The organism is Aneurinibacillus sp. XH2, from assembly GCF_001439585.2.
GTDB classification, from domain to species: Bacteria; Bacillota; Bacilli; order Aneurinibacillales; family Aneurinibacillaceae; genus Aneurinibacillus; species Aneurinibacillus thermoaerophilus.
Genome location: NZ_CP014140.1, coordinates 1,507,143 through 1,620,527, shown reverse-complemented (window position 1 = coordinate 1,620,527; position 113,385 = coordinate 1,507,143). Strand labels below are relative to the sequence as shown.

Genomic DNA, 113,385 nt, shown 5'->3' with positions numbered 1-113,385 from the left:
TAAACCCTGGGAACAACCCCAGCTATATACAAAATACTTAACCTTTATTAATTTGATTATGCCTTATTTGGACTTTGCATACACATTCTTTTGGATTCCTGGCCTTGTTCTTGCATGGTTCGGTTACTATTGGATTGTTGGACCTATGACATTACTCGTTTTACCTCTCACTTTAATAAGCTATAGTTTCCTTTATTTCTTTCAAAAAAAATATGTTTTTACCTCCTTACATTTAAAAGTTCGTAAAAACTTTCTCGGTTTTCTTTTATTTGTTCTTTTTTATCAAATGATTATGTCACCCGTTTCAACATATGGATATATACAAGAAGTGTTCAAACTACAAAGGATATGGAAATAGCAGCTGCATTTCTACAAAAGCACCCAGGACTGAAAGTTTCGCTCTAGATGATAACCGTCTTTATGTGACGGGAAAAAATGAATCATGTAGAAAAAAGATAGCTGTAGCTGATACCGATGGTTATAGAGCAAAGCCTCGCCACCCAAATGGGCAGCGGGGCATTATTATTTTTGCTGCACTCTTCCTCTAAATACCCCGACAATGTTTTAACATGACACTACAGAGAAATCTAATTCCAATGGTAGGCATTCTAACATTTTATCTCAAACTATTTTCGTCTATCATACGCTTAATTCTCTCTTTTGCTTCTTCAATATCCAATTCAACACTACTAATGATATCTAACCAATGTTCCTTCTGTTTTTTCATCGTAAAAAATATGGTTGGTTTTTCATGTTTAAGAATAGTGATTAGTTCTATTATTGGTAATGTTTCCCCAATCGCTTTCTCTCTAAGCAGACCTTTAAAAAAACTAGTAAAGATATAATAATGCTGTGACTCATCATGGTGTTTCTCTAGAAGTTTATAAAAATCCACTATCGCATCAACAACTCGATACATTTTTCTTCTCATATATTCCTCCTGGCAACTGGCTGGCATATCTTAAAGATAGAAGCCCCTATAGTTTTGCGTCCTTATCTTTCAATAAGTTTACCTTTTTCAGCAGGAATATATTATCACTAAAAACAAAGCGATAATAGGTATAAAGACATGCAAAAATTGCACCTATCTGACACGGCCCCTTCGTTTATCTTCTGATACTATCATCATACTCCCCCTATTTCAAAACAGCGCCCATCCAATCAAAAATCAGGCCATTTATCCCCGGATTAATTTAATCAAAGATATAACAGCACCATATACCCCCTAAAGCATTGAGCGGTTAACTCAAAATAGTTTTATGTCTACTTCGTAACATTTATAAACATAGACCATCCTATGCAAATATGTACTCAAGGGGACAAATGGTGAGTGATAAATGGGGTTCCAAATTATCGTTTACTGATCTTATTTTCTTAGATAAAATTTATGTATATTTTATTTAAATTCCAAAGGAGGAATAATATGTGAAAGGGGAGAAAGTCGTTATCACAGGATATGGAATCAAAGTTCCAGGTGGATATAATGTAAATCACTTTGCCGATACTCTTTTAACGGGAAAAAGCGCTCTAGACCTTTACATAGGAGAAGGAACGGAAGGAAAAAATATCGCATTCGGGGTTGTACATGATAGATTAGCAGAAATACAGAATAAAAAGTATAGAAGATACCCTAGGATCAGTCTTCTGGCTATGTCAGCCGCAAAGGAAGCGCTACAAATGACAGGAAATATCCATTTAGATCAATATAAAACAGGAATTTTCCTCGGAACGGCTTTAGGGGGAACCCTAGGATACGATGAGATTGTCGTTCTTGCCCAACAGAATAATCTGAAAGATATGCCTGTCAGTGGATGTGGGATCGTCCATTATCATAGCTTAGCTTCTTCAATAGCAGAGTTTCTAGGGGTAAATGGAGTTACGAGAACCGTAGCCACAGGATGCGCAGCAAGCATTGATGCCATCCAGGATGCCATTATGTATTTGCGTTCTGGCGAGTTAGACATCTGCATCGTAGGGGGGGCCGATGCGCCTATTTCTAAAACAGTGATATATGCCTTCGGAAAAATAAGATGTTTATCACAAGACAAAGAGCTACATATGATGGGCGTTCCATTTTCAAAAAAGAGCGGAGGATTTGTCATCGCTGAAGGAGCAAGCGTATTAGTGCTTGAAAGAGAATCGAGCGCTCTGAAAAGGGGAACAAAGATTTTAGGTGTCATTGACGAGGTCAGTACATCAAACGATGGAAAAGGAATATTTTTTTCAGACAGCGAAGGGAAACATTTGCTTCGTGATTTAGAAAAGGTAACTAAACATAGAAAGCCTACATATGTCAATAGCCAGGCACTTGGAATGAAAGAAAACGATAGGATTGAAGCTATCAACCATATGCAGTTGTTTGGTAAAGATGTTCCCATTACTTCTATAAAAAGTATAACCGGTCATACGTTTGGAGCAAGTGCAGGAGCACAAATGATTTCTTCTCTTATTGGAATGGAACGGAATTTCATTCCTAGTACAGTGAATGCGGTTCGAGAGGATTATCCGGAACTGTCTATTGTATATGATACCATTCAAACGGAAGTTGACAGTTTTGTTGTTACTTCTCATGGATACGGTGGAAATAATGCTGCTATTTTCATCTCTAAATACCCATTTTAAAAAATTCATACTTACTGAGGAAGGAAAACGAATGATTGAAACACATAAGGATAAAGAAAAATTGTTGTATTTAATTATCGAAAAAGTTCCAAACATGATCGAAGCGCATATTCAAAATATGCTACAAAAAACAGAAAACTTCCATAAAGTTATTGAAGACCTTGAAGCCTATAGAACTTCTTTATATTCAATATATACTACTGTGGCGAGAATATTATTTAAAGAGAATGAGGAATATATAGAAGCGCTACAACAGCTGGAGAAAACAGGCTATGAAGTAGGGCTTTATTTTGGAGAAGTAAAAGAAATGAATCGAGAAACATTCCTCCAGCTAACACATAGTATTCGAATACATTCTTTTGATTATGTTTGTTCTTTAATTAATGTTCATCTCTCCAAGCCAGAAGAACGCTCTTTTCTGATCTCTAGGCTTTTTGAAATTCTAAATGCGAGATTTAACAGTTGTGTCAACGGCTTCCTTTCTGCAAAAGATAAACAAATCCATTATTTGCATAATCAAAAACTATCAATTATGGGGCAAATGGCAGCGGGCATGGCTCATGAAATCAGAAATCCGCTTTGCAGTATTAAAGGTTTTCAACAACTGATGAAACGAATGGTCCTTAATAAAACAGCAAATACAAATAATTTTTTGAATTACATCGATATTTGCATTAACGAAATTACAAAAATCGAAAACCTGGTGTATGATTTCCTTTTGTTAGCGCGTAAAGGAGACAGTAGAAAAAGAAGCTGGGAAAAAGTAAATATCAATCAAATTTTCCAAAAAATTCATGCGTTAGCTGCATGCTTTGCATTAGAAAAGAACGTTACTCTTCATTTATCTCTGCCATCAACTACTCTTTTCACCTATGGAATCTCTTCATATATCGAACAAATCATGCTTAACATTATCAAAAACAGTATCTCTGCGCTACATCCTGGAGGACTCTTACTCATCAATTTGTATCCTTCGATAGACAGCAAAGAAGCGATTTTAACTTTTGTCGATAATGGAATAGGGATTCCGGAAAATCACATAAATAAAATTTTTGAGCCCTTTTTTACAACGAAAGAAGACGGAACGGGATTAGGTTTGTCCATATGTAAAAGGTTAGTTGAGGAAATGCGAGGAAGTATTCTGATACAGTCAAAAGAAAAAGAGGGAACAACTGTCGAGATTCGTTTGCCCTTAGTTCCCCATGTCATGTAGATCCTTATTAATATCTTCAACTAACACATAATTCTTTTCACCTATTTATAAGCAACATTAATTTACATAACTTTAACTTGTATATATTTTTTAACCAAATATAACAAAAGCATCCTGTTCCAAATTGGAATAGGATGCTTATGGAATAGAATTAAAATTTATTCTTTTTATCCAAATTAATCACTGAAATTTTCAAACAGAAACTTTAACTCTTTACTATCATAAATCTCTCCATTACTAATGAATTTTTCAACTTCTACTGTACCATCTTCCATAAACTCTATTTCCCACCGTTGACCTGGAACGGCTACCTCAACCATAATTGCTTCATTCCTCACTTTACCTAACTTATAGAATATATGATTTTCCTCTAATTTATTAAGAAAACGAATCAACTCTTTTAGATCCAACAAGCCTTCCCCCCATCTTAAGTATAAATTCTTACTCTTCTACTTCGTTCGTTGTTGAAGTGATGTTTTCAAACATTTTTCTTTTCGTTCCTTTTTAAGCAACAACTAAAAAAAAATAGGCAGCACCTATTTTTTTAATGGTTACTTATATATATATCAGGAAAATATTGTGTAGTAAATACTTTTCCTGGTATAGTGTGATTTAACATAAAGTAGCGAAAAATTCCTTTTCTCTATAGGTGGGAGATGAATCGCTTCTGCTTTTTTATCTATAAAAAGTATCTTTCATATAAAAGGAGCATTCCTGTAATGAATGAAATATTCGCCAACGCAGAACGATCCGAAGAATGCACGTGTAATCGCACATCTCATAAAAGCTGGACGGTACTCCGCACCCATTTTCCGACCGGTGTTTATGCCGAACTACGGGAAGCTGTCAAAATACGAGACCACATCTCTTGCAAGATTCAACGCATTCCAGTCAAGGTGCATATCATTGCTAAAGTCCATATTCGGCACACTAGGCTCTGGCTTAACGTCCTGATAAAAAGTCATGTAGGTCAATAGTAATGAAAAACAGTGAAAAACGACAAAATAGTAAGAATAAATAGCATGATGTACGTTTTCATTAGTTTTCAATGGATATGATTGCCGCTTTCATGGAGATGGACCACCTTTGTCAAAAGAGCCCCATAAACATGATAATAAATGTAAAACATATTAACACAAACTTGGTATTTAGATAAAAAGTGAGGGAGTAAAAATGGCTTCTACATCCAATGTCATTTATTTAAGACAATATAAAGCGAGAAAAAAATTTCATCATCTAAAGAAAATTATTTTTTCCAAAGATACATTGTTCGCTATGTTCTTCATTATATTTATAGTAGTATTGCTTATAGTAGCGGGTATTGCAAGTTATTATGATTATTCCTCCCCTTTATTTGATAAAATAAGTACTAATATTGCCGACATATATACCTTTGAACTAAAATAAGCAGCCGGAGAAATTTATTCGTTGCTTTAGTTTACGATTTAGTCGCAGAATGCCTCTCATTTCAATGAGGGGCATATGGTTACCTCCAAATATAAGACTTACTGTGTAAGTCACAGGTTGTCGAAAAAGTCTTGGCAACCTGACAGTCACCTTAATATAAGATGGCTGTTTTTATTTGGTTATAAAATAAACGACAAACGATAACAAAGTCTTATTTTTATTAATTCACAGCAAAATTTTTTGCATCTACTCTGTTTTTATCAAATTATAGCAAATTTTTTTGCGTCAACACGCTTAATTTTTTGCATTTCAATATATTTGGTAATATTTAACCGCATTTTTATACTCTAAATTTACTTTGTATTATGAATATTTCTGGAACGAATTTTGCATGAATTATTATTTATTATTTATATACCAAAAAGGAGGGAAACTACATGGAATTGTTAAGAAATAATTCAAAGCAAATAAGTGACCAAATTATGGACGCACCTGATAAAAAAAAGCAATTTCTATTGGGGGCGAAGCAAATCCTACCCGTCGCGTTAGCCGGTACTATCGATGGATTAGTGTTTGGTCTTCTTGCGAGGCAAGCAGGATTCAGCGTAACAGAAGCCGTGTTGTTTTCATTTTTAGTTAATGCGGCATCATCACAATTTGCCACTTTGGGCTTTATTTCCCAAGGTGTAGCAGGATTTCCTATTCTTATATCTACTATGTTGTTAAACGCACGGCAAATATTGTATGGATTATCTTTAGGACCCCACTTTCGAGATATTCCCATCTGGAAACTGATGGGTGCAGCATGGATGTTAAATGATGAAACCTATGCTCTTAAATCAACCTATCTATCACAAGGAAAGAAAACAAGTCTTCCTTTTTATTGTGGAGCTGGAGTGGTTGATTTAATGATTTGGACCCTCAGCACATTAATTGGGGCTGCTTTTGGTACATTGATTTCAGAACCTCAAAAATATGGACTTGATTTTGCTTATATTGCAACTTTTATTGGATTTCTGGCAATCAATTTAAAATCAACATTTTATGTAAAGACAGCACTTGTTGCCTCTTCTCTTGCATGTTTGGGGTATCACTTAAATGGAGTGACATTATCGGTTATTTTGGGAACTTTTAGTGCTGTAATAATGGGGGTTATTTTTGATGAACGATAAGCTAATATTATACATCTTACTAATGGCAGTAATAACCTATCTAACAAGATTTCCAATGCTTGTCTTAAGTTCTCGTGTAGAAATGCCTTCTTGGGTTCAACGTGGGCTTAGAATGGTTCCTGTCGGGGTTTTTAGTTCATTAACAATTCCGCCAATTCTCTTTCATACACCTGCAAACATATGGAATCCTGAGTATATGGTAGCTGGAGCCTTTGCTTTATGGATAGGATTATGGAAAAAACAAATTGTACTATCTTTGTTAGTAGGAGTGGGCTGTCTTGTTTTGTGGAGAATAATATAACACTATTCATGTTATCTCCTTAATATTTTAAATAATAATCATATTCGAAAGGGGAGGTGCCGAAGAGCAAAAGAAAGGAAGTGAACTTCTCCCATAAGGGAAGTAAAAATATGAAAAGTATATTGTTGGTAGATTTATGCTTGCACCTTAGAATCATCGAATACTATTAAATGTTAAATTAGCAATCTACACAAAGTAATTATTATGTAGAGGGGTGTAAGTAGTGGTAAATTATAAGTTTTCAGAGGAAATAAAGGCACAATTACTACCGCTTCATGAATCTAACAACTATAGAGCCCTTATCGGTTTACTATTTGACTTTTTAGTCATATTTGGAGCTATTATGCTTGGTACTTACAGTTGGTATCTATATCCTATTTCTGTATTAGTTATCGGCGGAAGACAAAAAGCTTTAGCAACTATTTTACACGAAGCAGCTCACTTCTCTCTAGCAAAAAGTAAAAAACTATGTATTTTTTTGGGTAAATATTTCTCAGGTTACTTAATTGGACAGGAATTTTATAATTATAGGGATTCACATGTAGCAAATCATCATCCTTTCCTTGGGGACAAAGAGAAAGATCCCGATTACAAATATCATTTAGATATCGGATTATATAGTGTAAAAGACAAAAAACATTTTTTATTTAAATTTGTATTGAGACCTTTTTTACTATTAAGTTTAGCCCACTATGCATATTATGTTTTTAAGTATAGAATGTTTAAGTTCAAAAATATAAAGCAATTTGTAAATATGAGTATATACTGGATAGTATTATTATCAGGTATTATTTATTTTGATTTATTTAACTACTTTATCTTATATTGGATTATACCTTACTTCACCTCTTTTATGGTTATAGGATGGTTTGTGGAGTTAGCAGAACATTATCCCCTGGTACATGAAAATAAAGTGAGCCTGTATATGACAAGAAATAGATTTAGTCATTGGATCGAAGCATTTTTCTTAAGTATTCATGCTGAAAATTATCATCTTACCCATCATTTGTGGCCAACGATTCCATATTGGAACCTTGCAAAAGCGCATAAGATCATGATGCAGGATAAAGCATATAGAGAGGCAAATCTACAAATGGGTGGCGTTTTTCTTTCGTCAAACCAAAATCCTCCATTTATAAAAGATTTAATTAAAAAAGACATCTGCCTATGATAATTGTCCAAACCAAAGAGAAAAGACAAACATACGATACCATAAGACTTTACTTCAAGGGGGGCATCTTTATGAATAAAGAGCCTGCAAACATAAAAAGTTTTAAAATAAAAAACAAAGCGAATAGCAAAATACATGCAAAAAAACGGATACAAACACATACACACGAATTTTTAGGTAGTACCAAGTTGGCAGAAGCGGGGGCTGACAGACATAACCATCGTTTTGCAGGAGTTACAAGCCAAGCAATCCGCAGAGGTAATAGCCATGTACATGTAATAACCGTTAATACTGATTTTTTTAATCACCTGCATCAAATTAGAATCATAACAGGTCCTGCTATTCCTGTCGGTAACGGAAAACATGTACACTTTGCCAAAGGGAGAACTACACTGAACGATGGCCATGTCCATAATTTTGAATTCTCCACCTTAATTCAAAGCCCCCTCATATAGTGGAAACTTATAACAAAGCGGCTCTCTGGTGCACTAGAGAGCCGCTTTGTACATAGCTGAGATTACGAAACATCACAGTTATCGTTCATTATTATGACATCCCATCTCTTCAAATTCCCTGTCAAACTCATCAGCATCACGCATAAACGTCTCCACTTGCTTTATGGACCTCCCCCACTTACCATAAGGGGTTTCTGAACTATCCACTTCGATAGAACAGGCGATCAGCGGGTTGTCGCTAATCTCACAGACACGTGCCGTCTGCGAGGGGAATCATTCAGCAACACACCCTTACGGGCGTAGGTCGGAACAAACCATCTACTACTTCTCGCTTAGGCGATCCGTAGATACGTGGGTTTCTGAATTTCAAACGGCAAGGACTGAATCCGGTTTTCATACAACACTTTGGACAGTAGATTCGCCGCACCGTGAATGTCCCGATGTTGGGTATAGCCGCACAAACAGCGATACATACGCCCACGCACGTTCTTTTTCGCCCCGCAAACCGGACAGGTTTGCGATGTATAGCGTTCCTCGCGCTTATGGAGCATGATGCCTTCCGCCTTCAGTTTGTACGTTAGGTACTTCTTTACTTTCCCAAACTGCCATTGGCTCATTCGCTGATTGTGGCAGCGAGAACGTTTCTTTTTCTTCTTTCGCTGGACACCTTCGACGTCTCCAAGGTAGACTTCGTTCACTTGCTGGGCGACCATTGCGTATAATCGGTCATATACGTCACCGCAGTCTCTACTTCCCGTCCGGTATACTCCTGCTTGTCTGGGTCAAACTCTTTCAATACAAGCGTATTTCCTTCTTCAAATCCCCGATCATTTTTCCAAATCTCAAACTTTTTTCGGCCATCCAGCACTGCTTGGAAATATTCAGGCCATGTTTTTTATTCGTACGTTTTCATTGTTCCTTCACCGTTTACGGCGCTTACACATAAGATATTAAATAATTTTAGTCCTAGGAGGAATTTTCTTATGAAAATCTATCCTGATTATACAATGCAGGCATATCATCTATTATATCCTTTGATGTTCCAAAACACAGTGACACCTATACAGTACCAAGCTCAATCTTCCTTGCCTTCTTCATATGCGATGTACCAAACGAATTTACAAGCCGTTCTTCCTCTTTTACAACAAGCAATACAAGGAGAACGTAACGACGAACTTTTTTACGATTACCTGATTCAAAACGCTCCATCAAATCAAGACAAAGAAATCATTATCTCCATTCGTGATGATGAAAGACGTCATCGTCAAATGTTTAGGCAGATGTACTATTCTCTAACAGGTCAAATGATTGGGCCAAGCGATAGCGAATCGTTTGAGAAACCAGCCAACTATCTTTCTGGAATCGAAAAAGCCATATTTGGTGAACTAAGCGCAGTAGAGCTTTATCGCAAAATTTACTTTATGATCCCGGGTACAGTATTCAAAAATATGGTGTTTGAGATTTTAACCGACGAGATTAAACATGCTAGTAAATATAATTTTCTGTATGCTAAAAACAAATAGGTTTGTAACGTTCCTGTGTTCTAGTCAAGGGAACCTTTTTTGTATTCCCCATCGGACTCCCGGCAGGCAACCGATTTATGCTATTTACTTCTGGTGCTTCTTCAAAAAACACTTCACTCATACTGCGATACCTCCTATATTCCAGATTTGATTTGCTACAGCCAGATAATCAATCGGTACTCGTCCTGTTCAAACCTCATAGGCGTATATCTCGAAGTCATGCAACGGAATCCTTTTTCTTCCCCGGCCACGCCGGTTTTTTTCGTGCTTGCATCCATATAAATGCATAGTCAGGTTTTGGTCTTACCCCTGTCAAGTAGACAGTGTTAAAAAAGCCTATATTTTTATGTGTCCATTTTTTCCCGATATTCGATCGGCGACAGATAGCCGAGTTTTTTCTGGAACCGTTCACTGTTGTAAAAAGTAATATATTGCCCAATGGCTTGATGAAGTTCGTCCATTGACGTATACTTATCCATGTACAACTTTTCTGTTTTGAGATGCGAAAAGAACGATTCGATGCAGGCGTTGTCTAGGCAGTTTCCTTTGCGAGAGTGGCTGCCCACCATGCCCCACTGTTCGATTCGTCTGTTGTACGAACGAGACGTGTATTGGAAGCCTTGATCGGAGTGGGTCATGCTTCCAGTCACGTTTCTTTTTCTTTTTGCTTTATCCAATGTATCCAGGACAAGCTTGAGGTCATTTCGTTCGGAAATATGATAGGCAACAATTTCGTTATTATATAAATCCTGTATGGCAGACAAGTAAAGAAACTGGTTTTGGAAAGAAAGATACGTAATGTCGGTTACCCATTTTTGATTTGGTGCTTCTGCCTTAAACTGGCGTGCTAGAAGGTTTGGGTACACTACGGATGGTTGTTTGCCAAAGAAACGTCTCTTCTTACGGATCACCGACCGAAGGTCGAGATCTTTCATTAAGCGGTAGACACGTTTGTGATTGACATCGTATCCTTCTTTTCGTAAAGCAACGGTCATACGTGGATAGCCATAAAACGGACATATGGTATGTATGGCTATGATGTGCGCCTTGAGCTCCTCTTCTAACTGTTTACGTCTCGCTTTATGTTCCCCTGGTTTCGGCCATTTATGGTATCCCTGACGGGATACCTTTGCAATCTCAAGCAACCAACATAAACGGTAGGTAGAGCGCAGGGTATGGATGATTTCAAATCGCTTCTCTTTTGGAATCACTCCTTGTGTAGATTTGGATATCGCTTTTTTAGGTAATCACGCTCCGCTTTCACATACGCCAGTTCTTCCTCTACACTTTTAAACTTCGTCTTTGGTCGTCCTTTTCTCCAGGCTGTTGATTCCCCTCTTTTATCTTTAAAATCTTCTCCGTTGCGGTACTTTTTCACCCATCGCTTCACCTGTGTATTGCTTCGAATCTCCAGTCGCTCTGCCACTGCTTGATAACTCATTCCCTCTTCTTCATACAGTCGAACCGCTTCCACCTTAAGCTCCGGTGTGTAGTGTTGAAACTTCTGTCCCTTTTTAGCCACAAAAAATCCCCTCCAGTTAACAGTGAAAATCCATTGTAACACAGGGCTTTTTTACACTGTCAACCACAAGGGAATAATATCAAGATGTGCATGGCCTTTTTTAAAATAGCATTTTCTTCTTCCAGGTAACGAATTCGTTTTTGAAACTCGGAGAGCTGGTGGTTCTCGTTACGGAATTTCTGTTTGTTTCTAATCTCAGGTTCCTGCTTATATTTTTTTACCCAGTTGTTAATCGTGTTTTTACTAATGTCCAACTCTCGTGCTGTTTGAGTAACACTTTTCCCCTTCTCCAAAATATAACGAGCCGTTTGCCGTTTACACTCTTCATCATATTGTCTTCTCATACGGACACCTCATGTATAGATTCTTATTTCTATCATAATGTGTGTCCACTTTTTAGTCTAACATCAAGAAATGTCTATCTCTGACATTGCCCGGCAGTTGGGGATTGATCGAAAAACAGTTCGTTAAATATCTTGGGGAAAACTCTCCGCCTTTGAAAAAGAAACGAACGAGCCGAGGAAGTAAACTAGACCGTTATAAAGACTACTTGCATAAACGCATGATAAAAGAATGAGAAACAGGTCATTGGAGTTGGCCGCTCTCAATCCGCTTCTCATTTTGGGGTACATACTCGTTCGCTTTCTGAATATGACGAGCTCACCGAAGGTGAGACGTCATGATGGAGAAAATCGAAAAGTACTGTCAAAGATTAAATGTACCGACCATATGCGATGTGTGGTCGGAAGCAGCAGAACAAGCTGCCAAGAATAATGTACTATACTCTGCGTTTTTATTCAGCCTTCCATATACATAGTACTTGAAGCTTCGTCATGTGTATGGTGGGATATCAAGTGTGATTTATATAGTAGGACACACTCATGTGCTAATTCATTGATGTAATATCTAGTCGAATCATTTGAATTTTATTTTCTTCACACCAAAATTCGAGCGTTATTTGATTCTTTTTATCAATGTATCCTAAAATTTCAGCTCCTTGTTCTCGCCTCTTATAGTTGTTTTTACCATATAATTTAACAACTTTTTCTGAAAAGTCTCCTAGCTTAATTCCATTTTGGGTCACTAATTTTTTTGTGTTATTATCGTTAACAATGATTCTGACAATCTCATGGCTACCTTTGTCAGTAGCAATAACTAAACCATTTTTTAGACTGAAGTAGTCATGAGAACTATTCATATTTAAATAGTGAATCTCTCCATACTTTTTTATAAAATTTGACTCTTTAATATTTTCATGTAACTTTAATCCATTTATATTTTCTTTGCTTAGGTCGGTGCTATTAGTAATTAGTAAATAAACAGGTCGTGGGGCTAGTTGCCATTGAAAGATAATTAGATAAGTTGAGGTAATAACTAATACTACTAAAAAAATTATCTTTTTCAAATTCATCTCTTCCCATTATATAGACTTCAAATGTATAATTCCCATCATTTTGATTACCATTTCAATTACCAAGGGACACATAGAAATCTTGTCCATTCCATTTTTCTTCTTTACTGCGTACTGGTGCACTTACTACCATTTCGTTTGGATCAATTAGCCATGTGCGTGATATCTATTCTGCCTCTACACCCCCTCAAGCTTTGTCTCATTTTCCATATGTACCGTATTTATCCGGAAAACCCCATTGTCAATTCTCCAAATTCCTGTTTCAATCGGCACCTCTTTCCCCTCGCTATCCACTGTACTTCTCATGCTAAAATTATATATTCCTCACTACTACTTTACTTTGTCTGCATCCATTTTCCTAGTCTTGACCTTTATAAATTCTGGAAGTTTAGTATAATTGAAAGAAAAATAAGATAGACAAAGGAAATCAAAAGTAAGCTTTTATGATACATCATCATCTTTTTGAAAGGGGATGGGAACATGAAGCAAACCACACTCATGATTGATGCAGACCAGTTGCGTGAGATTGTTGTTCGTCTAGCAAATGATGTGGTGCGCGAACTGACCCGGAACCGGAAAGAAAAGATGGTGGATAAACTTGAGTTTCATAGTGCACTGCAAAAGAAACTTCTGGAATTAGCGCCGGATTTCTGCTGCTATGGGGAAAAAGAGCACCCGATTCCTAACGTACAATCCAACGATCGAAGTGGGATAATTGATGTCGCCTGGTGGACGCTAGCCGATCGAGAATTGTTGGCCGTGTTTGAAATAGATTCCACCGTTCGCACAAAGTCTCTTCGTAAAATCCTGCATGCCAACTGTCCCTACCGCTTCTGGGTGTACTATGGAAGTTGCGAAATTCGAGACGTAATCGAAACATTGGATATAGAGCACAAAATTAAAATCATTGATTTTTCGATAGAGTTTGGAAAGAAAAAGCGAAAACCCTGAAAAATAATAAATGAACAGATTGTAGTGGAATTATGAACATAAAGAAAGAGGCGTATTTGCGCAACACGTCTCTTTCTTCGTTAACCATTACGTTTTCAACTTTTTCCCTGATGATGTTTTTGGAATTGCGCTTTTAGCTCATCTACCGTAACGCCCTTTTGTTTTGCCAGTTCTTCAAGTTTCGCTTCACGCTCTTTTTGGAATTGCGCTTTTAGCTCATCCACCGTAACGCCTTTTTGTTTTGCCAGCTCTTCAAGTTTCGCTTCACGCTCTTTTTGGAATTGCGCTTTTAGCTCATCCACCGTAACGCCTTTTTGTTTTGCCAGCTCTTCAAGTTTCGCTTCACGCTCTTTTTGGAATTGCGCTTTTAGCTCATCCACCGTAACGCCCTTTTGTTTTGCCAGTTCTTCAAGTTTCGCTTCACGCTCTTTTTGGAATTGCACTTTTAGCTCATTCACCGTAACGCCTTTTTGTTTTGCCAGCTCTTCAAGTTTCGCTTCACGCTCTTTTTGGAATTGCGCTTTTAGCTCATCCACCGTAACGCCTTTTTGTTTTGCCAGCTCTTCAAGGTTTACTTTTTGATGATGTGCAAAACGGAAATCTTTTGAAGGATGAGTTGTTTGTGTCGTTGTCTCTGCAGCAAAAACAGAGCTGAATGATGCAAGTGCGAATACAGCACCTAATGTTGTCGCAGCTACTTTCTTTTTCATTTTCATTGGTTCATGTCCTCCTATCTGCTTTTGTTTTTATCTTGCTTACATACATAATATAACCAATCAATGTGGGAAGACTGTCAAGCAATTGTGTAAAATTGTGAAAAAAAGAATGAACCAAGAGTGTTGATTATACAGTATGATCCAGGGCATCTAACTGTTGATGGCAATCAGAAAATGTACCGTTTGGCAATTAAGAGTATGCGCTTACCGTTCGAAATTTGAACTGTGTTTTCTGTTCTCAAGATACTTTTAGTAAAGAATATTATTGTATGTCGATGACATACTTAAAACATATCTTCTGCCAATAAGCATCCCCACTCCTTGGTTTCCCCATTGGAGCCACTTGTACAAAATCTTCCCTTGCAACGAAACGTAAAGAGATGATTCCCCATTATGCCTCATGATAAACTAAAGAAAAGCGAGGTGAAAACAATGAGCACACCAATGCAAAAAAATCTGGCCCAAAACTTTGATGTTGCCATGAAAAATTCTCTTAAAAAAACAAGGATAAAAACGCTTTAGTATGATAAAAGTTAGCAAAATGTTATCAAACGTAATTTTTCAGAATAAAAAAGAGCCGAAAACCCTTGATATTACTGGGGTCTCAGCTCATGCTTTTCGCTATTCAATTACACTTCCATTTTTATTTCAGATACCTTATGTCGTTAAACATTGGATAACGAAATTAAATACGTCTTATTTCTTCCTTATTATATGCAATTCAGATAAAAAAATAAAAAACCAAATAAAATAAGTATGTGGTCAAAAATGTGGTCAAGATTTTTTGTATGAATTTTATGTGTTATCCGCTTTGTCTACCCATCTTATTTGATAATATAGACAACAAAAAGTCCGGAGCATGACCGGATTATTTTTTCTCCGGTATCCAGGTGAACGTATAGTCTGGTTCTTTTTGAACAAATTAAAAAACCTCCCGGATTTCCGAAAGGTTTCTGACTGTTCCCTGCCCTATATGGTATGCACGAATAAGGGGATAGGACTGGTTTTATAAAGAAATTTATTGCAAACGGCCAGTTCTGCCGCTTAATTGTTGTTCTGCCATTTGTACAAGACGTTTCGTAATTTTATCCGAACAAAACAAAAAGCCCCTTCCAGGGTGGTCTTACCCCTGTCAAGTAGACAGTGTTAAAAAAGCCTATATTTTTTATGCGTCCATTTTTTCCCGATATTCGATCGGCGACAGATAGCCGAGTTTTTTCTGGAACCGTTCACTGTTGTAAAAAGTAATATATTGCCCAATGGCTTGATGAAGTTCGTCCATTGACATATACTTATCCATGTACAACTTTTCTGTTTTGAGATGCGAAAAGAACGATTCGATGCAGGCGTTGTCTAGGCAGTTTCCTTTGCGAGAGTGGCTGCCCACCATGCCCCACTGTTCGATTCGTCTGTTGTACGAACGAGACGTGTATTGGAAGCCTTGATCGGAGTGGGTCATGCTTCCAGTCACGTTTCTTTTTCTTTTTGCTTTATCCAATGTATCCAGGACAAGCTTGAGGTCATTTCGTTCGGAAATATGATAGGCAACAATTTCGTTATTATATAAATCCTGTATGGCAGACAAGTAAAGAAACTGGTTTTGGAAAGGAAGATACGTAATGTCGGTTACCCATTTTTGATTTGGTGCTTCTGCCTTAAACTGGCGTGCTAGAAGGTTTGGGTACACTACGGATGGTTGTTTGCCAAAGAAACGTCTCTTCTTACGGATCACCGACCGAAGGTCGAGATCTTTCATTAAGCGGTAGACACGTTTGTGATTGACATCGTATCCTTCTTTTCGTAAAGCAACGGTCATACGTGGATAGCCATAAAACGGACATATGGTATGTATGGCTATGATGTGCGCCTTGAGCTCCTCTTCTAACTGTTTACGTCTCGCTTTATGTTCCCCTGGTTTCAGCCATTTATGGTATCCCTGACGGGATACCTTTGCAATCTCAAGCAACCAACATAAACGGTAGGTAGAGCGCAGGGTATGGATGATTTCAAATCGCTTCTCTTTTGGAATCACTCCTTGTGTAGATTTGGATATCGCTTTTTTAGGTAATCACGCTCCGCTTTCACATACGCCAGTTCTTCCTCTACACTTTTAAACTTCGTCTTTGGTCGTCCTTTTCTCCAGGCTGTTGATTCCCCTCTTTTATCTTTAAAATCTTCTCCGTTGCGGTACTTTTTCACCCATCGCTTCACCTGTGTATTGCTTCGAATCTCCAGTCGCTCTGCCACTGCTTGATAACTCATCCCCTCTTCTTCATACAGTCGAACCGCTTCCGCCTTAAGCTCCGGTGTGTAGTGTTGAAACTTCTGTCCCTTTTTAGCCACAAAAAATCCCCTCCAGTTAACAGTGAAAATCCATTGTAACACAGGGCTTTTTTACACTGTCAACCACAAGGGGATAATATCAGGGCTTTAATAAAATCATTGTTTTTTTCTTTGCTCTGCTTGTTCTTTTCTTTTTAAAACATCAGCTTTGTAAAACAGCCGATCTCTTGGAAGTTCCTTAATTGGTTTTAGTACACCACGTTTAACCAGGTCGTTCAGGTTTTGTCGTGAACAGCCAAGTATCTCAAGTGCTTCAGTTGTGTTTACTACTTCGTTAACGATGTATGCTGTTAATTCATCGCGTGATTTGAATGTTATTTCTTCCGCCATAGTATCACCTTCCAGATATTTAAAACGAACCATAGAGCTATAGATGTTACGCCAACCCATTTTAAAGGTGTCATCTTACTGAAATCTAAATCAGATAACCAAGACAGGAATACAATTAACAGGACAACATCAAGAGTAGTTGAGAGTTTCTTCATAATTTAAGGATGGATGTGGTATACTTATTTAGTAAGGAAAGAGGTGGGGCAACACCCCTTTCCGTTTAGATTTTTTTGGGCTTAGCGCTTCCGCTTTTTAGTGGAGCGCTTTTTCTTTTTCTCTCTTTCCTTCTTCCATTTTTTCCACCTTTCTTCGAATTTCTCGGCTATTTCAAATCCGAGTTTGATGCATCCTAGCACTGATGCGATTGTAATCGCCCAGTCTTTCAAATCCATCCTTATCTCACCTCCTTGGCTTTATTATACCAATTATATTTACTCACGTCAATATAATTTTATATATTTATCCTTTTTAGGAAAATTTATATACACAAAAATCCCCGCCATCCATACGGACAGCGGGGATCATTTCGTTCATCTCAACAATATGTTCACCTCTTTTCTGCCAGACGCCTTCCTCACCTCGTCGGCCAGCTCACCAAGCTCTTTCTTATCCTTACGCAACGCTTCGGCTGCTCGATGGTACTCGTCCAGCTTCTGCTGACACTTGTCCGGCTTCGCGTTTTCCTCCTGCCACATTTTCTGATATTGTTTGATTTGTTCGTCCTTCTCTTTCCACTCTGCTTGGATGAGTGCGATGATTTTGTCCGCTTTTGAAACGGGAATCATGTATTCTTCCTCCTTTTTGTCAGTAACCGATGCAACAACTTTCTTCAGCTCTGGAACCTGTACCACCATAGCTGGACGTGATGGACGTTTTCCCGCTTTTAATTGTGCAATAGAAAAACCGAAGGTCATTTGAACGTGTGGGTAGTCCTTGAAACTTCTCCAATCACCACCCCATTCAAATCCTCTGGCTTTGAACATTTGTACGACTTCCATCCAGTCTTTTTTGTGATTCTTATTAAAATCTGTGTTCATGTCCCAAACAACTTGGTTACCATCCGGTGTATATAAAGCGAAGTCCAGCGCCAAACCGTAGTTATGGTAGCTGGTGCCGCCTTTGGCGTTCGTCACGATTTTTCCCGGTTTTGTTCGACCTTGTGCGTATAATTCATTCTGTTCCGCGATTGAACGATACCCCTGCGTAATCAGCACATAGATACCGCGTTGCCAGGCTTCAAATACAACTTCCCAGCCACGCTGGGCAACGACTGGATGTAAATTCGGGTCGTTCAACCGAAAGTTCTTTTGTTTCAGCCAGTCCCATGTAATGGCCATGTCCATCCCTCCTGCTTTAGATCATGAAAAGGCATAGATGCCCGTTTGTTGACTCCGTTTCTCTTCAAAATTTTGCTTCCTTGTCGTTATCGTTTTTCATTTGTTCAAAACGTTGACGCAAAAACGCGGGGACTGGAACCCCAAGCCTCCCCATGTTTTCCACAAGTGAAATCCCCTCCACTGCGATTAAAAACATAATCATTGCATTTCGCATAAATTGCGAATCTGTACTGCCAGCTACTACATCCAACTGATGGGAAACAATGACCAGTAGAATCATGGCCCCTTTTTTAAGCAGTCCGTGAAATGCTCGTTCTGAGCTTATCTTTTTTTCTCTAAAAAACCCGACTAAAATGCCAGATAGATAGTCTGCTGCCATACAAATAGCAAGGGCAACCACTAAACGGTCAAATCCTCCAAGTAAAAAGGCAGCGCTCGCTGCGCCGCCCCCAACTACAAAAGTATAAAATGTATCTGTTTCCTGTCTCATCTACATCCTCCTCACCCCTGTTGGGGAAAAATAAAAGGAGCCAATATGGCTCCTAAAAAATGCATTCATCTTTAGTTATCGATTTCCTATTCTCCTTCTAAACGTCGGTATAGCTCCTAAAATTACGCCGACAATAAGGAGTAAGATCAAAGCGGTAAACGTCAATTTAAGTAACTTCCATAAAATAATTGCAGCCAAAATACCTAGTATTATCCACATCACTATCCACCTCCATTTGGATAGCGTGTGCTATTATTTAGTCATTTATACATCTATTCAAGAAAATGAAAACGCCTCTTCCGTTTTGGAAAAGACGTTGGTTATGTTGTTGTTTGCTGTTCGACTGTATAACCATATTCGTTCTGTAAAACTGCAATTGTAGCTTCTTTTTTGCACGCTGGCACTTGTTCAATCGTCATTTTTCCGTAGTAAATTCGATAAGCGTAAATGTATTCCATATTATACTGTCCCTCCATTTTTCAAAGCTTCTATTTGTACATATAAATCTGCCATTCCTGCCATAAGCGTGTTCATCACTTGGGTTTGTTGTGCATACATTTCGGCAATACCTGCTATTATCGCGTCAGTTGCAGCTTCTTGAGGCTCGGGCTTCCTCATTTCCGGCTCATCCGTTTTTGAGGGTATTCTCTCAGCTAAAAAACTTTCCCATTCTGCTTGTGTTAATTCACTTTCGAATCTTTCTAACTCTTCGTTAGTAGATACAACCGCTGTTCCTCCATCATAAACAATATGGTTGATCTTCATAAAACTTACATCTGGTTTCCCCTCAATCAATGCTATTCTGTAATATCGCATAGATTGACCTCCTTTATGCCTGCTCGTAAATAATTACAGCTTCTTCAAAGCTAATACTGCCTGTAATGAGATACTTTATTTCGATTCGATTATTCCATGGTAAATGCAGGAGTATATTAGGATGGAAAGTATTACTAGCATATGAAAAGCTTTCAAGGTCTCCATGTGGTCCACCATAATGATGAAATGCATAACCGCCGCCACCACCTGTGTCATATCCAGCTGCTCTAGTTAAGATTTCCGGTGTTGAGAAACCAACCGCATTCGGATAGTTGCTATCTCCTGATAGCTTAACATGAGAAATTAAATAACCATCCACCCATATTTGAAAATCGATACGGTCTGAGCTTTTAAATGATGATAAAAGGAATCTAAACGTTTGTAATTTCCCTTTTGTACCAACACCAGAATCAAATAGCCATTGCCAAGACCCTGCTGTATCTGCCGGGTTAACATATAACCGTTTTGTTGTCGGCCATTTTGCTACTGATGTACTTAAGGTATCTTGAATATACGAGATTCTTTGGAATATATTACCTGTACTTAGTGAACCATCTCCAGGTGCACCCATACTATCCCTAATATCTCGTACCTTTTGATGAAGGTTACCATTCCTTACAGGAGCATCACTCATGGTTCCTAGTTGATTCTCTAATGTATCTACATATGCCGCAATTTGTGCTAGTCTAGCAAACACAGTAGAAGTACCGGCAGTATCAGTATTCAATCCTAATTTTGTTTCTAGGGCATCAACAAACGCTTCAAGTTGATCAGTATACTCGGCAATTTGAGCAAGCCGTGCAAACAGGGTCGTCGTACCCGCTGCATCGGTATTTTTCCCTGTTCGTTTGAGTAGTTCTAGCACCTGACTAAGCGTTACTGCATCCATTAAACCACGCTCCTCGCTACAGATGTTAAATTATCGTTTGCATCATAATTCAGTGTCTGCGTAATGGTTTTTCCCCCAACCGTTTCCCTAACTTTTGTTAATTTACCAGACGTATAGGTAAGATCTGTTGCTTTCACAACCGTTGTTCCATCTTTTTCTTCCACCCTTGTTAAATCCCCATTGGTGTAAGTGAGAACGATCGTCCTTGTATCCGCCTGCTGAATAATGGCTTGGACAAAATTTACGTCCAGATTTGTTGTCCCGACCTTAAGGAACGCGGAAAGATTAACAGCTTTCCTTCGATCTATGGAAGTAATGACCTGAGAAGCATCCGTCGCAAAATACCAAAGGGGAAGTTTAGCGTCCGCCGTTGCCTGGGAAGTTGTCTTTTTTATCACTCCATCAGTATCAAGATAAATATACTGCCCCTGGGTAGCGTTTAGTTCAATAGAGCCTGCTTGAATTTCGAAACGTACACCATTCACGTATCCTATACCAGCCGTCCAACTTGCAGTAAGACCAAAAGAAGAAAAAATAAACCCTGGTTCGCTTCCAGGTGGAGACGCTACAAAACTGCCACCAAGTTCCCGAGCCAAGCTTTCCGCCATAATATGGGCATCTTCAATTCCTTTCTCTATTTTATTGGCTCGTGCAGCTGTGAACCGTGTCCCTTGCTGAATGACTTTAGGTTGTCCGGTAACCGGATCGATTTCTCCTGGATCTACCACATGGTCTACCCAGTTTGTCTTTTCATACGCCATTACATTCCTACCTCCACTTTCAGCTGAAGTTCAAATTCAAAGGCAATAAGTAAACCAGTCTCTGTCTTTGTAATAGAGACTGGCTTATGTACAAGCGTATTTCCTTCACCGTTAATAAGTGATGCGCTTTGAATTTGCCCTTGAGTAGTATTATCAAGATAAACGTACTTCGTTATTTTCAGACCATGTACAGCGGTTTTAAAAATAGGAAAGGCTCGTAATTGACCATCTACATTGATAAGTGCACTGGCAACGTGATGACTCAAATCATCGCGCAACAATTCCAACAGTAACGGTTGTACGATTGGTTCATTTGCCACTCTCTACACCCCTTCCTCAGAATAGAATTCATTACATACAGGATACTCTACCGAATAATGGCGTTCTGTCGCTCCTAAAAGCAGAGTTTCTTGATAAATACGGCCTTCTAAGTCATCCTCCGGGTAAAATTCCCCGCAGATAGGATATTCGATATCATACTGACGCGCAGAGACAGAAATTACAATGGCATCTGCTTCAATTCTCCCTGAAATTGAATAGCTGAGGTGTTTTGGCCGCATCTCATATACCATCTGCGACATGCCGTCAAAATCTGCAATTTGGTCCAAGTCTGCAATAATCTCAAATCGTTTTTCACGTCCGTACTCTACAATTTGTGCTTGTTTATTTTTTGTATAATCACGAATCATTCGCTGCATTGCAAGAGGTGTGATTACATCAGGAACATTCAATCGTGCAACAATCTTGGAACGCCGTGATTCGAGAGGTGCGCTTTCCAGAGCAACCGGCAATCCTACTTCCTTCTCCCATTGATTCAGCCCCCATGTAGCTGTTTTAGGATTACCCTGGCGAATGACATTCAGCGCAAAAGCAATCAACCACTCCGATTCCCCTTCTACTGCACCAAAAATTCCATTTGCTTCTTTATTTTTTCGATAATAAGGCGGAACGATATGGATTAATCGCTGACTCATATCATCACCTCAAGTGTTACGGTGCCAACTACAGGAATTTCAAAGGAGTCAATCGTTTGATTGGTCATTTCTCCATTGATAGTCAGTTCATCATAATCTTCCACACCACTAACGCTATGGAGAAGAGCCCCTGTTTTCGTGCGAATGATAGTCCTTGATGCCATCTCTACATCGTCATATTCCAGCAGTTCGGTAAAGTACGATTGTAGTGCTTTTTTATACGCCGCTGTCACTTCTTCCATGCTGTAGTTCTTTAGTAGACGTACCTTCGAATAGAAATTGAATACTTTTGGTAATGCCGCCATAACAAATATACCGTCATCACCAGGGCCAAGAGGCCGCTGAGAAAGAATATGACGGCGTGCATTTTCTACAATCGTACTATCTGGAGACGTTCCGTTTTGTCCAAGTAAAACCACACGGACCGTATTCGGACCATCTACATTTTCAAATACTCGCGCGGCAGCAACACCTGGAACTTCGAGAGCCCATTCAATGTAATGAGCGGCATTTCCAGACGTAGCTCGACGACGCACCTTCTGCCAGTATCGATTTCTCAACTCCTCATCCGATTCATCGTCTGTACCCCCTTCCAAATTCCCGAGCAATTCGACACTTTGTAAACCGTTAATTGTATTTACCGGAAGAAGTGTTGTACCGGCTGTGATTTTCCATGCTGCTCCTGCTTGTTCAGCCTCCAACAAGCCAAAGCCTACACCGTTACTGTCTAACACGACTGTTTCCGGAACAACAAAAAACAGAGGGGATATTCCCTCTGTCATGAATCGGGTTCCAGCTCTAATTTCTGAGTTTGGTATGCCAACAAATTTTAATTGTGGAAGGGTAAGTTGCGCCTTTGTAGCAAGTTTTCTCTCTATTCCTGCCACACTAACCGCTAAATCTAAATTTTCCCCTTCTGCATATTCCACCCACAATGCATAATAAAGAGCCTGGATAAATTGGTAAGCATAATAAAACTCTAACGATACAGGTTTTAAAAAGTCATAGGGGATCGTTCCCTCATCCACATTCATTGGACCTGCAATCGCCAGATAGTTGCTGATAAGCCGCGAAAAGATTTCTTCCTCCGTTGGAATTGCAATCATTCCACATACACCTCCTGAGGAATGACGCCTTCATCGGTTATCATGACATAGTTAATCTTCAAACTCGCTCCTACCCATTCAAATTCGAAGTTTTCACAGCGGTCAACGCCATACAAATATTCAATCGCCTCTTTTACCAAACGCTCAGCCTCTGCTTGCTTCCATTCCCGGGTACCATCCGAGCGAATAAGTTGTTTTAATTCATGGCCATAATCAGAGGTATAAATCGGAAAGACATAGCGCTCGGTACTAAGAGCTTTCTGTCCGTTTTGCTCTAACGCTTCTGCTCCATCAATAATAACCGGCTTTCCATTTGATTGGAGAATAAACTTCCCGGTATTTATATCAAATGCATAGGTGCGTAAGGAGCGTATCTCTTCCTCCTGTGGAGTTTCTTGGGCCGGCTCTGGGAATTCAGGAAAAACACTCATGTATATCTCACCGCCCGATCTAAAATGAAATATAAAGAACCACAAGAAGCCACGATAATCCGATCGCCTTTCTTAAGTTCGTCTAAAAATTCAATTTCTCCCTCGATTAACTCAAATTCACTATTGCTTAGTTCTATATACTTGTAATTATGGCTGCTCTGTGGTGGTAATTTAGGGTACAGGTCATCAACGCTTTCGCTATACATTTTCGTTTTCCCCTGGTTTCGAATGCTAACTTTTCGCTTATGCCTGCACAAGTCTTCCGCAACAACGATAAACTCCTTGGTAATCGGAACTGACAATCCATCGATTTGTATAGATAAATCCGGAGGAGGCGCAAGAACAGTGCCTAATTCAAAGCGCAGCTCACCCAGATCCTGAGATGTATGATTTCCCCCTGCTTTTGGCTGGCTCTTATATGATGACTGTTGTAAAACGCCAGCTAATTGCTGAAATCCGTTCATGCTCCCGCCTCCTCCATCTGAAGCTGTAGCTTCATTTCATGATAGCCCGGCCGAATCGTATGACTGTCCGACCAAACGGTATAAATCCCTTTCAATTCTGTAAACTCTTCATATACTTCTATTTTTGTACCGGAAATCACATCATCAATCCCGAGGGAGGAAATCGAGGCTTCATCTTTTACCTTGCTCAAATTCTTCAATTCCTGCTTAGCCTGGGAAACGGCGCTGCCTTTATTTTTATCCTGTACCTCGATGACCTTAACCAACTTCCCGTATTTCTTAATACCTGCAGAATCCAACTCTTCATGAAGCAAGACATTTGACTTATCATCTCCCCCAATTACCCTTACTACGGTCCGCATACCAGCGATGGAACGTTTCCGACTGGCATCCAGTAAAGCCCCGCCTTGTTCAATCTTCCACCGCTTCGTTTGACCGCGCTGGGTGCCAATATAGGCTTTTCCGTTTTCAATCCAGCACCAATACCGAACACCGTGCGTTTTGTATACCTGGTTTAAAATATCAGCTGTTGCATCCCATAGACTCTTACCACGAATCACCTGTTTTTCTACAGGCGGCATCAAACCAATATCTCCGATCGGTATGCCTACTTGTTCGAACATACGACGAAGCAGCCTATCAGCTGGCTCTCCTGTGGTAATAGCAACAACATCGTTATTCAACAAATAGTAGCCATAGTCATAAGCAACAGGAGAAATATCACCCTTTGCATTTTTATTTAAATCGATCACGATACCCGAAAATAAGGAACGAGGTGAGCCGGTAAAGAAAGAAACAAGTTCTACAAAGTCTCCCTCTTCCACTTTCGGATCGGGCCAAAACTTATCACGTCCCTGGTGAAGTTTAACCTCTAATGTGCGCTTGGCCTCTTGCCGCCCTCCAGACCATGTCACCTCAGAAAAAGGAAGAAGGATGGTTTTTTGCCCTCGTTTCTGTAAATGAATCCTGTAATCATAGTTAGGTCCCATTTCTACCCTCACTTCAACTTAGGCTTTCCACGCGCCAAATACTTGTCTACCAGCTTTTCCTTGCTACTTTTTTCTTTCGTAGAAGAAACCTTAGCGGCTTTCGTATCTGGGCGCTTTCCCTTTTTCTTTTTACTTGTATCCTTCTCGCTTTTTTGTGCCGGTAATGGCTTCCACTTCCCGCTTGGTGCTTGAAAAACGATATTCACTTTCACAGATTCAAGATGGATAAATTGATACTCTTTCAGTGACAACGAGTATTCAATGTCAAATCCATCCCAATCATATGAAAAGTCACGTATGGTAGCAGCCGTGTTTATCTTGCTTCCGGTTACAATAAAACGTATCGGCCAGCCTGTGTTTTTCCATCGCTCAATGGTAGCCACAAATTCTTCCGGGGAAGGGAAGCCAACATAATCGCATAAACCTGGGTCATACATCTCCGGCCACAAGGAGGAAAAAGAGTATTCCTTTAGCTGTGATTCCCCGATAATGGTTGATTCGCCGACAGAAACCAGGTCAATATCATAATAGGTATGCCCCATTTTTACAGAGAGTTTTGGAGGGAGAACAGGCAATCGTAATTTCTCTGCATTGTTATTCCAAGACAGCCAGAATTCAAGATGTTTTTCTTTCAAACGTCCTCACCCCCGGTAGATCATTCAAGAATGACCGTTCCATGGCCGGCCATAATGTGCTGTAGCTTTTTCGCAATGATTTCCGCGATTTCATTCGCTGTTTTCTCCATGTCCATTTGTCCATCTGCTCCCTGAGTAGCAAGCTGTGGCAAATGAAACTGATTTGTCATCGTAATGTATACCGCACCTCCCCCCACCGCATTACTTCCTCCACCTGACGAAGTAGCGTTAGAAGGGACAAGAGAAGGCGAGAAAGAAGGCGTATACGTAGGTGCCCTATACGGTTCTTGGACAAATTCAGTGTTGATAGAAGAAAGTTGCGCCTTCGGAATATCAGGGATACCCGAAATAGCATAGTTCGGATGAAGTGCTACGTTCCCGAAAGCATCATTGAGAGCATCCGGTAATACATTGCTGGCATAGGCCACTCCTTCGGCCATCGTTTCTGGAATTGCCATACCGCTGTCTGTGAGACGCGAGAAAGGGCCTTTATCCGCGTCCGAGTGTGGTAGGAATTTATCCGCGATCGAAAATACTTTATTAATGGCCTCGCCCACTTTTCCAGCTACCGACATAATGCCATCAACGATCGTGGTAACGATTTTTTGCCCGCTGCTAAAAAGGCCGCTGATCCACCCGCTTAGCCAGGAACTGATCCCGGTAAATACGTTAATAAACGAAGTTTTGATATTTTGCCATATCGTTGATAGGAACGTGGCTAGTGCTTGAAAGGCTGTCATTGCCGTTGTCTTAATCGTTTCCCACGTGGTAGTAGCCGTCGTTACCATCCACTGTAACGCTGCCAGAGCCGTACTTTTAATGTACTCCCATGCTGATACTAAGAACGCCATAAGCGTTTGAAATGCCGCTATCGCTGTATCTTTAACCCATTGCCACCCAGCAGCCAACGCTTGTGTGACAACATTCCAGTTATCATAAAGCCACCATCCAGCAGCAATCAAAAGAAGAACAGCGGCAATGACAGCAAGCACAGGCCAGAGTGCAGATAGTGACGCGATTCCGAATCCACCCATCGCCACGCTCATGGCTCCAATTACGGTTTGTAACGCATAACCGATCGTAATTAAAAGTAAGAACGGGGTAGCGATTAAAAGAAGCACTCCAAGCAGCATAAAGAAAGAAACGACCACTTTTGTAAGAAATGGATGCTGTGCTGCAAAATCCCCCATTCCTTTGGCCATGTCTGCCAGCAATTTAGCTATTGGCTGCGCAATTTCTAAAACGGTATCCCCAATGGGTTGAATGGCTGTTTTTATTTCATTCGCCATCGCAATCCATTCATTTTTTGTCTTATCAATCGCTTCCTGTGACTTTCCGGCAAAATCATCAAGCGGCTTTGCGTTCATCATAGCCAATACAGCGTCGCGTCCTAAGTCCTCATATTGTGTGCCGAAGATATTACTCAACACATCATCCTGCAGCTTCTGGTCTTTAATCGAGGCAATACCAGCTGTAATTGCCATAATCGCACTTTCTGCTTCTTTTCCTCCAGCTTTAATCTGGTCAAGCATCTTGAATAGTTTATCTTCTCCAAAGATGCCTTCCAGAGCACCCAGCGCATTTTCATCCAACGCCTTATTCAATCGAATACCAAAACTTTCTTTAAATGCATCGCCCAATTTATCGAAATTGAAGGCACCTTTTTCCGCACCGGCTATAAACATACCCATCATCTTCTCCGCACTAATGCCGGCTTCTTTAAACTGTGGGCTGTATTCCCAGATGGTATCCAGCAAGTCATTTGCTTTGTCCCCGGTACGCTGGTAGGTAGCTGTAATCATATCCAATGCTTTTACACCATCGGTTCCCCATTGCATTTGCATGGCATTGGCCGCCTTTGCAATGCTTGCTTGATCCAAATCTCCCGCTGACATTTTCTCTAATGCCAGCGCCCCTTCTGCCGTCTTACGAATCTCCTCGTCCGTCCCTTTTAGCAATTGACGGAAACGGCTAAACGCTTCTGCAGCTTCTGTGGGTGTCTCTACTAAGCCAGACATGTATAGTTTTTTTACTGAGTCAGACATACTTATCATTTGCTGATCTGTAGCATCCACTTTCGCTTGTAACATATCCAGTGAATGACTCATTTCATAGCTTGAAGCAGCAGCTCCCGCAAGTCCTGCGGTGATGGCTAATCCGCCACCCAGTGCTGCACCTGCTAATGTTTCGGCCCCATCTGCTGCCTCTTCCATATCCGCGACAGAATCAGCCGCCTCATCGACGGCTTTCGCTGCTTCTTTCGCTGACGCTTCTAGTTCTCTCATTTTAGTAGAGCTAATGGAGGCAGCTTCCCGATCCACTTCATCTAATTCCCGTGCCAGTCTATCGGCTTCACGATAAGCATTGGTGGTTGCTTGTTCCAGTTGCTGCATAGCGGAATCATCCATGCTATTGAGCGCATCTTCTACATGATTGGCTGCATCTTCTACATCATCAAACGCATCAATTACATCTCCCAGGTATTTGAGGATGGAGGCAAGCTGCTTGGACATTTTCTCTTGAAATGAGAGTGTTGTTGTTACCGCCATGCTTATCGCCTCCTTCCTCTCCCAAAACGCCGCAGGTTTTGCGCTTTCTTCGCTTCTTCGTTTTTTCTCTCAATCTCCATAACCGTAGAAACGAGAATAAATTGCCTTTCTCGCTCTGGTAGAGACAAAATTTCCGACGGAAACTTCTTTTTTTCCTGCCAGATATAAGAATAGAGAGCCAACTCTGGGCTCTCTTTAATTAGTTTTTTACGTCTTCTTCCTCTTCTTCATCCGTACTGAAATCACTAATGGATTCGATTTTTTCATACAGCTCATTAATTTCACGCGGCGTAAATACACATGGTACCACATCGCAAGCTGCCACTTTATTATACTTAGCCAGCACCTGGGCAGAGTCCAGGTGGAAGTTTGTCCGCTCCTTATCGATGGCTGCAATAATGATTTCCGATTTTAGCTTCAACTCATCAAACTCTACCTTGCGCTCTGCGCTTTTCTTTCGACCCGTTACCGACATCTTCATCGCCGCTTTACGTGCCTTGAAGTAAATATCACCCGGAACCGAGCGAATCGGGATTATAACGTCTTTTCGCTCCCATTTCCATTCCGATTTTGTATCAACTTCCGTATTCATACCCAGAAATTCTTCCATCGTTAAAAACTGACTCATCACTTCATTCCCCTTTCTTTTTTACACAAACTCATAGTCATCCACGGTACCTTCCAGCGGTGTATCTTCATCAATTTCACCGTGTGCCCATTTAGCCAGTGTCAGAGAATCCGGAGAGAACCCGGTAACCGCAACTCCATATTTTCCAGCAACAGGATCATCCATCCGTCCCATGAAATTTACTTTTTTCTCCGGGTTCTCTGCAAGATAACGGATGAGCGCTTGTACATTGGCTGTTCTTTCGAAAGTGACCGACATCGTAACATCGGAAGCGGTAACTCGATTACTTCTACGCAGCTTACCCATCCGCTTACTTTGTGCTTTTTCAAACTCCTCTGTTAGTTCGAATTCGATTGCTTCTGTTAATTCATTCCCATTTTGGTCATAGAAATGACCATGGGTACCAGAATACGTTTCAGCCATGCTACATCACCTCATTTCGCTTTGTTGTAGGTGTAAATTTTCTCAAGTGCATCCTGGTGTCTAAAGCCAGCTACAAAGTGACCAGCCGAGCGTTTTGGAGTATATATAGCGTCCTGACCATAATATAGAGGGTCTTCCATATACTCGTAGTCAGGTGCAATAACTTCAATAGCGGCCAGCGGAGCAAACACCTTTTCTTTCATCATTTGACAAAAGGCGGCGCGGCGTGCAGGGCTGTTTGTATTTGGTTGTTTACGAATCCACTCTTTCCCCGCTTCTTCCTCGGCTAACAAGATGCTGTCAAACGTGTCAACCACACGAATCTTACCGAAATCACTGGACTGATCCGGCCCCGGAACAGTTAGAGTATTAACCGGCTCTTGGATGATGACTTTATCATTATCTTTGTTCAGCATCAGTGTCCCGGCTTCAATTAAATCAATTAAATCCGTATCCTGATCCCACTCAACGGTTACTTCATCAAAGTTAGTAATATATAGCGCCATTGTGTAATTAAGCGGCATAGCGGCAGCAAGAGAAGCGATATAAACAGCAACTTTGGAACTTGAGTATGTTTTTCCCCTCCATTTAACCCCGCTTCCTACGTTAATAACGGCCATATGATTCGCATCTTTTGAAGCTTGGATAATATCGGCTTTGTTTTTATCCCGGTTTGCATCACCACCAAAGACGAATTTAATGTAGTTCCCTTTATACCGCTGTTCATCTGTCCAATCCTGAGCTGCCGCATTTAATGCCGCATCTGCAACCCCGAGTGTAAAAACGCCATATTCCCCTTTTTTTGTAATGAGTTTGTCCAAGTAATCAGTATACTTGGTAGCCTCAACGCTCTTTCCGCTGTCCCCATCTGCTAGGTTTGTACCAGCGTTCGGGATAGGGAGTTCATCGGATATTTTAGTTAAAGTCACATATTCACTTCCGGCAAATGCAGCTACAAGCTCAGCATTTGTAGCACCTGTTTGGCTTTCTACCAGTTCGGCATCGAGATAAATTAAGATATCAATCAAAGCAGCATCCATAAGGTTCGGCTGCACAGCTACTTTGAGACGGTTGCCAAACTCTCCTTCATATTTAGCTTCAACTCGAATACAATCTCCGCTTGGACCAACAAGAATCAGGAAGGCTTTTTTTGCACTTGCTCCCGCTAGTCGATAAAGCAATACCTGTGTCGGACGGATAGAAATGGAAGAAGGTCGAATGGAGTCCGCCCAAATTAAGTCAAAGTCTTCTACTTCACCAAAAATATTTACAGCGGCTTGTTTATTTCGTACCCGAACAAATTCACCAATTGGCCCCCAATCGGCTACTATAGGCAATGCAAGTTTTCCGCGTAGTCCTGGGGTGGTTTGCTCCTCTATGAATGATTTGAGAAAAGAATATGCTCCAGAGAGCACCTTTTCCTCACCCGGTTGATAAATGCCCGCCATCTACTTCACCGTCCTTTCTTTAAATTTGTTTACGAGCTCTTGCGCCTCTTCAAGTGTCATTTCCTCTGGTGCATTAAAAAAGGCAGCAATCGCTTGTGTCCGTGTTAATCCGAACTTTTGCTCTGCCACCTTCATAAACTCTTCCTTTTTATGCTTAAAAGCCGTAGCTTCTTGCTTCTTTTCTCTTTTTGTCGTCACTCTATTGTCCCCCCCTTACGTAATACAGGATCATATCTACTGTAAAACTCTAATAACGGATCATACTCAATCGGGGTATACGGAATATATACCATGCATTTCAGTTCCATCGTCTGGTCTAAGCCATCCGGTTTCCCAAACGTTGGTCGGCATTCCCTTAAATAGCCGACTTGTTGACGTTCCTCATTAAATAGCGGTAAAACCCAACCTCGATCAGCTAAATCCTGTCGTACAGCTCTTACCACACTTTTTAATTGCACCGCATCCTTTGCCAGCAAAATTATATTCAGTGTGACTTTCTCCCGATAAGCATCAGGCCGGCAGGGTTCCGGTAGACGAATCGGCTCTTCCGCAAACCACATCGGCCGTTCAAAATCCTTTGGAATAGCGAGAGACTCCGTTGGTATCCCAGTTACTTTATACAACCAGTGGCGAATGGATAATGTATCATCACCCATCCTGGAACAACCTCCTTGCCAAATCTTCCAGCTCCTCATAAGCCAGATCATCAAGAACCGCCTCGATTTCGGCCAGCGAGCGAGCCAGATAACGAACCCCAGGGATACGCTGTCCAGTGAGAATGATGCCATAATCGGTTAGATTCGGATGATTGCCCTTCTTCCGCTCTTGCAGGAATTTTTTATACGCATTCGGATCATATCGAAATTCTCCACCTTTCCAGTACCCCGGCACAAACTGGCCTTTTCGCTGGGTAAACCCTTCCTCCACGTATCGGGCATATTCTACATTCGTACCCACGGTAATATCAGCATGACTCCCTTTCATGGAGAACTCAAAAACATTATCAGAACGGCCAACGGAAAGAGACCGACGCAGAACACCATCGCGCACCGGAACTCGATCCTGTGCCCCTCTTAGCACCCCATATCCAGCCGTTCTAGCTAGACGGCTCACAGCCTCTTTTACTTCATCTGCTGAGTTCTCCTTCAAGTGACGATATAGGCGTTCTAACTCTCTCTTATCGACTTTAGCCATTAGATTTCATCTTCCCCACCGGTTACAGCGTCAATTAAGCGAATAACGACCTCATAATGATGCAGGCTTTCCGCGCCATAAACCGGCACTGGCTTTCCTACTTCATAGAGGTCATCTGCAAACTCCGGCTGTTCAATTTTGACTCGCATCCCCGGCTTTAAACCAGCATACAGGGTATGCAAAAGGAAATCCTGTGCACTCACTTGCCTGCCGGTTAGCTGCTGTATCTGCGCCGGAGAGCCGCCAACGCGACAGGGGATATGCTGTGCGATAGGGACCCACTCACGACTTTCTGACTTACCGCCAGTAAAGGCGTCTTCTGCTGCTCCCTGTAAATCATATACCGTCATAGAATGGCACAGCAGGCGTTCATAGTTATTTAGATCAGCCATAGTTTTTGCTTCACCGCCACTTCCTCGGGAGTTTTCATTCCGTATTTGCGTAGAATCCCTAAGATTTGCTCGCTAAAATCCACATCAGCGTACGTTTCTGAATACGTTCCTTGTGTTGTACTTTTAAGTGTTTTTGCGTCGGCCCCATTTTTTGCAATCATCGCTGTAGCCAGCTTCAAATCATCGGGAACCGGCTCAGGCACTACCACCTGACCCGCGACATAAACATTTGCCCGCAGAACAGCCCCGTTAACCTTCGTTTCTGGCCAGGATGCACACTCCGGATAAAACCCGAGAAATTCCTCACTTGTCAGAATCGCCATCGGCATTCACCGGTTCTCTTTCGAGCTTGTATCCGAGCGCTGCATAAATGACCTCAAACGCTTTTCGGGTAACCTGCAACTTCTCTTTTCCCTTCACAATCGAAACGATATCATTGGGCTTCATGCCTCTCTTCTCCTTTCTGGGTATCTATCTTATGATGCTACGTACCCAATAGGTCGCAGCACACCAAAGGCACTCTCTTTTACGACCAAGAACGCCACCTGGAACGTTGCTTTTAAACCAACCATATCCTGCTCAGCAAGAGAGAGTGGCTTACCATCTTCTCCCAGCGTGTTCTGCAGCGTCGCTTCTTTCAGAATTTCATATTCGATATTCTGCAAGATACCGATACGTGACTTTTTGTAGTCACCCGCAATCAAATCTGCTTTTGCTTTATCCCAGGCACCGTTACGGCTGTATTCGATCGGCAAGGAGTATAAAGAGTCCTCCGTTACACCGTCCCGGATGCTGGACAAGTAAAGGGGGTCTCCATTAGAGTTTTTCAGCCCACGCAGAGATGCTTTGAGTCCGAAATGAGCCGTAAACGCGCGCGGTTCCTGGTCGCTGGCTTCCACTAACGCCATTACGCTGTTTACATCATCGGCAAGGTTTTGACCAGCTACCGAGCCACGAGTAAATTCATTTCCTGCGTTTACTGCTGCGGATAAAATGTTTGTCGCAAACGGAGAGTCCGTTCCCATCAGGGCCGCTGCATCCAGTTTGGTATAAAATGCTTCTGCAATGTGTGGCTTTAACTCTTCAAATACATCGATTTTCGCACGGTTCAGCGCTTCTTTTGTCATTGGGATAATGACAGCCAGCTTTTTAGCCGTAAGCGTTACCTGCGCCCAGGTTGGCTTGCTGGTGCTAATACGCTCACCTTCACCCACCCAGTAAGCGCCCGGACCATCGAGCAACACCGGGATTTTCTTTGTGGCCGTTGTCATTGGTTCTAGCTGTGCCAGCTTCATAATGGAAGAACCACGAATAACATCTTTGATGATTTCATTCGACGTTTCTTCCGGAATAAGACCCGTCAATTCGTTACTTAATTGCGCTCCAGTACCATTAAAACGCTGCAGATTCATTTTTATTTTTAATTTATACATAACCGTTATCCTCCTTAAATTCGCTGCATTTTGCGCAGGTCTGAAATATTAGGGATGCTTGTTTTTGTATTGCTCGGCGGCTTCTGTTCTGGCGTTTGACCTGTAGGCTTTCCATCCGCCTTCAACCAAGGTTTAGCTGCAACCAAATCACTGACATGCTTATCGATGTTTTTGATTTTTCCGCCATCTGTTACTTCTACTTTCGACAGGTCAGCCAGGCGAATCGCATCGGACAGTTTTTCCGGGTCAATCCCCTGTTTAATGGCTTCCAGAATAAATGCATTCTCCACCCGTAGGGACTGGATTGTGCTGTTTGCTGTTTTTAGTTCCGCATCCCGCTCTGCAAGCTTGGTTTCTGCTGTTTTATTGGCTTCCTCCTTTTGTTTATGGGCCTCGATAATTCCCTTCAAATCTTCTGCTTTCTCAATGCCTAACGACTTCAAATAATCGGTGACAGCGCCCTGCAAAGCTTTGTCATAGTCCTCTTGCGTCTGGAAAGACACTGCAGGTTGCTTATTTTCACTGCCTTGGCCTCCATTGTTTTGACCACCTGCAGCTGCTTCGCCCTTACCACCTCCGTTACTACCAGTTCCGGCACCTCCGTCTCCGCCTTGGCCTCCACTTCCTCCCTCACCCCCTTCGCTGAATCTTTGAATGTTAAACATCCAGAATTTCTTCATCTTTTCTTTCTCCTTTCTTCTCAGTAACTTTTAATGAAACATGCTCAGGGTACTGCTCAGCGATTGCTTGCAGTCCAAGCAAAGCGGTTTGCATTATCGCAGAAACAGCAGCGCAAACAATGTCTTTGCCATGTTCTGCGTAATTGGCGTGGCCCACTGCCTCTACTTTCATTTGACCGTTAGCCATTTCCGCTGTGATATGAATCAATCCACATCTCCCTTTCAAGACAATAAAAAAACACCCTTGAAGTCGGATGTTTAATTATGCGGCTATTCCTTTTTCTTCTGCCCATTGTTCAAAGGTTCTAGCTTTCGTGTACCCTCGTTCCTTCCCGAGTTTATACGCACGTTCACGTTCAAGACTTTCAAGCACTTTCGATTTCATCACTGGCCGCCAGTACGAGCGACAATTCGGGTGATTGGGGATTCGCTCACCCTCTCTTCCCGGATTCGTCGGGGTATCATAATCTAGCGGAAACCTTTTTCCATCGGCTTTGCGGCACACCTTAGAGGTTTTGGTATCCAGTGTAGCGCAAAACTCTTTTGCTTCGATAATGTCGCTGTTCGCCTGGTATGCCAAACTTTGTCCTTGTGCTGCAGCTCGGTTCAATTCAGTGCGTGCCAGCCGGACTGCATTTGACCAGCTTTCCGTTGTGCGAATCATAATTTCCTTTGACGTGCGTGTAACGCCCCACCCTTGCACAGAAGCACGGGTAATGACATCCTCAATAGCAGCAGCCAAAAGGTCGGTTCTGAGCCTGATTCTTTTGGAAAAATGCCGCCCTTCCCACTTATGCTCAACCGCTGCCAATATCATCGGACCGTTTAGCATCGGTACGTTTACCGAAACGCCAAAGTCCTCCTCTATAAAGTAGAGGTGATGATATAAACTTCGCTTGTACTCTTCCCCCCATACGGCTCGTAATTGCGCTTCTTCCTGCGCACCAAGGTCGAACAGAAGCTTTTGTATGATCTGCATGATTTGTTCAAGCTGAATGGCGCTGTATAGGAAAGAAGGATATTCCTCATTTGTTTCAGCATGCTTTGCGTACAGCATGGCCACTTCCTTAATGATGCTATTGGTTACACTGCCGAAAAGTTTTTTCAGATGATTCGCGTATTTAGCAATGCGCTTCTCTAAATCAATCTGATACTGCTCTTCTCGGCTCATGCCGCATCACCCGGTGAGCCATTCTCGTCCTCATCCTCTTCATTATCCACGGCCAGCGGGTCCATTAAGGCTATACGCCTTTGCGCTTCTTCTTCCTGCTCGGCAAGTAATTTCTTACGTGACGCTTGTGGATCATCAACAAACGGCAGCAATGCCAAGCGCTCTTCATGCGATAGCTCGCCTATTAACTTCGTGACGATATCGACCATCTCTACAATATTGACCGGCATATTCTTGCTGAATTTAATATCAATGTCCTGATAGTTCCACTGCTTCCTATACTTCATATTCAACATACCTGTAAGTATACGCAGTCGATTTCGCAGTCCCTTGCCATACTGCCGCATTTTAATTCCGGCTTTAATATCTGCATGATAGAAGATGAGTTTTAATGCAATGCCAGATGGAGCATTTCCTACCTGATCCGGGCGAAGGTGCGGCGTACCGGATTGGTCAAGCAAAGACTCTATCAGGCGATTAATGGTGTTTTCCTCATGTTGATCCTGCAAATCCCATGTGATCGGTACCGCTTTGCTACCTACAAGAACATGAGAAGTCCAAAACATCTTTGCGAGATATTGCCTCTTTCTCTCTACGTCAGTAATCAGATTGCCCTCTTCGTCATAGAGAATCAACTCATCCAAATCAAGATCTTCAAACATGATTTTGGGGTTCTTAAAATATTCCTGTACATTGACCTTTCCGGTAATGGCTTTGTTAATCGCATCAAACAGGTTCTTTAAATCAGCAAGGTCACCCATTCCCTCAATCATGCCGTCATCCCGCGCCGCCTGATGCTTACGTGGTCGATTCACATAATGCGTCCAGGGAACAACCGGTTTGGGCTTCATCTTTCCATCCTGATCCGTCACGAGCACTGTAATCTTATGAAGATAAGGATTATCCGGGCGGGAAGTATCCAGCACAAGGGATTCTCCCTCCTGCTTTAAATAACTAATTTCATGCTCATCATATACTTCGACACGGAGCTCGTTTCGTTTGGCCGCATCATTCCATACGTGATAGTAGCGAATGACCGCAATCAGCTTGGCTTTTACCGTTGTATCATAAACAGCTATGCATTCGTCTGCCGTAAACGGAGTCATACAAATCTGGCCATCTTCATCAAAATAATAGTATTCGAACACTTCACCATCGATGGAACCATTTTCAATGAGTTCGTACGTACTGCTTTCTTCATCATTATCAACGAATATCGCCTGTAGCTTTTCAACAAACTCATCCAGCCCTTCTTTTTCCACGTTTGGCGCATAGCGAATCGGATTGCTGGCAATATAAGACGTACTAAAATCGATAATTTTCCGTGCGAAGTTCACAACAATGCGGTTATTTGGCTTCCCTCTCTCTTCTGGCTGCTTCAGGATGTCATGCTCGCCGTCTACATACTTCCGCATAACGGAGTAATCCCGTGTTTGATGCTTTCGAATTACATCGAGCACCCATTTCCATGTGTTATTTTCTTTGTTTTCCTGATAAAACTGCTCAATCAGCATCGTTTGCATGGCTTTTCACCCCCTCTATGCAGCAATCTTCCACGGAATCATGTTAAATCGCTTAACCAACAACTGATGGAATGTTTTACTGTTCCATACAAGGTAACGCAGTGCGTCCATTGCATGGTCATCCCCCTCAGGGATTTCCGCCTTGTCCCCTGTCGCATCTTCCGGATAGCGATAGTTGGTAAGCTCCTGCAAAAATTCTTTTAGATGGTCGCTGATAAAGATGTTTGGTCGGCCGTTATCGGACTTTACCGGGAACAGCGAAGCAACGGCACGCAACCCCTCTTTCAAATGCTTCTGTGCCGCTTTAGCCGGCAATCCATTGGTCACATAAGTTTTTATATTGCTTGGGTTCTCAGAGTCACACCAAAAACGAGAAATGCGCCATTTCTTCATCAACTTTTTATCCTGTTCAACCCAGCAATCAGACGAACCAGGAATTAAAATCTCCATTCCCGGTTTATAAATCGCATCGACAATCCAAAGCTCGCCGTTTGCGGTCATGGCACCCACAATGGTCGTGCCAGGATTAGAGAAGCCCCAGTCCTTCCCGGCTTCAATGTGGACGAAATCACCATTTTTAAATTTCTCTTCACATAGCTGACGCGGAACCACATGAATAGAGCGATTAAACTCCTCGAAAACCTGTCCAAAAAACACATCAAACCGGGCATAAATCTCCCGATCCACGTATCGCTTTGGCATGGTTTCAATCATGCGCTGAATATTCTTCTGTAATTCTGGCAGCGGATTATCTTTACTCGTCCAGTAGAAGTTTTTCCATTCCGGATCATTGCGGTAATCGCCTGGTTCGCCGCCAGCATCCGTATACTGTCCGTTGAGCACCACATCCTCATAAAACCAGTTCATGCCCTCCGGCGTGGTTGTCCATATTGTCCATCCACCTTTATCGGCCAGTGCGTATGATAAATATCCGGACCAGGTTTCCTCCTTCATCTTACTGGCCTCGTCCAACCAGGCACCGTCCAGCCCTTTACCTACAAGTGTTTTAGGATTGTCAGCTGACTTAAACTGAATGAGGATATATCCTTTCAACCATACCCGGTTCTTGGATAAGTCCCAGCTTTCAATCATTTCTTCCGGGATCACACAGGATAATTCCTCTTGCTGAATCTCCGACATGGAATAGGTCGGTGCCACACACCAGTATTCCAGGCGTGGCTTCGGCTTTTTCATCAGCTTTAAATTCTTCGGCGGCTTGTAAGGCAGACCTTTTCCTTTTTCGATATCCTCCAGAATACGGTCAAAGAACTTACGCGCCCCTACATTCGTTTTTCCACCACGGCGGCCGCAATTTAGCACAAGGTTCCTGACGTTAGATTCCATAACTTCAATCTGCTTGGCATGCGGTGTCCAATCGGCAAAAGGATTAACTTCCAGAATGATCATCTGTCCACCTCCGCACAACAATCTGTGTAGGCTGCTCATCTTGGTCTGATTTCTTCAAGAGATGGAGTTTTTCTTTTTCTATTGCTAGTCTTTCATCGACAATGCCCCGCTTATAGTCTGCTTCCAGCATCTCATGCTTCTGCTTAATTGCTTTAAGCAGCTTATCAGTGACGCGGGTGAGTGCTTCTTCAATGTTTAAAATATCGTCGATGGCACGGAACTCCGTTTCCTCAATCTCTGTAGTGACCAATTCCTCACGCTGCACCGGAACCACTTTCGTCTGGCCAGTCTTTTCATCGTGCACAGTGACTGCATCCTTCACTTTGCGTAGCTCCTGCAGAACACGCCGCTGTTTCTCTGTCAGACCGTTCTCCTTTTGCTTAATGCGCTGCATCATTCTGTGCTCACGCCAGGATAGCTCGCGGATTTTTAAGTCGATTTGAACAAGCGGATCCGTAGGAATGGCAGCGAACCGTTCCTTTTCTTCGTCATCAAGTAAATCCAACATTAAGGATTCGTACTCGCCAGTGGTTACGGCATTTTTATTTCCTGGCGGTGCGCCACCGCCACTGTTTCCTGCAGCCCGTTTGTTCCCCGGTGGAGCGCCACCATTATTCCCTATTGCGTTTTTATTTCCAGGTGGGGCTCCTTTCCTTTTGGAACGTTTCGTATTTTTTAGAGCGTTCCGTTTTTCTGATTGGAACGTTCCATTTAATCTTTCTTCCCAGTTATCTTTGTTCTTCCATCCTCGGACCGTTCCATCAGCTACGCCTAAAGCAGCGGCAATATCCTTTAAACTTAACGTTCCGCCACTCTCTTTCCACATTTCAAACGCTTTTCTGCGATTTGGATTTCTTTCTCGTCCCACTACATTCCACCCACCTCCATAATCTGGTTTGAGTTGAGTTTGTTTTTATAAGTCATCTCGCTGCAGCTCCAAATCGATTTCAATCAACTTCTTCAAATCATCCACCGTTTTAATTTCAATCCTGCCTTCCTGGAAATCTTTCACCCATCGTGCAATGCCAGCATGGATGATTTTCCGGTACTTTGACTTCGACTCTATGATGCTTTCCATAATCTCGACTTCGTGCTGCAGAAGTAGGTTTGCATCCTCATCAGAATAAGAACGTTCGTTTGCATTTTTCATTGAATATACCCCCGTGTTCCATGTAAAATGGAAACAGGATAGCAGCTTTCCCTTCCGTGGCCACGGTGTTCTGCTATCCTTCGTCGGGGGTACCCGGCAGCTTGTCAGGAGGGCGTTCGCAGCGTCCTCCTTTTGCTTTTCTACTGTTATGCCGCTTCATCGATGCGAGAAACGAGTACCGGCTCAATACCGGTTGCTTCGTAGAATCGCTGCTTAATCACATCACAAAATACCAGGTCCAGTTCAAGCGTCCGGCATTCACGTCCCATCTGTTCGCATGTCATAAGCGTCGAACCACTGCCACCGAAGAAGTCGACAACAATATCCCCTTTCTTGCTGCTGTTGCCAATCGGAATCGCTAACAAATCCAACGGCTTCTGTGTCGGATGAACATATTTCGTCACATCGCCACGCGACACTTCCCATACGGTTTCCGGTTCCGGAATCTCAACCGGTAGCCCGGCCTTCCATACCGTCGTTTGCTTCCGGTCCCCATACCAGGCTGGCGCTTTCCCTTTGATGTGCGCATAAAATACCGGCTCGTGCTTATATCGGTACTGCGCCCAACCAAAGGTCGGTGCGTTCTTCACCCAAATACACTGTGAACGTGTCACAATTCCAGCGGCATTCATCGCGTTCTCAAACTCTCGCTGATAGGAAGATGGATGAAAAATATAAATCGCCGCGTTCGGCTTCATAATCGCGGCGTAGTTCGTAAATATTTGATTTAAAAACACGACAAAATCTTCATCGGACATGTCGTCATTTAAAATCGACTCCCGACCATCTGCAGCCAGGCGTTCTGAATCACTTTCCACAGCCACGTTATACGGCGGGTCCGTGACAACCAGGTTCGCTTTCTTCCCCTGCATAAGCCGCTGCACATCTTCTAAACGTGTAGCATCGCCACAGACAAGCAAATGTCTTCCTAATCGCCATATATCCCCATACCTTGTTTCCGGCTCTTTGATCGCATCCAACGCAGCCTGTACATCATATTCATCGTCGACAACCGGCTCATCCGGTTCTGTATCGGCCGGTAAAGTAGAAAGCAGCTCGTCCAGAGCCTCTTTATCGAAACCAGTCAGCTCAATGCCAATTTCACTCTCAGCCAATTCCTGCAGCAAGATCGCCAGCTTCTCTTCATCCCATCGTCCACTGATTTTATTCAGCGCGATGTTCAGCGCCTTCTCGCGTGCTTCGTCCAGGTTAACCACAGATACTTCGATTTCTGTATAGCCTTGTTCCAGTAGAATTTTAAAGCGCTGGTGGCCACCGACCAGATTGCCGGTGCGCTCGTTCCAAACCAGCGGCTCGACATAGCCGAATTCTGTGATGGAACGCTTCAGCTTCTCGTATTCCGGATCTCTAGGCTGTAAATCCACACGCGGGTTGTACGGCGCTGGGTTGATGCTAGCAATCGATACTTTTCTTATTTCCATATCTATCACTCACCTCTGTTTTAAAGTAAAAGAAAAAGCGCCTATCGTGGCGCTTTTCAATATCCTACTTCATCCCACATATTTTGTTGTATAATTTCCATAAATTCTTTTTGTTGCTCGTATTTATTTTCTTTATTTGCATCTAGTTGTCCATCAACACCTGAGAAAAAGTGTCCTAATTCATCTATGCGTTGTTTTAAATTAAGCAAATCTATACGATATTCTTTATCCAGAGTAGGGGCTAATTTTTTGGTAATTGGATATCTAAACGTAAAAGAAGTCTTATCAAAAGCATGAAATTGATTTATGTAATCTTCTACTACTTTAATTGTTTTATCATCATCATTAGAGTTACATCCTTCTTGGATTAACGGCTTTATCTCATTCCATATTCTTAACAAATTATGACCTGCTTTGTCGATGGTTTTAACTTTATCCTCTGTGCTATGTTCAGAATAATTTAGATAAATTTCTTTCATTGAAAGCTCTAAAAATTGTCTGTAGAGAAAGACAATCGGAAAAACGTATGTATCTAAAACAGCAATATTTTCAGACTTAATAGCCAAATCTACTAAGTTATCAGCTGCTTCTTTATATCCCCTGATATATCCATGAAATTGCGAATCTTGTCCTCCCCATCCAAAATGAGCGATTTGATAATAGCTACCTGATTTAAACAGTTTTTGTCCTTCCTTAGGCCATGGATATGACATTTTAATTACTCCCTCTTTTTTCGAAGTAGTTTACCAAAATAACATCTCTTCTCTATAATTCTTCTCTAATACAAAATAAAAAGTTATGGAAGCTGTCCCCATTCCTCTAAAACAACGTTTTTATTTTCATCTTTCACTATTCTGTAAATCGCTTTGCAATTATGGTTCAAACATACATACACAGTAATCTCTCTTCTTTGTTGTTCATAAGTATCTTGTAATTGCATCATAGCACCACATTTTTTACATTCTTTAAACATACTATCCCCTCCCTCTCAATTCACATTCGACGAGAGGGACTATTTTCCTGCAACTGTAACGCAAAGTTTTAACGTTACAAGCCAACCAGCAAGCAAGGCATTAGATGAAGCACTTTTTCTGTTACACTGTTTCGCTGGCTCGTTTGTAACGTTACGCAAAAGAAAAAGCACCCTTTAGGATGCCTTTTTACTTACCTCTTTAATTTCCTCATTAATAATATACTGTAATAAGATACTTCGCTTTAATTGAGCAAAGTTTTTCTTTGCCCAAATTACTGATAAACCAACAAACACAACCATCCCTATCACCATCATATACCATAGTATATCAACAGAGTTATTAAATAGCATATTCATGGCTTGCTGAGTTTCTAGGTCTTCAGGTCTTTCTATAATAGACTCTATAAGCTTTTCAAACAACCCTCCTACAACACCATATAAACCTCCAACCCCCGCTATTACGAAGCTAAGTAAAATCGTTGATACTATTCCTGAGATTTGCAATAAATGCTTTGCTCTATTTTCCTCTATATTTGCAATCACCATTAATTTTTCCAATCTCTTTAGTTTATCCGAATCTGGAAGTTTATGTTGCAGATGTTGTTTTACAGCACTATAGCCGTTTTTACCTCTTACCTTTGTATCTAAAGAGTGGTAAGTATTATGTATTTCCTCTTCAAACAAAAACTTCTTCCCAAACATAAAGTCCCTCCTCTTCTCATTTAATAATAATTTACGTAGGAAAAAAGGAGAAAGATTCATGTTTTTAGCTATATTTTCCTATCTCCAAGGCAAAACAAGAAGCATCACGTGGGTGCTTTATCAAAAATTATTTTTATTAAAGGGATTGTATGATTCCAAATATTTTTTTATTTTTATACGGATATTATGTACTTCTTTTTCGATTTGAGAAATTCCACACCCTTCTTTATACAACCTCTTATTTATCTTATTTTTAATATATATTTCAGAATCCTTAATCTTATCTTTATATAGCCCCTGAGCTAGCTCTTCCATATACTTTCTTGACTCTTCAATAAATATAATATGCATAGAATTTAGCCTTTTTTCTAAATACCTTACTACTTCATTCGATATTTCTTCTGGAATAAACGGATCTGATTTGACACGATTAAGGATTTCTTCCAAAACAGCTTGTGACTTAGTATGAGGTATTCCTATACGAAAATTTTTTGAGTTCAATATTTTCTGTTCATTTTTTTTATAGACTTCTAATATTTTTGATATTATTTCTTTTTCCGGATCTAGTCTTACCCAATAATTTTCAGAGTTAGGATTAAATTCATTGTATAATGAATCTGATAATTTTTCTAAGTGATCCATTACCCTTTTTTTATATTCAGTGTTAACAGTATTTAAAAATCCCTTTTTAGCACTTCTATAAGTCAATACACCAACAATAGCTCCTACTATATAAAACAATATTTGAACTACCTTCAGTATAATATCTAGAAAATCCTTAACTCCAGTTGTATTTAAACCGATTGTTATTTTTAAACACCAAACCACAACTATTAAGAGTATAAAAATCATTACTCCAAGACTTGTATAACTTTTTACTTTTTCTATAAATCCTTTATTCATTTTAATCCCCCCTAACCTATACATCATAAGGCTAAGAGGTATTTATTGTAAACAAAAAGACCGCTCCTTGGAACGGTCTTCATTACAATCTTTATCAAGTTCGGATTTGTCTCATGTTTCTAAGAATACGACGATTCATTGCAACCGTGTTAGTAATTTCGTTAAAGGCTGTGATTGATTCTGTGTTCCTATCTATAGAAGGTACACTAAATTGATCAAGTTTTGACCTCTTTTTTGTAACAAAACCATCTTCTTCAGGATCGAAATATCTCATGGTATCGATAACTGCACCCGGAGAGTTGATCGCTGCTTTGCAGATAAGAGAGTCATTTAAACTTCCTTCAAGTGATGTCCTAAGGTGAATAAAGTCTGTTAAGGATATATCATTGTTCCAAACTGTTTTCATGGCTTCGCTCTCAGCGATATCCGCAGAAAGGATTACTTCTTCTCCTAGTAACCTTCCGTTATTAATTTCCTTAACCTTAACTTCAATAACTCTGTGGGTATCAAATAATCTTAAAAAAGACTCGTTTCCTTCTGGCAGTAGGACAGGAACAAAAGTACAGTTCGAGTTAAAAAGTTCGTTAAATGCACTATTAAATATGTCATTTAATCGGTCTAATGTTCTGCCTGGTTTTAAGTTTTCTGGTGGATACTTTTTGTTTTGGATTAAAAATGCTCTGGTACTAAAGTCGAATGCAAAAAACGTTCTGTCATACGGTTCAACATCTTCCCTAGGAACAATGCTTCTATCTTCTTCAACTTCATATATGTTTGGAACGTATTCCTGGCTAAATGTTCCTGCTATTACACCTCTATCTAATTCGATATCACTATTAATAACATAACGCAAACCATGTTCCGCTACATAAAAGCCTGTGTCTTGCAGGTAATTATAGAGTAATGCTTCTCGATTTTCTACATTCACTTCTTCATAAACTTGATACACAAAAAAATCCACCAGAACCATCCTCTCCCTTGTAAGATGATTCCATTATACTAGATATAACCAAAACGTCAAACTAGACTTTCCTCCAATTGATATACAGATTCAGAAGAAATCCACATTTTCTCCCCTGTCTTTTCTACCACAATCCTTAAATCAATTCCAAATTTGTGTTCTTCTACATCAATAACACGTGCTCGAAGTCCGTTCAACTCACCATTTTCACTATCGATAATTTCAACAAACTTTACACTTTTAAAATCCTCCACACTACATACCTCCCTGCTCATTATTAAATACACCTACCTTCTTCTATAATTATTTTGGAATTTCCTTCTAAGTGACATTTTTATTTTTTATTTTTCGCAATAAGTAAAGAGACCTGTCTTATATTGACAGGCCCCTTCGCTTATCTTCTGACACTATCATCATACCACCCCTATCTCAAAATAGTGCGCCAACTTTGCGCCAAAACTTTGCCATTTTTACGCCAAAAGTTCGCCACTCCCTAAACGGTTAATGGCTCCTCATTCTTCTCGATAACTTCCATCCTCAACATAAATGCCAGTGAATAAATAGCTCGCGCCTTCTCCCGGTCATACGTCCGGCTGGAAATGTTCAATTCGGTATACACCATATAATCAAAGTTCCGATCAACATCATCATTCAGATAGCGCATCTCAATAATTTGACGCTGGCGCTTCGGCAACCTCTTTACCGCTCTCTCTACGCGCTCTGTAAGCTCCCTGATGCGTTCCTCAGCATCCACATTCCAGGAGGCATTGTCACCTACCTGGTCACTCGTCGCGTTCGTCTGACCGTGAAAGCGAGGCTCGTATGAAGGAGTATTTCTTACCTCGCGTCTTTCAAAGCCGATGCGACGATAAATACGCGCAGTATCCAGTACGCCTTCTATTCTTTTCTGCGTAGCTTTCCGGTCAATTTTCGGCAAAAACGACATTTGCATGACGACTCCCCCTGCTCATGGTAAAATATTCTTGTGAGAGTAAGAACAGGGAATCCCTCTCCGGATGGCCGTCCAGAGAGGGGGTTTTTGTTTATTTATCAGGGAAAGAGGATATACTTAAGTAGTAGGATCTCTGTACCTTTTTTCTCTCCCTTACCCTTCTGCATTTCAGAGGGGATTTTTATTTCTGATTAGCGACCGCTATTCTCAATCGACGATTCGCTTCGCTAAACTTATCAACCAGCTTTTGAAGCTCTTCATTGTCCTTCCGCAACCGTTCAACCTCATCCAGCACCGCTTGAAAATACGGTGGTTCTGTTTTCAGCTCGTGCGTTTTCACTTCTCCTCATCCTCCCTTGCTTCATACTTTCTGCAGCTCTGCCACTTCTTCCGGAAGTCCGTTCCCGGCCCGTTGGAGTCGCCATACAACTCGCATTTGAAATACGTTCCGCCCCACTTTTTTCGATACAGGTACCGGCAAGTACCGCATGTTGTCCCTTCTGGCCCCGGACCTAAATGTTTCCGCATCTTATTCGGCTCTTTCTCCATTTCAGCCGGAGAAGGCGTAGGCATATCCGGGAATAAATCAAGCTGCTCTACCTCGTTCATACATTCTCCACCTCCAGCAGTTCTGGATTTTCGTAGATGTTGCCGATAATCTCTAGTTCGCCGGTCTAATACCGGCCTTTTTTATTTCTTCTCACCCTTTGGGTGTCTGTTCATAAAATGTTAGAGACTCTACACCCAGGAGGGAATTTTCATGAATCTATATACAAGTGATATAACGCAAGGATACAGTCCATATCCATTTGCGTTTACACCCGTACAGTATCAAGCCCAACCTGTACCACCTTCATATGCGATGTATCAAACCAATTTACAGGCCGTTCTTCCTCTTTTACGACAAGCAGTACAAGGAGAACGTAACGATGAACTTTTTTACGATTACCTGATTCAAAACGCTCCATCAAATCAGGACAAAGAAATCATTATCTCCATTCGTGATGATGAAAGGCGCCATCGTCAGATGTTTAGGCAGATGTACTATTCTCTAACAGGTCAAACTATTGGGCCGAGCGATAGCGAATCGTTTGAGAAACCAACCACCTATCTTTCGGGAATCGAAAAGGCCTTATTTGGTGAACTAAGCGCAGTAGAGCTTTACCGAAAAATTTACTTTATGATCCCGGGTACAGTATTCAAAAATATGGTGTTTGAGATTTTAACAGACGAGATTAAACATGCTAGTAAATATAATTTTCTGTATGCTAAAAATAAATAGGCTAGCAACGTTCCTTTGCTCTAATCAAGGGAGTGTTTTTTTGTGCCACCCACCGGGTCTCCCCGGCGGGCAACCGATTTATGCAATTACTTTCCACCCACGCCGCTGCCACCTATGCAACTCGTTCCAACGAATTAATTCATAGCGATAAACAACGTGAGCAGAGCCAAACCCTTTCTCTTTGCGACGAAGCAAATAGTAGCGTGCTTTCTTCATTACGCCACCAGCCTCGGCCGCCATACTTGGATAAACAGCAATAACTGATTGAACTCTGAGCGCCGCACATCACGGTAACTCGGAACAGCAAAACAATCTTTGATAGCTCGATGAATTTCACTGAATAACTTCCGGCGCTCTTTCTCCAAATCCGGCACAATCTCTTCCGTTCCATCAAAACAAAGCTGTTTAAATGCTATCTGTTCAGCCAGTTCGTACACACGCTTCGCAATTTCCTTCTGCACCTTGCGTTGCTCATGACTATTGAGTGTAATTTGCTCTTCCACTTTCCGATCCACTTCTGCCAGCTTCATTTCAAGCTGCTGTTGTCCTTGCCACAACTCTTCCTGTCCCTCCAACAAGTCTGCTGTAGTCCGCAAAACTGTTATTAACGCCCGTTCTTCCGAAAGAGGGACGACATTGTTAGATTGGACACTATAGCTTCCTGTTTTGCGGATTGAAGGTATGACCTCTTCTGCAAGCCAATCCGTAAATTTTTCTGCTTCCGGTTTTGTGCTTGCGAAAGTAATTTTATAAACACCAGCTTCGTTAATTACCGTCGTTTCTTGCACTCGACCGATGGCGTCGGTAACTCCGACGGCACGTTTCATCGAATTTTTTAATCTGGCTGTAGCGTCACGATGATTCTTAATTTCGAGCACTTCACAAACATCTTTGGCAACGAACCACGGCTCATTATTTACCATCACGACTCGTACTTCCCGATCTTTGAAATTGAAAATAGTTGGCATATTGCTCATCATTTCTTCACCTCGTAAATTTCAATTTCGGAACGTTGCTCCTTCGCTGTATCCACCTTCACCTTTTCGATTGTTAATTTGCGCACCTGCCGATCGTCGATCCAGGCAATGCCATTAAGGGAGTCCAAATATGCCTTCGCTAGATTATCTGCATCCGGCTCTCGAAGGCCATGGAGATAAGCAATTGCTTTTACTTCTACCAGCCCTTCTGCTCTCTTGATTTTCTCTGCTTTCGCAAGCCACCCGATGTAATTTTTGTACTCAAGGTAGCGCTGCGCTTGCTTATTGACAAACTTACTCCGCTGTGTCATGCGTACCGCCGGAACCGGGCGACCGGGTACAACCAACCGAATCATGCTTTCTTCCTCCGTTGCTCATTCCCAGCAAGTAGTCCCTGTTCTCTCCATCGCTTTTTCCGGCTATAAAGTCCCGACGGAGTGATATCGTACTGTATCGCGATTTGCCAATCTCTAAGCCCTTTTTCCCTATCCTGCATATAGCTTTCCGGTGTAAGCTCTTCGCGCGGTTTCGAGACAACTTCCATGAGTTTGATAGGCTTTGGTCGTACTTTTAGCACCGGTTGTACTTCAATCGACCCCGGCCGTATCTGCACTCCTTCGAGTTTCGAAGCCAGCGCATGCAGTTGTTTTCCGACCGGGCACTGCGTATTGCAGTATGCCTGCAAGCTTTGATTCGCTGCGTCCCAAGCGCTGCCGCTCTTCCCTTTCAGTGCTTGTTTCTTGGTCTCGCAGTTGCCGCAATGCTCGTCCAGTGTCCGGCATATCTGCAATCGAAGCGCTCGTTTTTCCTTCCTGGAAAGAGCTGTGTTACTCATCCGGCTCATCCTCCACTTCGATTTCAATCGCTCGTGTCTGTTTGTTAATCCGAATACCCGTGACTGTCTTGTCCAAATTCTCTGTACGGTTCATCTGCGAAAGTAAACTTTGTAGGCAGCACACCATATTCCGCACCTTTGCTTTGTCTGGAATAAGTACAAAGTATTTCATCTGGCTTCTCCTCCTAAAGATTCCAGTTGAATTTGAGTGATGAGAGTGAAAACGCAGTATTCTTGTACTTTATTCTCCTTCCATCCTAATGCTCACTTTACGCACCACTCATTTCCCTGAATCGTTTAACAGCCAGCTCACGCCGATAACTCGTCGCCTTATTTTCTATGATGATGCTTGTTCCAATGATTCGGTCATGAATCCGCTGCGCCTTGATTTTGTCCTCTTCTGTCGGCTCCAACGGCATAAAACGTATCAACAAATCGGCCGGAAAAAAGTTTGTGGTATACAGCGTCGGCTTTTTCTTGCGGTAACGGCCGTCAATAATCCGGAACATCACATCGAGTACCCAGTCTGTGATTTTCTCAGCACCGATATCGTCCAGAACGAGTAAGTCACAATCCCGAAGCGCCGTCATAATCTCGCTTTCCGTCTCTTTTTCTTTCTTGTTGAACGTGTTTCGAATACGCTCCAGTAATTCAGCCATTGTCTGAAAAACAACGGTAAATCCTTTATCTTTGACTTCGTGTGCCACTGCCGCAGCAAGGTGTGTCTTGCCGTTCCCAGGGATTCCCCAGAGCAGCAGCCCTATTTCTTCCTGGTGGTGCTCGAAGTTTTGGGCATAATCTCGTGCCATTTGATATGCCTTTTCAGCGCCAGGACGTGATTGAAACGTATAAAACTTACACTCTTCAAAGCGCTTACCCAGCTCTGAAATGTTAAACTTCCGCTCAATCATCTTTCGCTGAATAAGGGTCTCTGCTTGCTTTTGGTCATAGATGAACTTGTCAATTTCGCACTGGCAACGACTTTGTACAATACGCACTTTGCCGAACAACTCGATTTGTGTCTTTGGCACAAACCTGCCGCAAATCGGACAATAGTGATCCCCTTCTGCGTCTTTAGAAAGAGAGGGAATTAATTTCATCACGGAACGCTGGATCAAGTTCTCTGCTGGCTGCACTGCGTATGCCTCCTTTTGATTCTCTGATTTCGAACCTATTCTTGCTTTGACGGTTCAACATCCGCATTAGTTTTCTATAAGCCTCATCATCCCTTGTGTTTCTAAGAATCCCTAGCGTGTACTGCTCGCGTTTATCGTCGTGTTTTTCAAAGTGATGCCATACAGCGAAGTTAATTTGATTTGCGGAGTATTTTTTCATCTTCGCAAAAACCTGGAGCAAAACGTTTTTGGAAATCTTGCATGTACTTCTCGTTAGCCGCAGCATGTCACAATAACGAATTAAGAGTTTTCGGTTTACACCGGACGGCAAAACGTCGATGTTCTCATCGACAAAGGTTTCGATGTCTTTTTCTGAAACGAGCGACGTATTAGGTTTATTATTACTGCTGTTTATATTGCTGTTCTTATTGTTGTTACTATATATAAGTTGTCCCGTTTCTCCATTTGCTTGTGCCTTCGCTTGTACCGTTTCGCTGTTTGCTTGTTCCACTTCCATTTTGTTAGTGGGTAAATCCCAGGAAACACAAGGTTTTTCACCATCGTTTACTTGTACCATTTTGCCGCTTGCTTGTCCTTTTGCTTGTGCCATTTCCCCGTTTGCTTGTACCGTTTTTCTATATTTTGAGAGATTTTGATAAGCAGAATAGTTTACGATCATCACCCTAACACCGCGCTTCCCTCGAAGAGTTTCCATTGTGATAACTCCACCTTTTTGAAGTCGAGAAAGCGACGTGCTTATCTCTTTTCTTGACCATCCTGTTTGCTCTTCAAGTTGGGAAAGAACGAGAACAGCTTCTCCCGTATTCCAGTCAGCTTGTTCAAGCAAATGGTAGAAAAGGAGTTTGTCTCTTACATTTTTAATCGAGAGTCGGGGCAGAATCACAAACCCCGACGCTTGCATGATGATGTCTTTTTGCTCTTCCATACCCCGACATCTCCTTTGATTATTTAATAGAATAGAGTGTGAAAAATCCCGCGTATATTACCTCGCTGAGCGTTTAGTACGCGGCATTCTGTCTTCGTAGCCTAACGGGTCTTCCCACGCCCCTGAGCTATTTTCTAACCCAGGGGCTTCATCAAAAGGGAGGTCATCGTCCGATATGTCAATCGGTTTATTCATTGGAGTTGGACTGTCTCCTGCGCTTATCATAGCTAACAGTTCATCCGGACTCGTTTCTTGTAAAAGCTTGATTAAGTCACTCGCTTCTTTAGAAGTAAGCTCTGATACACTTTGCTTATTGTTTAGATATTGAATCAGGCGTTTTATTCCCTCTTCATCAAGCCCTTTCCCTTTGGCGATGGCGAAAATGGCCCTTTGCTGTTTTTCTGAGGCTATACCATTACCAGAAGATTGGTTATTGCTCCGTGAACCATGGGAAGATGAAGCTTGTTGCCTTGGCTGCTGATGCTCCTGCATCGGTATATCATCCATATCTTCAAGATCCTGTGTAAACAGTCCCGATGCTCCTGTAGCCTGCAGTGTCGCTCCAACCAACGCTCGCTTAATCGCCATTTTCTGAAGCGTATTCACCAGCATATAAGGGTCCTGATTTCGATATCGCTTTTCTTTGCTATTTGCCGAACCCTCACATTCAGCTAAAACCATTTCTGTACCATTCGGTAAGGTCTTAACGACCGTTACTTTGTAATTAAAATAAAAGAAGCCGTTATCCCAATCCTTTACCTGTTCAACAGCCTGAACACGGTGACCAAGCCCGTAAAACCTTAGTAGATTTTCAGCTCCTGGCTTTAAAAGCGACGGCTTCGGAGTGCCTGGAACAACACCGTAATCCGTTCCGTTTACGAGCACCTGCTTTGTGATTTGTTTCAGTGCCTGATAGGCTTGGAGAGCCTGCTGTGGCGTCACAGCGACTTGTGAAATATACGTCTGTTGTGGGTATTCCATGAGTTGGTTTTCTGGCATAGCCAATTCAATCACCTCTAGTTAATAAATTCCTTCCAGCAACATGAGCATATGACTCCGTATGGCTCCTCTTCTCTTGCGTGATACACCGGAGTGATTTTCTCCCCCGGCTCAATCGGTGCGCCACACATTTGGCAGTTTTCCATACTTATCACTTTCCTTTGCAAAGCTCACGGAAGGAACAATATCCGCAAGCAAACCCTTCTTCATTTGGATAAAAGACACCAGCACTAATCGCCTGCCCAACGCCCTGAATGGTTGCCTTTAAACGTTCCATTCGTCCTTTATCTATCTCCGTCTCTAATCGAGTAATCTTCGGGCCTTTCTTTAAGTTGACCACGTAATCCAGCCCAACTTTCACTTCCTTTTGCCCAGTAAGCTCTCGATAGGCAAGAGCGTAAGCTGCCAGTTGAATCGAAGAATCTACTACGTCAGCTGTAGGTGATTTAGATGCTGTCTTAAAATCTCGAATCGTTCCATCTGTTTCTGCTAAATCAATAAATCCTTGAAATGGAATGCCCTCGACTTCCATCATGAAGCCCGTTTCTACAAGGAAAGGGCTCAGATTTCGCCCATGTTCCTCATAATAAGCCATGGTCATTTTCAAGCCAGAATCCTTCAATTGACCTTTATCCTCGTCTTCCTTCCACTCCACTTCTTCCTTTTCAGTCTCCCAAGCATCCGAAAAAACATCAGCTACCTGCTCAGTTTCAAAAATTTCACCCGTTTCCATCTTGGCACGGTTTGCTTCTTCAATCGCTTTGTGAAAGGCTCGTCCCAGCAAAAAGCTACTGCCAAAAGTAGTCTTCATCCCGTAAACATACTGATATTCATACTGCTTTGGACAACGCTGGTAAGTCCGAATTTGCGATACAGACAGGTATCCACGCGGTAATTTTACTGGCACGTATATCCCTCCAATATTTGATTTTCAAAGAACTTTCGTGGTACATTGATAAAAAGTGATTTTTTAAGTGAGTGACCTGTTGCAGCAGGTCATTTTTTATTTACCCTGCAACCTTCTCAGTTGCAAAATTAGCAATGTACCCTCGAATACAATTATGTTCATCATGGAGATATCCCTCGTCTGTTTCCCAGACTTCTTCACCTTCATAGACCTCCCCACCACAACAAAGGCATTCTCCAACAACACGCGCTTCTTGTGGATCTGCAAAACCTTGTGAGAATCGGTCTAAGCTTGGCATATTCTTTTCACCACCTTTCTTCAAAGTTGCCAGCGCCCCTACCCCTACCCCTACGCTGGCTGTACAACCCCGATGGCTGCGCCTATGTAATTCTTGATGTTTGGCGACCCGTGCCGGAGTCGAACCGGCAATACCCATCGGGTCAAGAAGCCAGGGCACTTGCCCTAAGATTAGTAGGATTTTCCTCCCTTTTGTCTAATCATGTTAGATAGAGAGGAGGTGAAATTATGAAATCTTTAGGCATGAGTTATAAAGATCTTGAAACTACAGGATTTGTCGAGTATCAAACAGCCGTGCTTGATGTAATGGATGAAGAAGAAAAAGAGATTCAATTAGGTTCACCGTTATACAGTGCTTTGTTATCCGAAGCTCCACATGAAGCACTTATTCGAGCTGTTGCAAAGATGATTGAAGAGAACAACGCTGTGCTTCTAAAGCAGTTAAAAGCTCTTGGCGTCGTTCAGGACACTGAATGAATTTCTCAATACGTTGTTTTCTTATTTCAATTAAGGCTAGTTCGCCATCAATCCAAGCCGCCGGGCCACGGGCGGCTTCTAACTTCTCGACTCGCGCTTCCAGTGCAGTGATACGTTCTTCTATGGTCAAGCTTCTCACCCCACTTTCAAGTTAGTTCTAATCTCTTCGGCCAAGGAGTTAGGGTTCTTGCCCTGAGATCAGTAGGATTCCTCTGCCCTTTATTGAATTTTGTTTATAGGAAGAAGAGTTGCTTTTGTGAATGGCTTTCTTCCAAATTCATGACAGGAGGATATAAAAATGATGAAATTTCACTGTCATCGTTGCGAGGAAACATTTAGAATCGAGTTTCAAAACCTATACAACAAAGTGTTTATTCAGTGTCCAAATTGCGCTTTAGAGTTTCCTCCGGATGCTGTCAAGGCTCTAAGGCAGTTCAGCGAAGCCTACATGGATACAGTTGATATACTAAAGAAGACTGGCTCCTTTAAAGAGTGCTGGAGTATCTCTTTAGAAGGAAACTCTACTCCTTTACCGGGTCCTATAAACGAATTTGAACATGTGTCATTCGGTTACGAGAAAGAAAAAGAACAATCCTATTGGCAACATCGCCGCAAGCCTTATGAGGCTAAAATCCAGAATATCGATGATGGTGAATTTCTACTTTAGGTTGTTATCCGGTTCTTGTTTGCCATCACATTCAGAGCTTGTCTTAAATAGCAAGCAACGTTCTGAGCTTGTTCATAAGTAAGACCGTATGCAGAACAAACTTTAATCAATTCACTAACAACCTTGATTTCATCCGGGGTTGCCTCTTTTTGAGTGGTAACCCCCCTTTTTTCCAGCTTCTCGACCCGCGCTTCCAGCTCGGCAAGGCGTTGCTCAATCGCTTCCACATCATTCCCTCCTCTCTATGTATTGCACTTCTCGGAAGTGCTGCCGGAACCGGGGAAAAGACGTGGGTAAGAGAAAAGGTGGAGTTCAACTTCCCGGCCCCGGCAGCAAGCCCGAGGAGCTTGCCGCACACACGAACATGTGTTATTCTTTTTTTGATAAGTGCTCATCAAGCTGTTTCTGTGTTGCCGCACAGGACAGCTTTTTTCTTTTCTAACCTTTCTCTGTTCTGCCGAAGACGCTCCCTATACGCTTGACTCTGTTCTTCATCCATAAGCGACATGTCGTAGGCAGCCGTTCTTTCCAATACTTCCTGTAAGCGAAGGTTAATCTCCAACGCGGTTACCGCACGACCTGTCGCTTTCTGCTGCTCGGATATTTGTTCCAAAACCAATGTGCGTTCCGGCATCGTTAATTCCAGCCAATCTTTCGGTTTCATTCCCTTTCACTCGCTTTCGATAAAATGTTTCCATGTCTGCCAGTGTCAAAACACTTCTTCCTTTCGACTGATCGCCATCACATACAATGTCAATCATGCTTGGCCGTTCATCATGCTCGATAGCCATGCTTATCGCTCCCCTTGCTTGACCTGGTACTCATGCTTTTTAATCAGCGCCTCTCGATCCAGGCCAAACTCTTCTTCCAGCACGCCCATCATGATGACTCCCTTGTCCACTACATCCTTAAGCTCAAACCACACCTTCTCTGCTGCTTCTCTTCGCTTTTTCTGGCAGATATGCCTGACAAAGATGATTTCCCCTAACGCCTGCATCCCTTCTTTCAGCTCTTTCAGCAAAAGCTCTTTCAACGCCGATGGATGCAAATCAAAGTTTGGAACAAGCTTTAACAAATTAGAGATAAACCCGCCGGTTCGCTCATCGGCCAGCCATAACGTGAAGCGCCAGTTTATTGAAGCAAGTTTGGCATCACTGCTTTCCGGCCACTTCCTTGCGCCACTTTCCACTTTGCTCATCATGGAGCGTTCAAAGTTCAACTGAGCCGCCAGCTCCCCCTGGGTGATGTTCTTTTCTTTCCGGTACTGGCGTATGAAGTCACCAATGGACATTTCGTTTCCTCCTTTCGTCACGTTCTCTTCCTTTCGTTTTGTCGCTAACTCATGATACGCTTTCTTCAGGCCAGTACCGGACACGGAACCGACGTCCTCGAATCTCTACACATTCGGGCAGCTCGTAATTCACCGCTTGTCCGAAGGTAGCCCGGATAACGGAAAGGACACAATGGCCGTATACGGGTTTGCCGTTATCATAAGCAATCGGCTGGGCCTTGATTTGACGAAGGAGCGCTTTCGCCAATGCTGCATGAGGCCGACCTCTTTTTGTCAGCAAGCCGAGGGCTTCGGCAACTTCAGATGGCGTGTACATATGATTCACCCCCTTTCCAGCAAGGAAGGAATATGATTATGCAGTTGTGTTATTCTGGCTCTTCCTGGCGAGCCATTGAAAGAACTCATCCCGCTGAACCCGGCGAAGACGGCCTTCAAAGGGTAGCAAAGGAAAGTCTGTGCGTTTCATAAGTTCGTATGCTGTTGGTTTGGATACCCGCAGGATTTCTGCAATTTCTTTGGCTGTTAGAATCATTGGGTAATCTTGGATGGATTTTGGTTTAATGGCTTCCTTTTGCAAGTTCACTCGTCTCCTTTCAGGCTGATTTAAGTTTTTCTATTTCTTTTATAACGGAATCCGTTAGTTTTTCATCAAAAAAAACTGCTATGTCTACTGATAAAAGTTCGGCGATTACGCGTAATCGCTCAACATCTAAACGAACTGTTCCATCTTCAATATGTTTGTATCCCTGTAAAGACATATTTAAAAGACTAGCAACTCTTGTTTTAGTAATACCTTTAGCTTCACGAATACGTTTAACATTTTGATAAACCATTCTTTCACCACCTTCCAACTAACGCTTTCCGTTAATTAAATAATAATAACGGATTCCGTTATAGTCAATACCTTTTTTAATCTTTTTCTCAAATTACGTTAGTCTTGTATCCATAATCGTTAGTTGTGATATATTTGTCTTATAATGGAGGTGTCTAGATGATTGGGAGAAGAATAAAAGAACAACGTCAAAAATTAAAATGGACACAAAAAGAGCTTGCAGAAAAAGTAAATGTCTCATCCCAAGTCATTTCTAACTGGGAAAGAGGCTATACCACTCCCAACTCTGATGATGTAGCCCTCCTCTCAAAAGCATTGGATATTTCTTCTGATTATCTTTTGGGGCACAGTAATGATCCTTCACCCAAAAAACAAGTCGATACTGTAAATAGGGCTTTTCATAGCCTTGAAAATCTCACTGAAGAAGAGAAAAGCTATCTAGAGATGCAATTAGAGATTTTCCGTAAAATTAAAAGTCAGAAAAAAAATAATAACGCCTGAGCTCAGGCTCAGGCGATTTTTTATACATAAAAACAGGAACATACGTTTTGTTTTGGGGAGGATTTTTCATGCTAGAGCTTTATAGAAAGACAGAGCTTGAAACATGGATTGAGGAACAATTTAAGGAGGTTGGCATTCTAGAACCGCGGGATTTGAAGATAAGCAATATCGCCCGCCAGTTTGGGGTTGAAATTGAATATATGCCTTATGCCCCCAGTAATGCGATTTGGGATGATGATACCGTGGTTGTTTTTATTGACTCCATGAAGTCCGATGCAGAGCAAAAAGAGATTTTTTATCATGAGCTTTGCCACCCATTGCTGCATGAAGGAAACCAGAAAAATATGAGTCCGTTCTTTCGTAAGCTACAGGAGTTCCAGGCAGAGCAATTTCTTATGTATGCAGCTCTCCCCTTCTTCATGATTAATCGCTTTGAAATCCCATATGAGGAAAAAGGAATGGTTGCGCTTCTGACCCAAGTGTTTGAGGTAACACCGGAGCTGGCGAAGAGAAGGGTTAAGCAGATTCGTCGTCGGATATTTCAGACACAGTTGGATAGACAGTTTATACAATATCTCAAGGAAGAAGATAAAAGGTTAATAGGGCACGCGATTTCTTATCGATTCGAAAATTAAAATACAGTGGAAGGATGAAAATGGAAAGGCAGTTTTAGTAAATACTAGCTCCTTAACAAAAGTACCGACATGTAGGCCTCAAACCTTTTGTCGGTATTTGTTGTTTTGTGAGAGTGCCCTAAATGCTGTTTAAAGTAATACCTAACAAACAAAAAAATCCACTTATTTAAACCTTTAGTTCGACTTTCTCGAAAACAAATTCTTTAGTAAGCTTAAAATTCAAATCATACGATTTCCATTTACCGATTATTTCTGAGTTGTTTTTTTCGTATGTAAAAGTGATTCTTCCCGAAATTAAAGATTCAATAATTTCTTTTTTTATCATATAAAAATACTGCTCATTTGCCCAATGTTGCAAACGCAGAGGAAGTGATTCAAAAACCTGTTTAAAACTCTGCAATAATTCATCTGGAAGTAAAAGCTCATAAGAAAAAGGGGCAACGTGATGTACCGTACACGTTTTATTATCTAATCTGTAAATGATACATCTCTCTCTCCCAAAAACAAGATATATAATTTCATCATCTATTTGTATATTTGGACTTTTTTTCAAATCGGAAAGAATCATTTGCTCAACAAAATCTTTGTGGATTTGGAGATAACGTTGAAACACACTATTATCAATTGTATACTTTTGTTGCTTCAACGTTATCCCCTCCTTTTATTATTTCTTAACCAGCCTTTTTGTTATTCTTTCCGTCTCTATAGCTTTATACTTATGCTCCGCATCCATAATATTTTCAAAAAATTCCTCTAGAGCCTCTTCTGTAATTATATACCCTTCATTATGACCTGGAGTAAGAAGCTTGTGTAACTCTTCATAAAAAATATCCGGTATTAATGAAATTAAGTTCATATTCTGTCTATACCAAGAGTGTAACGCTACAAACTGTTCAACTAATATAAATGCTGGAGTTGTTCTATGTTTCGGAGCTAAAGTTTTAATAAAGTGGTTAGCCATCGCTTCAATTTGATTTTCTTTAAATTTATTACTAATAAAAATGTGACTGCTTACTTCTTCAGTTGAGCAATAGGATGATATAGTCCTTAGTTTATTAATTTCCTGCACGTATCCACTTGCTTTGCGCTTTTCATCCGCGTCTAAATCATAGCCTTTTTCATCTGTAGTTAATTTACAATCGTATGTAAATATATATCTTTCTTCAGTTGATACTGATCCACTTCTATAAAATTGGAGTGCAAATATCCCTTCAGGAACAGAGTGCCCTGCATATTCCTTCCCCCATTTCTCAGAATTAGGAAGCATTTCCTTTATAATTGGAAACACATCATCTTCAAAATCAGAAGGTGAATACTTATCCTTTAATTCTTTGACTTTTCCCTGAACCCATCTTAAATTTTCATTGGATTTAGTAGCTACACTTGTAATTTGATTTTTTGTTCTTACGGCTAAGTTGTCAACAACTTCATCCAATATTTGTTCTAGTTTTTCATTATCATCTCTATAACGATAAATGATTCCAAAATCCAAAGTTTGAATGGTATTAGGAATAGTTAAATTAACATTATACTTGTCTACACCGAAGTGAATAATAATTGTCGGAATAAGTTGTCGCTCAATTGCCTCAATCACTTTTTTGGAAAGTATCTTTTCACTTACTAAAACCTGATAGGGATTTTTCTTATAAACGAACTTCTTAAAATTATATTGCGTACCAGAAATCTTGATAGTAGAAGAGTTTATAGCAGCACACTCATGTTTCATTGCAATATATTTGTCAAATACTCCTTCTACTAATGACGTAATTTTTTTCTTATCTGTTATCAGTTCTGTATTTTCAATAGTATGGTACTCTGTGTTTCCACATTTACACCCTTCATCGAAATCCGACTTATCCTTGGTAACTCTTCCACATTCATAGTTACTGCATTTATATAATTTTATCAATTCTTCCTTTATTAGATTATTTCTTTTCAACTCTTCTAGTAGGTCAGAAAGATCTGAAGAGATTTGTTCTTTCGAATCCAGCCTTAGAATATAATCAATTTTATCTGCATATCCTTTTTCAAACTTATTCTTTATCGGTTGGTTTAAAGGGAGGCCAAATTTTTGCCGAAATTTAGTTATAAACCCTTGTCGTACCTCTTCATCTAATCCACTATCATCAAGTTTAAACATCACGTTTGCTTCATCTAAAATAATACTTCTCACAGATTTTGTATGATTATGTGTCGTAATAGAAAGCTGAGAAATATTTGATAGACTGTCCATTTTTATAACGCCAAGCTTAACTGCATCGATTACCGAGGGCCAGATATCACTTTTAGGTAACTGAATGATTACTTGGGGCGACTTACTCAATAATGAATTAGAAAACACTATTTTGTTAATAACAAAGTCCTCAGGCTCTTTTCCTGTTACACTATTACCAAGAGAGAAGAGTTCTTCTAACTTATTCTCGTCATACTCTTCATACACTTGTTGCTTAATCTCTCTCAAGCTCGCTCCTATATCACCCTCTATATAGTTGCGTATACCTCTCTTTTCCCCTTCTGTTTTTGCTTTAATATGTAAGATTTTCTCGTCTAAATTAACAGAAAAAAGAAGTTTACCAACCTCTTTTAAACGCTTGGGCAAATCGAAATCTGGCTTTTTCGAATCCTTTGCCAGTTTATGAATTAAGAAAATCTTTTCTTTATCACTTAGGTTACAACAAGCTACTATCCTATACTCTATTTCTTTTCCTGTAGCCTGATATAGCTGATTTACCAGTGCTTTATGATAAGTATCTTCTATTGCTAAATCGTTGAGTTTTCCCTGAGTAAACTTACCATCAAAATTATATAGATAATCTGTACCTTTTAGCATCCACTCATGGACTACAAAAACTTCAAAAAGATACGATGGAGCAGCATAAAAAAGGTGAGTTAACTGTACAAACGCCGAGGAATCGTATCTTTCTTTAGAACGAGCAAAAATCCTGTTGTAGTACTTAATAATAGCTTTCTTTTTTCGCAGAATAAACTCCCTCAAAAACGCTAAATATCTTACGTTGGTATCAACTCTAATTTCTTTAACTAGTTGCCCCTTGTCCTTTTTTTCGGTTTTAATCCCCATTATTTTAGCTATATCTATAATCTCTTCCGGCTTTAGCTTTTCTAAAAATACATCGATATGTAATCTTTCCCAGTTATTAGCTTCGGTAATTTTTTCATGGTTTACTTCGAGTCGATCCCAATATTCGTTGTCTACATTAGCCAAAGTCTTATATTTTTGATTTAGTAGCAATTTCTTTTCCTCCTTAAGAAACAAAAGCCTTTAACCCTTTATATTGGATAAAAAAACTAGGTTAGAAATCGCAATCCCAATATATGCAATTTATTATTTACCGTTCACACATTATAGCTTTACTATTATTTTTTAAAAAACTAGATGTTATGCTATTTAATCCTATGGTATTATCTAATACTAATTTACTTTATTTGTATCTATTTTCCTAGTTTTTCTTTATAAATTTTAGGAATTTAGTATAATTTAGATAAATACAAATTATTATAGTTCATTTAACTTAAACAGAGTTTGTGGAGGAATGGAACTTGCTAGTCGAAAAAACATTGCGAAATATCCCAAAAACTGAATACCGTGCGTTTTTTAAAGCTCATGGAATTACTAAACTTAATAAACGACTACAAACTTCAAGTGCAGCCGATTATCGCCCCATTTTAACAGTTATTAGGGAAGAACTTCAAAATCCTAATAATAGATTTACAGCGGAAGCCTTCGACGAATTTCTCTTTAATAAATTATTCTACGAAAATAATAATTACTATTATGTTTATTGTTATGATGATTTTTTTGCTGACGAAGAAACACCTGTACCCGATATTGAAAAATATTTACAACAACAACCATCTCTTTTATTTAATCAATTACTCACTGACAATGAAGATATTAGAGACTTTCAACTGTGCACTACTAGAATAGAAACTAAAAATGGTAAATTTAATGAATTAAAATTACTTATTAAAGTATGTGATTCTTCACCAAGAAAAGGTGTGGTTCACTTATATGCAGCCATTACAGTTAATGTCGAATTTAAATTTGTTATCATTAAATTTAATCTTAACTATCTAGATTCTTGTCATTCAGAAAAGCTGAAAATAGTGAGTGATTTAAAAAAGGTTCTGACCAGCAGCAGTACATATCGTCCTTTACAATTGAATATAGCTAGTCTTAATGAAGACGGAGCTAAAGAAACCATTTTTAAATTATTTGAGGAGCTTAGCTTAGAAGCAGAGAAGCGTCTTGAGGAAAAAATAGCACCTGGAACTGACCAAAAAATCGAGAATTTTCTTCGCTCCCTAAATTTTCACGAGGTAAAAAAAGACTACGTTCAGCAAATTAAAGCAGTGATTTATCAAGATATTAGTGATACATTTAAAGAAGAAATTTTCCCTAATGGATGGGTATTTAAATTTATGTTCCGTGAAGGGGATTGTACAAGAGCTTCATCTAGAACAGAAGACTATACTCCTGTTTATTCCTCAAAGGTTTATTGGCATTTAAAAGAACTTATTTTTAAAAAGCAGCGTTTGGAAGAGGCAGGCTTCATTTGGCATATAAACCAAAATAACCAAAAAATTGTTTTTATACGAATAGAATCGAAAAACGATTCATTAATTATTCAATACTATAGAAACTATAACGATAATCGAAAGGAGAAGGAGGAGTTTGTTCTACGAAAAATTAACACGCATTTACCACGAGACTGAGTGCGATAAATATTTTTCTGAATCGATTCTCAAGTCATTTGATAAATTTGTTCGAAAAAGTGTATTAGAACGAAATAAGTACATCAATCCATACAGATTTGCCAGACAAGTCGAACTTCCAATAGAGGATAGCATAAGATTTCTAATGTACTTTACAAATGATAACGGCATACTAAACATATTCATGTTCTTTGAGTGCTCGACCTCAACCTGTGTAAGTACACGAATCTTTTTTAATATGGAATATAAAGATGAAATCATCGCTTGTGATGAATGTGGAAAAGAATACGTATTTGAGGACATTATAGACTTTACAAAGGTTTATTTTCAAATTAAACCTGATCTTCATGTTCCACCACCTGAGGAGGAATTCATTTCGCATGACCGTAATTCGACAATAGAGATTTTAAGAAGGTTGCCTGATAATTTAAAGAACGCCTCCCCCCCATCTTTCAGCAGCTCTAATAAAAGTATTGATGAGGGGGGGATTGAGGTCGCTATTAGCACTAAATTAGTCATTAATCAAAACACTCATGATAACAGACCAATTAACCAAAAATTCCCTAGCCCATTCCAGAGACTTTCAAATCGTCTTGTAGGTAGGGGTAAGATTTAATGAATCGAAATGCTCCATTTAGCTTTAAAGAAGTTATTATACTTTTAATTTCTGTAATTATAGCATGTATTTCCTTATTTTTTATTACTTATGGAATTATTGAAACTGCAAAGAAGGGAAAAGACTGGTTAGAGCCCACCATAGGCTCACTAGGAAACCTGGGCGGCGGCATCATTGGAGGGATTGTTGCTTACATCGTGGCCAGCTATCAAGTAAGAAAAAGCACCGATTTACACGAACAAGTTTCTTTAAAGACAACATACTCTATGCTGCGATTAATTAAAGAAGAAATTGACTATAACATTGAAGTTTTGAGTTCATTAATCCCCTATGAAGATACCTCAGAACATAAAGAACTAATTAATAGCCATCTTCAAGAAACTCAATGGTTAAATTGCTCTCCAAATCTTGGACCGGAAGTTAGTGATGCAACCTTTACAAAACTCTGTAGCTTTTATCGACAAATTAGCGTTTTAAAATCCTCAAGCAAGTTCAAAGTAGATCCAGACTTGCTGGACGCAGCGAAATCACTTGGTAACAACGCACTAGAAGGATTAAATAATATGATTCAGGAAATCACAAGAAAGCTAAATAATTAAAATTTTCATCCCAAGGGAAATCCCCACCTACATCAGGGCGGGGATTTCCCCTAGCTAACCGTTGTTAAATTTCCGGCCTAATCGTCAGAGAATTGAAAGGTATAAATTCCTACATGATTTATTCGTCAAAATACGACAAATATAATTAATACAAACAGAATATATTTCTATAAAATACACTTTCTTTTTTAGAAAAATCCATGTTAATTAAATTCTAATTTATGGTACTATCAAACCATAAAAATTAGAGGTCGGTGAAACTTATGTCAGAAAAAAACTTAGGTCAAGAGCTTAAAGCATTACGCTTGCATCATGGAAAGAGCCAAAATGAAGTCGCTGAGGCTGTTGGAATCCCGTATACTTCTCTATCGAAAATCGAGAATGGTACACAAAAGATGGATAGCATACTACTTACAAAAATGGCTGACTACTTTAATTGCTCGATCGATGAACTCCTAGGACGTCAAACATCTAAATCAGGAGTCGATTTAATTATTACTTCTCCTCCCTATCAAGGAAAGTATTCTCCATTTAATGTTGCGTATACCTTTGAACGCGTTCTAAAAGAGTACAATTTAGCAACAAACGAGCCTTTTAAGGAGCATAATTTAGGGAACTTCATTCGACACAATATGACAGAAGTGATTATGAAAGCCGCCAATTTCGATCCGACGCTGTACAAGATTACCGGATCGGTTGGCCAAGGTCAGTGGGCTGAAGTACCATGGGTATCAATTTTCCGTAAGAGCATTACCACAAGTGCAACCAAAGGGTACTATATTGTCTATCTCTTCCAGGCTAATATGAGTGGCTTTTATTTAAGCTTCAACCAAGGCTGGACATATTTTAAAAATAAGTATGGTACTAAAGAAGGGCGTCAAAAGATTAGAAAAACTGCCGCCATTTTAAGGGAGCTGCTTCATACAATTCCATCGGAGATGATCGACGGTGAAATAAATTTATGTTGTAGAGGCGAGTTGGGCCTTGGATATGAAGCCGGACATATTTGCGGCACTCACTACACGCTAGAAGACTTAGAGTTAAAGCCTGAAAAACTCATTCGAGATTTAAAAAGCTTACAGGCCGTATACAATGAGCTTGAACTGTTAATTGGACACCGTTCCGTTGAACAATTCAATGATTATTTGTTGCTCCAGGATGACTCAAAATTCTTAGAGGAAGAAGCACAAGAAGAGCAATATCAAGAAACTGTAGCAAGCGTGGCAAAAAAAATAACACAAAATACTATGGAACTTATAAGTGAGGAAGAAGAAGCAGAGAAACGTCCCGAACCAGTCACAGACAAAAGCGGAAGAAGTCACTGGCCTCGTGATGCTACGTTATCTGCTAAAGCTCTACTACTAGCTAATTACAAGTGCGCTTACGATTCGGATCATACCTCTTTCATCTCAAAAGCTACCAGACGTCCGTTTATGGAGGCGCATCATTTAGTTCCGATGAAGCTCCAAGGCGAGTTTACATATAAGCTAGATAAAATCGCCAATATCATTTCTTTATGCCCTACTTGTCACCGTATGATTCATCACGGAACTGATGAAGACAAAGAACAGATACTGCGTAAATTGTTTTATGAACGCAGAGAAAAGTTGGAAAGCCTGGGAATCGAAATTACTTTTAGCCAATTGAAAAAAGCGTACTACATTGAATTAGAGTAGCATATTTAATATTTACACAACAGAAAAAGCGGGCGATTTGCCCGCTTGTCTTGTTTACTGATTTAGTTGTTCTTGTAGGATTTCTTTTAGGAGTTCCAGAACACTTAATGGCTTAATTTAAATCACTTTTTTTGAACAGCCTTAGTTACACATATCGAAAAGGTGGCATGTTAAACAATCTTCCTTCATTTCCATTATCATGCAATACCCTTATTATGGTTCCTTCTTCTTTTAACTTCTCTATTTTATCTTTTGAATTTATCTCTGGGGGTAACTCATCCTGAATAGCAGTGAAAATGTATTGGATGTTATATTTGCCGACATACTTTTGAATTACATTATAAAACTAGACTTTCCAAAATTTACCATGTTAACCCTACCATAAAAATCTATAAAAAGGATGATATAAATAACCAAGAAATCACTATCGTAAAAAAGTAAAGAAAAAGGAAGGTTCAATTTCTCCTTCCTTTTTCTTCTTAACTTATCCTCTATCTCTTGGCCCCATAAATCGGTCCCCATTATAATGCAACATATGCTCCGGCATATCCGCAAACCATACTTCTGTATCCCAGGCAATATCAGCTGCATACTTCTTGAAGTCCTTCATGTCCAGGAACGCACTGACATAAATTTTCCCCGCATTACAATCCTTCAACATATCCTCCAATTGTGCCACGCGCGTTGGGGATACCGGTCCATGAGATGTGACAGCTTCAATCAGATACAACCAATTTTTCTCTTCATGATACAGCACCACATCTGGCAACTTATCATGATTTAAATCCGGAATGTTTAACTTTGCAAGCAATTCTTTATTAACGTGGAGCTGCTTATTTGCCGTATCACCTAGATATACAAGATGGGAACCTTGAGCAAAAATAGCCGCAAATTCTTCTACAATCGCCTTCTGTAGAAGGTTATGCTTTCCGGCCGACAACTCTAACACGTCCCCATTTTCCAAGCGAATCGGCACACGATGGACATTCCGCTTCTTCGCATATCTTTCCACGAGCTTTGGATGAGCATCAAGGAACGCTGAAAGCAGCTCGTCCCATTTTTCTGTACCATATGCCCGAATGACCTGTAATGCTTCGTCGGTGACAGCATATACCGTCTTCCCACTGTTGGTTGGTCTTGTTTTATCATCCGGATTTCGTTCAACAAGGGCAGCATCCTCAAATTGATGAATAGTCTGGCGGCGAATCGTTTCTCGACTGTTTTCAGCATATACTTTGTCGTATTCGTCCTTGATAAACTCCATAATATCATGAACACGAAGAAGTTTCGGTTGTGCATCTTGCCACTTATCTTGTTTTCTTAGCCCCAACAACGCTAACAACGTCAGGGCTGAGCGTTCATTTTGCTGCTTTTTCGGTAAGCCGAACATCTCAATGATATTAATTGCTTCCTCAATCTTGGTTGTCACCGTACCTAACTCCCTTTCTAACAATGCATCGATCTCTTCGTATGTGATTTTTCCCGCAAGAATATCTTCTCCAATTTTTACTATAAAGGATTCTTCTGGCAACGGCAACGCGCGAATATCGCTGGCATTCACCTGTGTATTTCCGTTCACGATTCGAAAATAAGAGTCAACCAAACGAGAATTTAAAATCGCAGCCAATCCTATTGTTTCTGCCTCTGTTAACTCCCCATTGATTTTATAAATATAGTTCAGATGATTTTCGAGTCCCACTTGTTCAAACGGAAACTGCCGTGCTAAAAATACAGATACGTCTACTCGCTTCTTTTGTTCTTTAGAGGTAAACCGCTTTATTAAAACGTAGTTTTTACAAGGAAGGAGTAGCTTTTTATCTTCAGTGTCTTTTTTAATTCCCTCGTTCTTCTTCCCATCCACTGGGAACGTGACTCCCATGTTTCGAAGGTTTTGCATATACAGAAGTGGATAGTGTTTCTCCAGTGATTCAAATACTTCAATAGACTCTTTCGCCCGAAAGTTTACGACCGGTCCTGTTGAAATTTCCATATTCATAGCCGACAAATTGTTTCCCCAGCTATCAAACAACCGCACAATCTTTTCATCCTCTTCGGTAACGGGAATTCGGATAATGGTATCTTCTAAGGAAGAGTCAACGACCAGGTGATGGTCGAAATGACGTTCGGTATACGTATCCTCAATATTTGCTGTTGACTGACTAATCGTGATGGTTTCGCCTTTATTCATACGCTTAAAGGCACTCAAAATAATGCTTTCTTGTAGCACTTTTTCATTAAAAAAGGTTTCTTTTCGTGATTCGAATATATGAATGTGATGTGGGTCGACAACTTCTAAGAAGCGTTTTCGAAATTCCTCGAAGTACGCCCCGGAACAGTAACTACGTGGTGTGATAAAAATCAACTGACCATTCTGTTTGGTAAGCTTCTCAGCTACAACCATAAACATAAAGTAGATGTTAGGTTGCCCATGTACATATTCATTCAGAATCCTAGCATAGATGGAGTCTTTCCGAAGTTTAAAGTACGGTGGATTGCTGATGACAATATCATATTGCTCGCCTTGTAAATCTCCAGCAAAAAGTCCTTCATTCTCGAACAAACCGGCATTCGAAGTGATAAAGTCCTCTTCGATAATCCGGTATTGAAATTCTCTCCCGCTCGCTTCGAATTTTTCCTTACAGATCTCCATTACCTGGCATAACAACGGAATAATCTCATTATCCGTTTCGTAAAGGTCAACTTCTACTGCTACGTCTCGATCCTCTTGCAAAATCCGATCACATAAGGCGCTGGCTAATACGCCAGTTCCACTTCCGGGATCAAGGATTCGCAAACGTTTACGATGAATTATGGCCATGTCAGCCATGAATCGAGCAATCGGAAGAGGGGTGAAATATTGTCCCTTCTCTTTCTTTTCTTCGGATGAGCTTTGTTGATTATATTCTACAGCTAAAGCGTTGGCATACTCTGCCATACTTGTAGCTACTATTGTATTGAGTCCGCTTATCATGTCCTTCTCCTTACAAAAAGCAATTCATGCTCTTCAGTTATCTTATAACATTATATCTTAAATCATTTTATAGGTAACTAAACATATTCTCCTGCATATCACTTTCTATACATAAGTTGAAACCATGTGAAATAAATTCTGGAAGTTTAGTATAATTGAAAGAAAAATAAGATAGACAAAGGAAATCAAAAGTAATCTTTTATGATACATCATCATCTTTTTAAAGGGGGATGGGGAACATGAAGCAAACCACACTCATTATTGATGCAGACCAGTTACGTGAGATTGTTGTTCGTCTGGCAAACGATGTGGTGCGCGAACTGACCCAGAACCGGAAAGAAAAGATGGTGGATAAACTTGAGTTTCATGCAGCACTGCAAAAGAAACTTCTAGAACTGGCGCCGGATTTCTGCTGCTATGGGGAAAAGGAGCACCCAATTCCTAATATGCAATCCAACGGTCGAAGTGGCCGAATTGATGTTGCCTGGTGGACACTAGCCGATCGAGAATTGTTGGCCGTATTTGAAATAGATTCAACTGTTCGCACAAAGTCTCTTCGTAAAATTCTACATGCCAACTCCCCTCATCGCTTCTGGGTGTATTATGGAAATGGTGAAATTAAAGATTTGATTGAAACATTAGATACCGAGCACAAAATTACAATCATCGATTTCTCCATAGCATTTGAAAAGCGAAAGAAGAAACTAGAACAAAAAGAAATGGAACAACTGGTATTGGATATATAAAAAATACCTGAAAGAAACACTAAGTTCCTTCAGGCAGTTTATTAATTTCTTCTCTGGATTGTTGATGTCCAGTTGGCCCTAAAAAACACCCCACAGAATAGGGATGATTTTTCATGTATGTATAATTACAATTATTTTGATTTATATTTTATGTATTGCGTAAGAACATTTGTGAACTACCCGCCACCTACGTTTCGCTTAGAGGTGGGGGCTTCTAAGGTAATCGCACCTAACGGTACGAAATTTACTTAGCTATCGAGCCTGTTCCATGCTCTATCTATGATGATGCTAACAGTCGCAATCCTTCATGCTTGATGTTGATAGAAGCGTTCCAATCTCTATCTGCCACAAAACCACAATCACAGTGGAATGTGCGCTCAGAAAGAGATAGAGACTCCTTTACTTGACCGCAACATGAACAAGTCTTGGAAGATGGAAACCACTTATCTATTTTGATGAGTTTCTTCCCTTGCTCTTCCAACTTGTATTGGAGAAATGTCGTAAACATGCCCCATGCATTATCAGCAACGCTTTTGCCGAAATTGAGGGCTTGGGACATTCCCTTCATGTTGAGGTCTTCAATAACCACGCAATCATACCGTTTCGCTAATTTGTGCGATTCCTTATGTAGAAAGTCTTTTCGTTGATTTGCAATTTTCTCATGTAGCTTCGCTACTTTCAGACGCTGTTTGTGCCAACGATTAGAGCCTTTCTTTCTGCGTGATAGAATACGCTGTTCCTTCGCTAATTTTTCCAAGGCTTGGCGATAGAAACAAGGGTAATTGGCTGTCTTACCTTCTTCACTATCGACAAATAAGCCATTCATGGAAAAATCTAAGCCAACAACAGCTTGTACTTCTTTTTGTACAGGTTGATGTTCGTATTCGGTGAGAATAGAAACGTAGTATTTTCCTGTTTTTGTTCGAGAAACCGTACAAGACTTGATGATATGATGCGACGGAATTTCCCGATGTTGCTTCATTTTCACAAGTTTCAGTTTCGGTAATTTGATATAGCCATCCAAAAGCATAATGTTTCCGTTGACCACGTTGGTTGTGTAGGACTGTCTCGCCTTACGGCTTTTGAACTTAGGAAATTCAGCACGACCGGAGAAGAAGTTTTGATATGCCTTCTGCAAATTCAGTTGAGCGTTTGCCAACGCAAGGCTATCGACTTCTTTGAGCCATGCAAACTCCTTTTTGTACTTGGCAGGAGTCGGGTATTTTTGCTTTTTCAAGGCTTCTTTGTCGTCCTTGAACTTCTCATATGTTTCCTTTCGTTCAGCCAACATTTTATTGTAGACGAAACGAACGCAACCGAAGGTTTTCGCAAGAAGTTGCTCTTGTTCTTGTGTTGGGTATAGGCGGAACTTATATGCTTTGTTTGCCATATCGAATCACCTCACTTCATACCTTGATTTTCTATATATTTCTTTATCACTTCGGTGGGCGCACCGCCTGTTGTAAGTAAGCAAAAGCTTCTTGACCAAAAATACTCTTTCCAAAGTTTTCTTTTCACTTGTGGAAAATGCTTTTTGATAAGTCGAGAACTTGCACTTTTATAGGCATTGATGAACTTTGACATTTCAGTATTCGGATGTGCTTTGAACAAAATATGCACATGGTCAATATCGTGATTCCATTCGACTAAGGAAATATTGTAATTTTCACCCAATCGAACAAACATATCTTTCGCATAGTCAGATATGGCATCGTCAATCACTTTTCTGCGATATTTTACAACCAGAACAAGATGGTAATACAACAAAAACACTGAATGATTATTATTGTCTAATTTCATTGATACAACAGCCTTTCGCTTATCTAATACTGATTATATCATAACAAAAAAAAGAGACAACTTTAGGCTACACCTAACCGAAATTCATCTCCCACTTTCACTGGTGCTTCCGCACCTTCACGTTTAGAAGTGGGAGACTTCTTTCGGAGGTAAGTTAAAATCTGACGGCCTTAGTACGCCTCTAGGTGCCAATCTGGACGGTATTCGAATAAGCAGCTCAGAATCAAGTTCAACATAAGAGGGAGTATCTAAATTTGCATCTCTCCAAAAAAAGATTGGAACACGATGTGGAAAATGGAGCGTGGGGCCTGATTTCGTTATTTTAAGAGAAACTGCAAGAGCAGTTCCAGTTGAAGAAACAGCCACAATAAGAGCCGGGCGGATTTTACCTGCTCCCTGTCCCGGCTTGATTGGTGGCTTAAAAGGGAAAAATAAGTCGTATATTTCCCCTGGATTCATTAATCATCCAACCATTTCCTATGTTGAGGATTGTTGGGATCAAAATTCATAACCACACCGTTTTCACTGATTACTAGTGGTTCAACATCAGCAAACAGTTTGTCCACATCAATACTGGAGGAAAGTTTTTGATTTAACATTTCTATGCGTTTTTCAGAGCGAATGCGAGTAGTGCGATTACCAAGAGTAGAAGCACTGCTTTTTGCTTTTAATACTGCTCTTGTCACTCTATAATTCCTCCTTCGTTTCACCTGCATACCACCTTTATCATAATGATAATAACAGTATATGCAAGTGAAAAAACAAATAAGCTGTATAATCCAACATTTTCTACTTATATGTTACCCAATCTAATAGAGGGTGTCAAATAACCGTGACACTATCAAGTTCAGGAATCATCCTTACCACCCTTTCACGTTTCTCTGATAGTAGAAACGTTTGAGGGAGTTATTTTGAGCCACTTTTTCTAAAAAATTTTTTCCCCTGCTACTTTAATGTAACTACGATATCCTCTGCAAAAGAGTATGTCTGTGCCAGCTTCTCCATAATCGCCTCTTTAATTTCCTCCTCCATATCCTTATGGAACATGCGAGGAATCGGGGCGATCAGCTGCGTCATTTCCTCGGAATAGTTTACTTCAATCCCAACATAACAAAGCTCGTCCTTTTCATCCACGTCCAGGATTACACTGGCCGGCAGTACTTCCTGTAACACCTGCTTCTTGTACGTAATATCCGCCTCCAGCTTAAACAGAAAATCGTTTTCCCTCTCCTCTACTTCTTTCACTTCGAAGCTAAATTTGAATGGCTCATAAATGAACAGTTCCCCTGGTGACACTTTGAGGAATTCACACAGTGTATTAAACGTATCGTACTGAATTTCCTTCGCATTGTGGTTCATCAGGGAGCTGATTGTCGTCCGTGACATCCCCGTTCCACTGGCAATATCGGCGATTTTTAATCCTCTCTCCGCCATTAAAACAGCTAAATTACACTTTATCATACACAACATCTCATATTTAAAATACCATATACACTTCATAATAAATAATATATTGTTCATTTTGTCATTGACCAATTTTTTATCACTATGTACAATATAAATCGAAAAATAAACAGATTATTGTTTATTATAACGATATTTTTGTTTATTGAGGTGTTCAAGTGATTCAACCGAACTTACCAATCCTGATGGCGAAGCATGGAGTGAGAACGTTAGCTGAGGTTGTAAGACAGACAGGCTTGTCCAGGACAACGCTGACTACGGTCTACTACAGCAGGGGAAAAGGGATTCAGTTCGATACGATGGATGCCCTGTGTGAGATGTTCGGGGTTGGCGTTGGGGAGCTGCTGGTATATAAGAAAACGGAGAAGGAGTTGGATAAACGATAAAGGCGGCCTTGCAGTTGAATGGAATGTCTCAAATTTGCGGGATTGATGTTTCTAACATTATTGGGGGATTCGGCCAAGATAAAAAAGCTATGCTGGTTAAACATATCGCAGAGCTACATGAAAAGAAACTCTTCAAAGTAAACGAACTTATAAATCGGAATCGTAACCGATTTATTGATGCCGTAGATATCATCGACGCCCAAAAATATCCAGAAATTGTAATCCTTTTTAGGGATAACAATGTTCTAAGTAAAATGGAAGTTTCAAAAGCAGACAATATCTACCTCCTTTCAGAAAGAGGATATGCAAAACTCATCAAAATCTTTGATGATGATAAGTCATGGGAAATGTATGACATCTTGCTGGACGAGTATTTCGAGTTAAAAGAACAGGCTCAAAAAGAAATGAATAAGCCTACTGCTGATTTAGTTGAAGTTATTAAAGAAGAATTTAGTGTCGTTGAAATTATTGCCAGATTTTCCGGGGTACAAAAAGGAATTGCTTTATCTGTTGCAATTGACCGAACTGAGAAGAGAACAGGAAAAACACTAGAAGAATATAAAAACCTTCTTCCTGCTGCTGAATATAATACAGGCTTCTTAACAGCATCACAAATTGGTGTCAAACTTAATGGTATGACAGCTCGAAATGTTAATAAGAAACTCTGTGACTTGGGACTACAAATACAAGAAGAATTAGAGTACATATCTCAGAAATCAGGGAACGTGAAAAAACAAAACAATGGCGATTAACAAGCAAAGGCAAACAGTTTGGTGAAGAGTTCCCATACACACGCAACGGCCACAGTGGGTATCAAATCAGGTGGAACGAGTCTGTGATTCCGTTGTTACAAACATTAAGGCATACGATATAAGATTTCAATGAAGAATTAGGGTTGGTTCTCTCCATGGTTATCATAACCATGGTACCCTAATCAGAAAAGGGGAGGTCATTACGCCCCCACCTTTTTATTACTCCCTGTCTCATATCCCATTTCCAGTGTGACCACTTCAGATGTTTACTCATGAAACTTGGCTGTTGTGTCACATCTTACATGTAGAAAGAGACAACGCTCTTTTTCCCCATTATTCATCTTACGGATCTTGTATGATAACGAAAAAGGAAGGTGAATGATTGTGAAAGGATACTTTCGTAAGAGAGGAAGCAAGTGGTCATTTTCCGTGGATATTGGGCGTGACCCGAAGACCGGAAAACGGAAACAAAAAACTGTATCAGGGTTTAAGACAAAAAAAGAAGCTGAAAAGGCGTGCGCCGAACTTATTGCACAAATTGAAAATGGTGACTACATCGACGAATCGAAAGAAACGTACGGGGAATACTTACTGGAATACATGGAGAACACCGCACGACATTCGGTACGTCCCTCAACGTATGACTTCCATCTCTTTATAGCAAAGAAACATATTATTCCCGAAATCGGAAAAGTAAAGCTCAAGGACTTAAAGCCGCGCCATCTTCAAAAAATGTACTCTAAAAAGGTGCAAGAAGGACTTGCAGCGAGCTACATCCGTAATATGCATGCTGTTATAAGCAAATCCCTGCGTAAAGCAGTTGAATGGGGATTAATTAAAGAGAATGCGGCATCTGCAGCTACTCCACCACGCATCGAGAAACGCCAGGTAACAACGTGGTCACTCGAAGAAGCAAATCATTTTCTCTCAATGATTAAAAAGCGAAAGACGGGGAATAGCAAATTTTATATTGCCTATGTATTAGCTATTTACTGTGGTATGCGTAAAGGAGAAATTTTAGGACTGCGCTGGCAAGATTGCGATTTAGAGAATGGGTTTATTCGAATTCAGCAAACCCTAGTAAAAACAAACGGAAAATTATCCTTTCAAGAACCAAAAACGAAAGGATCAATTCGAACAATAGTGGTGCCAGATTTTGCTCTGCAAGCGCTGAAGGCTCATAAAGTAAAACAGAACGAGGTCAAATTACGCCTGGGTGCTGCCTACAAGGATCATGACTTAGTTGTAGCAAACTGGACGGGTACTATGATACTCCCTACCGATATTAATTATGATTTCAAACTCGCTTGTGATTTTGCAGGTGTCCCTCAAATTCGCTTTCATGATTTGCGACATACTCATGCTACCCTCCTTCTACAACTAGGAGAAAACCCAAAAGTGGTTAGTGAACGTCTTGGACATGCAGATGTAAACATTACGCTAAATACGTATTCTCATGTTCTACCTACAATGCAGAAAGATCTCGCACAAAACTTTGATATCGCAATGAAGAATAAGGCCAAAAAATCACTTTAACACACTAAAGGTGGTCAAAATGTGGTCAATCACCTTATTTTTAAGATTAAAAAAGTCGTGAACCCCAGTAATATCAAGGGTTTCACGACTCAACATTCAAGTTTTAAATTACACTTCCATAATGATCGGCAGAATCATCGGGCGGCGGCGCGTCTGCTCATACAAGTAACGTCCAAGAGAGTCGCGTACATTCGTTTTCAGCGATGACCATTCGTTTACATTTTCTTCCATACAACGGTTCAGCGTCTGGCTTACAATTCGATTTGCTTCTTCAAGCAAAGCTTCCGATTCGCGGACGTACACAAACCCGCGGGAAATAATGTCCGGACCCGAAAGAATCGTTCCGTTTTGTTTGCTCAATGTAACTACAACAACTAAAATACCATCTTGCGATAAAAGCTTCCGGTCACGCAAAACAATGTTTCCAACGTCACCGACGCCAAGTCCGTCGATGAGTACGATACCGGCTTGGACTTTCGGACCATAGCGGGCCTTGCCTCCGCTAATCTCAACGGTATCCCCGTTGTCAAGCAAGAAAATGTTCTCTGGCCGAACGCCGCATTGCTCGGCCAAAATGGCGTGTTGGCGCAGCATTCTAAATTCCCCGTGAATAGGAATGAAATACTTCGGTTTCATTAAATTCAGCATCAGCTTCAATTCTTCCGCACTGCCGTGTCCGGATACATGAATATGATTGCCATATATCACATCCGCCCCGATCCGGTACAACTGATCAACCGTACGCGCCACGTATTTCTCGTTCCCCGGAATCGGCGTCGCAGCAATCAGCACAGTATCCCCTGGCAAAATATCAGCTTTACGGTGCGCCGAACGCGCCATGCGGGTCAACGCCGACATCGGCTCTCCCTGACTGCCCGTGGAAAGAATAACTACCTTTTCCGCCGGGAGTTTATTGATTTCTTCCGGCTCTACCAACATGCCCTCCGGAACACTCAAATAACCGAGATCCATCGCAATATTTACAACGTTCACCATAGAGCGTCCGATAACCGTTACTTTCCGGTCATATAATGCGGCTGCATCAATAACCTGCTGAATGCGGTGGATATTAGAAGCGAACGTAGCGACAACGATTCGACCCTTACACTTGTGGAACTGCTCTTTAATCGCCTCACCGACTTCCCGCTCTGAACCAGTAAAGCCAGGGCGTTCTGCATTCGTGCTGTCCGACAACAAAGCAAGGACGCCTCGTTCCCCGATTTGCGCCATTTTTGCCAGATCAGCCACTTGGTTATTAACCGGCGTATGATCGAATTTGAAATCTCCGGTATGTACCACGTAGCCTTCCGGTGTATCGAGGCAAATACCTACGGAATCGGGAATGCTGTGATTCGTCTTGAAAAACGTTGCCGTGAAGCAACCAAGCTTAACTTCCGATCTGTTGTCGATAAGATGCAGCTTAGCGCTTCCAAGAAGACCCGCTTCTTTCAGCTTCACTTCGATCAGTCCGAGCGTCAGTTTCGTGGCGTACACCGGCACATTAATATGACGCAACACATACGAGAGCGCCCCAATATGGTCTTCGTGCCCGTGCGTAATCAGAATGCCGCGTACCTTTTCCCTGTTCTCCTGCAGGTACGTAATGTCCGGGATAACGATATCGATACCAAGCATTTCTTCTTCGGGGAACTTAAGACCAGCATCGATTACCACGATGTCATCCGCGTACTGGACTACATACATGTTTTTGCCAATCTCGCCCACGCCGCCCAAAGCGAAGATTGACAAAGCTTTTTGGTTAAGTTTCGACAAATTCATTCCTCCTAAATATTCAGTTGTAGTTACAGCTCAACAAACAAAATATTCATAAAAAAACCGAACCAGTCACTTGTTAATATTATACATGATGCGTCAGAGAAAAAACAAGTGCTATCATCTGTTACTATGTACGCCTAGCATGCTAAATATGTAAAACAAAAAAAGAGCAGGAAGACGTTTCATACTCTCCTGCTCCTTTTTTCTACATTATTATTTAAATAGACCTTTCACATAGTCTCTCTCTTCTTCGGTAAGTTCGACGAGTGGTAGACGTACCCCGCCGACGTCAATGCCTTTAAGAGCGAGTGCCGCTTTTACCGGAGTCGGGTTGGCTGCAATAAACAGACCTTCGAATATCGGAAGCAGCTGTCGGTGCAATTGACTTGCTTTCACAATATCGCCGTCCACAAACGCTTCAATCATCTCAGCCATTTCCTTGCCGATGACATGGCTCGCAACGCTTACCACGCCTTTGCCACCGATGGACATGCATGGCAGCGTCATTTTGTCGTCGCCTGTGTACAGCACAAAATCATCTGCTGTGCGTTCAATAATTTCAGCCATCTGGCTTAAATCATCGCTCGCTTCTTTAATCGCGATGATATTTTCCACATCGTTCGCGAGACGAATCGTCGTCTCCGCTTTCATGTTAATAACGGAGCGACCCGGAATGTTGTATAGCATAACAGGAAGCTTTGTCGTTTGTGCAATGGTTTTAAAATGCTGATAAAGCCCTTCCTGAGACGGTTTGTTGTAATACGGCACAACCAGCATAATACCGTCCACGCCGCACTCCACCGCTTTTTGCGTTAACTCGATCGAAGCCGCTGTATTGTTGCTGCCTGTGCCCGCAATCACCGGAATTCGTCCGCCTACAATTTCCACTACATGGCGATACAAATCGACTTTTTCCTGACCTGTAAGCGTCGGTGACTCACCGGTCGTCCCCCCCACCACAAGGGCCGTCGAACCGTTGGCAATTAAATGCTCAACCAATTCTTCGGCTTTCTTTTTGTCCACATTCAACTGTGCATCGAACGGGGTGACCATTGCCGTTACTAATCGTCCTAAATCAATCACAGTTATCCTCCTCAAAATTGTACCTTATCAAGGTCAAACGCTTTGTGCAACGCACGCACCGCACGCACCATATCCACTTCGCGGACAAGCACCCAGATCGTGGTATGGGAATCGGCAGACTGCAGAATCTGGATGTCTTCTTTCGTCAGCGCTTCAACGATGCGCGCCATAACACCGGGAACGCCAGCCATTCCGGCACCGATGACAGATACTTTCGCGCAATGGCGAGTCAAAAGTGGTTCATACCCCATCTCCTGTAAAATACCAACCGCTTTCTCTACTACTTCATCGCGTACCGTATAAGCGACGCCACGCGGATTGACGTTAATGAAGTCGACGCTAATCCCATTCTCAGCCATCGCTTTAAATACCCGCATTTGCAGATCATATTCGCCCTCTCTGGCCATCACTTTAATCTGTGTTACGTTAGGTACATGCGCAATACCTGTGATCAGCCGATCGTTCATTTCACCTGCCAAACGATTGACTTCCGCCACACTTGTCACAAGCGTGCCCTCGTCATCTGAAAACGTCGAACGAACACGAATCGGCGTATTTGTCTGCATCGCGATTTCCACCGCGCGCGGGTGAAGCACTTTTGCTCCTTGGTACGCCATGTTGCAAATTTCCGTGTACGTAATGGTAGACAGCGAGCGAGCTTCCTCTACAATCCGCGGGTCCGCCGTCATAATACCGTTCACGTCTGTAAAAATATCGACCATCTCCGCTTTCAAGGCGACACCCAGCGCTGTAGCTGACGTATCGCTGCCACCGCGACCAAGCGTTGTTGTATCCCATTCGGTCGTCCGGCCTTGAAAGCCGGTTACGATAACCACTTTGCCCTGTTCCAGTTCACGCTGAATGCGCTGCGGATTAATCGTTAAGATCTGGGCATTTGTATAGTCATCATTTGTCAAAATGCCGGCCTGGCCGCCTGTAAGTACAATCGTATCAAGCCCCTTGGCGTTTAGCATACTGGCCATCGTCGCGGCCGAAATGACCTCGCCGCACGCCATCAGCATATCAAGCTCCCGCTTACCGAGAGTGTTCCCATTTTCTTTAATCAAATCAAGTAAAGTATCGGTCGCGTACGGATCGCCTTTTCGCCCCATAGCAGATACAACGACGCATACTCTGTACCCTGTTTCCAGCGCTTTAAGAATGTGGTAAATCGCACGCTCTCTTTTTTCGGCGGTCGTCAAAGACGAACCCCCGAATTTCTGGACAATTATTCTCATGCTGCTCTCATTGCTCCTTAATTAAGTTCCGTTTCACAAGTTCCTCGGCGATTTGCACTGCGTTCCATGCCGCACCCTTTAACAGGTTATCGGAAACAATCCACATATGCAAGCCCCGCGGATTGTCAAGATCGCGGCGCAGGCGACCGACGAACGTTTCGACTTTATCAGCCGCATCGATCGCCATCGGATATACCTGTTCTTCGGGATTATCCTGAACAACAATGCCTGGCGCGTTCGCAAGGAGTGAGCGTACTTCCGCCAGGTCATAATCGTTTTTAAGCTCTACATATACGGACTCCGAATGACCTTTGATAACCGGAATACGTACGCATGTCGCAGCGACCGCGATCGAGTCATCAGAAAAAATTTTCTTCGTTTCGCGCACCATTTTCATCTCTTCATTCGTAAAGCCATTATCCAAGAACACATCAATTTGCGGAATGGCATTAAAGGCGATTTGATGCTTTTTCGGCAGTGATCCGACCGGCAATACTTCTTTTTTCACTTCTTCGCCGCGAATAATCGCTTCCGTTTGGTTGCACAGTTCCTGAATCGCCTTGGCCCCTGCACCGGATACCGCCTGATAAGTAGACACAATAATACGCTCAATTCCGTATTGTTGACGCAACGGCTCCAGAGCAACCACCATCTGAATTGTTGAGCAATTCGGGTTAGCGATAATACCATGATGCTCCTTGAGCGCATCCGCGTTTACTTCCGGTACAACAAGCGGCACATTCGGGTCCATGCGGAACGCGCTTGTATTGTCGATGCAAATCGCGCCACGCTTTGCCGCTTCCGGGGCGAGCGCCTTGCTTACGCTGCCGCCTGCGCTAAACAGGGCGATTTGTACGCCTTCAAATGCGTCCGGAGTCGCTTCCTCAATAACGATATCTTCTCCTTTGAACTTAACTGTCTTACCAGCCGAACGGGCGGAAGCCAGTACCTTCAAAGACGTAAGTGGGAATTGCCTCTCCTCCAGCATCTTCAGCATCTGTTCTCCTACTGCGCCAGTAGCACCTACAACTGCAACATGATATCCATTCTTTTTCTCCATCTTCCCCACTCCTTCGCATTTTACTGAACATATTGCACAGCCTACATAATATTTTTATAGATGAAAATAGCAAAAATTACTATTGCATATAGCGGTATTTCTCCACCAACATCGGTTGAAGCTGTCTTCCTTCGAGCGCCGCTTCGCACGTCTCCTTAAGCAGTTCCATGCGGGCGACAAGAGAATTCGGCTTTTTGTCCGGCGCATCCTGGCCGTACGGCACCATGTAAATATTCTTGGTTGCAACAAGTTTTGCAATATTCGCCGCATTCAGACCGAGTCCGTCGTTCGTCGATATCGCGATGACGACCGGCCGCAAGTTGCGAAGCGTTGCTTTTGTCGCCATCATTACTGCGCTGTCCGTCATTGCATTGGCAAGTTTGCTGATGGACGTGCCCGTGCAAGGGGCAATGATCATAAGGTCCAACTTTTTCGACGGTCCGAACGGCTCCGCGTCCACAATCGTCGAGATAATTTCATTTCCGGTAATCGCGCGCAATTGCGCCTGCCAATCGCTAGAATTGCCAAAACGGGTATCCGTCGTAGCCACCGTATGGCTAATAACAGGAATAATGTTCGCGCCTGCATCTACCAACCTTTGAATCTCTGGCATTACTTCTGCAAATGTGCAATGCGAACCTGTCAGCCCGAAGCCGATCGTTTTACCCTTGAGATCCATTTTGATTCCTCCCGTTTACCATTTGTTCAAAAACGAGACGTGACAGTATATTGGCAGTAATCTGTCCCGCTGTTTTCGGAGCAACGATTCCAGGTAAACCAGGAGCAAGGATCGCTTTAATCCCCCTCTTCTCCGCATACCGGAAATCGGTGCCGCCCGGTTTGGAGGCCAAATCAATAATTAAAGCGTGGTGTTGCATATTGGCAATCACCTTTGCTGTAATGACAAGGTGGGGGATCGTATTAAAAATCAAGTCCGCGTCATCAACATGTTGGCTTAGTTCATCGATATGGAATGGGGTCAATCCCATCTCGAAGATACGGGCCAAATCTGCCGACTTGCGGGCACCCACGCGCACGTGAGCACCAAGCGCGTGCAAAACGCGCGCCATGGATAAACCAACCCGGCCCAATCCGAGAACCAGACTGATAGAGTTATGAATAGTAAAATCAGTATTTTGGATTGCCATCATAAGCGCGCCTTCCACTGTGGGAATGGAATTATAAATCGCCACATCATCACGGTTCAGAAATTCCTGCAAACTGAGATTGTGAAGCGCAGCCATGTTTCTCAGAAAGCTGCGGGCCATCCCCGTATAAATGCAGCAGCGGGAAGGAAGCACCGTCAAAAGCTCTTCCGTTAATTGCAGGGGTTTAGAACAAAAAATACTTTCAACATACCCCTTATCGTCCGACCCTACAATCGGTAGAATCAAAGCATCCACATCGCGCAAGACATCAGCAGAAAGCGGACGCTTCACCGCTCCAGTGAAGTTGCTCTCCCAATTATCAAAGCCGATGAGGGTTACCGCGGCATCCAATTCGATAAATTTCTTGATGACTTCAAGCTGGCGGGCATCGCCCCCGATGAAGGCAGCATGAATTCCTGTCAGCATAAGATAACCCCTTTCAAACCATTTTACTGCAAACCTGCGCCAAGATAAAGCACAAAACGACCGCCGCAGCCATGGTTTCCCGAAATTCGTTGCATTTCTACCCTCATCGTATTCGTAGGTGCCCGGTGTGGTGACAAATGCCCACCCATCCTTTCCACTATTCTTTTATCAACGTTCCCGGCTTCATTTCGATAATAATCATTTCGCTTCCGATTTTACGGATGGCTTTCCACGGAATCATCATCTCTTCTTTTTTCTTGCCAAATCCAAGTAAACCGCTTGCCGGAATAATAATGGACTCGATTTTGCCCGTATCTGGATCAATAACCAGATCGGATTGCCCCACTACCCCCATTCGCTCACCATTATCCAAATCAATAATTTCTTTTCCGCCAAGTTCGCTGTACCGCATTGAACCGCCTCCCCGCATGCTGAATTTGCTTTTATACAATATAAATAGATAAAACAAGGGGAGGACATTCGTCTTTTCCACAATTAAAAAAAGAGGAAGAAAAACATCTCCCTCTTTCTTTACACTCCTGTATGTCCAAAGCCTCCGCTACCGCGCTCTGTTTCTTCAAGCCTGTCCACTTGCTTCAGATGCACGCGCGGCACCCACTGAAATACAAGCTGGGCGATGCGGTCTCCCCGCTCAATCACAAACGGCTCCGATCCGTGGTTAATTAAAATAACGCCGACCTCTCCCCGGTAATCCGCATCAATGGTACCGGGCGAATTCAGTGTGGTAATTCCTTTTTTGTATGCCAATCCGCTGCGCGGACGCACCTGTGCTTCCAAGTTCGCTGGCATCGCCATCGCAAAACCGGTCGGAATCAGCGCGCGCTCACCGGGCTGAAGCGTTACGGGAGCGTCTACCGCGGCTTTAAGGTCAAAGCCGCTCGCAAGCTCCGTCATTTTCTCAGGCAAACCAATGTCTTCGTTACCAGGAAAAACCGTGATCTTTACCGTTACATCTACATTAGCATCGTACAAAGATATCGCTCCTCATATAATCTGGAATTGCTTCAAGCGGACTAACAAGCGCCATTGCCATCGGCTGTGAAAAGATATCTTCCGCTACTTTTTTCACATTCTCTAGTGTAACATTTTCCACACGCTGAATCATTTCGTCCAGCTCTATATGACGCTTAAGTAAAAGCTCATTTTTGCCGAGACGACTCATGCGGCTGTTGGTGCTCTCCAAGCTCAGCATCAAGCTGCCTTTCAACTGCTCTTTCCCTTTCTTCAGTTCTTCGGCCGTAATCCCCTTGTCACGCAATTCGGCGACCGTATGTATCATTACGTTATATACTTCTTCAAGCTGCTTGGTCGCCGTTCCGGTATACAGCGTAAATGTACCTGCATTTTTAAATGCGGAATGGTAAGAATATACGGAGTAGGCCAACCCGCGTTCTTCACGTACTTCCTGGAACAGACGCGAACTCATACTACCGCCGAGCACGTTATTCATCAAAATTAACGAATAAATGTCCTTGTGTCCCACCTCATATCCGGGAAATGAAAGACAAAGATGCGCTTGTTCCGTATCTTTCTGCTTGCAAATCGCGCCAGCTGTAAAATCCGGTTTTACATCCGGTGTTAGTTCTTTAGTAACGCGCTTGTATCCGGAGAAATAGCGAGAAATTTCGCTAAGCAGCTTATCCGATACATTGCCTGCTACCGCAATCACTGTTTGCTCCGGCGTATAACGCGCCTCTATGTAACGGTGGATATCATTGCGAGTAAGACGATTCAGCACTTCCTCCGTGCCAAGAATACTGTAACCGAGCGGGTGGGTCTCATAACACGCCTTAGCCACGATATCGTGTACTAAATCGTCAGGTGTATCATCATACATGCGGATTTCTTCAATTACCACATTTTTTTCCTTTTGTAATTCCTGCTCATCAAATACCGAATTAAAATACATATCGGCCAAAATATCAAGCGCGACCGCCGCATGCTCATCAAGCACCCGCGCATAATAGCATGTATACTCTTTGGAAGTAAAGGCATTCACGTGTCCGCCAATTTGGTCAAATGCTTCGGCGATTTGTTTGGCCGACCGCGTTGCTGTGCCTTTGAAAAGCATATGTTCAATAAAATGAGAAATTCCGTTCCATTCTATGCTTTCAAATTTCGACCCTGTTCCGATCCAAACACCAAGGGCTACAGAGCGAACCGTTGGAATTTTTTCGATAATGACGCGCACGCCGTTTTCTAGCGTGTATTTTTCTATCACTACGCCTTCCTCCTCCAGATGACAAGAATGTCACATATTTTCTTACTATAGCAAACTTATGTTTTTCACTCAATAGGGGGAACGCGCCTGGTAGATAGGGTTTCGCTTACCGTGCCGAGCGCCAATTTCTTTTCTTTTATATACTGAATGAGCCGTGGAAGTGCTTCGGCGGTCGGAGACGTTGGATGCATCAGAATGAGAGCGCCATTATTGATTTTTGGGACAACTGTACGGAACCATATTTCTGGAGATGGTTTACGCCAATCCACTGTATCCGCCGTCCAAAGAATTGTCTTCAAATGATAACGCGCGGCCATATTAACGACCCGTTGGTCAAAATCTCCAGAAGGAGGTGCGAATAACGTCGGTGTAATCCCTGTCGCTTCTGTAATTACCGCGTTTGTTTTTGTGATTTCCTGTTCGATCCTTGTTAAAGAAAGCTTGCTCATATTCGGATGCGAATACGCATGACTGCCAATTTCATGGCCTGATTGGACAATTTTTTTCGCTTCGTCCGGATATTTTTTCGTCCAACTGCCGTCCAAGAAAAACGTTGCTTTTACATTTTCTTTCTCAAGCGTCTTTAAAATAGAATCCAAGTATTCATTCCCCCAAGCAACGTTAATCATAATTGAAACCATTGGCTTGGCCGGATTTCCACGATAGATAGGAGCCGGAGACAGTTGGTCAATCTGGACGGACGGCTCAACTTCGCGGTAAACAATAAGTGACTCGTCCCATTTGCCAGCATGAAGCATCCGCTTTATGCTCGCTTCTTCGTCAATAACCAATCCGTTATAGCCGGGAATCCCTTTCCAAATCGGATCAATGCGCGCGTCCACCGGAGGGACATTTTTCGTTCTCGCAAGCTCCTTTATCTTTGCCTCCCATTGCACCATTTGGGTCTGAAGCGTCTCCTGATCCTTTTTGCGTGATGCAATATAGGAATTTACGGGTTCCGAAGTCATAACACTATATAAAAGAAAAGTAAAACAAAGCACCGCAAGCAATCTTTTCATGATATCCACCACTCCCGCACACCAATAGGTTTGTACCATCGTATGCGGACAAAGCAGAAAAATGACTATAGCTAGCAACAAATATGCTTTTTTCTGTCCTATTTGATAGAATATAAAAAATTAAATAGCGACTGACTCAGAGTCACACGTCGCTATTTTCTGGCTTACTGTTTATTGTTAACCTGAGCGGCCGCTCGTTCTTTTTGCTTTTGTTCTTTTAATACCGCTTTATGCGAAAGATTAATACGGCCTTGATTATCGATCTCCGTAACTTTTACCATTAGTTTATCCCCAATGGCTACGACATCTTCTACTTTGCCTACGCGCTCTTCCGCAAGCTGGGAAATGTGAACAAGCCCCTCTTTGCCGGAGAATAGCTCCACAAACGCGCCGAATTTCTCGATGCGCTTCACGGTGCCATTATATACTTGTCCGACTTCAACTTCACGCACAATATCTTCGATGATGCGCTTCGCCTTTTCGTTCATTTCCGAATCCACGGAAGCAATATAAACGCGGCCATCCTGTTCAATGTCGATTTTCACGCCAGTTTCTTCGATAATCTTGTTGATGACACGGCCGCTTGGCCCGATAACATCACGGATTTTGTCCGGATTGATACGCAGAGTCGTAATTTTGGGCGCATACGGTGACAGCCCTTTGCGCGGCTCCTTGATCGCCTCTTCCATTTTGTCGAGAATAAACAACCGGCCTTCGCGTGCCTGCTTGAGCGCCTGCTCGAGAATTTGACGGTTAATTCCTTCAATCTTAATGTCCATCTGTAGCGCGGTAACACCTTTACGTGTGCCTGCCACTTTGAAGTCCATATCGCCCAGATGATCTTCCATCCCTTGGATATCCGTCAAAACGCTGATATGCTCGCCATCTTTTACAAGCCCCATCGCGATACCGGCTACCGGAGCTTTAATCGGCACCCCGGCCTGCATCAACGCCAGTGTGCTTGCACAAATACTTGCCTGGGAAGTAGAACCGTTCGATTCAAGCACTTCGGACACAAGGCGAATCGTATAAGGGAACACATCTTCGCTTGGAATAACCGGCTCCAGCGCGCGTTCACCCAACGCACCATGCCCGATTTCACGGCGTCCCGGCGCGCGCAATGGACGGGCTTCTCCTACGCTATAAGGTGGGAAATTATAGTGGTGCATAAACCGCTTCGATTCTTCAAGGCCGAGGCCATCGAGAATTTGCACATCACCAAGCGCCCCAAGCGTACATACGCTAAGCACCTGGGTTTGTCCGCGCGTGAACAGACCGGAACCGTGCGTGCGCGGCAACAGGTCGACCTCGCAGGAAATCGGCCGGATTTCATCCAGCGCACGACCATCTGGACGAACTTTTTCATGCGTAATAAGACGGCGCACTTCTTTTTTCACAATGTCATGCAAAATTTCTAGCAACATCGCTTCCTGTTCCGGATAGATTTCCGCGAAATGCGTGAGCGTTTCTTCATTAATCGCCTCAATCGCGTCGTAGCGCGCCTGCTTTTCCTCAATCCGTACCGCTTCAAGCAGTCGGGCTTCCGCATATTCTTTAACGGCTGCCTCCATCTCCGGATCGATGGAATGCAGTTCCACTTCCATTTTTTCTTTACCGACTTCGGCAACCATTTTCTCAATTTCTTTTACGATTTTGCGAATTTCTTCATGGCCATACATGATCGCTTCTAACATCGTTTCTTCCGGCACTTCGTTAGCGCCTGCTTCCACCATGTTGATTGCGTCATACGTACCGGCTACAGTTAGGTGTAAATCGCTTTTTTCCATCTGTTCGACGGTCGGATTGATGAAGAACTCGCCATTTACACGGCCTACAATAACGCCGCCGATCGGTCCATGAAACGGAATGTCAGAAATGGAAAGCGCGGCGGACGTTCCAATCATGGCGGCAATTTCTGTTGAGCAATCCTGATCTACGGATAGCACCGTATTGACAACCTGCACTTCATTGCGAAAACCTTCCGGGAATAGCGGACGGATCGGACGGTCAATCAGACGGCTCGCCAACGTTGCTTTTTCGCTTGGACGTCCCTCACGCTTAATGAAACCGCCCGGGATTTTTCCAACGGCATATAACCGCTCTTCATAGTTTACTGTAAGCGGGAAAAAATCGAGTTGAGACGGCTTTTTGGATGCCGTTACCGTACTCAGTACCGCAGAATCGCCATAGCGGACGAGCACCGCTGCGTTGGCCTGCTTAGCGAGTTTGCCGTATTCGATCGACATTTTTCGTCCCGCAAGGTCAAACTCGTATATTTTCACATCCATATCCATAAACCTATAAATGCCTCCTCTCTTGCTCAACAAAAAGTATCATTTCGTCATTTTTTTAGTATCTCCTGCACTGAATAGAAATAATAAGGAAAAAATGTATCCAAACATATCCAAAATTTTCAGGCATGAAAAAAGCGGGGAAACCCCGCTTTTGCTTATCGGCGCAAGCCTAATTTGTCAATTAACTCACGGTAACGAGCAATGTCCTTATCTTTCAGATAAGCAAGCAAGTTGCGGCGTTGACCTACCATCTTCAGAAGACCACGACGAGAATGGTGGTCTTTCTTGTGCACGCGCAAATGCTCGTTCAGGTAGTTAATTTTCTCAGTAAGGATAGCGATTTGTACTTCTGGAGATCCTGTATCAGATTCATGAGTACGGAATTCCTGAATCAGCTGTTGCTTCCGTTCTTGCGTCAGTGCCATCCTGTTCACCTCCTCATAAAAATCCCCAATGCCCTAGAAAACCGTCGGTGAGTCGATCTTCCAAGCCATGGTTATTAACTTAACGAAACATATTATATCATACGCACAAGATAGAGTAAACCCCTGTCCCTACACAATTGAATATTTCGCAAACTGTTTTTTCACCGTTTCGACATCTTCGTGAATCTGCACAACCAGCGCGTCGACACTGGAAAACTTCTGTTCTTCGCGAATAAAAAACCAAAACTCTACTTCTATCGCTTTGCCGTAGATATCACCCGCAAAATCAAACAGATGCACTTCCAGCGACTTTTCTTTCCGCTCGTTTTCAAACGTGGGCTTAATTCCCACGTTCATGACACCATAATACGTTTTATCTTCCAGTTCGACACGCACACCGTACACACCGTTCCGCGGAACGATGTATGGAGCAGACAGCTGGATATTGGCTGTCGGAAATCCGATGGTTCGCCCACGTTTTTCCCCGTGCACAACAGTGCCGCGCACCCGGTATGGACGACCAAGGAATTGTGTCGCTTCAACAATTTTTCCACTGTACAAATATTCACGAATCAACGTGCTGCTAATTTTTTCGCCGAACCGGTTTACCGGTGCAATCACCTCAACGCCGTAGCGGCCGTTCGCGTGTTCTTTGAGCGTAATGGCCGTACCTTTCCCCCTATGTCCGAACGTATAATCAAATCCGACCACTACATGTTTAGGACAAAGCTGCACCAAAAACTCGTCAATGAAGTCCTCCGGATAAATGGCGGCGAACGAAATGTCGAAATAAACAACGTAAGCAATATCTACCCCCATTTTCTTCATCTGTTCAAGCTTTTCATCGATAGGCGTTAAGTACTGGGTATACCCGCTTTGACCAAGCACTTCGCGCGGGTGTGGATCAAATGTCATAACCGCCGACTTTACGCCGAGCGATTTCGCTATATCAATCGCTTTTTGAATAACGCGGCGATGTCCAACATGCACACCGTCGAAGTACCCCATAGCCAGTACGCACACCTCGCCCTGAAAATCAGGCGGCAGCGGATAATGCAAACGTTGAATTTCCATTTATGCCTCCCCCTCCGGAAACACTCTGACAGGTTTGGATTCGACACCTTTTTCTCTATCTATATCTATCACTTCGTGTAGCGCAAGAAAAGCTCCATCCGGGCTGTATAAGCGAAGCCTGTCCCCGATTTGCCAGTTACCGCCCTTCAAGTGACGCTGATTTAGTCCGTTGAGGATCGCCTTGACACGGCCTGCGGGGACTGTCACTGCCGGATACTGCGTCAGCCCTTGATCAAGTGAATACAGCAGTTCCGCAAGCCTCCCCTCGGCCTGAGCCTGTTCCACTTGTTCTAGCGTTACGCACTCGTCCAAAGTAAAGGGCCCGCTTTTAATGCGCTGCAAACGAGTCATATGGGCCGGAAACCCAAGCGCAGCACCAATATCGACGCACAGCGTTCGAATATACGTTCCTTTGGAGCATGTCACGGTGAACGTAACCTCAGGTTGTTCGCGCTCAAGCGCCATGTTTTCGATTGTCATCTCATAAACGGTGACGCGGCGCGGTTTCCTTTCTACCGTTTTGCCCTGCCGCGCCCATTCATGCAATCGCTTGCCGCCCACTTTTACCGCTGAATACATTGGTGGCACCTGTTCGAATTCGCCAATAAAGCGGGCGAGTACGGCGCGAACTTGCGCTTCGGTTAACGGTGGCTCGACGCTTTTACGCTCAACGACCACTCCGCTAGCGTCCTGCGTATCGGTCGCCGTTCCTATCTTCATCGTCGCCCGATACACTTTCGGCACCTCATGCAGATAATCTGCAACTTTGGTCGCCGGGCCGATGCAAATGGGAAGCACTCCGGTGACACCTGGATCCAGCGTACCGGTGTGGCCCACTCTTTTCATGCGCGTAATTCTCCGCACTTTCATTACGCAGTCGTGCGACGTCATTCCAGCTGGCTTGTATAAAGGAAGGATGCCTGAAAGTATGCTCATGCCCGCTCACCACATTTTCGCAACACCGCGCTTACTTTTTGTGAAACGACTGCTTTAACCTCCGCAAGTGTCCCTTCCACCGTGCAGCCGGCAGCACGAATGTGCCCGCCACCGCCCAGTGATTTGGCGATCGCCGCGACATCGACTTCACTGCGCGAACGAAAGCTGACTTTCACTTTGCCGCCCGCAACTTCTTTATACAGTACGCCTACTTCCACACCTTCGATGTTACGAGCATAAGTAACAAGCCCTTCCGTATCATCATTGCCCGCGCCTGTCTTCGCCATATCAGCGAGCGTAACGGTTAGGTAAGCGGCGCGGTCGCCGTCCATTAGTTCCAGCGTTTGCAAAGCACGACGCAATAGCTCGACATGCGCCTTTGTAATGGTCTCAAGCACCTGCTCTGCGATGCGCGCAGGTTCTACCCCGTGCTTCAATAATTCGGACGCAGCTTCCATCACGCGCGGCGTCGTATTGGAATAGCGAAACCCGCCGGTGTCCGTCAACAGACCGGTATACAGGCAAGTTGCCAATTCAGCGTTAATGGTAAGCTCCATAAATTTCACCAGATCAAAGATGACCTCCGCCGTTGCGGCCGCGTCTATACGCACCAGATTTACATCTCCAAATAAATCATTTGTGGGATGGTGGTCAATGTTAAGCAATTCGCATTTCGGAGCGAACCATGCCGCCACTTCCCCGATGCGGGCGAAATCAGCACAATCGCATGTAATAACGGCATCGTATGTATCGTGCTCTGTCCGGGTGGACATGTTCACAATCGCATCCGCCCCAGGCAAAAAACTAAATTTGGCAGGAGTTTCTCCTTCATTCACAAGCGTCACCCGCTTGCCGAGCTGGCGCAAAAGCCAGCCCATCGCAAGCAGGGAGCCGGTGGCATCCCCATCAGGATTTACGTGATTTACAACGAGAAAATGCTGATGCCGATGAATAAAACGTACAGCCGCTTCCAGGGATGCCTGATAGGAACTCATTGTCTGTCTTCCCCTTTTCCCTGATTAATTTGGTTCAGCAGCGACTCAATTCGACTGCCGTACTCAACGGATTCATCGAACTTGAACACCAAATCGGGCGTATGCCGGAGAGTAATGCGGCGCCCAATTTCAGAGCGCATAAATCCTTTCGCTTTTTCAAGAGCTCGCATCGTATCTACCTTCTGTTCATCTCCGCCGAGCACACTGATAAACACTTTGGCAATCGATAAGTCGCCAGATACTTCCACGCCGGTTATAGTAACGAATCCGATGCGCGGATCTTTTATTTCCTGTTGTAAAATTTGGCTTAATTCTTTTTTAATTTGTTCGCCTACACGATTCGTACGAATGTTGCCCATCATATTCACCTCGTTCTATCTGTGCTTGCGCAGCCAAGGTTATTGGGCGACTTCCTCCATGACGAACACTTCGAGGATGTCCCCTTCTTTGATGTCATTGAATTTTTCAATCGTCACACCGCACTCGTAACCCTGTGCCACTTCGCGCGCATCGTCTTTAAAACGCTTGAGCGTGTCGATTTTTCCTTCATAAATCACAATACCATCACGAATCACACGAATGCCGGCGTCGCGCTGAATTTTGCCGTCCGTTACATAGCAACCTGCGATCGTTCCGACGCGGGATACTTTAAATGTCTGGCGCACCTCGGCCTGACCGATCACCTTCTCTTCGTATACCGGTTCAAGCATACCTTTCATAGCCGCTTCGATTTCTTCGATGACCTTGTAAATGATGCGATGGAGACGAATATCGACTTTTTCCGCTTCCGCGGTCGCACGCGCGTTCGGTTCCGGACGCACGTTGAAGCCGATGATAATCGCGTTGGATGCAGAAGCCAAAATTACGTCAGATTCCGTAATTGCCCCGACGCCTGTGTGAATAATTTTTACGCGCACGCCCTCAATATCGATTCTTTCAAGCGAGCCGCGCAACGCTTCTACCGAACCTTGCACGTCCGCTTTGATAATGACGTTAATTTCCTTCATATCGCCTTCTTTGATTTGATTGAACAAATCGTCAAGCGATACGCGTGCGGAGGCGCGCAGTTCCTTTTCACGGCGGGTCGCTGCCCGGCGTTCACCAATTTGGCGCGCCATTTTTTCGTCCTCGAATACCATGAACTGGTCACCAGCCTGCGGCACGTCATTCAACCCGGTAATCTCCACTGGGGTGGACGGCGGAGCTTCTTTGATACGGCGGCCTTTGTCGTTCATCATCGCACGAACGCGTCCATACGCCGTACCAACAACGATCGGATCTCCGACTCTCAGCGTACCGGATTGCACAAGAACGGTCGCTACCGGACCTTTTCCTCGATCAAGCTCGGCCTCGATAACCGTGCCGCGCGCGCGCTTATTCGGGTTGGCTTTCAACTCTTGCACTTCCGCTACAAGCAAAATCATTTCCAAAATGTCGTCCAATCCTTCGCGCTTAAGGGCCGAAACGTGCACAAAAATTGTGTCACCGCCCCAATCTTCCGGCACAAGCCCATGTTCCATCAATTCCTGTTTTACTCGGTCAGGGTTGGCGGTCGGTTTATCCATTTTATTTACCGCCACAATAATTGGCACGTTGGCCGCCTTCGCATGGCTAATGGCTTCTACTGTCTGTGGCATAACACCGTCATCGGCCGCCACCACAATAATGGCGATGTCTGTAACCTGTGCGCCGCGCGCGCGCATCGTTGTGAACGCAGCGTGTCCTGGCGTATCAAGGAATGTAATTTTCTTGCCGTGTTTTACAACCTGGTATGCACCGATATGCTGCGTAATACCGCCGGCTTCCGTCGATGTTACGTTTGTCTCGCGGATGGCATCAAGCAACGTCGTTTTTCCATGGTCAACGTGCCCCATAATCGTAACAACCGGCGGACGTTCTTCTAAGCTTTCCGGATCATCCACTTCTTCGATATTTTCAAAATCACTATAGTCCACTTCGATTTTTTCCTCAACTTCAATGTCATAATCGGAGGCAATCAAATGGATGGTATCCAGATCAAGTTCTTGGTTAATCGTAGCCATTACGCCAAGTCCAAACAATTTTTTAATAATTTCGGAAGGTGATTTTTTAATTTTTTTGGCCAGCTCCGCTACCGTCATCGAACCGGATACAGTGATTTTATCCACCTTCACCTCCGGCTTTGGTTGTTGTGATTTACTTGGACGTTTAAGCGCTTTATTCGATTCAGCCGATTTTTTGTTATCGTCGAAACGTTTCGGGCGGGCGTTTGACTTCTGCATTGTTTTACCGCGACTCAAATGGTGACGATCTTCACGCGGCGGTTTTGCCCCCACTTTCGGCTTGTTACCCTGCTTACTTTTTCCATTTCCTTTGTTTCCTTGACTTCCGTTTCCTTTACCTTCATTTTTTACATTCCGTTTTGCCTGTTCTTGATTTTTCTCCATCTTACCACTCTTTTCCGTATCGCGCTTTTGTTGTTGACTGTCTGCGCGTTCTTTAACTTGTTTTAAATGTTGTTTTACCTTTTGCACTATGCTGTCTTCCAGCGTGCTCATATGGTTATTAACCGATATGTCAAGTTTATGAAGCAAATTAATTAGCTGCTTGCTACTAATGTCAAGCTGCTTAGCATACTCATACACTCTTAGCTTACTCATGTATCCACCCCCGACAGTTATTGGTGAATCAACTGTGTCAATCTTGCTGCAAAGCCGACGTCAGTTACGCCGATGACGACTCGTTGCTCCTTCCCAAGCGCAGCGCCGAGCGTACAGCGGTCGCCGTACGTCTCGCAGGGGACATGGTAACTGCTGCACTTATCCATTACCTTTTTGCGAGTGTTCGGGGATGCGTCTTCCGCCAAGATGACCAAGCGCACCTGTCCCTGGCGGATCGCTTTGATGACGAATTCTTCACCCGTAATAATCTTGCGGGCCCGCTGCGCGAGGCCGAGCATTTGCTCCACTTTGTTCATTTGCGCACAAGCCTCGCAAATTCGCGTTCTAGCTCCTCATACATTTCATCCGTCACTTCTGCCTTCAAGGCGCGATTGAGAAGCTTCTTCTTCTTCACAATTTCAAAAGCTTCCCAAGAACGGGAAACATACGCGCCACGCCCGGAGGCTTTGCCAGTTGGATCAATTTTGATTTCACCCTCCGGCGTCCGCACGATGCGCAGCAAATCGCGCTTATCGAACATCTCCTGGGTGGCGATGCATTTTCTTTGTGGAGTTTTTCTCGTTTTCACGAAAATCTACTCCCTTTCATCCCCGGCATTTGAAGCAGGTGCTTCTTCCACCGGCTTGTTTTCCTCTTCGTTCTCCTGTTCGTACGCCTCGTTCTGCATCCATTCGTCTTTCGACTCATCGGCTTTGTCTTTGGATACGACGGACACCGGCTCACTGTAGACAAAACCTTCCTCTGCGGCCTGGCTCTCGCTCTTAATGTCAATCTTCCAACCGGTCAGCTTAGCAGCTAAACGCGCGTTCTGTCCACGCTTGCCGATGGCGAGAGATAGCTGATAGTCAGGTACAATGACGCGCGTCATTTTTTCCGCTTCGTATACCGTTACGTGCATGACTTTGGACGGGCTAAGAGCATTGGCTACATACTCTGCGGGGTCTTCTGACCATTTCATGATATCGATCTTTTCGCCCTTTAGCTCCTGGACAATCGTCTGCACGCGCATTCCCTTAGGTCCAACACAAGCGCCAACCGGATCCACATTTGGATCGGATGAATATACTGCAATTTTGGAGCGATCGCCTGCTTCGCGCGCTACCGATTTAATCTCTACTACACCATCAAAAATCTCCGGCACTTCCAATTCAAATAGACGCTTGAGCAAACCCGGGTGCGTGCGAGACACAAAGATCTGTGGCCCCTTCGTCGTCTTTTCAACCTTCGTAATAAATGCTTTAACGCGATCTCCCTGCTTAAATGTCTCGTTCGGCATTTTTTCATTGAGCGGCATAAGCGCTTCTACTTTGCCAAGATCAATATAATAAAAACGATGATCCTGGCGTTGGACAATACCTGTTATAATATCTTGCTCACGATCGACAAACTCGTTATAAATAATGCCACGCTCAGCCTCACGAATGCGCTGCGTTACAACCTGCTTGGCCGTCTGTGCGGCAATGCGGCCGAAATCACGCGGCGTAACTTCCATATCAATAATGTCGTCAACCATGTAGTTAGGATCGATTTCTTGGGCTTCTTCGAGTGAAATTTGCGAACGAGGGTCTGTTACTTCTTCTACCACTGTTTTGCGGGCAAAAACTCGGACGTTCCCCAGCTCGCGGTTAATATCAACACGCACGTTTTGCGCGGAGTTAAAATTGCGTTTATAACCGGAGACCAGCGCCGCTTCAATCGCTTCAATTAGCACCTCTTTGCTAATTCCTTTTTCTCTTTCTATCTCGTTTAAAGCTTCAATGAATTCGGCATTCATCGTTATCCCTTATCCTCCTTTCAAACATTAAAACACAATGGCAAGCCGGGCACTGGCCACTTTTTCCCGTGGAATGACCACGCTTGTTTTCCCTTCTTTAATCTCCAATTGTTTTCCATCGTAAGATATGAGCTCGCCTTCGAACACTTTAGCTCCGTTAATCGGTTCGTATGTGGTAACATGCACATGCCTGCCCACGGCACGTTCAAAGTCTTTTTCTTTTTTCAACGGGCGCTCAGCTCCAGGAGAAGAAACTTCGAGAAAATAAGCTCCTGGAATCGGATCCGCTTCATCCAGCTTCTTGCTTAACTTTTCGCTGACTCGTCCGCAGTCCTCGATATCCACACCTCCTTCTTTGTCGATATAGACGCGAAGAAACCAGTTAGCGCCTTCTTTTGTGTACTCAATTTCGACAAGTTCCAAGTTTTCTTCTTCAAGAATCGGTGTGACAAGTTCTTCTGTCACGGCGATTACGTGTTGGCTCAAGAACATAAACCCCCTAAGCAAAGTTCGATAGAATCGTGCAGCAAATAGCTAGAACGCTTATTTGGCTAAAAGGAAAGAGTGGGTTTCCCCACTCTTCGCGTCATTAGATACGTATACTTAGTATTACCAAAACGCATTATAGCATAATTACCGCGTTCAGGCAACAGGTGCCATCTATAACGTGCCAACAAGGAGCGTTGCCGTTCTTTAGAATAGGGACAACTGGTTCGTTTCCGGCAAACTGTCAAGGCATCCCTGTTGCTGTAGCAATTCGATAACGGAACGCGAGCAACGTGCGCGTTGCTGCAAGTCTTCAATCGACAGAAATTCGCCTTCCTCGCGTGCTTTAACAATGTTAATCGCGGCGCTTGTACCCACGCCTGCCAGCGCGTTAAACGGCGGAATCAGACTATTGCCGTCAATAATAAACCTAGTGGCGTCCGAGCGGTACAGATCAACATTTTTAAAGCTGAAACCGCGCTCACACATCTCCAGACACATCTCAAGCACCGTGTACAGCGATTTTTCCTTCGGTTGCGCGTCATTGCCTTTTTCAGCAATTTCTTTCATACGTGCACGAATCGCAGCGGAACCCTGCACTGCAAGCTCAATATCAAAGTCGTCTGCACGTACGGTAAAATACGTCGCATAGAAATGAATCGGATAATACACTTTAAAGTACGCAATCCGCACCGCCATCAGTACATACGCTGTCGCGTGCGCTTTCGGGAACATGTACTTAATCTGCTTGCATGACCAGATGTACCAATCCGGCACGTTGTGTTTCTTCATTTCTTCTTCCATCTCCGGCGTAAGACCTTTCCCTTTCCTTACGGACTCCATGATTTTAAACGCAAACGAAGGCTCAAGCCCTTTGTGCATAAGATAGACCATAATATCATCGCGGCATCCGATCACGTCTTTTAATTCACATGTACCATTGCGCACAAGTTCCTGGGCGTTGTTGAGCCATACGTCTGTGCCGTGTGACAGACCGGAAATCTGCACAAGTTCCGCAAATGTAGATGGACGGGTATCTTCGAGCATTTGACGGACAAACTTTGTTCCAAATTCCGGAATACCAAGTGTTCCGACATTGCTTTCAATTTGTTCAGGCGTTACGCCTAGCACTTCAGTGCCACTGAAAATCTTCATGACCTTCGGATCGCAGACTGGAATTTTTTTCGGATCAAGGCCTGTCAAATCTTGCAGCATCCGAATCACCGTCGGATCGTCGTGACCGAGAATATCCAGCTTGAGCAGGTTATCGTGGATGGAGTGGAAGTCGTAATGGGTTGTACGCCATTCCGCATTTTTATCGTCCGCTGGATACTGGATCGGGCAAAAGTCATATATCTCCATGTAATCCGGTACGACGATAATCCCCCCGGGGTGCTGACCCGTTGTTCGTTTAACACCTGTACACCCGGCCGCAAGGCGACTCATTTCAGCGTTGCGCCAGTTCTTTCCTTTTTCTTCTGCGTATTTGCGGACAAAGCCATACGCCGTTTTCTCAGCCACTGTACCGATCGTTCCCGCGCGATACACATAATCCTCGCCAAACAACACTTTCGTGTAGTTATGGGCGTGCGGCTGATATTCCCCTGAGAAGTTCAAGTCGATATCGGGAACTTTATCTCCTTTAAACCCAAGGAACGTTTCGAACGGAATATCGTGGCCGTCGCCTACCATCGTCGTGCCGCATTTCGGACAATCCTTAGATGGAAGGTCAAACCCGGAACCATACTCGCCTTTCGTAAACCATTCGCTATGCTTGCACTCTGGACAGCGGTAATGCGGGGGCAGTGGATTTACTTCCGTAATTTCCGTCATAGTGGCGACAAATGACGAACCGACCGAGCCCCGGCTACCAACAAGATAGCCGTCTTCGATTGATTTTTTTACAAGCTTGTGCGAAATCAAATAAATAACGGCAAATCCATGCGTGATAATACTGTTTAATTCTTTTTCCAGCCGTTTCTCCACAATTTCCGGGAGCGGGTCTCCATATAATTCTTTTGCTTTGTTATAGCTCATCGTGCGGATTTCTTCGTCCGCTCCTTCGATTTTCGGAGTGTACAAATCTTTCGGAATAATTTCCAGCTCTTCAAACTGGTCGGCCAGCATATTCGGGTTCGTAATAACAACTTCCTTCGCTTTTTCTTCGCCCAAATACCTGAACTCTTCCAGCATCTCTTCGGTCGTGCGGAAATGAGCATCCGGCTTGTACTGCTCTTTCAGCGGGCTGAAGCCGGTAATGCCGTGAATTAAAATCTCCCGGTAATCTTTTTCGTAAGGATGCACATAGTGCACATTGCCTGTCGCAATAACCGGGATACCAAGCTTCTCACCAATTTCCACGATTTTGCGGTTTGCTTCCATTAGCGCCGCCTCGTTCGGCACCAACTGTTTTTCAATCAGATGGCGATTGATCTCAATCGGCTGAATTTCCAAGATGTCATAGAAACGGGCAACTTCTTCCGCTTCTTCCTGGCTTTTATTCAAGACCGTTTCAAAAAATTCGCCTTTTTCGCAGCCTGAACTAATCAGCAAACCTTCTCGATGCTTTTGAATTTGCGCGCGCGGAATGCGCGGCGTTTTGTACAAGTATTCAGTATGAGACAAGGAAATGAGCTTATACAGGTTCTTCTTGCCTATCTCATTCAGCGCGTAAATATTGCAATGGAACGGACGCGCATTTTGCAGATCAAGCCCAACATGGTTGTTCAAATCGTCCAAGTTGGTAATATCCTGTGCCAGCACGTCTTTTAGCATATGAAAAAAGATATGACCGGTTGCTTCGGAATCATCCACAGCGCGGTGATGATTCTCTAAGCTAACATTGAATTTTTCCGCAAGCGTATTCAGCCGGTGGTTGCGCATGCCGGGGTATAGAAATCGTGCAAGTTCGAGCGTATCAAAGAACGGATTCCCGATCGGAGGCAAACCAACCTTCTTTAAGCTTGCCTGCAAAAAACCCATATCAAACTTCGCATTATGCGCTACAAGCACCGCGTCACCGACGAAGTCGACAAACTCACGAATGACTTGATCAAGTTCCGGGGCATCTTTTACCATATCGTCAGTAATGTTGGTCAGTTGCTGGATATTCAGCGGAATCGGCTCGTGCGGATTGACAAACGATTCGTAGCGGCCGATAATTTCACCGTTTTTCATTTTAACGCCAGCAATCTCAATAATCGTGTTGTTAACAACGGAAAGACCGGTCGTCTCCACGTCGAAAATAACATACGTATCGTCTGCAAGTTCCCTGCTCTGCGGCTGGTGCACGATCACTGCAGAGTCAGGCACCACGTTCGCTTCCATACCGTAGATCACTTTAATGCCGTATTTCTTCGCAGCAGAAAACGCCTCTGGAAATGCCTGCGCTACTGCGTGATCGGTGATGGCAATCGCTTTGTGTCCCCATTCAGCTGCCTGCTTGATTAACCGTTCCGCTGAAGCAACGCCATCCATCGCGCTCATGTTGGTATGACAATGAAATTCTACGCGCTTCTCCGTGGCGTTGTCCATCCGGGAAGCGGTCGGCTGCACCTGGACAATATCTTTTGCCGTCATGACAAGCTCACGTGCAAATGTATCTTCTTGGATTGTACCACGTACTTTGACCCAGATGCCGTTTTTAATCGCCATCAGCTTTGGCACGTCTTCTTTGTCGCGGGCAAAAACTTTTACCTGTAGGGAATCCGTGTAGTCGGTAATGTTAAACATACACAGCGTGCGCCCGCTGCGCAGTTCGCGAATATCCGTACCAAACACCAGTCCCTGAATAACCGTGCGGCCCATCTCTTCTTGAATCTCACGGATCGGGATTGGCTCTTCTTTGATTTCGTAACCGATTTGCAGTTCATTCCCTGCCACGGCAGCCTCTTTGCTCGCTTCGATTTTTTCTTTCTCTTTCTGCTTTTCAAGCAGCGCCTCCATCGCACGGGTTCTATCTTCTTCCTCCCGCTGCTCCACGAACTGTTGATACGTTTCTTCGTTTCGCGCCACGTAATAGGTGACCACCAACGATTCCCCGCACAGCTTTTTTACCGTCTGGTTAATCCAGTCATCCACTTTGCGCTGCTTCATTTTTTCTATCGCAAACGTGTCAAGCACGCCCAGCTTCAATTTGTTATCTTCCACCTCATAAGTAGCGTTCTTTAAATAGGTTGCCGTGGAGTTGATGTGAGGTGTTACTTTCTCCACGATGAGCGGCCAATATTCTTTGACAAAACCCGCTAACGGAACCGGCTGCGCGTAGCGCATATCGCAATCAACGGCGGCGATATTGCTGAACGTTTGCGTTAGCTTAGCATAAAATGCCTGATATACATTCAACGGCAAAAGTTCCGGAAGCTCAAAAAAAAAGTGCCAGCGCTTTTCCTGTCGGTAGACATCCACTTTATCAATCAGGCCGCCGACAAAATATTTCTCGACAAATTCAGGCGGAATGGCCAATTGTTGAAGCAAAAGGTTAAAACGCTCCTGCTTCGCCAAGTGATTCCCCATGATAGCACCTTCCTCCTGCAAGAGTAAGCAGGTACCCCAAAAAAGGAGTACCCTGTCCGCTTCTTATTTATTATTGTAGTGAAGTAGCAAAGTGTTGAATATGGGCCAAAAGTTCGTCCACATGCACATCCTGGCTTTCACCGGTTTTACGCACCTTACATTCCACAATCCCCTCACTGGCTTTGCCGCCCACCGTCACACGAATCGGCAAGCCGATGAGATCCGCGTCTTTGAATTTTACACCAGCGCGCTCCGGACGGTCATCAAGTAGCACTTCATATCCCGCTCGCCCAAGCATTTCGTAAATGGATTCTGCCAGTTGTTTTTGTTCTTCATTTTTCACATTGACCGGCACAACATGGATGTGGTACGGCGCCAGCGACCAAGGCCAAATAATACCGTTTTCGTCATGGTTCTGCTCCACGCACGCAGCCACCATACGAGAAATGCCGATACCATAGCATCCCATAATCATCGGTTGCTCTTTGCCATTCTCATCGAGGAACTTTGCGCCCATCTTCTCGCTGTAGCGTGTACCTAGCTTGAAGACATGACCCACTTCGATTCCGCGTGCAAACGCTATATGGCCGCCACAGCGCGAACATTCATCGCCCTCTACAATATTGCGCAAATCCGCATACGCTTGTACCGTAAAATCGCGACCTGGCACCACATGTGTATAGTGGTAGTCTTTTTCGTTTGCGCCCGCAACCGCACTTCCCATATCCTGCACAGCGAGGTCAGCGTACACTTCCACTCCCTCCGGCAGATGGAACGGACCGACAAAGCCGAGCGGAATGCCTAGTTTCTTCATTTCTTCTTCCGTTGCCATCGCTAGCACGTTGGCATCGACAAGATTCTTCAGTTTCACATCGTTCAGCTCATGATCCCCGCGCACAAGGGCAACAACAAAGCGATCGTCCGCTTTAAAGACGAGCGCTTTAATAAACTGACGCGCTTCCATATTGAAATGATTCATTAGTTGTTCGATCGTTTTCACGCCCGGTGTCGGCACTTTTTCCATCGGCGCTTCTGTCACAGTACGCTCTGCAACAGGCTTGTACACAACTTCGGCCTTTTCAAGGTTTGCCGCGTAGTCGCAAGACGTGCAATAGGCGATGGTATCTTCCCCGATTTCAGACAGCGCCATAAATTCATGCGTGCCCTTGCCTCCAATGGCTCCCGCATCCGCTTCGACCGCCCGGAATGTAAGCCCGGCCCGCGTAAAGATGCGGGTGTACGCATCGTACATGCTTTGGTAGCTTTTGTCCAACCCTTCCCGGCTTACATCAAAACTGTATGCGTCCTTCATGATAAATTCGCGGGAACGAATGACCCCAAAGCGTGGCCGCACCTCGTCACGGTATTTTGTTTGAATTTGATAAAGGTTAATCGGCAATTTTTTGTACGTATTCAAGTTATCCCGCACAAGGCTGGTCACAACCTCTTCATGCGTCGGACCGAGCACAAAGTCGCGATGATGGCGATCTTTGAGGCGCATTAATTCAGGGCCATAGGCATCCCAGCGTCCTGTTTCCTGCCATAATTCAGCGGGTTGAATGGCCGGCATGGAAATTTCCTGCGCACCTGCTCTATCCATCTCTTCGCGGACGATCTCCTGCACCTTGCGCAGAACTCTAAGTCCAAGCGGCAAATATGTATAAACGCCAGATACAAGCTGACGCATCAGCCCCGCGCGCACCATTAGCTGGTGGCTTGCAATTTCCGCCTCTGCCGGCACCTCCCGAAGCGTCGGGAGAAATAGTTTGGATTGCTTCACAACACTCTACCTCCTCATAAATACGACTTGTAACTTCTGTGAAAATGGATGACAGCATGAATATGTTGCTTTCATACCGGGGCTTGTAACTGACAAACCATGATGGTTTTATTAAAAGAAACGTTGAATGTCGTTCCATGTTACCACGAGAATAAGCACCATTAGGAAAGCAAAGCCAAGGAAATGAACCATGCCTTCTTTTTGCGGGTCAATCGGTCGTCCCCGCAACGCTTCAATCCCAATAAACACCAGCCTTCCTCCATCGAGCGCCGGCAACGGAAGCAAATTCATGATCCCTAAGTTCACACTAAGCGCTGCCGCCCACTGAACAAGAACGACAAGCCCGTTTTCCGCTGCTTTGTAGGTATAATTGAAAATCCCCACCGGCCCCGACAGCTCCTGTACCGGAACTTGACCGGTAAACAATTTACCAAGCATTTGGTAAATCAATTTGGAAAACTCGTATGTCGTTACCGCCCCGTACTTGGCTGCGCCGAGCGGAGATTTGGATGTCGGCGAATACACGCCGATCTTCCCGATCTCTCCCTCTTTCACCGGGGTAACAGGCACGGAAAACTGTTCTCCCTCTCGCTCAATAACAAAAGTTAGCTCTTTTCCGGGTGATGCACTCACAATTTGAACAATATCTTTCCACGTATTCATCGGCTTGCCGGCCACGGACAGCACTTTATCCCCTTGTTTCAAGCCGGCCTGCGCCGCTGGCTGATCCGGGATCGTCTGCCCGATGATCGGTTTATCTACAGGAACGCCGTAAGCCAGTCCCAATCCAGTAAGCAATACAAACGCAAGCAAAAAATTAGCCAGCGGTCCTGCAAAAATGGCAGCCGCGCGTTGTCCTACCGTTTTGCTGCCAAACTGACGATCATAAGGCGCGATCTGCGTCTCTTGGTTATGCTGCAAAATCACCGCTTTCGGATGGACAGGATAACTCACTTCTTCCCCGTCCTCTATCCCCCGGATCAACAGCTGATGCTCCAAATCAGCTTCTTTCACCGTCACTACAGTCGCTTCCGGGTGATTGCGGATGTTCGTAAGAATAATGTGCGTCACTTTCCCGTCTTTGTCAAACGTAAGGCCTACATCTTGTCCGTGATGAATCTCAATCACTTCCGGATCCTCTCCGGCCATGCGCACGAATCCGCCAATCGGCAGCAGGCGAAGCGTATACCGCGTTTCGCCCTTTACAAACGAAAACAATTTCGGCCCCATGCCAATGGCGAATTCTCGACATAAAATTCCTGCGCGTTTGGCAAGAAGAAGATGTCCTAACTCATGAATAAACACTAACAGTCCGAACACAAGAACAATGGCTAAAACTTGTACCAACGGGGTTCCACCTTTCCTGATTGTTTGACCTTTCCATTAGACCGGTTGATACTGCGTCGCTACCTGACGCGCCCACATGTCCGCCTCAAAAATCTCATCCAGGTTCGGATGTTCCGCGACCTGGTGCTTTGCCATCACGTGCGCGATCGTATCCTCAATGGCCAGAAACGGAATTTCCTTACGTAAAAATCTCGCTACTGCGACTTCATTAGCAGCGTTCAACACAGTCGGCATCGTACCGCCTATTCGGCCCGCTTCATAAGCAAAACGAAGACAGGGGTAACGCTCAAAATCCAGCGTCGCAAAATGAAGGCTAGAAATTTTTACGAGGTCTAACGGTTCCGTTTCCAGCGGCACCCTTTCTGGATAGCTAAGCGCATATTGAATCGGAATGCGCATATCGGGTGTCCCCAGCTGGGCCATTACCGCTCGATCCGTAAACTCCACCATGGAATGAATAATGCTTTCTTTATGGAGAATCGTGTCGATTTTCGAGTACGGCAAATCAAACAGCCAGTGGGCTTCGATAATCTCCAGCCCTTTATTCATCATTGTAGCCGAATCGATTGTAATTTTAGCCCCCATGCTCCAATTTGGATGGGCAAGCGCCTGTTCCACGGTTACATTCCGAAGCTGATCCCGGCTTAAATCGCGAAAAGATCCGCCAGATGCAGTAATAATCAGGCGTTTTATCGTCCTTCTATCTTCTCCCTGTAAACATTGGAAAATGGCGGAATGCTCGCTATCTATCGGAATGACGGAAACGTCACGCGTTTTCGCTTTTTGCATCACAATATGGCCGGCGGTAACCAGCGTTTCCTTATTGGCCAGGCCAATGCACTTCCCCGCTTCAATGGCGGCGAGCGTCGGCGCTAGACCTGCGCTGCCTACCATAGCAGAAATGACAAAAGTTGCGTCAGGATGAGTCGCTACAGCAAAGGCTCCTTCTTCTCCCCATGTTACCTGAATTTCAGAAGGCAGTTGCAGTTTAATGTTTTCAGCCAGTTCTTTTGTACTTACCGAAACAATACGCGGCTTAAATTCTCTGGCCTGCTCGGCCAAAAGCCCAATGTTTTGTCCCGCCGCGAGTGCCGCAACGGAAAAGCGCTCCGGATGCTGCCGTACCACATCGAGCGCCTGTGTCCCTATTGATCCTGTAGAACCTAGGATGGCGATTTTTTTCATATTTCCTCCTATGGATGGTCTACCTTCTTTCTCTCTTTTTCTCATTTTATAACAAATGAAGCAAATGCAGAACAGGGAAGACAATGATTAAACTGTCAAACCTGTCAAGCACGCCCCCATGACCGGGCAGAATTGTACCCGAGTCCTTAACGTTCAGCGTACGCTTGATGGCCGATTCCATTAGATCACCAATCTGGCCGCTTATCGAAATAATAAATGCGATCAGCACAGCGCGCGGAAGCGTCAGTGAATCTGTTACGAGGGAAAAAATAACCATTGTAAGAATAGCCAATATCACTCCGCCAAGGGCACCTTCCACCGTTTTGTTCGGGCTGATAGATGGCCATAGCTTCGTTTTTCCCCGCGCTTTTCCGACGAAGTAGGCGCCTGTGTCCGTCGCCCACGTACTGAATAAAATAGCCAGTGTCACCATCAGCCCGTTTGTAATCCGGGTTTCATTCATAAAATGGAACCCGATGCCCAAATAAAACGCGCTAAACAAAAGGTAAGCGACCTGGTGGTATTCGACACGGTTTTTAGAGGCAACGGTAATAAACAAAAACGCTAATACAAACAGGAACACGACATCGCCGCGCAACATTTTTTCATCCCATACTACATTTGGGAAAAGCAAAACCCAAAGAAAAACAAGGCCTGTCAGCCCATGCCAATCCACCAGGCGGATTCGGTTCATGCAAATGAGCTCATAATATGCAAGCGTAGCAAGAAAAAAAACAAGGGCAGTATACCAAATTCCCCCCTGATAAACAACAAGAAGAAAGCCTGCCCCTCCAAAAATCCCTGTAATTACCCGTGTTTTCAAGCGTTCCACCTCTTATCCGGCGCGCCCGCTGTTACGTTAGCGCTCCGTATCTTCTGTTGCGCTGCTGATACGCTTTAATAGCCTCAAAAAAATGGTTCCGGGAAAAATCAGGCCAATACACGTCGCTAAACCAGAATTCACTGTACGCAAGCTGCCATAGCATAAAATTACTCAGACGAAGCTCGCCGCTTGTTCTGATAAGCAAGTCAGGATCAGGCAGTCCTCTTGTAGTCAGGTAAGAGCCAAACATCTCTTCATTAATCTGCTCTATATCCAATTTACCTTCTTGCACTTCCTGCACGATTTGCTTCACGGCCGTGACCATTTCCGCACGGCTACCGTAATTCAGCGCAAAATTCAAAATCAGCCCGGTATTGTGGCGTGTTTTTTCCCTTGCTTCACGAACCGCTTTCAACGTATATTCGGGGAGACTTTCCTCATATCCCACCATGCGCACCTGCACATTGCGCTCAATCAGTTCTTTCAGTTCTGTTGCCAGATACTCCTGTGGCAGGCGCATCAAATATTCAACTTCATCCGCGGGGCGCTTCCAATTCTCCGTTGAAAAAGCGTACAACGTCAGCACTTCAATCCCAATTTCGTCCGCTGCTTTCGTAATTTCTTTCACTGTCTTCATCCCGGCTCGATGCCCAGCTACGCGCGGCAAAGCGCGCTGCTTCGCCCATCTGCCGTTTCCATCCATGATAATGGCCACATGCTTCGGAATGTTATGCGGGTTCAGATTCCATTCGCCCGGCAGAGAATCTTCTTCACTTCTTTGCATCCACCTGGTTAGTTTATTAAGCATACGTACGTTCCCCCGTACAAAGGAATATATCATAAACCCCCTCATCGAAGAGGGGGTTTACGCGTTACACTTCCATGATTTCTTTTTCTTTTTCAGAAACGATTTGATCCACCAGATTCACATGTTTATCCGTTACTTTTTGCACCAAATCCTGATTATGCTTCATGTCGTCTTCCGTAATTTCGCCGTTTTTCTCCATTTTCTTAATTGCATCGTTGGCATCTCGGCGAATGTTGCGGATGGCGATTTTCGCTTCCTCGCCCTCTTTTTTCGCCAGTTTCACCAGCTCCGTCCGGCGTTGTTCTGTTAACGGCGGAATCGCGATACGGATGACGTTTCCGTCGTTTGTCGGCGTCAATCCAAGTTCGGATTTAAGAATCGCTTTTTCAATCGGTCCCAGCATGCTTTTTTCCCACGGCTGGATAACAATCAAGCGCGGCTCCGGCGTACTAATATTCGCAGTCTGGTTCACCGGTACTTGAGAGCCGTAGTAATCAACCATTACTTTATCAAGCAAAGCCGGAGTCGCTCTACCGGCACGCAGAGTTGACAACTCGCGTTTTAAAGAAGCGATCGCTTTATCCATTCTTTCTTCGGCTTCTTTTATTACTTGCTGTGGCATCGTCGCTATTCTCCTTTCACAATCGTACCGATTTTTTCGCCCATAATCACTCGCTTAATATTCCCCTCTTCAAGAATCGAGAAAACAATAAGCGGAATATTGTTATCCATGCACAGGCTTGAAGCGGTGGAATCCATCACGCCCAATCCCTTATTTAACACTTCGAGGAACGTAAGTGTTTCGTATTTCACGGCGTTGGGGTCAAGCACCGGATCGGCAGAATATACCCCGTCCACTTTGTTTTTGGCCATAAGGATAACTTCCGCTTCAATTTCAGCCGCACGCAACGCCGCTGTTGTATCGGTAGAGAAATAAGGATTACCCGTACCGGCCGCGAAAATCACGACACGGTTTTTTTCCAGATGGCGCACGGCTTTTCTTCTTATGTAAGGTTCGGCAACTTGCCGCATTTCGATCGAGGTTTGCACGCGTGTCGGAACGCCTACTTTCTCAAGACCATCCTGCAGTGCCAAGCTATTCATAACCGTAGCAAGCATTCCCATATAATCGGCGGTTGTACGGTCAATGCCCTTAGCGCTTCCAGCAAGGCCACGCCAAATATTTCCACCCCCGACCACAATGGCAACCTGCACGCCAAGCTCCACGATTTCTTTGATTTGATGGGAAATGGATGTAATTACGTCGGAATCGATCCCATACCCCACATTTCCGGCGAGGGCCTCTCCGCTTAATTTTAATACAACACGCTTATACGCGGGAAGTGGCATTGAAAAACAACTCCAATCCTTTTTAAATTCTTCGTGAATACAAAGGCAAATTCCTGCTTTTCAGCAGTTTATAAAATAGGGAACACGGTGTGTTCCCTATTCGGTCATTAGGCATTATTGTTTTTTCGTTTGCGCCATTACTTCTTCCACGAAGTTATCAGCTTTTTTCTCGATGCCCTCGCCCACTTCATAGCGAACGAAACGCACAACTTCCGCGTTTTCAGCTTTCAGCAAATCTTTTACTTTCTTATCAGGATCTTTCACGAATGCTTGCTCGACAAGGCAAACTTCTTCATAATACTTGTTCAGGCGGCCTTCCACCATTTTTTGCACAATATTTTCCGGTTTGCCTTCGTTAAGCGCTTGCGCTGTCAAAACTTCACGTTCTCTTTCAAGTTCTTTCGCGTCTACTTGGTCGCGAGTTACGTAAGTCGGACGCGCAGCCGCGATTTGCATCGCAATATCTTTGGCCAATTCTTCATTTGTCGTGTTTGCAAGTTCAACCAGCACGCCGATGCGGCCACCCATATGTAAATATTGCCCGAACAGATTACCTTCCGGCTTCTCAAGAATTTCAAAACGGCGAATGTTCATGTTTTCGCCAATGGTAGCGATTTTCTCATTCAGCACATCTTGCAGTTTTGCGCCTTCTCCCTTGAACGGTTGTTCAAGCGCTTCCTCTACGTTCGTCGGACGCTGGCTCAAAAGATGTTCTGTAATGTCTTTTACAAAGCTTTGAAATTGTTCATTCTTAGCTACGAAATCTGTTTCAGAGTTTACCTCTACAATGCAAGCCGCATTTCCCTGAACAGCCACAGCAGTGAGACCCTCGGCAGCGATCCGGTCAGATTTTTTCGCGGCTTTTGCGATTCCTTTCTCACGAAGAATGTCAATCGCTTTTTCCATGTCTCCATTCGCTTCTTGCAGCGCTTTTTTACAATCCATCATGCCCGCGCCTGTTCTTTCGCGCAGTTCTTTTACCATGCTTGCAGTAATCGCCATGAGAAAATCCTCCTACACCTTAGTTATGTTCAGAAAATAAAAGGATACACTTATGTTGTGCTTCATGTTCTTAGTGTAACAAAAGGGTGGAGAAAGGTTACACCCTCCGCCCACCCTTACATTGCTTGCGGAACTTATACAGTAGCTGCGACCTCTTCACCAGAACCCTGGTTCGCTTCGAGCACCGCGTCTGCCATTTTTGCAGTGAGCAGTTTCACAGCGCGAATCGCGTCATCGTTACCAGGAATTACGTAATCAATTTCATCCGGATCACAGTTTGTATCAACGATACCAACGATCGGGATACCAAGCTTGCGAGCTTCAGCAACTGCAATGCGCTCTTTGCGGGGATCGATTACGAAAATCGCATCCGGAAGTTCTTTCATGTTCCTAATACCGCCGAGGAATTTCTCCAGGCGCTCTTTTTCTTTACGAAGCAAAATCACTTCTTTTTTCGGAAGAATTTCAAAAGTGCCGTCGTTCTCCATTTCTTCCAGTTGGTGAAGACGTGCTACGCGTTTTTGGATTGTAGCGAAGTTCGTCAGCGTACCACCTAACCAGCGCTGGTTGATGTAGTACATACCGCAGCGTTCAGCTTCTTCAGCTACAGATTCCTGCGCTTGCTTTTTTGTACCTACAAACAGGATTTTACCTCCAGAAGCAGCCAACTCACGAACAAAGTTGTATGCTTCCTCCACTTTTTTCACAGTTTTTTGCAGGTCAATGATATAAATTCCGTTACGCTCCGTGAAGATATAGCGGGCCATCTTTGGGTTCCAACGACGAGTCTGGTGACCAAAGTGTACACCGGCTTCCAGTAATTGCTTCATAGAAATTACTGCCATCTTCAACGACACCTCCTTAAATGGTTTTTAAAAATTCCTCCGCCCTTCGCATTTTTAGATGAGACTCACACCTGAAAGCGCAAGCACCCTCACCCAAATTGAAGAACGTGTGTATTTTTACACCGTCTGTAAATATACCATAGGTGTTAAAAAAATGCAACAAGCCGTCAAGAAAATTTTATGACAAATGAAGCAAGGCTATATTTTAGGAAAGAAAACCTTGTTTTTTCAACATTTGCAATACCATCTCAACTTCTCCGTTGCCGATCCCGAGCTTGCGGGCGATATCATGCGAAGACATCCCCTGCACGTATAGATCGGGGATGTCTTTGTAGTCATCCTTCAAAAAAACAGGAATAGAAGTCGAACCGGAAAACATTACACCACTTGAGAGACCAGCTTGATGGTGATATTGAAGCGAAGATAGCGACTGTCGCAACTGCTCATTTTGCCTCGTAAGCGCCTTTACTTGTTCCTGAAGCGTTTTCAGTTCTTCTTTCACTCCGGTCAATTCTAAATCCGTCGTCCGTTTTAACTGGGCAATCGAACGTACAAGCTCCTTATTTTCTTGATCAAACTCGGTGATCAATGTTTGAAGCCTCTCTTCATCTGCCGTGTTCTGCGATCCTCCCCCACTGTTTTTCAAAAGACGCAGCACTATCAGCAGCATAACAACAGTAAGACCGGAAAGCCAAATTTCAACCATGCACATTCACCAACTATACAAATATTCTTGGATATTTTATGAGTTCCTTTGGCGTCCCTCTGTATTTCCTCTCTCTTACTACACAACGAATATCAAAAGATTAAAGGGAATCTAAAGCGAAATATCCAAACTATGTCCTTTATAAGGATGCAGGTTTTGCTTTTCACTCTGAATGAATTTCTTTTTTCGCCTGCGCTTTTTAGCTTCGTCCTGTCCCCTGTAATCAGCTCCTTGCTTTCCGTCACGGGCCACACGGCTTTCAACCGCTTCTTCTGCTTTTGCCACACGCGTTCGGTTCACTTCATCTTTTTGTTCCCGCTCTAAACTAAGATTCATCTGCTCCTGCTGAGGTCTTTCCTTCAAATGCTCCTGAATTTTTCCAATATCCTGCATACGTGGAATCGCAATTTGCAATTCTAGGGCGCGTAACGTCATCCGAGTCCCTTCTTTCCCTTATTTGCTTTCCAACAGCGTTGAGGTAATCTGACCGTCTTCTCCAAGAATGAATGCGACTTTGCTACAATTATCCTTAATGAACCGCACCGCATTACCAAAAACTAACTTGGTTCCGCTGTACATAACATGACGACATTCCACCCGTGCATTTTCCATTCCATTTAATTTTGCTTCGATTTCATCCATTCTTTCTTTTGCCTGAGCCAGTTTCTTTTCAGCCAATAGTTTAGTGTTTTTGAGCTTGATTTGCATGGCCTGCTTCTCAGGAGTAAGCTTCCCTTGCATCGCCAATCGGTCAATAAAACGAAGCCCCTGAGCCGACTTTTCAATCGACTCCATACATTCTTTTATGTCTTTCCGCAAAGTGTGCAATTCTTCACGCAATTGAGGATTCGTCCCTACTTCAACGGTGGTCGGAGTATTCGTGGCATTGCCGATAATGTTAGCCACAACCTTCTGCCCGGCCTGCACGATCCCACCGACAATCAGACCTTTCGTCGACCTACAGATAATGTCACGACCCGCGCTCACGTTGCTGTGCATAATGACCTGTGACACAATGACATCATTTTCTGCTTTGACAACCGCACTCTGAATAAAGCTTGTTTTCACATCAACGCCTGCTGTAATTGTCCCTTTATGATGACCGATAACACCTCCCCTGATTTCAATGGTTCCTTTCGCTTCCAACGTTGCTCTTTCCACAGTACCAGCGATCCGGATATCGCCTCCCGCCCGAATGGTAAAACCAGGGTGCACGTTTCCATGTACAATCACATTGCCGATAAAGTCAATATTTCCAACGCTGAAATCCACGTCCTCTTTTACTTCAAACACCGGAAGAACATTCAGCCTTCCTCTTCCAGTCATAGAAAGCTGGCCATCTATCGCAGCGTAAGCACGCATCTTATCTTGATCAAGCAACACATTTTTTCCGATTCGAAAACGCGCTTCTTTCCCATCTTTGCTCCGCACGCTCTCCCCGCTAACATTTGTTCCCGGTTGCCCTTTGGTCGGTGGAATTTTCTTAGCAAGCAACTGTCCTTTTTTAACATTTAGCAATTCCAGAACGCTATAATAGTCGACACTTCCGTCTTCGCGCTCCTGCGGGCCTTTTTTGCCGGACGAACGCACAAGAAGTTCGATAGAACCATCTTTGCCGGCAACCGGCGGATTTCCACGCGCAACGATCAACCTTTTTCCTGTATAAAGGTAAGGATTTTCGACGACTTGCCGAAGCAGCTCATCATCAATTCCAAATGTAACACGGTTACGGTGTAAAATCGCCAGAAGTTCTTCATATGTGACATTTATTTTATCTTCCAAAAACAATTCCATGGTTGCTTCCATTTTATCTTTGGAAATCTTGATTTTCACCATATCCGCCAGCGCTTCTGAGGTAGAAGTTTGCTCTACTTTACTTTCTGATTCTTCCATATTCAAACTCCTTCTCCCCCTTTTACTCATTTAATAAGTAATCTCTCGCCCGCTGCAACGCTCCCCGCATCCGAAAAATAGCTTTGGAATGCAGCTGGGAAATACGCGAGGCGGACAGCCCCATGATTTCCGCAATCTCCGTTAAAGAGCATTCCTCATAGTAAAACAACGCGACAATTGTTCTTTCTTTTGGCGGAAGGCGATCAATGGCTTCCGCGAGAATTTGTTTCCTTTGTTCCCTGTGAAGCGCCGCCTCCGGTCTCTCTGCTTGCTCATCAATAATCACCGATTGCCGGGAATGCTTCTGATCCTCTTCGTCCTGAATCGGCTCATCTAGTGAAAACATGGAAGCGAATGCTACATCCTGCAATATCTGATTCAGTTCCTCTACGGACATATTTAGATGCCTGCTTACCTCCTCATCGGTAGCGGATCTAAGATATTGCTGCTCCAATTGTGCATACGCCTCTTCGATTTTTTTCGCTTTATCGCGGATAGAACGGGGAAGCACATCATTCTCACGCAAGCCATCAATCATCGCCCCCCGGATCCTCCACATTCCATACGTTTCAAATTGAAGCCCGCGCGTATAATCAAATCTCTTTAAAGCGTCTAACAAGCCCAAGCGACCAAAGCTAATTAAATCATCTCTGTCCACGATATCCGGCAAGCCGATGGACAACCTGTTAGCAACGTAGTTAACCAGCGGTAGATACTCCTCAATTAATTCAATTTCTGCCTGCCGATCCCCTTCTTCCCGCCACCGTTTCCATTTATTCATATCAATTTGTTTCTTAGGTTTTCGCGCCATCATACGCCCACTCCCTTCTATTCATCGGAGAATACACGCAGAGCCCGCGCGATCTCTTCCGGGTTGATATTTTCCCTGTTGCTGCGCGTAATGGTGGGGAAATCAGTAGCGGTGAATTGCGAAAAGTCCGCCCGGGACGGTTGCTTCTCCCGGCTCTCGTCTTCACCGCTCTGCTGACTGCGTTCATATTCAAGATCTTCCGGCGTTATCAAATCTACGTGCCGTCCTTTTGTCTCCGAAGGGATATGCTGCAAAGCTTCTTTGCCGACGGCTTTACCTGCTAGATAACGAAACAAAAACATAAGAAGAAAAAATAGCAAAAAAGCAAGCAGAGAACGTAAAAGGCTCTCCCAAAAGAGGTTATTCATAAGCGAAAACAATAGCGTGAAACCGCCGATCATTCCCGCAACAATAAAGTTCCATTTTATTGAACCTACCCGCATATTACAATTCCTTTACTCCTTGATTTACCGTACGAACGTTTAAAATACCGGTATAGCTATCTAGTTCAATCGTACGCCCGCAATTTCCTCCCGTATCTTCGGCAACAATTGGAATACGTGCCTCATGTAACACCTGCTTGCAAGCCTCCACATTGCGTGGGCCAATTCGCATGGTATCGCTCGCAACAGAAAACGCAAACATTTGCGCTCCTCCGGCCAGCTTTGCCACCAGCTTGCGGC

At 43.1% G+C, this 113,385-nt stretch carries 137 protein-coding genes, 4 pseudogenes and 1 riboswitch (2 of these 142 running past the window's edge); of the genes and pseudogenes, 25 read left to right on the top strand and 116 right to left on the bottom strand.

The features are described from left to right. Positions 1-358 carry the end of a glycosyltransferase family 2 protein gene (locus tag ACH33_RS08045; protein WP_057898547.1) on the top strand. It extends 989 nt beyond the left edge of the window, so the window shows 358 of its 1,347 coding nt (coding positions 990-1,347); the start codon falls outside the window, past its left edge; it ends in the stop codon at positions 356-358. A gap of 258 nt (positions 359-616) precedes the next feature. Here ACH33_RS08045 and ACH33_RS08040 read toward each other — a convergent pair whose 3' ends face one another. Continuing rightward, positions 617-931 carry a hypothetical protein gene (locus tag ACH33_RS08040; RefSeq protein ID WP_057898546.1) on the bottom strand — a complete coding sequence of 105 codons (315 nt, stop codon included), beginning with the start codon at positions 929-931 and terminating at the stop codon, positions 617-619. 8 nt (positions 932-939) lie between these two features. Beyond that, positions 940-1,024, bottom strand: a riboswitch (cyclic di-GMP riboswitch). Positions 1,025-1,425: 401 nt separating this feature from the next. Here ACH33_RS08040 and ACH33_RS08035 point away from each other — a divergent pair. Both ACH33_RS08035 and ACH33_RS08030 read left to right on the top strand, forming a co-directional pair. Beyond that, positions 1,426-2,622, top strand: coding sequence for a beta-ketoacyl synthase N-terminal-like domain-containing protein (locus ACH33_RS08035; RefSeq protein WP_057898545.1), 1,197 nt, complete (start codon positions 1,426-1,428; stop codon positions 2,620-2,622). A 31-nt stretch (positions 2,623-2,653) separates the two neighbouring features. Next, the gene (locus ACH33_RS08030) at positions 2,654-3,835 is read left to right on the top strand and encodes a sensor histidine kinase (protein ID WP_057898544.1); all 1,182 of its coding nucleotides are present in this window, start codon (positions 2,654-2,656) and stop codon (positions 3,833-3,835) included. Between the two features lie 176 nt (positions 3,836-4,011). Here ACH33_RS08030 and ACH33_RS08025 read toward each other — a convergent pair whose 3' ends face one another. Further along, positions 4,012-4,245 carry a hypothetical protein gene (locus tag ACH33_RS08025; RefSeq protein WP_057898543.1) on the bottom strand — a complete coding sequence of 78 codons (234 nt, stop codon included), beginning with the start codon at positions 4,243-4,245 and terminating at the stop codon, positions 4,012-4,014. A gap of 322 nt (positions 4,246-4,567) precedes the next feature. Between ACH33_RS08025 and ACH33_RS20065 the strand changes: the two are divergent. The 5 genes and pseudogenes from ACH33_RS20065 to ACH33_RS07995 form a co-directional block, all read left to right on the top strand. Next, positions 4,568-4,704 (top strand): annotated as a pseudogene (locus ACH33_RS20065) (IS110 family transposase); the annotation flags it as partial. Positions 4,705-5,679: 975 nt separating this feature from the next. Beyond that, on the top strand, positions 5,680-6,414 hold the full coding sequence (locus tag ACH33_RS08010; protein ID WP_057898540.1) for an AzlC family ABC transporter permease: 735 nt from the start codon (positions 5,680-5,682) through the stop codon (positions 6,412-6,414). Then, the gene (locus ACH33_RS18650) at positions 6,404-6,715 is read left to right on the top strand and encodes an AzlD domain-containing protein (RefSeq protein WP_082705952.1); all 312 of its coding nucleotides are present in this window, start codon (positions 6,404-6,406) and stop codon (positions 6,713-6,715) included. The genes ACH33_RS08010 and ACH33_RS18650 overlap by 11 nt, the downstream gene beginning before the upstream one ends. A 223-nt stretch (positions 6,716-6,938) precedes the next feature. Continuing rightward, positions 6,939-7,886 carry a guanitoxin biosynthesis L-arginine gamma (S) hydroxylase gene (gene gntB / locus ACH33_RS08000; RefSeq protein WP_057898539.1) on the top strand — a complete coding sequence of 316 codons (948 nt, stop codon included), beginning with the start codon at positions 6,939-6,941 and terminating at the stop codon, positions 7,884-7,886. Between the two features lie 71 nt (positions 7,887-7,957). Beyond that, positions 7,958-8,341 carry a YmaF family protein gene (locus tag ACH33_RS07995; RefSeq protein ID WP_082705951.1) on the top strand — a complete coding sequence of 128 codons (384 nt, stop codon included), beginning with the start codon at positions 7,958-7,960 and terminating at the stop codon, positions 8,339-8,341. Positions 8,342-8,673: 332 nt separating this feature from the next. Here the strand turns inward: ACH33_RS07995 and ACH33_RS07990 are convergent, their stop codons facing one another. Both ACH33_RS07990 and ACH33_RS07985 read right to left on the bottom strand, forming a co-directional pair. Continuing rightward, entirely contained in the window at positions 8,674-9,054 is a 381-nt protein-coding gene (locus ACH33_RS07990) for a zinc ribbon domain-containing protein (protein ID WP_057898538.1), read from the bottom strand. Continuing rightward, positions 9,036-9,224: pseudogene (locus tag ACH33_RS07985) on the bottom strand (DUF3850 domain-containing protein); the annotation flags it as partial. The gene ACH33_RS07990 and the pseudogene ACH33_RS07985, both read right to left, overlap by 19 nt. A gap of 100 nt (positions 9,225-9,324) precedes the next feature. On the opposite strand from ACH33_RS07985, the gene ACH33_RS07980 reads away from it, so the two are divergent. After that, positions 9,325-9,864, top strand: coding sequence for a ferritin family protein (locus ACH33_RS07980; RefSeq protein WP_236781989.1), 540 nt, complete (start codon positions 9,325-9,327; stop codon positions 9,862-9,864). Here the strand turns inward: ACH33_RS07980 and ACH33_RS20340 are convergent. The 4 genes from ACH33_RS20340 to ACH33_RS07965 form a co-directional block, all read right to left on the bottom strand. Then, positions 9,851-9,985, bottom strand: a complete 135-nt coding sequence (locus ACH33_RS20340) for a hypothetical protein (protein ID WP_257721589.1) — start codon at positions 9,983-9,985, stop codon at positions 9,851-9,853. The genes ACH33_RS07980 and ACH33_RS20340 overlap by 14 nt on opposite strands. A 34-nt stretch (positions 9,986-10,019) precedes the next feature. Then, entirely contained in the window at positions 10,020-10,142 is a 123-nt protein-coding gene (locus tag ACH33_RS20335; protein ID WP_257721588.1) for a hypothetical protein, read from the bottom strand. Between the two features lie 66 nt (positions 10,143-10,208). Next, positions 10,209-11,386 (bottom strand): IS3 family transposase gene (locus ACH33_RS19170; protein WP_408863234.1). Its coding sequence is split into 2 segments (ribosomal slippage): positions 10,209-11,110 and positions 11,110-11,386, totalling 1,179 coding nucleotides; the frame shifts between segments, so codons are not numbered across the junction. A gap of 59 nt (positions 11,387-11,445) precedes the next feature. After that, a complete protein-coding gene (locus ACH33_RS07965; protein ID WP_057898535.1) occupies positions 11,446-11,730 on the bottom strand; it encodes a transposase in 285 nt (94 codons plus the stop codon). A gap of 70 nt (positions 11,731-11,800) precedes the next feature. Here ACH33_RS07965 and ACH33_RS20060 point away from each other — a divergent pair. Together ACH33_RS20060 and ACH33_RS19165 are read left to right on the top strand one after the other, a co-directional pair. Continuing rightward, positions 11,801-11,960, top strand: a pseudogene (locus tag ACH33_RS20060) (IS21-like element IS5376 family transposase); the annotation flags it as partial. A gap of 105 nt (positions 11,961-12,065) precedes the next feature. Then, positions 12,066-12,203, top strand: coding sequence for a hypothetical protein (locus ACH33_RS19165; RefSeq protein WP_156424018.1), 138 nt, complete (start codon positions 12,066-12,068; stop codon positions 12,201-12,203). A gap of 69 nt (positions 12,204-12,272) precedes the next feature. On the opposite strand, the gene ACH33_RS07960 is transcribed toward ACH33_RS19165, so the two are convergent. Together ACH33_RS07960 and ACH33_RS20330 are read right to left on the bottom strand one after the other, a co-directional pair. Beyond that, on the bottom strand, positions 12,273-12,797 hold the full coding sequence (locus ACH33_RS07960) for a hypothetical protein (RefSeq protein ID WP_162265011.1): 525 nt from the start codon (positions 12,795-12,797) through the stop codon (positions 12,273-12,275). A 177-nt stretch (positions 12,798-12,974) separates the two neighbouring features. Further along, complete coding sequence (locus ACH33_RS20330) at positions 12,975-13,103, bottom strand: hypothetical protein (RefSeq protein ID WP_257721587.1); 129 nt, start codon at positions 13,101-13,103, stop codon at positions 12,975-12,977. 174 nt (positions 13,104-13,277) lie between these two features. Here ACH33_RS20330 and ACH33_RS07955 point away from each other — a divergent pair, with 174 nt between their 5' ends. After that, a complete protein-coding gene (locus ACH33_RS07955; protein WP_057898533.1) occupies positions 13,278-13,748 on the top strand; it encodes a hypothetical protein in 471 nt (156 codons plus the stop codon). Between the two features lie 95 nt (positions 13,749-13,843). Here ACH33_RS07955 and ACH33_RS07950 read toward each other — a convergent pair whose 3' ends face one another. From ACH33_RS07950 to ACH33_RS20540, 46 genes and pseudogenes are all read right to left on the bottom strand, one after another. Further along, positions 13,844-14,464, bottom strand: coding sequence for a hypothetical protein (locus ACH33_RS07950; protein ID WP_057898532.1), 621 nt, complete (start codon positions 14,462-14,464; stop codon positions 13,844-13,846). Positions 14,465-15,629: 1,165 nt separating this feature from the next. Then, a protein-coding gene (locus ACH33_RS19160) for an IS3 family transposase (RefSeq protein ID WP_442854479.1) occupies positions 15,630-16,807 on the bottom strand; the annotation gives its coding sequence in 2 pieces (ribosomal slippage) (positions 15,630-16,531 and positions 16,531-16,807; 1,179 coding nt in all). Positions 16,808-16,903: 96 nt separating this feature from the next. Continuing rightward, the gene (locus ACH33_RS07930) at positions 16,904-17,137 is read right to left on the bottom strand and encodes a helix-turn-helix domain-containing protein (protein ID WP_057898528.1); all 234 of its coding nucleotides are present in this window, start codon (positions 17,135-17,137) and stop codon (positions 16,904-16,906) included. Between the two features lie 236 nt (positions 17,138-17,373). Next, positions 17,374-17,529, bottom strand: coding sequence for a hypothetical protein (locus tag ACH33_RS19155; protein WP_156424017.1), 156 nt, complete (start codon positions 17,527-17,529; stop codon positions 17,374-17,376). A gap of 138 nt (positions 17,530-17,667) precedes the next feature. Further along, positions 17,668-18,474, bottom strand: a complete 807-nt coding sequence (locus ACH33_RS20445; protein ID WP_057898527.1) for a M15 family metallopeptidase — start codon at positions 18,472-18,474, stop codon at positions 17,668-17,670. Positions 18,475-18,538: 64 nt separating this feature from the next. Next, positions 18,539-18,964, bottom strand: coding sequence for a phage holin family protein (locus ACH33_RS07920; protein WP_057898526.1), 426 nt, complete (start codon positions 18,962-18,964; stop codon positions 18,539-18,541). A 320-nt stretch (positions 18,965-19,284) separates the two neighbouring features. After that, positions 19,285-19,422, bottom strand: coding sequence for a hypothetical protein (locus ACH33_RS19150; protein WP_156424016.1), 138 nt, complete (start codon positions 19,420-19,422; stop codon positions 19,285-19,287). A 1-nt stretch (position 19,423) separates the two neighbouring features. Continuing rightward, positions 19,424-19,780 (bottom strand): hypothetical protein, encoded by a 357-nt coding sequence (locus tag ACH33_RS07915; RefSeq protein WP_057898525.1) that lies wholly within the window; start codon positions 19,778-19,780, stop codon positions 19,424-19,426. Positions 19,781-19,793: 13 nt separating this feature from the next. Then, positions 19,794-20,669, bottom strand: a complete 876-nt coding sequence (locus ACH33_RS07910) for a hypothetical protein (protein ID WP_057898524.1) — start codon at positions 20,667-20,669, stop codon at positions 19,794-19,796. After that, a complete protein-coding gene (locus ACH33_RS07905) occupies positions 20,669-21,430 on the bottom strand; it encodes a hypothetical protein (RefSeq protein WP_057898523.1) in 762 nt (253 codons plus the stop codon). The genes ACH33_RS07910 and ACH33_RS07905 overlap by 1 nt, the downstream gene beginning before the upstream one ends. Then, the gene (locus tag ACH33_RS07900; protein WP_236781988.1) at positions 21,430-21,750 is read right to left on the bottom strand and encodes a hypothetical protein; all 321 of its coding nucleotides are present in this window, start codon (positions 21,748-21,750) and stop codon (positions 21,430-21,432) included. The genes ACH33_RS07905 and ACH33_RS07900 overlap by 1 nt, the downstream gene beginning before the upstream one ends. Before the next feature lie 3 nt (positions 21,751-21,753). Continuing rightward, positions 21,754-22,404 carry a putative phage tail protein gene (locus ACH33_RS07895; protein WP_057898522.1) on the bottom strand — a complete coding sequence of 217 codons (651 nt, stop codon included), beginning with the start codon at positions 22,402-22,404 and terminating at the stop codon, positions 21,754-21,756. After that, on the bottom strand, positions 22,401-23,510 hold the full coding sequence (locus ACH33_RS07890; protein WP_057898521.1) for a baseplate J/gp47 family protein: 1,110 nt from the start codon (positions 23,508-23,510) through the stop codon (positions 22,401-22,403). The genes ACH33_RS07895 and ACH33_RS07890 overlap by 4 nt, the downstream gene beginning before the upstream one ends. After that, the gene (locus ACH33_RS07885) at positions 23,507-23,941 is read right to left on the bottom strand and encodes a DUF2634 domain-containing protein (protein WP_057898520.1); all 435 of its coding nucleotides are present in this window, start codon (positions 23,939-23,941) and stop codon (positions 23,507-23,509) included. Before ACH33_RS07885 ends, ACH33_RS07890 begins: the two co-directional genes overlap by 4 nt. Then, a complete protein-coding gene (locus ACH33_RS07880) occupies positions 23,938-24,405 on the bottom strand; it encodes a DUF2577 family protein (RefSeq protein WP_057898519.1) in 468 nt (155 codons plus the stop codon). The genes ACH33_RS07885 and ACH33_RS07880 overlap by 4 nt, the downstream gene beginning before the upstream one ends. Further along, entirely contained in the window at positions 24,402-25,319 is a 918-nt protein-coding gene (locus ACH33_RS07875) for an XkdQ/YqbQ family protein (RefSeq protein ID WP_236781987.1), read from the bottom strand. The genes ACH33_RS07880 and ACH33_RS07875 overlap by 4 nt, the downstream gene beginning before the upstream one ends. An 83-nt stretch (positions 25,320-25,402) precedes the next feature. Further along, entirely contained in the window at positions 25,403-26,029 is a 627-nt protein-coding gene (locus ACH33_RS07870; RefSeq protein ID WP_057898517.1) for a cupin domain-containing protein, read from the bottom strand. Positions 26,030-26,049: 20 nt separating this feature from the next. Next, complete coding sequence (locus ACH33_RS07865) at positions 26,050-28,578, bottom strand: phage tail tape measure protein (protein ID WP_057898516.1); 2,529 nt, start codon at positions 28,576-28,578, stop codon at positions 26,050-26,052. A 199-nt stretch (positions 28,579-28,777) separates the two neighbouring features. Continuing rightward, positions 28,778-29,206 carry a phage tail assembly chaperone gene (locus tag ACH33_RS07855; protein ID WP_057898514.1) on the bottom strand — a complete coding sequence of 143 codons (429 nt, stop codon included), beginning with the start codon at positions 29,204-29,206 and terminating at the stop codon, positions 28,778-28,780. 21 nt (positions 29,207-29,227) lie between these two features. After that, positions 29,228-29,629, bottom strand: coding sequence for a phage tail tube protein (locus tag ACH33_RS07850; RefSeq protein ID WP_057898513.1), 402 nt, complete (start codon positions 29,627-29,629; stop codon positions 29,228-29,230). An 11-nt stretch (positions 29,630-29,640) separates the two neighbouring features. After that, the gene (locus ACH33_RS07845; RefSeq protein WP_057898512.1) at positions 29,641-31,077 is read right to left on the bottom strand and encodes a phage tail sheath N-terminal beta-sandwich domain-containing protein; all 1,437 of its coding nucleotides are present in this window, start codon (positions 31,075-31,077) and stop codon (positions 29,641-29,643) included. Continuing rightward, positions 31,078-31,275 (bottom strand): YqzN/YkzM domain-containing protein, encoded by a 198-nt coding sequence (locus tag ACH33_RS07840; RefSeq protein WP_057898511.1) that lies wholly within the window; start codon positions 31,273-31,275, stop codon positions 31,078-31,080. Then, the gene (locus tag ACH33_RS07835; protein WP_057898510.1) at positions 31,272-31,733 is read right to left on the bottom strand and encodes a hypothetical protein; all 462 of its coding nucleotides are present in this window, start codon (positions 31,731-31,733) and stop codon (positions 31,272-31,274) included. Before ACH33_RS07835 ends, ACH33_RS07840 begins: the two co-directional genes overlap by 4 nt. Then, positions 31,726-32,271: an HK97 gp10 family phage protein gene (locus ACH33_RS07830; RefSeq protein WP_057898509.1), complete on the bottom strand. Its 546-nt coding sequence runs from the start codon at positions 32,269-32,271 to the stop codon at positions 31,726-31,728. Before ACH33_RS07830 ends, ACH33_RS07835 begins: the two co-directional genes overlap by 8 nt. After that, a complete protein-coding gene (locus ACH33_RS07825) occupies positions 32,271-32,663 on the bottom strand; it encodes a hypothetical protein (protein ID WP_057898508.1) in 393 nt (130 codons plus the stop codon). Before ACH33_RS07825 ends, ACH33_RS07830 begins: the two co-directional genes overlap by 1 nt. After that, positions 32,651-32,992: a DNA-packaging protein gene (locus ACH33_RS07820; protein ID WP_236781986.1), complete on the bottom strand. Its 342-nt coding sequence runs from the start codon at positions 32,990-32,992 to the stop codon at positions 32,651-32,653. Before ACH33_RS07820 ends, ACH33_RS07825 begins: the two co-directional genes overlap by 13 nt. After that, positions 32,967-33,110: a hypothetical protein gene (locus ACH33_RS19835; protein WP_204244859.1), complete on the bottom strand. Its 144-nt coding sequence runs from the start codon at positions 33,108-33,110 to the stop codon at positions 32,967-32,969. Before ACH33_RS19835 ends, ACH33_RS07820 begins: the two co-directional genes overlap by 26 nt. 29 nt (positions 33,111-33,139) lie before the next feature. Continuing rightward, on the bottom strand, positions 33,140-34,096 hold the full coding sequence (locus tag ACH33_RS07815; RefSeq protein ID WP_057898507.1) for a phage major capsid protein: 957 nt from the start codon (positions 34,094-34,096) through the stop codon (positions 33,140-33,142). A 14-nt stretch (positions 34,097-34,110) separates the two neighbouring features. Further along, positions 34,111-34,776, bottom strand: a complete 666-nt coding sequence (locus ACH33_RS07810) for a hypothetical protein (protein WP_057898506.1) — start codon at positions 34,774-34,776, stop codon at positions 34,111-34,113. Beyond that, on the bottom strand, positions 34,754-34,984 hold the full coding sequence (locus ACH33_RS07805; RefSeq protein WP_057898505.1) for a ribosomal-processing cysteine protease Prp: 231 nt from the start codon (positions 34,982-34,984) through the stop codon (positions 34,754-34,756). The genes ACH33_RS07810 and ACH33_RS07805 overlap by 23 nt, the downstream gene beginning before the upstream one ends. 54 nt (positions 34,985-35,038) lie before the next feature. Beyond that, a complete protein-coding gene (locus tag ACH33_RS07800) occupies positions 35,039-35,947 on the bottom strand; it encodes a minor capsid protein (RefSeq protein ID WP_057898504.1) in 909 nt (302 codons plus the stop codon). Further along, positions 35,944-37,470 (bottom strand): phage portal protein, encoded by a 1,527-nt coding sequence (locus tag ACH33_RS07795; protein ID WP_057898503.1) that lies wholly within the window; start codon positions 37,468-37,470, stop codon positions 35,944-35,946. Before ACH33_RS07795 ends, ACH33_RS07800 begins: the two co-directional genes overlap by 4 nt. A 15-nt stretch (positions 37,471-37,485) precedes the next feature. Beyond that, on the bottom strand, positions 37,486-38,877 hold the full coding sequence (locus tag ACH33_RS07790) for a terminase large subunit domain-containing protein (protein WP_057898502.1): 1,392 nt from the start codon (positions 38,875-38,877) through the stop codon (positions 37,486-37,488). Next, positions 38,858-39,745, bottom strand: a complete 888-nt coding sequence (terS, locus tag ACH33_RS07785; RefSeq protein ID WP_057898501.1) for a phage terminase small subunit — start codon at positions 39,743-39,745, stop codon at positions 38,858-38,860. Before terS ends, ACH33_RS07790 begins: the two co-directional genes overlap by 20 nt. A gap of 45 nt (positions 39,746-39,790) precedes the next feature. Beyond that, positions 39,791-40,027: a hypothetical protein gene (locus tag ACH33_RS07780; RefSeq protein ID WP_057898500.1), complete on the bottom strand. Its 237-nt coding sequence runs from the start codon at positions 40,025-40,027 to the stop codon at positions 39,791-39,793. 146 nt (positions 40,028-40,173) lie between these two features. After that, on the bottom strand, positions 40,174-41,469 hold the full coding sequence (locus ACH33_RS07775) for a site-specific DNA-methyltransferase (protein ID WP_057898499.1): 1,296 nt from the start codon (positions 41,467-41,469) through the stop codon (positions 40,174-40,176). A gap of 56 nt (positions 41,470-41,525) precedes the next feature. Further along, a complete protein-coding gene (locus ACH33_RS07770; protein ID WP_057898498.1) occupies positions 41,526-42,182 on the bottom strand; it encodes a hypothetical protein in 657 nt (218 codons plus the stop codon). Positions 42,183-42,265: 83 nt separating this feature from the next. Next, on the bottom strand, positions 42,266-42,442 hold the full coding sequence (locus tag ACH33_RS19145; protein WP_156424015.1) for a hypothetical protein: 177 nt from the start codon (positions 42,440-42,442) through the stop codon (positions 42,266-42,268). Between the two features lie 174 nt (positions 42,443-42,616). Next, entirely contained in the window at positions 42,617-43,144 is a 528-nt protein-coding gene (locus ACH33_RS07765) for a hypothetical protein (protein ID WP_057898497.1), read from the bottom strand. 120 nt (positions 43,145-43,264) lie between these two features. Then, entirely contained in the window at positions 43,265-44,047 is a 783-nt protein-coding gene (locus tag ACH33_RS07760; protein ID WP_057898496.1) for a hypothetical protein, read from the bottom strand. A gap of 94 nt (positions 44,048-44,141) precedes the next feature. Next, on the bottom strand, positions 44,142-45,017 hold the full coding sequence (locus tag ACH33_RS07755; protein WP_156424014.1) for a hypothetical protein: 876 nt from the start codon (positions 45,015-45,017) through the stop codon (positions 44,142-44,144). Between the two features lie 47 nt (positions 45,018-45,064). Further along, positions 45,065-45,262 carry a hypothetical protein gene (locus ACH33_RS07750; protein ID WP_057898494.1) on the bottom strand — a complete coding sequence of 66 codons (198 nt, stop codon included), beginning with the start codon at positions 45,260-45,262 and terminating at the stop codon, positions 45,065-45,067. A 239-nt stretch (positions 45,263-45,501) separates the two neighbouring features. Beyond that, a complete protein-coding gene (locus tag ACH33_RS07745) occupies positions 45,502-45,960 on the bottom strand; it encodes an ArpU family phage packaging/lysis transcriptional regulator (protein ID WP_057898493.1) in 459 nt (152 codons plus the stop codon). A gap of 181 nt (positions 45,961-46,141) precedes the next feature. Continuing rightward, entirely contained in the window at positions 46,142-46,300 is a 159-nt protein-coding gene (locus ACH33_RS19140) for a hypothetical protein (protein WP_156424013.1), read from the bottom strand. Then, the gene (locus tag ACH33_RS07740; protein WP_057898492.1) at positions 46,297-46,569 is read right to left on the bottom strand and encodes a hypothetical protein; all 273 of its coding nucleotides are present in this window, start codon (positions 46,567-46,569) and stop codon (positions 46,297-46,299) included. Before ACH33_RS07740 ends, ACH33_RS19140 begins: the two co-directional genes overlap by 4 nt. Then, a pseudogene (locus tag ACH33_RS20540) lies at positions 46,566-46,628 on the bottom strand (YopX family protein); the annotation flags it as partial. The pseudogene ACH33_RS20540 and the gene ACH33_RS07740, both read right to left, overlap by 4 nt. A 92-nt stretch (positions 46,629-46,720) precedes the next feature. Between ACH33_RS20540 and ACH33_RS07735 the strand changes: the two are divergent. Next, on the top strand, positions 46,721-47,242 hold the full coding sequence (locus tag ACH33_RS07735) for a ferritin family protein (RefSeq protein WP_057898491.1): 522 nt from the start codon (positions 46,721-46,723) through the stop codon (positions 47,240-47,242). Between the two features lie 78 nt (positions 47,243-47,320). On the opposite strand, the gene ACH33_RS19130 is transcribed toward ACH33_RS07735, so the two are convergent. The 10 genes from ACH33_RS19130 to ACH33_RS07690 all read right to left on the bottom strand — a co-directional run bounded on the left by ACH33_RS19130 (position 47,321) and on the right by ACH33_RS07690 (position 53,457). Beyond that, the gene (locus ACH33_RS19130) at positions 47,321-47,482 is read right to left on the bottom strand and encodes a hypothetical protein (protein WP_162265010.1); all 162 of its coding nucleotides are present in this window, start codon (positions 47,480-47,482) and stop codon (positions 47,321-47,323) included. Beyond that, positions 47,458-48,222, bottom strand: coding sequence for a BRO family protein (locus tag ACH33_RS07730; RefSeq protein WP_082705948.1), 765 nt, complete (start codon positions 48,220-48,222; stop codon positions 47,458-47,460). The genes ACH33_RS19130 and ACH33_RS07730 overlap by 25 nt, the downstream gene beginning before the upstream one ends. Further along, the gene (locus ACH33_RS07725; RefSeq protein WP_057898489.1) at positions 48,219-48,575 is read right to left on the bottom strand and encodes a RusA family crossover junction endodeoxyribonuclease; all 357 of its coding nucleotides are present in this window, start codon (positions 48,573-48,575) and stop codon (positions 48,219-48,221) included. The genes ACH33_RS07730 and ACH33_RS07725 overlap by 4 nt, the downstream gene beginning before the upstream one ends. Further along, positions 48,572-49,054 (bottom strand): zinc-finger domain-containing protein, encoded by a 483-nt coding sequence (locus tag ACH33_RS07720; RefSeq protein ID WP_057898488.1) that lies wholly within the window; start codon positions 49,052-49,054, stop codon positions 48,572-48,574. The genes ACH33_RS07725 and ACH33_RS07720 overlap by 4 nt, the downstream gene beginning before the upstream one ends. Then, positions 49,047-49,226: a hypothetical protein gene (locus ACH33_RS07715; protein ID WP_057898487.1), complete on the bottom strand. Its 180-nt coding sequence runs from the start codon at positions 49,224-49,226 to the stop codon at positions 49,047-49,049. Before ACH33_RS07715 ends, ACH33_RS07720 begins: the two co-directional genes overlap by 8 nt. A 97-nt stretch (positions 49,227-49,323) precedes the next feature. After that, complete coding sequence (locus ACH33_RS07710; protein ID WP_156424010.1) at positions 49,324-50,190, bottom strand: ATP-binding protein; 867 nt, start codon at positions 50,188-50,190, stop codon at positions 49,324-49,326. Beyond that, complete coding sequence (locus ACH33_RS07705; protein ID WP_057898486.1) at positions 50,129-51,115, bottom strand: DNA ligase-like domain-containing protein; 987 nt, start codon at positions 51,113-51,115, stop codon at positions 50,129-50,131. Before ACH33_RS07705 ends, ACH33_RS07710 begins: the two co-directional genes overlap by 62 nt. A gap of 57 nt (positions 51,116-51,172) precedes the next feature. Further along, positions 51,173-52,114 carry a hypothetical protein gene (locus ACH33_RS07700; protein ID WP_057898485.1) on the bottom strand — a complete coding sequence of 314 codons (942 nt, stop codon included), beginning with the start codon at positions 52,112-52,114 and terminating at the stop codon, positions 51,173-51,175. Positions 52,115-52,265: 151 nt separating this feature from the next. After that, positions 52,266-53,021, bottom strand: coding sequence for a RecB family exonuclease (locus tag ACH33_RS07695; RefSeq protein WP_057898484.1), 756 nt, complete (start codon positions 53,019-53,021; stop codon positions 52,266-52,268). A gap of 100 nt (positions 53,022-53,121) precedes the next feature. Beyond that, positions 53,122-53,457 (bottom strand): hypothetical protein, encoded by a 336-nt coding sequence (locus ACH33_RS07690; protein ID WP_156424009.1) that lies wholly within the window; start codon positions 53,455-53,457, stop codon positions 53,122-53,124. A gap of 89 nt (positions 53,458-53,546) precedes the next feature. On the opposite strand from ACH33_RS07690, the gene ACH33_RS07685 reads away from it, so the two are divergent. Both ACH33_RS07685 and ACH33_RS07680 read left to right on the top strand, forming a co-directional pair. Beyond that, positions 53,547-53,795 carry a hypothetical protein gene (locus ACH33_RS07685; protein ID WP_057898482.1) on the top strand — a complete coding sequence of 83 codons (249 nt, stop codon included), beginning with the start codon at positions 53,547-53,549 and terminating at the stop codon, positions 53,793-53,795. 298 nt (positions 53,796-54,093) lie between these two features. After that, positions 54,094-54,462 (top strand): hypothetical protein, encoded by a 369-nt coding sequence (locus tag ACH33_RS07680; protein ID WP_057898481.1) that lies wholly within the window; start codon positions 54,094-54,096, stop codon positions 54,460-54,462. Here ACH33_RS07680 and ACH33_RS07675 read toward each other — a convergent pair. The 6 genes from ACH33_RS07675 to ACH33_RS07650 all read right to left on the bottom strand — a co-directional run bounded on the left by ACH33_RS07675 (position 54,459) and on the right by ACH33_RS07650 (position 56,586). Further along, positions 54,459-54,689: a hypothetical protein gene (locus ACH33_RS07675; RefSeq protein ID WP_057898480.1), complete on the bottom strand. Its 231-nt coding sequence runs from the start codon at positions 54,687-54,689 to the stop codon at positions 54,459-54,461. The genes ACH33_RS07680 and ACH33_RS07675 overlap by 4 nt on opposite strands. A gap of 167 nt (positions 54,690-54,856) precedes the next feature. Continuing rightward, positions 54,857-55,126 carry a hypothetical protein gene (locus tag ACH33_RS07670; protein WP_057898479.1) on the bottom strand — a complete coding sequence of 90 codons (270 nt, stop codon included), beginning with the start codon at positions 55,124-55,126 and terminating at the stop codon, positions 54,857-54,859. Positions 55,127-55,255: 129 nt separating this feature from the next. Beyond that, entirely contained in the window at positions 55,256-55,753 is a 498-nt protein-coding gene (locus tag ACH33_RS07665) for a helix-turn-helix domain-containing protein (protein WP_057898478.1), read from the bottom strand. A gap of 49 nt (positions 55,754-55,802) precedes the next feature. After that, the gene (locus ACH33_RS07660; protein WP_057898477.1) at positions 55,803-56,069 is read right to left on the bottom strand and encodes a hypothetical protein; all 267 of its coding nucleotides are present in this window, start codon (positions 56,067-56,069) and stop codon (positions 55,803-55,805) included. A 36-nt stretch (positions 56,070-56,105) separates the two neighbouring features. Continuing rightward, a complete protein-coding gene (locus ACH33_RS07655; RefSeq protein ID WP_236781985.1) occupies positions 56,106-56,330 on the bottom strand; it encodes a helix-turn-helix domain-containing protein in 225 nt (74 codons plus the stop codon). A gap of 16 nt (positions 56,331-56,346) precedes the next feature. Beyond that, positions 56,347-56,586 (bottom strand): helix-turn-helix domain-containing protein, encoded by a 240-nt coding sequence (locus ACH33_RS07650; RefSeq protein WP_057898476.1) that lies wholly within the window; start codon positions 56,584-56,586, stop codon positions 56,347-56,349. 158 nt (positions 56,587-56,744) lie between these two features. Between ACH33_RS07650 and ACH33_RS07645 the strand changes: the two genes are divergently transcribed. Then, complete coding sequence (locus ACH33_RS07645) at positions 56,745-57,086, top strand: helix-turn-helix domain-containing protein (RefSeq protein ID WP_057898475.1); 342 nt, start codon at positions 56,745-56,747, stop codon at positions 57,084-57,086. 68 nt (positions 57,087-57,154) lie between these two features. After that, entirely contained in the window at positions 57,155-57,721 is a 567-nt protein-coding gene (locus ACH33_RS07640; protein ID WP_057898474.1) for an ImmA/IrrE family metallo-endopeptidase, read from the top strand. 166 nt (positions 57,722-57,887) lie between these two features. On the opposite strand, the gene ACH33_RS07635 is transcribed toward ACH33_RS07640, so the two are convergent. Together ACH33_RS07635 and ACH33_RS07630 are read right to left on the bottom strand one after the other, a co-directional pair. Next, positions 57,888-58,367, bottom strand: coding sequence for a hypothetical protein (locus tag ACH33_RS07635; RefSeq protein WP_057898473.1), 480 nt, complete (start codon positions 58,365-58,367; stop codon positions 57,888-57,890). An 18-nt stretch (positions 58,368-58,385) separates the two neighbouring features. Beyond that, a complete protein-coding gene (locus ACH33_RS07630) occupies positions 58,386-60,944 on the bottom strand; it encodes a hypothetical protein (RefSeq protein WP_162265009.1) in 2,559 nt (852 codons plus the stop codon). Positions 60,945-61,279: 335 nt separating this feature from the next. Between ACH33_RS07630 and ACH33_RS07625 the strand changes: the two genes are divergently transcribed. The 4 genes from ACH33_RS07625 to ACH33_RS07610 all read left to right on the top strand — a co-directional run bounded on the left by ACH33_RS07625 (position 61,280) and on the right by ACH33_RS07610 (position 65,346). Next, complete coding sequence (locus ACH33_RS07625) at positions 61,280-62,455, top strand: hypothetical protein (RefSeq protein ID WP_057898471.1); 1,176 nt, start codon at positions 61,280-61,282, stop codon at positions 62,453-62,455. After that, the gene (locus tag ACH33_RS07620; RefSeq protein WP_057898470.1) at positions 62,415-63,071 is read left to right on the top strand and encodes a hypothetical protein; all 657 of its coding nucleotides are present in this window, start codon (positions 62,415-62,417) and stop codon (positions 63,069-63,071) included. Before ACH33_RS07625 ends, ACH33_RS07620 begins: the two co-directional genes overlap by 41 nt. Then, positions 63,071-63,670 carry a hypothetical protein gene (locus ACH33_RS07615; RefSeq protein WP_057898469.1) on the top strand — a complete coding sequence of 200 codons (600 nt, stop codon included), beginning with the start codon at positions 63,071-63,073 and terminating at the stop codon, positions 63,668-63,670. Before ACH33_RS07620 ends, ACH33_RS07615 begins: the two co-directional genes overlap by 1 nt. A gap of 263 nt (positions 63,671-63,933) precedes the next feature. After that, positions 63,934-65,346: an MrcB family domain-containing protein gene (locus tag ACH33_RS07610; RefSeq protein ID WP_162265008.1), complete on the top strand. Its 1,413-nt coding sequence runs from the start codon at positions 63,934-63,936 to the stop codon at positions 65,344-65,346. A gap of 484 nt (positions 65,347-65,830) precedes the next feature. Here ACH33_RS07610 and ACH33_RS07605 read toward each other — a convergent pair whose 3' ends face one another. Then, positions 65,831-68,317 (bottom strand): BsuBI/PstI family type II restriction endonuclease, encoded by a 2,487-nt coding sequence (locus tag ACH33_RS07605; RefSeq protein ID WP_057898468.1) that lies wholly within the window; start codon positions 68,315-68,317, stop codon positions 65,831-65,833. A gap of 239 nt (positions 68,318-68,556) precedes the next feature. Between ACH33_RS07605 and ACH33_RS07600 the strand changes: the two genes are divergently transcribed. Continuing rightward, positions 68,557-69,063 carry a hypothetical protein gene (locus tag ACH33_RS07600; RefSeq protein ID WP_057898467.1) on the top strand — a complete coding sequence of 169 codons (507 nt, stop codon included), beginning with the start codon at positions 68,557-68,559 and terminating at the stop codon, positions 69,061-69,063. A gap of 277 nt (positions 69,064-69,340) precedes the next feature. On the opposite strand, the gene ACH33_RS07595 is transcribed toward ACH33_RS07600, so the two are convergent. The 4 genes from ACH33_RS07595 to ACH33_RS07575 form a co-directional block, all read right to left on the bottom strand. Then, positions 69,341-70,453 (bottom strand): RNA-guided endonuclease TnpB family protein, encoded by a 1,113-nt coding sequence (locus ACH33_RS07595; protein ID WP_057898466.1) that lies wholly within the window; start codon positions 70,451-70,453, stop codon positions 69,341-69,343. 11 nt (positions 70,454-70,464) lie between these two features. Then, positions 70,465-70,863: an IS200/IS605 family transposase gene (gene tnpA / locus ACH33_RS07590; protein ID WP_057898465.1), complete on the bottom strand. Its 399-nt coding sequence runs from the start codon at positions 70,861-70,863 to the stop codon at positions 70,465-70,467. Positions 70,864-71,321: 458 nt separating this feature from the next. Then, positions 71,322-71,549, bottom strand: coding sequence for a hypothetical protein (locus tag ACH33_RS07580; RefSeq protein WP_057898463.1), 228 nt, complete (start codon positions 71,547-71,549; stop codon positions 71,322-71,324). Between the two features lie 259 nt (positions 71,550-71,808). Next, on the bottom strand, positions 71,809-72,324 hold the full coding sequence (locus ACH33_RS07575) for a helix-turn-helix domain-containing protein (protein WP_057898462.1): 516 nt from the start codon (positions 72,322-72,324) through the stop codon (positions 71,809-71,811). 161 nt (positions 72,325-72,485) lie between these two features. On the opposite strand from ACH33_RS07575, the gene ACH33_RS07570 reads away from it, so the two are divergent. From ACH33_RS07570 to ACH33_RS07560, 3 genes are all read left to right on the top strand, one after another. Then, on the top strand, positions 72,486-72,713 hold the full coding sequence (locus ACH33_RS07570) for a helix-turn-helix domain-containing protein (RefSeq protein ID WP_057898461.1): 228 nt from the start codon (positions 72,486-72,488) through the stop codon (positions 72,711-72,713). Between the two features lie 8 nt (positions 72,714-72,721). After that, entirely contained in the window at positions 72,722-73,465 is a 744-nt protein-coding gene (locus ACH33_RS18645; protein WP_162265007.1) for an ORF6N domain-containing protein, read from the top strand. Positions 73,466-73,849: 384 nt separating this feature from the next. Further along, entirely contained in the window at positions 73,850-75,001 is a 1,152-nt protein-coding gene (locus ACH33_RS07560; RefSeq protein ID WP_057900290.1) for a site-specific integrase, read from the top strand. 108 nt (positions 75,002-75,109) lie between these two features. On the opposite strand, the gene ACH33_RS07555 is transcribed toward ACH33_RS07560, so the two are convergent. The 37 genes from ACH33_RS07555 to ACH33_RS07375 form a co-directional block, all read right to left on the bottom strand. Further along, positions 75,110-76,780 carry a ribonuclease J gene (locus ACH33_RS07555; RefSeq protein WP_217639368.1) on the bottom strand — a complete coding sequence of 557 codons (1,671 nt, stop codon included), beginning with the start codon at positions 76,778-76,780 and terminating at the stop codon, positions 75,110-75,112. 210 nt (positions 76,781-76,990) lie between these two features. After that, positions 76,991-77,860 (bottom strand): 4-hydroxy-tetrahydrodipicolinate synthase, encoded by an 870-nt coding sequence (dapA, locus tag ACH33_RS07550; RefSeq protein ID WP_057898459.1) that lies wholly within the window; start codon positions 77,858-77,860, stop codon positions 76,991-76,993. A gap of 11 nt (positions 77,861-77,871) precedes the next feature. Beyond that, the gene (dapG, locus tag ACH33_RS07545; RefSeq protein WP_057898458.1) at positions 77,872-79,098 is read right to left on the bottom strand and encodes an aspartate kinase; all 1,227 of its coding nucleotides are present in this window, start codon (positions 79,096-79,098) and stop codon (positions 77,872-77,874) included. A gap of 7 nt (positions 79,099-79,105) precedes the next feature. Next, the gene (locus ACH33_RS07540; RefSeq protein WP_057898457.1) at positions 79,106-80,158 is read right to left on the bottom strand and encodes an aspartate-semialdehyde dehydrogenase; all 1,053 of its coding nucleotides are present in this window, start codon (positions 80,156-80,158) and stop codon (positions 79,106-79,108) included. A gap of 79 nt (positions 80,159-80,237) precedes the next feature. Next, complete coding sequence (locus ACH33_RS07535) at positions 80,238-80,837, bottom strand: dipicolinate synthase subunit B (protein WP_057898456.1); 600 nt, start codon at positions 80,835-80,837, stop codon at positions 80,238-80,240. Next, a complete protein-coding gene (gene dpsA / locus ACH33_RS07530) occupies positions 80,821-81,732 on the bottom strand; it encodes a dipicolinate synthase subunit DpsA (protein WP_057898455.1) in 912 nt (303 codons plus the stop codon). The genes ACH33_RS07535 and dpsA overlap by 17 nt, the downstream gene beginning before the upstream one ends. 157 nt (positions 81,733-81,889) lie before the next feature. After that, positions 81,890-82,144: a YlmC/YmxH family sporulation protein gene (locus tag ACH33_RS07525; RefSeq protein ID WP_057898454.1), complete on the bottom strand. Its 255-nt coding sequence runs from the start codon at positions 82,142-82,144 to the stop codon at positions 81,890-81,892. A gap of 119 nt (positions 82,145-82,263) precedes the next feature. Further along, positions 82,264-82,725, bottom strand: coding sequence for a dUTP diphosphatase (dut, locus tag ACH33_RS07520; protein ID WP_057898453.1), 462 nt, complete (start codon positions 82,723-82,725; stop codon positions 82,264-82,266). After that, entirely contained in the window at positions 82,712-83,974 is a 1,263-nt protein-coding gene (locus ACH33_RS07515; RefSeq protein WP_057898452.1) for a M16 family metallopeptidase, read from the bottom strand. The genes dut and ACH33_RS07515 overlap by 14 nt, the downstream gene beginning before the upstream one ends. A gap of 65 nt (positions 83,975-84,039) precedes the next feature. Beyond that, positions 84,040-84,993, bottom strand: coding sequence for a polysaccharide deacetylase family protein (locus tag ACH33_RS07510; protein ID WP_057898451.1), 954 nt, complete (start codon positions 84,991-84,993; stop codon positions 84,040-84,042). A 164-nt stretch (positions 84,994-85,157) separates the two neighbouring features. After that, positions 85,158-87,287: a polyribonucleotide nucleotidyltransferase gene (gene pnp, locus ACH33_RS07505; RefSeq protein ID WP_057898450.1), complete on the bottom strand. Its 2,130-nt coding sequence runs from the start codon at positions 87,285-87,287 to the stop codon at positions 85,158-85,160. Between the two features lie 155 nt (positions 87,288-87,442). Next, positions 87,443-87,712, bottom strand: coding sequence for a 30S ribosomal protein S15 (gene rpsO / locus ACH33_RS07500; protein ID WP_057898449.1), 270 nt, complete (start codon positions 87,710-87,712; stop codon positions 87,443-87,445). Between the two features lie 129 nt (positions 87,713-87,841). Beyond that, positions 87,842-88,786, bottom strand: a complete 945-nt coding sequence (locus tag ACH33_RS07495) for a bifunctional riboflavin kinase/FAD synthetase (protein WP_057898448.1) — start codon at positions 88,784-88,786, stop codon at positions 87,842-87,844. Then, on the bottom strand, positions 88,787-89,722 hold the full coding sequence (truB, locus tag ACH33_RS07490; RefSeq protein ID WP_057898447.1) for a tRNA pseudouridine(55) synthase TruB: 936 nt from the start codon (positions 89,720-89,722) through the stop codon (positions 88,787-88,789). It abuts the gene before it with no gap. Next, complete coding sequence (locus ACH33_RS07485) at positions 89,719-90,717, bottom strand: DHH family phosphoesterase (protein ID WP_057898446.1); 999 nt, start codon at positions 90,715-90,717, stop codon at positions 89,719-89,721. Before ACH33_RS07485 ends, truB begins: the two co-directional genes overlap by 4 nt. After that, positions 90,714-91,076 carry a 30S ribosome-binding factor RbfA gene (rbfA, locus tag ACH33_RS07480; RefSeq protein WP_057898445.1) on the bottom strand — a complete coding sequence of 121 codons (363 nt, stop codon included), beginning with the start codon at positions 91,074-91,076 and terminating at the stop codon, positions 90,714-90,716. The genes ACH33_RS07485 and rbfA overlap by 4 nt, the downstream gene beginning before the upstream one ends. A 39-nt stretch (positions 91,077-91,115) precedes the next feature. After that, positions 91,116-93,356 carry a translation initiation factor IF-2 gene (infB, locus tag ACH33_RS07475; protein WP_057898444.1) on the bottom strand — a complete coding sequence of 747 codons (2,241 nt, stop codon included), beginning with the start codon at positions 93,354-93,356 and terminating at the stop codon, positions 91,116-91,118. A 17-nt stretch (positions 93,357-93,373) separates the two neighbouring features. Then, complete coding sequence (locus ACH33_RS07470; protein WP_057898443.1) at positions 93,374-93,673, bottom strand: YlxQ family RNA-binding protein; 300 nt, start codon at positions 93,671-93,673, stop codon at positions 93,374-93,376. After that, positions 93,670-93,945: an RNase P modulator RnpM gene (rnpM, locus tag ACH33_RS07465; RefSeq protein WP_082705944.1), complete on the bottom strand. Its 276-nt coding sequence runs from the start codon at positions 93,943-93,945 to the stop codon at positions 93,670-93,672. Before rnpM ends, ACH33_RS07470 begins: the two co-directional genes overlap by 4 nt. 6 nt (positions 93,946-93,951) lie before the next feature. Then, positions 93,952-95,151 (bottom strand): transcription termination factor NusA, encoded by a 1,200-nt coding sequence (gene nusA / locus ACH33_RS07460; protein ID WP_057898442.1) that lies wholly within the window; start codon positions 95,149-95,151, stop codon positions 93,952-93,954. A 27-nt stretch (positions 95,152-95,178) separates the two neighbouring features. Next, positions 95,179-95,637 carry a ribosome maturation factor RimP gene (gene rimP, locus ACH33_RS07455; protein ID WP_175493530.1) on the bottom strand — a complete coding sequence of 153 codons (459 nt, stop codon included), beginning with the start codon at positions 95,635-95,637 and terminating at the stop codon, positions 95,179-95,181. A 207-nt stretch (positions 95,638-95,844) separates the two neighbouring features. Beyond that, positions 95,845-100,152 (bottom strand): PolC-type DNA polymerase III, encoded by a 4,308-nt coding sequence (locus ACH33_RS07450; protein WP_091259637.1) that lies wholly within the window; start codon positions 100,150-100,152, stop codon positions 95,845-95,847. Between the two features lie 70 nt (positions 100,153-100,222). Beyond that, positions 100,223-101,932, bottom strand: coding sequence for a proline--tRNA ligase (locus ACH33_RS07445; RefSeq protein WP_057898440.1), 1,710 nt, complete (start codon positions 101,930-101,932; stop codon positions 100,223-100,225). A gap of 111 nt (positions 101,933-102,043) precedes the next feature. Next, the gene (gene rseP, locus ACH33_RS07440; protein ID WP_057898439.1) at positions 102,044-103,279 is read right to left on the bottom strand and encodes an RIP metalloprotease RseP; all 1,236 of its coding nucleotides are present in this window, start codon (positions 103,277-103,279) and stop codon (positions 102,044-102,046) included. 36 nt (positions 103,280-103,315) lie between these two features. Then, positions 103,316-104,464, bottom strand: a complete 1,149-nt coding sequence (locus tag ACH33_RS07435; protein WP_057898438.1) for a 1-deoxy-D-xylulose-5-phosphate reductoisomerase — start codon at positions 104,462-104,464, stop codon at positions 103,316-103,318. 46 nt (positions 104,465-104,510) lie between these two features. Continuing rightward, positions 104,511-105,296, bottom strand: coding sequence for a phosphatidate cytidylyltransferase (locus tag ACH33_RS07430; protein ID WP_236781983.1), 786 nt, complete (start codon positions 105,294-105,296; stop codon positions 104,511-104,513). 22 nt (positions 105,297-105,318) lie between these two features. Further along, complete coding sequence (locus ACH33_RS07425; RefSeq protein WP_057900287.1) at positions 105,319-106,095, bottom strand: undecaprenyl pyrophosphate synthase; 777 nt, start codon at positions 106,093-106,095, stop codon at positions 105,319-105,321. A gap of 64 nt (positions 106,096-106,159) precedes the next feature. Beyond that, entirely contained in the window at positions 106,160-106,717 is a 558-nt protein-coding gene (gene frr / locus ACH33_RS07420; protein ID WP_057898436.1) for a ribosome recycling factor, read from the bottom strand. A 5-nt stretch (positions 106,718-106,722) separates the two neighbouring features. Beyond that, entirely contained in the window at positions 106,723-107,445 is a 723-nt protein-coding gene (pyrH, locus tag ACH33_RS07415; protein WP_057898435.1) for a UMP kinase, read from the bottom strand. Between the two features lie 114 nt (positions 107,446-107,559). Continuing rightward, a complete protein-coding gene (gene tsf, locus ACH33_RS07410) occupies positions 107,560-108,447 on the bottom strand; it encodes a translation elongation factor Ts (protein WP_057898434.1) in 888 nt (295 codons plus the stop codon). Between the two features lie 134 nt (positions 108,448-108,581). Beyond that, complete coding sequence (gene rpsB, locus ACH33_RS07405; protein WP_057898433.1) at positions 108,582-109,292, bottom strand: 30S ribosomal protein S2; 711 nt, start codon at positions 109,290-109,292, stop codon at positions 108,582-108,584. A 205-nt stretch (positions 109,293-109,497) separates the two neighbouring features. Further along, positions 109,498-109,998, bottom strand: a complete 501-nt coding sequence (locus ACH33_RS07400) for a DUF6115 domain-containing protein (protein ID WP_057898432.1) — start codon at positions 109,996-109,998, stop codon at positions 109,498-109,500. 111 nt (positions 109,999-110,109) lie between these two features. Next, positions 110,110-110,433: a hypothetical protein gene (locus ACH33_RS07395; RefSeq protein ID WP_057898431.1), complete on the bottom strand. Its 324-nt coding sequence runs from the start codon at positions 110,431-110,433 to the stop codon at positions 110,110-110,112. 18 nt (positions 110,434-110,451) lie between these two features. Further along, a complete protein-coding gene (locus ACH33_RS07390; protein WP_057898430.1) occupies positions 110,452-111,891 on the bottom strand; it encodes a flagellar assembly protein A in 1,440 nt (479 codons plus the stop codon). 22 nt (positions 111,892-111,913) lie between these two features. Further along, positions 111,914-112,702: a FliA/WhiG family RNA polymerase sigma factor gene (locus ACH33_RS07385; RefSeq protein ID WP_057900286.1), complete on the bottom strand. Its 789-nt coding sequence runs from the start codon at positions 112,700-112,702 to the stop codon at positions 111,914-111,916. 17 nt (positions 112,703-112,719) lie between these two features. Continuing rightward, a complete protein-coding gene (locus ACH33_RS07380; protein ID WP_162265006.1) occupies positions 112,720-113,070 on the bottom strand; it encodes a hypothetical protein in 351 nt (116 codons plus the stop codon). A gap of 76 nt (positions 113,071-113,146) precedes the next feature. After that, on the bottom strand, positions 113,147-113,385 hold the end of the coding sequence (locus ACH33_RS07375; protein ID WP_057898428.1) for a chemotaxis protein CheD. 244 nt of this gene lie beyond the right edge of the window; only the last 239 of its 483 coding nucleotides appear in the window; its start codon lies off the right edge, out of view; it ends in the stop codon at positions 113,147-113,149.

Bases quoted from the DNA above. Each gene is read 5' to 3' on its own strand.
- ACH33_RS07980 (WP_236781989.1), top strand. From the start codon at position 9,325: ATGAAAATCTATCCTGATTATACAATGCAGGCATATCATCTATTATAT.
- ACH33_RS07790 (WP_057898502.1), bottom strand. From the start codon at position 38,877: ATGATCATTCTGGAAGTTAATCCTTTTGCCGATTGGACACCGCATGCC.
- ACH33_RS07760 (WP_057898496.1), bottom strand. From the start codon at position 44,047: ATGAATAAAGGATTTATAGAAAAAGTAAAAAGTTATACAAGTCTTGGA.
- infB (WP_057898444.1), bottom strand. From the start codon at position 93,356: ATGAGTAAGCTAAGAGTGTATGAGTATGCTAAGCAGCTTGACATTAGT.
- ACH33_RS07770 (WP_057898498.1), bottom strand. From the start codon at position 42,182: ATGTCATATCCATGGCCTAAGGAAGGACAAAAACTGTTTAAATCAGGT.
- ACH33_RS07615 (WP_057898469.1), top strand. From the start codon at position 63,071: ATGAATCGAAATGCTCCATTTAGCTTTAAAGAAGTTATTATACTTTTA.
- ACH33_RS07955 (WP_057898533.1), top strand. From the start codon at position 13,278: ATGAAGCAAACCACACTCATGATTGATGCAGACCAGTTGCGTGAGATT.
- ACH33_RS07690 (WP_156424009.1), bottom strand. From the start codon at position 53,457: ATGGGTATTGCCGGTTCGACTCCGGCACGGGTCGCCAAACATCAAGAA.
- ACH33_RS19165 (WP_156424018.1), top strand. From the start codon at position 12,066: ATGATGGAGAAAATCGAAAAGTACTGTCAAAGATTAAATGTACCGACC.
- ACH33_RS19130 (WP_162265010.1), bottom strand. From the start codon at position 47,482: ATGGCGGCCGAGGCTGGTGGCGTAATGAAGAAAGCACGCTACTATTTG.
- ACH33_RS07885 (WP_057898520.1), bottom strand. From the start codon at position 23,941: ATGAGTGTTTTTCCTGAATTCCCAGAGCCGGCCCAAGAAACTCCACAG.
- ACH33_RS07670 (WP_057898479.1), bottom strand. From the start codon at position 55,126: ATGAAACCGAAAGATTGGCTGGAATTAACGATGCCGGAACGCACATTG.
- ACH33_RS19150 (WP_156424016.1), bottom strand. From the start codon at position 19,422: ATGGAATACATTTACGCTTATCGAATTTACTACGGAAAAATGACGATT.
- ACH33_RS20445 (WP_057898527.1), bottom strand. From the start codon at position 18,474: ATGGCCATTACATGGGACTGGCTGAAACAAAAGAACTTTCGGTTGAAC.
- ACH33_RS07820 (WP_236781986.1), bottom strand. From the start codon at position 32,992: ATGCCGATGGCGATTCTGACAAGTGAGGAATTTCTCGGGTTTTATCCG.
- ACH33_RS07600 (WP_057898467.1), top strand. From the start codon at position 68,557: ATGAAGCAAACCACACTCATTATTGATGCAGACCAGTTACGTGAGATT.
- ACH33_RS07665 (WP_057898478.1), bottom strand. From the start codon at position 55,753: ATGTCCATTGGTGACTTCATACGCCAGTACCGGAAAGAAAAGAACATC.
- ACH33_RS07845 (WP_057898512.1), bottom strand. From the start codon at position 31,077: ATGGCGGGCATTTATCAACCGGGTGAGGAAAAGGTGCTCTCTGGAGCA.
- ACH33_RS07830 (WP_057898509.1), bottom strand. From the start codon at position 32,271: ATGGCTAAAGTCGATAAGAGAGAGTTAGAACGCCTATATCGTCACTTG.
- ACH33_RS07825 (WP_057898508.1), bottom strand. From the start codon at position 32,663: ATGGCTGATCTAAATAACTATGAACGCCTGCTGTGCCATTCTATGACG.
- pnp (WP_057898450.1), bottom strand. From the start codon at position 87,287: ATGGATATGGATGTGAAAATATACGAGTTTGACCTTGCGGGACGAAAA.
- ACH33_RS07990 (WP_057898538.1), bottom strand. From the start codon at position 9,054: ATGGTCGCCCAGCAAGTGAACGAAGTCTACCTTGGAGACGTCGAAGGT.
- ACH33_RS07610 (WP_162265008.1), top strand. From the start codon at position 63,934: ATGTCAGAAAAAAACTTAGGTCAAGAGCTTAAAGCATTACGCTTGCAT.
- ACH33_RS08040 (WP_057898546.1), bottom strand. From the start codon at position 931: ATGAGAAGAAAAATGTATCGAGTTGTTGATGCGATAGTGGATTTTTAT.
- ACH33_RS19155 (WP_156424017.1), bottom strand. From the start codon at position 17,529: ATGGATTTGAAAGACTGGGCGATTACAATCGCATCAGTGCTAGGATGC.
- ACH33_RS07720 (WP_057898488.1), bottom strand. From the start codon at position 49,054: ATGAGTAACACAGCTCTTTCCAGGAAGGAAAAACGAGCGCTTCGATTG.
- ACH33_RS07835 (WP_057898510.1), bottom strand. From the start codon at position 31,733: ATGGGTGATGATACATTATCCATTCGCCACTGGTTGTATAAAGTAACT.
- ACH33_RS07865 (WP_057898516.1), bottom strand. From the start codon at position 28,578: ATGGCGGTAACAACAACACTCTCATTTCAAGAGAAAATGTCCAAGCAG.
- rpsB (WP_057898433.1), bottom strand. From the start codon at position 109,292: ATGGCAGTAATTTCTATGAAGCAATTACTGGAAGCCGGTGTACACTTT.
- ACH33_RS07995 (WP_082705951.1), top strand. From the start codon at position 7,958: ATGAATAAAGAGCCTGCAAACATAAAAAGTTTTAAAATAAAAAACAAA.
- truB (WP_057898447.1), bottom strand. From the start codon at position 89,722: ATGAGCATACTTTCAGGCATCCTTCCTTTATACAAGCCAGCTGGAATG.
- ACH33_RS07605 (WP_057898468.1), bottom strand. From the start codon at position 68,317: ATGATAAGCGGACTCAATACAATAGTAGCTACAAGTATGGCAGAGTAT.
- ACH33_RS07705 (WP_057898486.1), bottom strand. From the start codon at position 51,115: ATGGAAGAGCAAAAAGACATCATCATGCAAGCGTCGGGGTTTGTGATT.
- ACH33_RS07425 (WP_057900287.1), bottom strand. From the start codon at position 106,095: ATGCTTAATAAACTAACCAGGTGGATGCAAAGAAGTGAAGAAGATTCT.
- ACH33_RS07450 (WP_091259637.1), bottom strand. From the start codon at position 100,152: ATGGGGAATCACTTGGCGAAGCAGGAGCGTTTTAACCTTTTGCTTCAA.
- ACH33_RS08010 (WP_057898540.1), top strand. From the start codon at position 5,680: ATGGAATTGTTAAGAAATAATTCAAAGCAAATAAGTGACCAAATTATG.
- ACH33_RS08030 (WP_057898544.1), top strand. From the start codon at position 2,654: ATGATTGAAACACATAAGGATAAAGAAAAATTGTTGTATTTAATTATC.
- ACH33_RS07715 (WP_057898487.1), bottom strand. From the start codon at position 49,226: ATGAAATACTTTGTACTTATTCCAGACAAAGCAAAGGTGCGGAATATG.
- tnpA (WP_057898465.1), bottom strand. From the start codon at position 70,863: ATGAAATTAGACAATAATAATCATTCAGTGTTTTTGTTGTATTACCAT.
- ACH33_RS07795 (WP_057898503.1), bottom strand. From the start codon at position 37,470: ATGCAAACGATGCTGATTGAGCAGTTTTATCAGGAAAACAAAGAAAAT.
- ACH33_RS07740 (WP_057898492.1), bottom strand. From the start codon at position 46,569: ATGAACGAGGTAGAGCAGCTTGATTTATTCCCGGATATGCCTACGCCT.
- ACH33_RS20340 (WP_257721589.1), bottom strand. From the start codon at position 9,985: ATGAGTGAAGTGTTTTTTGAAGAAGCACCAGAAGTAAATAGCATAAAT.
- ACH33_RS07495 (WP_057898448.1), bottom strand. From the start codon at position 88,786: ATGGAAATTCAACGTTTGCATTATCCGCTGCCGCCTGATTTTCAGGGC.
- ACH33_RS07400 (WP_057898432.1), bottom strand. From the start codon at position 109,998: ATGGTTGAAATTTGGCTTTCCGGTCTTACTGTTGTTATGCTGCTGATA.
- ACH33_RS07680 (WP_057898481.1), top strand. From the start codon at position 54,094: ATGATGAAATTTCACTGTCATCGTTGCGAGGAAACATTTAGAATCGAG.
- ACH33_RS07960 (WP_162265011.1), bottom strand. From the start codon at position 12,797: ATGAATTTGAAAAAGATAATTTTTTTAGTAGTATTAGTTATTACCTCA.
- ACH33_RS07815 (WP_057898507.1), bottom strand. From the start codon at position 34,096: ATGTATAAATTAAAAATAAAAATGAATCTGCAGCGTTTTAATGGTACT.
- ACH33_RS07800 (WP_057898504.1), bottom strand. From the start codon at position 35,947: ATGAGCCGAGAAGAGCAGTATCAGATTGATTTAGAGAAGCGCATTGCT.
- ACH33_RS07730 (WP_082705948.1), bottom strand. From the start codon at position 48,222: ATGATGAGCAATATGCCAACTATTTTCAATTTCAAAGATCGGGAAGTA.
- ACH33_RS07725 (WP_057898489.1), bottom strand. From the start codon at position 48,575: ATGATTCGGTTGGTTGTACCCGGTCGCCCGGTTCCGGCGGTACGCATG.
- ACH33_RS07915 (WP_057898525.1), bottom strand. From the start codon at position 19,780: ATGCGATATTACAGAATAGCATTGATTGAGGGGAAACCAGATGTAAGT.
- tsf (WP_057898434.1), bottom strand. From the start codon at position 108,447: ATGGCGATTACTGCAAGCATGGTAAAAGAACTGCGCGAAAGAACAGGC.
- ACH33_RS07950 (WP_057898532.1), bottom strand. From the start codon at position 14,464: ATGAAAATGAAAAAGAAAGTAGCTGCGACAACATTAGGTGCTGTATTC.
- ACH33_RS07525 (WP_057898454.1), bottom strand. From the start codon at position 82,144: ATGCGGTACAGCGAACTTGGCGGAAAAGAAATTATTGATTTGGATAAT.
- ACH33_RS07640 (WP_057898474.1), top strand. From the start codon at position 57,155: ATGCTAGAGCTTTATAGAAAGACAGAGCTTGAAACATGGATTGAGGAA.
- ACH33_RS07780 (WP_057898500.1), bottom strand. From the start codon at position 40,027: ATGAAAAATGCAAACGAACGTTCTTATTCTGATGAGGATGCAAACCTA.
- dpsA (WP_057898455.1), bottom strand. From the start codon at position 81,732: ATGCTGACAGGAATTCATGCTGCCTTCATCGGGGGCGATGCCCGCCAG.
- ACH33_RS07385 (WP_057900286.1), bottom strand. From the start codon at position 112,702: ATGGCGCGAAAACCTAAGAAACAAATTGATATGAATAAATGGAAACGG.
- ACH33_RS07810 (WP_057898506.1), bottom strand. From the start codon at position 34,776: ATGAAGAAATTCTGGATGTTTAACATTCAAAGATTCAGCGAAGGGGGT.
- dapG (WP_057898458.1), bottom strand. From the start codon at position 79,098: ATGAGAATAATTGTCCAGAAATTCGGGGGTTCGTCTTTGACGACCGCC.
- ACH33_RS07685 (WP_057898482.1), top strand. From the start codon at position 53,547: ATGAAATCTTTAGGCATGAGTTATAAAGATCTTGAAACTACAGGATTT.
- ACH33_RS18650 (WP_082705952.1), top strand. From the start codon at position 6,404: ATGAACGATAAGCTAATATTATACATCTTACTAATGGCAGTAATAACC.
- rbfA (WP_057898445.1), bottom strand. From the start codon at position 91,076: ATGGGCAACATTCGTACGAATCGTGTAGGCGAACAAATTAAAAAAGAA.
- ACH33_RS07395 (WP_057898431.1), bottom strand. From the start codon at position 110,433: ATGACGTTACGCGCCCTAGAATTGCAAATTGCGATTCCACGTATGCAG.
- ACH33_RS07755 (WP_156424014.1), bottom strand. From the start codon at position 45,017: ATGGTTCTGGTGGATTTTTTTGTGTATCAAGTTTATGAAGAAGTGAAT.
- nusA (WP_057898442.1), bottom strand. From the start codon at position 95,151: ATGAATGCCGAATTCATTGAAGCTTTAAACGAGATAGAAAGAGAAAAA.
- ACH33_RS07650 (WP_057898476.1), bottom strand. From the start codon at position 56,586: ATGGTTTATCAAAATGTTAAACGTATTCGTGAAGCTAAAGGTATTACT.
- ACH33_RS07735 (WP_057898491.1), top strand. From the start codon at position 46,721: ATGAATCTATATACAAGTGATATAACGCAAGGATACAGTCCATATCCA.
- ACH33_RS07535 (WP_057898456.1), bottom strand. From the start codon at position 80,837: ATGGATCTCAAGGGTAAAACGATCGGCTTCGGGCTGACAGGTTCGCAT.
- ACH33_RS07880 (WP_057898519.1), bottom strand. From the start codon at position 24,405: ATGAACGGATTTCAGCAATTAGCTGGCGTTTTACAACAGTCATCATAT.
- ACH33_RS07435 (WP_057898438.1), bottom strand. From the start codon at position 104,464: ATGAAAAAAATCGCCATCCTAGGTTCTACAGGATCAATAGGGACACAG.
- ACH33_RS07910 (WP_057898524.1), bottom strand. From the start codon at position 20,669: ATGGATGCAGTAACGCTTAGTCAGGTGCTAGAACTACTCAAACGAACA.
- ACH33_RS07765 (WP_057898497.1), bottom strand. From the start codon at position 43,144: ATGTTTGGGAAGAAGTTTTTGTTTGAAGAGGAAATACATAATACTTAC.
- ACH33_RS07595 (WP_057898466.1), bottom strand. From the start codon at position 70,453: ATGGCAAACAAAGCATATAAGTTCCGCCTATACCCAACACAAGAACAA.
- ACH33_RS07555 (WP_217639368.1), bottom strand. From the start codon at position 76,780: ATGAATTTGTCGAAACTTAACCAAAAAGCTTTGTCAATCTTCGCTTTG.
- ACH33_RS07850 (WP_057898513.1), bottom strand. From the start codon at position 29,629: ATGGCTGAAACGTATTCTGGTACCCATGGTCATTTCTATGACCAAAAT.
- ACH33_RS07540 (WP_057898457.1), bottom strand. From the start codon at position 80,158: ATGGAGAAAAAGAATGGATATCATGTTGCAGTTGTAGGTGCTACTGGC.
- pyrH (WP_057898435.1), bottom strand. From the start codon at position 107,445: ATGCCACTTCCCGCGTATAAGCGTGTTGTATTAAAATTAAGCGGAGAG.
- ACH33_RS07905 (WP_057898523.1), bottom strand. From the start codon at position 21,430: ATGGCGTATGAAAAGACAAACTGGGTAGACCATGTGGTAGATCCAGGA.
- ACH33_RS07855 (WP_057898514.1), bottom strand. From the start codon at position 29,206: ATGAGTCAGTTTTTAACGATGGAAGAATTTCTGGGTATGAATACGGAA.
- ACH33_RS07930 (WP_057898528.1), bottom strand. From the start codon at position 17,137: ATGGCGGAAGAAATAACATTCAAATCACGCGATGAATTAACAGCATAC.
- ACH33_RS07575 (WP_057898462.1), bottom strand. From the start codon at position 72,324: ATGATAAAGTGTAATTTAGCTGTTTTAATGGCGGAGAGAGGATTAAAA.
- ACH33_RS19835 (WP_204244859.1), bottom strand. From the start codon at position 33,110: ATGAAGCCCAATGATATCGTTTCGATTGTGAAGGGAAAAGAGAAGTTG.
- ACH33_RS07700 (WP_057898485.1), bottom strand. From the start codon at position 52,114: ATGCCAGAAAACCAACTCATGGAATACCCACAACAGACGTATATTTCA.
- ACH33_RS07920 (WP_057898526.1), bottom strand. From the start codon at position 18,964: ATGAGACAGGAAACAGATACATTTTATACTTTTGTAGTTGGGGGCGGC.
- ACH33_RS07645 (WP_057898475.1), top strand. From the start codon at position 56,745: ATGATTGGGAGAAGAATAAAAGAACAACGTCAAAAATTAAAATGGACA.
- ACH33_RS07775 (WP_057898499.1), bottom strand. From the start codon at position 41,469: ATGGAAATAAGAAAAGTATCGATTGCTAGCATCAACCCAGCGCCGTAC.
- ACH33_RS07390 (WP_057898430.1), bottom strand. From the start codon at position 111,891: ATGGAAGAATCAGAAAGTAAAGTAGAGCAAACTTCTACCTCAGAAGCG.
- ACH33_RS20335 (WP_257721588.1), bottom strand. From the start codon at position 10,142: ATGGATGCAAGCACGAAAAAAACCGGCGTGGCCGGGGAAGAAAAAGGA.
- ACH33_RS20330 (WP_257721587.1), bottom strand. From the start codon at position 13,103: ATGAGAAGTACAGTGGATAGCGAGGGGAAAGAGGTGCCGATTGAAACA.
- ACH33_RS07895 (WP_057898522.1), bottom strand. From the start codon at position 22,404: ATGAGTCAGCGATTAATCCATATCGTTCCGCCTTATTATCGAAAAAAT.
- rpsO (WP_057898449.1), bottom strand. From the start codon at position 87,712: ATGGCACTGACGCAAGAACGGAAGCAACAGCTGATTCAGGAATTCCGT.
- ACH33_RS07485 (WP_057898446.1), bottom strand. From the start codon at position 90,717: ATGAGTTCCTATCAGGCATCCCTGGAAGCGGCTGTACGTTTTATTCAT.
- frr (WP_057898436.1), bottom strand. From the start codon at position 106,717: ATGCCACAGCAAGTAATAAAAGAAGCCGAAGAAAGAATGGATAAAGCG.
- ACH33_RS07470 (WP_057898443.1), bottom strand. From the start codon at position 93,673: ATGAACAAAGTGGAGCAAATGCTCGGCCTCGCGCAGCGGGCCCGCAAG.
- ACH33_RS07745 (WP_057898493.1), bottom strand. From the start codon at position 45,960: ATGCAAATGTCGTTTTTGCCGAAAATTGACCGGAAAGCTACGCAGAAA.
- ACH33_RS07510 (WP_057898451.1), bottom strand. From the start codon at position 84,993: ATGAAAAGATTGCTTGCGGTGCTTTGTTTTACTTTTCTTTTATATAGT.
- ACH33_RS19145 (WP_156424015.1), bottom strand. From the start codon at position 42,442: ATGTTTAAAGAATGTAAAAAATGTGGTGCTATGATGCAATTACAAGAT.
- ACH33_RS07965 (WP_057898535.1), bottom strand. From the start codon at position 11,730: ATGAGAAGACAATATGATGAAGAGTGTAAACGGCAAACGGCTCGTTAT.
- ACH33_RS07380 (WP_162265006.1), bottom strand. From the start codon at position 113,070: ATGAATAACCTCTTTTGGGAGAGCCTTTTACGTTCTCTGCTTGCTTTT.
- ACH33_RS07660 (WP_057898477.1), bottom strand. From the start codon at position 56,069: ATGTACACGCCATCTGAAGTTGCCGAAGCCCTCGGCTTGCTGACAAAA.
- ACH33_RS07890 (WP_057898521.1), bottom strand. From the start codon at position 23,510: ATGATTGCAATTCCAACGGAGGAAGAAATCTTTTCGCGGCTTATCAGC.